At 65.2% G+C, this 113,281-nt stretch carries 107 protein-coding genes and 2 tRNA genes (2 of these 109 cut by a window edge); 57 read left to right on the top strand and 52 right to left on the bottom strand.

Annotated elements, in window-relative coordinates; translation table 11 throughout:
* The 3 genes in view from pgmG to B5483_RS07860 are tightly spaced (each overlapping or abutting the next) and all read right to left on the bottom strand, a layout consistent with a single transcriptional unit that may run on beyond the window.
* Window positions 1-332 carry the start of a phosphoglucomutase/phosphomannomutase PgmG gene (gene pgmG, locus B5483_RS07870; RefSeq protein ID WP_079730010.1) on the bottom strand. The gene continues 1,060 nt to the left of window position 1, outside the view, so only the first 332 of its 1,392 coding nucleotides appear in the window; it begins with the start codon at window positions 330-332; its stop codon lies beyond the left edge, outside the window.
* Window positions 329-622, bottom strand: coding sequence for a J domain-containing protein (locus B5483_RS07865; protein ID WP_079730009.1), 294 nt, complete (start codon window positions 620-622; stop codon window positions 329-331). Before B5483_RS07865 ends, pgmG begins: the two co-directional genes overlap by 4 nt.
* Window positions 619-1,431, bottom strand: a complete 813-nt coding sequence (locus B5483_RS07860) for a division plane positioning ATPase MipZ (RefSeq protein ID WP_079730008.1) — start codon at window positions 1,429-1,431, stop codon at window positions 619-621. Before B5483_RS07860 ends, B5483_RS07865 begins: the two co-directional genes overlap by 4 nt.
* A 140-nt stretch (window positions 1,432-1,571) precedes the next feature.
* Between B5483_RS07860 and panC the strand changes: the two genes are divergently transcribed.
* Both panC and B5483_RS07850 read left to right on the top strand, forming a co-directional pair.
* Window positions 1,572-2,429 carry a pantoate--beta-alanine ligase gene (gene panC, locus B5483_RS07855; protein ID WP_079730007.1) on the top strand — a complete coding sequence of 286 codons (858 nt, stop codon included), beginning with the start codon at window positions 1,572-1,574 and terminating at the stop codon, window positions 2,427-2,429.
* 121 nt (window positions 2,430-2,550) lie between these two features.
* A complete protein-coding gene (locus tag B5483_RS07850; protein ID WP_054946681.1) occupies window positions 2,551-3,321 on the top strand; it encodes a CsgG/HfaB family protein in 771 nt (256 codons plus the stop codon).
* Between the two features lie 86 nt (window positions 3,322-3,407).
* On the opposite strand, the gene B5483_RS07845 is transcribed toward B5483_RS07850, so the two are convergent.
* A tRNA-Gly gene (locus B5483_RS07845) sits at window positions 3,408-3,481 on the bottom strand.
* Between the two features lie 262 nt (window positions 3,482-3,743).
* Here B5483_RS07845 and B5483_RS07840 point away from each other — a divergent pair.
* Window positions 3,744-5,105: a malonyl-CoA decarboxylase domain-containing protein gene (locus B5483_RS07840; protein ID WP_079730006.1), complete on the top strand. Its 1,362-nt coding sequence runs from the start codon at window positions 3,744-3,746 to the stop codon at window positions 5,103-5,105.
* Window positions 5,106-5,127: 22 nt separating this feature from the next.
* Here the strand turns inward: B5483_RS07840 and B5483_RS07835 are convergent, their stop codons facing one another.
* The 6 genes from B5483_RS07835 to pepN all read right to left on the bottom strand — a co-directional run bounded on the left by B5483_RS07835 (window position 5,128) and on the right by pepN (window position 12,176).
* Window positions 5,128-5,664: an adenine phosphoribosyltransferase gene (locus tag B5483_RS07835; RefSeq protein WP_054946680.1), complete on the bottom strand. Its 537-nt coding sequence runs from the start codon at window positions 5,662-5,664 to the stop codon at window positions 5,128-5,130.
* 83 nt (window positions 5,665-5,747) lie between these two features.
* On the bottom strand, window positions 5,748-6,584 hold the full coding sequence (locus B5483_RS07830) for a cytochrome c1 (protein WP_054946570.1): 837 nt from the start codon (window positions 6,582-6,584) through the stop codon (window positions 5,748-5,750).
* Between the two features lie 28 nt (window positions 6,585-6,612).
* Window positions 6,613-7,896: a cytochrome b gene (locus tag B5483_RS07825; protein ID WP_079730005.1), complete on the bottom strand. Its 1,284-nt coding sequence runs from the start codon at window positions 7,894-7,896 to the stop codon at window positions 6,613-6,615.
* Between the two features lie 23 nt (window positions 7,897-7,919).
* Window positions 7,920-8,453, bottom strand: a complete 534-nt coding sequence (petA, locus tag B5483_RS07820; RefSeq protein WP_079730334.1) for a ubiquinol-cytochrome c reductase iron-sulfur subunit — start codon at window positions 8,451-8,453, stop codon at window positions 7,920-7,922.
* A 265-nt stretch (window positions 8,454-8,718) separates the two neighbouring features.
* Window positions 8,719-9,495, bottom strand: a complete 777-nt coding sequence (gene pgeF, locus B5483_RS07815) for a peptidoglycan editing factor PgeF (protein ID WP_079730333.1) — start codon at window positions 9,493-9,495, stop codon at window positions 8,719-8,721.
* 26 nt (window positions 9,496-9,521) lie between these two features.
* Window positions 9,522-12,176, bottom strand: a complete 2,655-nt coding sequence (gene pepN / locus B5483_RS07810; protein WP_079730004.1) for an aminopeptidase N — start codon at window positions 12,174-12,176, stop codon at window positions 9,522-9,524.
* 80 nt (window positions 12,177-12,256) lie between these two features.
* Between pepN and B5483_RS07805 the strand changes: the two genes are divergently transcribed.
* Complete coding sequence (locus B5483_RS07805) at window positions 12,257-13,573, top strand: M48 family metallopeptidase (RefSeq protein WP_245828888.1); 1,317 nt, start codon at window positions 12,257-12,259, stop codon at window positions 13,571-13,573.
* The gene (locus B5483_RS07800) at window positions 13,570-14,352 is read left to right on the top strand and encodes a Rossmann-fold NAD(P)-binding domain-containing protein (protein ID WP_079730003.1); all 783 of its coding nucleotides are present in this window, start codon (window positions 13,570-13,572) and stop codon (window positions 14,350-14,352) included. The genes B5483_RS07805 and B5483_RS07800 overlap by 4 nt, the downstream gene beginning before the upstream one ends.
* On the opposite strand, the gene B5483_RS07795 is transcribed toward B5483_RS07800, so the two are convergent.
* Both B5483_RS07795 and B5483_RS07790 read right to left on the bottom strand, forming a co-directional pair.
* A complete protein-coding gene (locus tag B5483_RS07795) occupies window positions 14,329-15,246 on the bottom strand; it encodes a DMT family transporter (RefSeq protein ID WP_079730002.1) in 918 nt (305 codons plus the stop codon). The two genes, B5483_RS07800 and B5483_RS07795, sit on opposite strands and share 24 nt — an antisense overlap.
* Window positions 15,243-16,238 carry a threonine aldolase family protein gene (locus B5483_RS07790; RefSeq protein ID WP_079730331.1) on the bottom strand — a complete coding sequence of 332 codons (996 nt, stop codon included), beginning with the start codon at window positions 16,236-16,238 and terminating at the stop codon, window positions 15,243-15,245. The genes B5483_RS07795 and B5483_RS07790 overlap by 4 nt, the downstream gene beginning before the upstream one ends.
* Before the next feature lie 78 nt (window positions 16,239-16,316).
* On the opposite strand from B5483_RS07790, the gene B5483_RS07785 reads away from it, so the two are divergent.
* Complete coding sequence (locus B5483_RS07785; protein WP_079730001.1) at window positions 16,317-16,607, top strand: GNAT family N-acetyltransferase; 291 nt, start codon at window positions 16,317-16,319, stop codon at window positions 16,605-16,607.
* A gap of 60 nt (window positions 16,608-16,667) precedes the next feature.
* Here the strand turns inward: B5483_RS07785 and B5483_RS07780 are convergent, their stop codons facing one another.
* The 3 genes from B5483_RS07780 to B5483_RS07770 are packed head-to-tail and all read right to left on the bottom strand — an operon-like array spanning window position 16,668 to window position 22,912.
* Window positions 16,668-20,288, bottom strand: coding sequence for a hydantoinase B/oxoprolinase family protein (locus tag B5483_RS07780; protein ID WP_079730330.1), 3,621 nt, complete (start codon window positions 20,286-20,288; stop codon window positions 16,668-16,670).
* 25 nt (window positions 20,289-20,313) lie between these two features.
* Window positions 20,314-21,531, bottom strand: coding sequence for a M20 metallopeptidase family protein (locus B5483_RS07775; protein WP_079730000.1), 1,218 nt, complete (start codon window positions 21,529-21,531; stop codon window positions 20,314-20,316).
* A gap of 19 nt (window positions 21,532-21,550) precedes the next feature.
* Window positions 21,551-22,912, bottom strand: coding sequence for a lipopolysaccharide biosynthesis protein (locus tag B5483_RS07770; protein ID WP_054946560.1), 1,362 nt, complete (start codon window positions 22,910-22,912; stop codon window positions 21,551-21,553).
* A gap of 149 nt (window positions 22,913-23,061) precedes the next feature.
* Between B5483_RS07770 and B5483_RS07765 the strand changes: the two genes are divergently transcribed.
* A complete protein-coding gene (locus tag B5483_RS07765; RefSeq protein ID WP_079729999.1) occupies window positions 23,062-23,820 on the top strand; it encodes a phosphocholine cytidylyltransferase family protein in 759 nt (252 codons plus the stop codon).
* A 21-nt stretch (window positions 23,821-23,841) separates the two neighbouring features.
* On the opposite strand, the gene B5483_RS07760 is transcribed toward B5483_RS07765, so the two are convergent.
* Both B5483_RS07760 and B5483_RS07755 read right to left on the bottom strand, forming a co-directional pair.
* The gene (locus B5483_RS07760) at window positions 23,842-24,267 is read right to left on the bottom strand and encodes an HIT family protein (protein WP_054946558.1); all 426 of its coding nucleotides are present in this window, start codon (window positions 24,265-24,267) and stop codon (window positions 23,842-23,844) included.
* Between the two features lie 2 nt (window positions 24,268-24,269).
* Window positions 24,270-25,406 (bottom strand): CDP-alcohol phosphatidyltransferase family protein, encoded by a 1,137-nt coding sequence (locus tag B5483_RS07755; protein WP_054946557.1) that lies wholly within the window; start codon window positions 25,404-25,406, stop codon window positions 24,270-24,272.
* 163 nt (window positions 25,407-25,569) lie between these two features.
* On the opposite strand from B5483_RS07755, the gene B5483_RS07750 reads away from it, so the two are divergent.
* Genes B5483_RS07750 through B5483_RS07740 form a run of 3 tightly spaced genes read left to right on the top strand, consistent with a single transcriptional unit; the run spans window position 25,570 to window position 28,315 of the window.
* Entirely contained in the window at window positions 25,570-26,613 is a 1,044-nt protein-coding gene (locus B5483_RS07750) for a diacylglycerol/lipid kinase family protein (protein ID WP_054946556.1), read from the top strand.
* Between the two features lie 11 nt (window positions 26,614-26,624).
* On the top strand, window positions 26,625-27,539 hold the full coding sequence (locus tag B5483_RS07745) for a hypothetical protein (RefSeq protein WP_079729998.1): 915 nt from the start codon (window positions 26,625-26,627) through the stop codon (window positions 27,537-27,539).
* Complete coding sequence (locus B5483_RS07740) at window positions 27,536-28,315, top strand: nucleotidyltransferase family protein (protein ID WP_079729997.1); 780 nt, start codon at window positions 27,536-27,538, stop codon at window positions 28,313-28,315. The genes B5483_RS07745 and B5483_RS07740 overlap by 4 nt, the downstream gene beginning before the upstream one ends.
* 75 nt (window positions 28,316-28,390) lie before the next feature.
* On the opposite strand, the gene B5483_RS07735 is transcribed toward B5483_RS07740, so the two are convergent.
* Complete coding sequence (locus tag B5483_RS07735) at window positions 28,391-28,915, bottom strand: DUF2141 domain-containing protein (RefSeq protein WP_369817913.1); 525 nt, start codon at window positions 28,913-28,915, stop codon at window positions 28,391-28,393.
* Window positions 28,916-29,256: 341 nt separating this feature from the next.
* Here B5483_RS07735 and rpe point away from each other — a divergent pair, with 341 nt between their 5' ends.
* Window positions 29,257-29,934, top strand: a complete 678-nt coding sequence (rpe, locus tag B5483_RS07730) for a ribulose-phosphate 3-epimerase (protein WP_079729996.1) — start codon at window positions 29,257-29,259, stop codon at window positions 29,932-29,934.
* Between the two features lie 4 nt (window positions 29,935-29,938).
* Window positions 29,939-31,828, top strand: a complete 1,890-nt coding sequence (locus B5483_RS07725) for a heparinase II/III family protein (RefSeq protein WP_054946552.1) — start codon at window positions 29,939-29,941, stop codon at window positions 31,826-31,828.
* A 25-nt stretch (window positions 31,829-31,853) separates the two neighbouring features.
* Here the strand turns inward: B5483_RS07725 and B5483_RS07720 are convergent, their stop codons facing one another.
* Window positions 31,854-32,462, bottom strand: coding sequence for an HNH endonuclease (locus tag B5483_RS07720; RefSeq protein WP_054946676.1), 609 nt, complete (start codon window positions 32,460-32,462; stop codon window positions 31,854-31,856).
* A 167-nt stretch (window positions 32,463-32,629) separates the two neighbouring features.
* Here B5483_RS07720 and gluQRS point away from each other — a divergent pair, with 167 nt between their 5' ends.
* The 5 genes from gluQRS (at window position 32,630) to B5483_RS07695 (ending at window position 35,677) form a co-directional block, all read left to right on the top strand.
* Window positions 32,630-33,475, top strand: a complete 846-nt coding sequence (gluQRS, locus tag B5483_RS07715) for a tRNA glutamyl-Q(34) synthetase GluQRS (protein ID WP_054946551.1) — start codon at window positions 32,630-32,632, stop codon at window positions 33,473-33,475.
* Entirely contained in the window at window positions 33,472-33,705 is a 234-nt protein-coding gene (locus B5483_RS07710; protein ID WP_041558645.1) for an HIG1 domain-containing protein, read from the top strand. Before gluQRS ends, B5483_RS07710 begins: the two co-directional genes overlap by 4 nt.
* A 16-nt stretch (window positions 33,706-33,721) precedes the next feature.
* The gene (locus B5483_RS07705; RefSeq protein ID WP_079729995.1) at window positions 33,722-34,291 is read left to right on the top strand and encodes a cob(I)yrinic acid a,c-diamide adenosyltransferase; all 570 of its coding nucleotides are present in this window, start codon (window positions 33,722-33,724) and stop codon (window positions 34,289-34,291) included.
* Between the two features lie 86 nt (window positions 34,292-34,377).
* Window positions 34,378-35,247 (top strand): 3-hydroxyacyl-CoA dehydrogenase family protein, encoded by an 870-nt coding sequence (locus B5483_RS07700; RefSeq protein ID WP_079729994.1) that lies wholly within the window; start codon window positions 34,378-34,380, stop codon window positions 35,245-35,247.
* A 112-nt stretch (window positions 35,248-35,359) separates the two neighbouring features.
* Complete coding sequence (locus B5483_RS07695) at window positions 35,360-35,677, top strand: hypothetical protein (protein WP_079729993.1); 318 nt, start codon at window positions 35,360-35,362, stop codon at window positions 35,675-35,677.
* 64 nt (window positions 35,678-35,741) lie between these two features.
* Here B5483_RS07695 and B5483_RS07690 read toward each other — a convergent pair whose 3' ends face one another.
* Together B5483_RS07690 and mutS are read right to left on the bottom strand one after the other, a co-directional pair.
* Window positions 35,742-35,936, bottom strand: a complete 195-nt coding sequence (locus B5483_RS07690) for a hypothetical protein (protein WP_245828886.1) — start codon at window positions 35,934-35,936, stop codon at window positions 35,742-35,744.
* A 26-nt stretch (window positions 35,937-35,962) separates the two neighbouring features.
* A complete protein-coding gene (gene mutS, locus B5483_RS07685) occupies window positions 35,963-38,566 on the bottom strand; it encodes a DNA mismatch repair protein MutS (RefSeq protein ID WP_176167977.1) in 2,604 nt (867 codons plus the stop codon).
* Window positions 38,567-38,681: 115 nt separating this feature from the next.
* Between mutS and B5483_RS07680 the strand changes: the two genes are divergently transcribed.
* Window positions 38,682-40,943: an NADP-dependent malic enzyme gene (locus B5483_RS07680; RefSeq protein ID WP_054946545.1), complete on the top strand. Its 2,262-nt coding sequence runs from the start codon at window positions 38,682-38,684 to the stop codon at window positions 40,941-40,943.
* A gap of 105 nt (window positions 40,944-41,048) precedes the next feature.
* Here B5483_RS07680 and trmB read toward each other — a convergent pair whose 3' ends face one another.
* Window positions 41,049-41,765, bottom strand: coding sequence for a tRNA (guanine(46)-N(7))-methyltransferase TrmB (gene trmB / locus B5483_RS07675; RefSeq protein ID WP_079730329.1), 717 nt, complete (start codon window positions 41,763-41,765; stop codon window positions 41,049-41,051).
* A gap of 36 nt (window positions 41,766-41,801) precedes the next feature.
* Here trmB and B5483_RS07670 point away from each other — a divergent pair, with 36 nt between their 5' ends.
* Window positions 41,802-42,299 (top strand): CidA/LrgA family protein, encoded by a 498-nt coding sequence (locus B5483_RS07670; RefSeq protein WP_245828884.1) that lies wholly within the window; start codon window positions 41,802-41,804, stop codon window positions 42,297-42,299.
* Window positions 42,296-42,988: an LrgB family protein gene (locus tag B5483_RS07665; protein WP_079729990.1), complete on the top strand. Its 693-nt coding sequence runs from the start codon at window positions 42,296-42,298 to the stop codon at window positions 42,986-42,988. The genes B5483_RS07670 and B5483_RS07665 overlap by 4 nt, the downstream gene beginning before the upstream one ends.
* A 16-nt stretch (window positions 42,989-43,004) precedes the next feature.
* Here B5483_RS07665 and B5483_RS07660 read toward each other — a convergent pair whose 3' ends face one another.
* From B5483_RS07660 to B5483_RS07645, 4 genes are all read right to left on the bottom strand, one after another.
* Window positions 43,005-44,189 carry a PepSY-associated TM helix domain-containing protein gene (locus B5483_RS07660; RefSeq protein ID WP_245828882.1) on the bottom strand — a complete coding sequence of 395 codons (1,185 nt, stop codon included), beginning with the start codon at window positions 44,187-44,189 and terminating at the stop codon, window positions 43,005-43,007.
* Window positions 44,190-44,363: 174 nt separating this feature from the next.
* Complete coding sequence (gene ctrA / locus B5483_RS07655) at window positions 44,364-45,059, bottom strand: response regulator transcription factor CtrA (protein ID WP_038576013.1); 696 nt, start codon at window positions 45,057-45,059, stop codon at window positions 44,364-44,366.
* A gap of 202 nt (window positions 45,060-45,261) precedes the next feature.
* The gene (locus tag B5483_RS07650; protein ID WP_079729988.1) at window positions 45,262-46,629 is read right to left on the bottom strand and encodes a putative O-glycosylation ligase, exosortase A system-associated; all 1,368 of its coding nucleotides are present in this window, start codon (window positions 46,627-46,629) and stop codon (window positions 45,262-45,264) included.
* Complete coding sequence (locus B5483_RS07645) at window positions 46,622-46,810, bottom strand: hypothetical protein (RefSeq protein WP_054946542.1); 189 nt, start codon at window positions 46,808-46,810, stop codon at window positions 46,622-46,624. The genes B5483_RS07650 and B5483_RS07645 overlap by 8 nt, the downstream gene beginning before the upstream one ends.
* Before the next feature lie 66 nt (window positions 46,811-46,876).
* Here B5483_RS07645 and B5483_RS07640 point away from each other — a divergent pair, with 66 nt between their 5' ends.
* From B5483_RS07640 to B5483_RS07625, 4 genes are all read left to right on the top strand, one after another.
* Window positions 46,877-48,118: a TIGR04063 family PEP-CTERM/XrtA system glycosyltransferase gene (locus B5483_RS07640; protein ID WP_079729987.1), complete on the top strand. Its 1,242-nt coding sequence runs from the start codon at window positions 46,877-46,879 to the stop codon at window positions 48,116-48,118.
* Between the two features lie 27 nt (window positions 48,119-48,145).
* Window positions 48,146-50,320, top strand: a complete 2,175-nt coding sequence (locus tag B5483_RS07635; RefSeq protein WP_079729986.1) for a hypothetical protein — start codon at window positions 48,146-48,148, stop codon at window positions 50,318-50,320.
* A 322-nt stretch (window positions 50,321-50,642) separates the two neighbouring features.
* Window positions 50,643-55,283 carry a glutamate synthase large subunit gene (gltB, locus tag B5483_RS07630; RefSeq protein WP_079729985.1) on the top strand — a complete coding sequence of 1,547 codons (4,641 nt, stop codon included), beginning with the start codon at window positions 50,643-50,645 and terminating at the stop codon, window positions 55,281-55,283.
* 20 nt (window positions 55,284-55,303) lie between these two features.
* A complete protein-coding gene (locus tag B5483_RS07625) occupies window positions 55,304-56,737 on the top strand; it encodes a glutamate synthase subunit beta (protein ID WP_079729984.1) in 1,434 nt (477 codons plus the stop codon).
* A 142-nt stretch (window positions 56,738-56,879) separates the two neighbouring features.
* On the opposite strand, the gene B5483_RS07620 is transcribed toward B5483_RS07625, so the two are convergent.
* Window positions 56,880-57,569, bottom strand: coding sequence for a uracil-DNA glycosylase (locus B5483_RS07620; RefSeq protein WP_079729983.1), 690 nt, complete (start codon window positions 57,567-57,569; stop codon window positions 56,880-56,882).
* 92 nt (window positions 57,570-57,661) lie between these two features.
* Between B5483_RS07620 and B5483_RS07615 the strand changes: the two genes are divergently transcribed.
* The 3 genes from B5483_RS07615 to B5483_RS07605 are packed head-to-tail and all read left to right on the top strand — an operon-like array spanning window position 57,662 to window position 59,463.
* Complete coding sequence (locus B5483_RS07615; protein ID WP_079729982.1) at window positions 57,662-58,285, top strand: ribonuclease D; 624 nt, start codon at window positions 57,662-57,664, stop codon at window positions 58,283-58,285.
* 6 nt (window positions 58,286-58,291) lie between these two features.
* Window positions 58,292-58,939 carry an LPS export ABC transporter periplasmic protein LptC gene (lptC, locus tag B5483_RS07610; RefSeq protein WP_054946535.1) on the top strand — a complete coding sequence of 216 codons (648 nt, stop codon included), beginning with the start codon at window positions 58,292-58,294 and terminating at the stop codon, window positions 58,937-58,939.
* Window positions 58,936-59,463: an LptA/OstA family protein gene (locus tag B5483_RS07605; protein WP_054946534.1), complete on the top strand. Its 528-nt coding sequence runs from the start codon at window positions 58,936-58,938 to the stop codon at window positions 59,461-59,463. The genes lptC and B5483_RS07605 overlap by 4 nt, the downstream gene beginning before the upstream one ends.
* Before the next feature lie 92 nt (window positions 59,464-59,555).
* On the opposite strand, the gene B5483_RS07600 is transcribed toward B5483_RS07605, so the two are convergent.
* The 5 genes from B5483_RS07600 to B5483_RS07580 all read right to left on the bottom strand — a co-directional run bounded on the left by B5483_RS07600 (window position 59,556) and on the right by B5483_RS07580 (window position 65,700).
* Window positions 59,556-60,953 (bottom strand): sugar transferase, encoded by a 1,398-nt coding sequence (locus B5483_RS07600; RefSeq protein WP_054946533.1) that lies wholly within the window; start codon window positions 60,951-60,953, stop codon window positions 59,556-59,558.
* Between the two features lie 154 nt (window positions 60,954-61,107).
* Window positions 61,108-62,151 (bottom strand): DNA polymerase III subunit delta, encoded by a 1,044-nt coding sequence (gene holA, locus B5483_RS07595; protein WP_054946532.1) that lies wholly within the window; start codon window positions 62,149-62,151, stop codon window positions 61,108-61,110.
* Window positions 62,148-62,645, bottom strand: coding sequence for an LPS assembly lipoprotein LptE (lptE, locus tag B5483_RS07590; RefSeq protein WP_054946531.1), 498 nt, complete (start codon window positions 62,643-62,645; stop codon window positions 62,148-62,150). The genes holA and lptE overlap by 4 nt, the downstream gene beginning before the upstream one ends.
* Window positions 62,642-65,161: a leucine--tRNA ligase gene (gene leuS, locus B5483_RS07585; RefSeq protein WP_079729981.1), complete on the bottom strand. Its 2,520-nt coding sequence runs from the start codon at window positions 65,159-65,161 to the stop codon at window positions 62,642-62,644. Before leuS ends, lptE begins: the two co-directional genes overlap by 4 nt.
* Before the next feature lie 74 nt (window positions 65,162-65,235).
* The gene (locus B5483_RS07580) at window positions 65,236-65,700 is read right to left on the bottom strand and encodes a DUF3576 domain-containing protein (RefSeq protein WP_054945029.1); all 465 of its coding nucleotides are present in this window, start codon (window positions 65,698-65,700) and stop codon (window positions 65,236-65,238) included.
* Between the two features lie 352 nt (window positions 65,701-66,052).
* Here B5483_RS07580 and B5483_RS07575 point away from each other — a divergent pair, with 352 nt between their 5' ends.
* From B5483_RS07575 to B5483_RS07565, 3 genes are all read left to right on the top strand, one after another.
* The gene (locus B5483_RS07575; RefSeq protein ID WP_425435031.1) at window positions 66,053-66,793 is read left to right on the top strand and encodes a hypothetical protein; all 741 of its coding nucleotides are present in this window, start codon (window positions 66,053-66,055) and stop codon (window positions 66,791-66,793) included.
* Between the two features lie 147 nt (window positions 66,794-66,940).
* On the top strand, window positions 66,941-67,663 hold the full coding sequence (gene phbB, locus B5483_RS07570) for an acetoacetyl-CoA reductase (protein ID WP_079729980.1): 723 nt from the start codon (window positions 66,941-66,943) through the stop codon (window positions 67,661-67,663).
* Between the two features lie 164 nt (window positions 67,664-67,827).
* Window positions 67,828-68,067 (top strand): ribbon-helix-helix domain-containing protein, encoded by a 240-nt coding sequence (locus tag B5483_RS07565; protein WP_054945031.1) that lies wholly within the window; start codon window positions 67,828-67,830, stop codon window positions 68,065-68,067.
* Between the two features lie 157 nt (window positions 68,068-68,224).
* On the opposite strand, the gene B5483_RS07560 is transcribed toward B5483_RS07565, so the two are convergent.
* Both B5483_RS07560 and murA read right to left on the bottom strand, forming a co-directional pair.
* The gene (locus B5483_RS07560) at window positions 68,225-68,449 is read right to left on the bottom strand and encodes a hypothetical protein (protein ID WP_054945032.1); all 225 of its coding nucleotides are present in this window, start codon (window positions 68,447-68,449) and stop codon (window positions 68,225-68,227) included.
* Between the two features lie 67 nt (window positions 68,450-68,516).
* The gene (murA, locus tag B5483_RS07555) at window positions 68,517-69,800 is read right to left on the bottom strand and encodes a UDP-N-acetylglucosamine 1-carboxyvinyltransferase (protein ID WP_054945033.1); all 1,284 of its coding nucleotides are present in this window, start codon (window positions 69,798-69,800) and stop codon (window positions 68,517-68,519) included.
* 145 nt (window positions 69,801-69,945) lie between these two features.
* On the opposite strand from murA, the gene B5483_RS07550 reads away from it, so the two are divergent.
* Window positions 69,946-70,827: a UTP--glucose-1-phosphate uridylyltransferase gene (locus B5483_RS07550; protein ID WP_054945034.1), complete on the top strand. Its 882-nt coding sequence runs from the start codon at window positions 69,946-69,948 to the stop codon at window positions 70,825-70,827.
* Between the two features lie 76 nt (window positions 70,828-70,903).
* On the opposite strand, the gene B5483_RS07545 is transcribed toward B5483_RS07550, so the two are convergent.
* The 4 genes from B5483_RS07545 to B5483_RS07530 all read right to left on the bottom strand — a co-directional run bounded on the left by B5483_RS07545 (window position 70,904) and on the right by B5483_RS07530 (window position 75,802).
* Window positions 70,904-71,518: a lytic transglycosylase domain-containing protein gene (locus tag B5483_RS07545; RefSeq protein ID WP_079729979.1), complete on the bottom strand. Its 615-nt coding sequence runs from the start codon at window positions 71,516-71,518 to the stop codon at window positions 70,904-70,906.
* 110 nt (window positions 71,519-71,628) lie between these two features.
* Window positions 71,629-72,714, bottom strand: a complete 1,086-nt coding sequence (locus B5483_RS07540) for a phytase (protein ID WP_245828880.1) — start codon at window positions 72,712-72,714, stop codon at window positions 71,629-71,631.
* Window positions 72,714-75,518 carry a TonB-dependent receptor gene (locus tag B5483_RS07535; protein WP_079729977.1) on the bottom strand — a complete coding sequence of 935 codons (2,805 nt, stop codon included), beginning with the start codon at window positions 75,516-75,518 and terminating at the stop codon, window positions 72,714-72,716. Before B5483_RS07535 ends, B5483_RS07540 begins: the two co-directional genes overlap by 1 nt.
* 209 nt (window positions 75,519-75,727) lie before the next feature.
* A tRNA-Thr gene (locus B5483_RS07530) sits at window positions 75,728-75,802 on the bottom strand.
* Between the two features lie 128 nt (window positions 75,803-75,930).
* On the opposite strand from B5483_RS07530, the gene B5483_RS23145 reads away from it, so the two are divergent.
* The 9 genes from B5483_RS23145 to B5483_RS07490 all read left to right on the top strand — a co-directional run bounded on the left by B5483_RS23145 (window position 75,931) and on the right by B5483_RS07490 (window position 83,958).
* Window positions 75,931-76,092 carry a hypothetical protein gene (locus B5483_RS23145; RefSeq protein WP_176167976.1) on the top strand — a complete coding sequence of 54 codons (162 nt, stop codon included), beginning with the start codon at window positions 75,931-75,933 and terminating at the stop codon, window positions 76,090-76,092.
* A 135-nt stretch (window positions 76,093-76,227) separates the two neighbouring features.
* Entirely contained in the window at window positions 76,228-76,920 is a 693-nt protein-coding gene (gene gpmA / locus B5483_RS07525) for a 2,3-diphosphoglycerate-dependent phosphoglycerate mutase (protein ID WP_054945043.1), read from the top strand.
* A gap of 31 nt (window positions 76,921-76,951) precedes the next feature.
* Complete coding sequence (gene purE, locus B5483_RS07520; protein WP_425435036.1) at window positions 76,952-77,407, top strand: 5-(carboxyamino)imidazole ribonucleotide mutase; 456 nt, start codon at window positions 76,952-76,954, stop codon at window positions 77,405-77,407.
* A gap of 58 nt (window positions 77,408-77,465) precedes the next feature.
* The gene (locus tag B5483_RS07515; RefSeq protein WP_054945044.1) at window positions 77,466-78,524 is read left to right on the top strand and encodes a 5-(carboxyamino)imidazole ribonucleotide synthase; all 1,059 of its coding nucleotides are present in this window, start codon (window positions 77,466-77,468) and stop codon (window positions 78,522-78,524) included.
* A 14-nt stretch (window positions 78,525-78,538) separates the two neighbouring features.
* Window positions 78,539-79,024: a dihydrofolate reductase gene (locus B5483_RS07510; RefSeq protein ID WP_079729975.1), complete on the top strand. Its 486-nt coding sequence runs from the start codon at window positions 78,539-78,541 to the stop codon at window positions 79,022-79,024.
* 11 nt (window positions 79,025-79,035) lie between these two features.
* Window positions 79,036-79,968: a bifunctional riboflavin kinase/FAD synthetase gene (locus tag B5483_RS07505; RefSeq protein WP_176167975.1), complete on the top strand. Its 933-nt coding sequence runs from the start codon at window positions 79,036-79,038 to the stop codon at window positions 79,966-79,968.
* A 186-nt stretch (window positions 79,969-80,154) separates the two neighbouring features.
* The gene (gene ileS / locus B5483_RS07500) at window positions 80,155-83,022 is read left to right on the top strand and encodes an isoleucine--tRNA ligase (protein ID WP_079729974.1); all 2,868 of its coding nucleotides are present in this window, start codon (window positions 80,155-80,157) and stop codon (window positions 83,020-83,022) included.
* Between the two features lie 8 nt (window positions 83,023-83,030).
* Window positions 83,031-83,537: a signal peptidase II gene (gene lspA, locus B5483_RS07495; RefSeq protein ID WP_079730327.1), complete on the top strand. Its 507-nt coding sequence runs from the start codon at window positions 83,031-83,033 to the stop codon at window positions 83,535-83,537.
* Window positions 83,538-83,541: 4 nt separating this feature from the next.
* Entirely contained in the window at window positions 83,542-83,958 is a 417-nt protein-coding gene (locus B5483_RS07490; RefSeq protein ID WP_054945046.1) for a DUF3035 domain-containing protein, read from the top strand.
* A gap of 162 nt (window positions 83,959-84,120) precedes the next feature.
* Here the strand turns inward: B5483_RS07490 and B5483_RS07485 are convergent, their stop codons facing one another.
* Window positions 84,121-85,455, bottom strand: coding sequence for a hemolysin family protein (locus B5483_RS07485; protein WP_054945047.1), 1,335 nt, complete (start codon window positions 85,453-85,455; stop codon window positions 84,121-84,123).
* A 195-nt stretch (window positions 85,456-85,650) separates the two neighbouring features.
* On the opposite strand from B5483_RS07485, the gene B5483_RS07480 reads away from it, so the two are divergent.
* From B5483_RS07480 to B5483_RS07455, 6 genes are all read left to right on the top strand, one after another.
* A complete protein-coding gene (locus B5483_RS07480; RefSeq protein ID WP_054945048.1) occupies window positions 85,651-86,325 on the top strand; it encodes a YiaD family glycine zipper/OmpA-like lipoprotein in 675 nt (224 codons plus the stop codon).
* 156 nt (window positions 86,326-86,481) lie between these two features.
* Window positions 86,482-87,729 carry a murein hydrolase activator EnvC family protein gene (locus B5483_RS07475; RefSeq protein WP_079729973.1) on the top strand — a complete coding sequence of 416 codons (1,248 nt, stop codon included), beginning with the start codon at window positions 86,482-86,484 and terminating at the stop codon, window positions 87,727-87,729.
* A 144-nt stretch (window positions 87,730-87,873) separates the two neighbouring features.
* Window positions 87,874-89,238 (top strand): S41 family peptidase, encoded by a 1,365-nt coding sequence (locus B5483_RS07470; RefSeq protein ID WP_054945050.1) that lies wholly within the window; start codon window positions 87,874-87,876, stop codon window positions 89,236-89,238.
* A 28-nt stretch (window positions 89,239-89,266) separates the two neighbouring features.
* Window positions 89,267-89,773 carry a disulfide bond formation protein B gene (locus tag B5483_RS07465; RefSeq protein WP_079729971.1) on the top strand — a complete coding sequence of 169 codons (507 nt, stop codon included), beginning with the start codon at window positions 89,267-89,269 and terminating at the stop codon, window positions 89,771-89,773.
* A 22-nt stretch (window positions 89,774-89,795) separates the two neighbouring features.
* Window positions 89,796-90,320 carry a demethoxyubiquinone hydroxylase family protein gene (locus tag B5483_RS07460; RefSeq protein ID WP_054945052.1) on the top strand — a complete coding sequence of 175 codons (525 nt, stop codon included), beginning with the start codon at window positions 89,796-89,798 and terminating at the stop codon, window positions 90,318-90,320.
* A 120-nt stretch (window positions 90,321-90,440) separates the two neighbouring features.
* Window positions 90,441-91,037 (top strand): hypothetical protein, encoded by a 597-nt coding sequence (locus tag B5483_RS07455; RefSeq protein WP_054945053.1) that lies wholly within the window; start codon window positions 90,441-90,443, stop codon window positions 91,035-91,037.
* Window positions 91,038-91,140: 103 nt separating this feature from the next.
* Here the strand turns inward: B5483_RS07455 and fabI are convergent, their stop codons facing one another.
* From fabI to B5483_RS07440, 3 genes are all read right to left on the bottom strand, one after another.
* Window positions 91,141-91,944, bottom strand: coding sequence for an enoyl-ACP reductase FabI (fabI, locus tag B5483_RS07450; RefSeq protein WP_079729970.1), 804 nt, complete (start codon window positions 91,942-91,944; stop codon window positions 91,141-91,143).
* Window positions 91,941-92,924 (bottom strand): YihY/virulence factor BrkB family protein, encoded by a 984-nt coding sequence (locus B5483_RS07445; protein ID WP_054945069.1) that lies wholly within the window; start codon window positions 92,922-92,924, stop codon window positions 91,941-91,943. Before B5483_RS07445 ends, fabI begins: the two co-directional genes overlap by 4 nt.
* Before the next feature lie 72 nt (window positions 92,925-92,996).
* Window positions 92,997-93,938, bottom strand: coding sequence for a DnaJ C-terminal domain-containing protein (locus B5483_RS07440; protein WP_054945055.1), 942 nt, complete (start codon window positions 93,936-93,938; stop codon window positions 92,997-92,999).
* Window positions 93,939-94,182: 244 nt separating this feature from the next.
* On the opposite strand from B5483_RS07440, the gene pdxH reads away from it, so the two are divergent.
* Both pdxH and B5483_RS07430 read left to right on the top strand, forming a co-directional pair.
* Window positions 94,183-94,809: a pyridoxamine 5'-phosphate oxidase gene (pdxH, locus tag B5483_RS07435; protein WP_054945056.1), complete on the top strand. Its 627-nt coding sequence runs from the start codon at window positions 94,183-94,185 to the stop codon at window positions 94,807-94,809.
* A 10-nt stretch (window positions 94,810-94,819) separates the two neighbouring features.
* Window positions 94,820-95,767 (top strand): cation diffusion facilitator family transporter, encoded by a 948-nt coding sequence (locus B5483_RS07430; RefSeq protein ID WP_483869921.1) that lies wholly within the window; start codon window positions 94,820-94,822, stop codon window positions 95,765-95,767.
* A 19-nt stretch (window positions 95,768-95,786) separates the two neighbouring features.
* Here B5483_RS07430 and B5483_RS07425 read toward each other — a convergent pair whose 3' ends face one another.
* Window positions 95,787-96,929, bottom strand: coding sequence for a serine hydrolase domain-containing protein (locus B5483_RS07425; protein WP_079729968.1), 1,143 nt, complete (start codon window positions 96,927-96,929; stop codon window positions 95,787-95,789).
* Window positions 96,930-96,961: 32 nt separating this feature from the next.
* On the opposite strand from B5483_RS07425, the gene B5483_RS07420 reads away from it, so the two are divergent.
* The gene (locus tag B5483_RS07420; RefSeq protein WP_054945059.1) at window positions 96,962-97,333 is read left to right on the top strand and encodes a hypothetical protein; all 372 of its coding nucleotides are present in this window, start codon (window positions 96,962-96,964) and stop codon (window positions 97,331-97,333) included.
* 12 nt (window positions 97,334-97,345) lie between these two features.
* On the opposite strand, the gene mnmA is transcribed toward B5483_RS07420, so the two are convergent.
* The gene (gene mnmA / locus B5483_RS07415; RefSeq protein WP_079730326.1) at window positions 97,346-98,521 is read right to left on the bottom strand and encodes a tRNA 2-thiouridine(34) synthase MnmA; all 1,176 of its coding nucleotides are present in this window, start codon (window positions 98,519-98,521) and stop codon (window positions 97,346-97,348) included.
* Window positions 98,522-98,657: 136 nt separating this feature from the next.
* Between mnmA and B5483_RS07410 the strand changes: the two genes are divergently transcribed.
* From B5483_RS07410 to B5483_RS07385, 6 genes are all read left to right on the top strand, one after another.
* On the top strand, window positions 98,658-98,990 hold the full coding sequence (locus tag B5483_RS07410) for a hypothetical protein (protein ID WP_054945060.1): 333 nt from the start codon (window positions 98,658-98,660) through the stop codon (window positions 98,988-98,990).
* Window positions 98,991-98,992: 2 nt separating this feature from the next.
* Window positions 98,993-99,292 carry a CtrA inhibitor SciP gene (sciP, locus tag B5483_RS07405; RefSeq protein ID WP_007012660.1) on the top strand — a complete coding sequence of 100 codons (300 nt, stop codon included), beginning with the start codon at window positions 98,993-98,995 and terminating at the stop codon, window positions 99,290-99,292.
* Window positions 99,293-99,593: 301 nt separating this feature from the next.
* Window positions 99,594-100,793, top strand: coding sequence for an efflux RND transporter periplasmic adaptor subunit (locus tag B5483_RS07400; protein ID WP_079729967.1), 1,200 nt, complete (start codon window positions 99,594-99,596; stop codon window positions 100,791-100,793).
* A gap of 9 nt (window positions 100,794-100,802) precedes the next feature.
* A complete protein-coding gene (locus B5483_RS07395; RefSeq protein WP_079729966.1) occupies window positions 100,803-104,243 on the top strand; it encodes an efflux RND transporter permease subunit in 3,441 nt (1,146 codons plus the stop codon).
* Between the two features lie 96 nt (window positions 104,244-104,339).
* Window positions 104,340-105,560, top strand: a complete 1,221-nt coding sequence (locus B5483_RS07390; RefSeq protein WP_079729965.1) for a DUF445 domain-containing protein — start codon at window positions 104,340-104,342, stop codon at window positions 105,558-105,560.
* A complete protein-coding gene (locus B5483_RS07385) occupies window positions 105,551-106,093 on the top strand; it encodes a GNAT family N-acetyltransferase (protein WP_079729964.1) in 543 nt (180 codons plus the stop codon). Before B5483_RS07390 ends, B5483_RS07385 begins: the two co-directional genes overlap by 10 nt.
* Window positions 106,094-106,115: 22 nt before the next feature.
* Here B5483_RS07385 and B5483_RS07380 read toward each other — a convergent pair whose 3' ends face one another.
* The 4 genes from B5483_RS07380 to sucC form a co-directional block, all read right to left on the bottom strand.
* Entirely contained in the window at window positions 106,116-106,994 is an 879-nt protein-coding gene (locus B5483_RS07380; protein ID WP_079729963.1) for a TonB family protein, read from the bottom strand.
* A gap of 116 nt (window positions 106,995-107,110) precedes the next feature.
* Window positions 107,111-108,040, bottom strand: coding sequence for an electron transfer flavoprotein subunit alpha/FixB family protein (locus B5483_RS07375; protein WP_079729962.1), 930 nt, complete (start codon window positions 108,038-108,040; stop codon window positions 107,111-107,113).
* Window positions 108,041-108,069: 29 nt separating this feature from the next.
* Entirely contained in the window at window positions 108,070-108,816 is a 747-nt protein-coding gene (locus B5483_RS07370) for an electron transfer flavoprotein subunit beta/FixA family protein (protein ID WP_054948484.1), read from the bottom strand.
* A gap of 235 nt (window positions 108,817-109,051) precedes the next feature.
* The gene (gene sucC / locus B5483_RS07365; protein ID WP_054944669.1) at window positions 109,052-110,251 is read right to left on the bottom strand and encodes an ADP-forming succinate--CoA ligase subunit beta; all 1,200 of its coding nucleotides are present in this window, start codon (window positions 110,249-110,251) and stop codon (window positions 109,052-109,054) included.
* Between the two features lie 174 nt (window positions 110,252-110,425).
* On the opposite strand from sucC, the gene B5483_RS07360 reads away from it, so the two are divergent.
* Window positions 110,426-111,220, top strand: a complete 795-nt coding sequence (locus B5483_RS07360) for a 3'(2'),5'-bisphosphate nucleotidase CysQ (RefSeq protein WP_054944668.1) — start codon at window positions 110,426-110,428, stop codon at window positions 111,218-111,220.
* Between the two features lie 17 nt (window positions 111,221-111,237).
* Window positions 111,238-111,417: a hypothetical protein gene (locus B5483_RS07355; RefSeq protein ID WP_054944667.1), complete on the top strand. Its 180-nt coding sequence runs from the start codon at window positions 111,238-111,240 to the stop codon at window positions 111,415-111,417.
* A gap of 6 nt (window positions 111,418-111,423) precedes the next feature.
* Here the strand turns inward: B5483_RS07355 and B5483_RS07350 are convergent, their stop codons facing one another.
* From B5483_RS07350 to B5483_RS07335, 4 genes are all read right to left on the bottom strand, one after another.
* Window positions 111,424-111,849 (bottom strand): 23S rRNA (pseudouridine(1915)-N(3))-methyltransferase RlmH, encoded by a 426-nt coding sequence (locus B5483_RS07350; protein WP_054944674.1) that lies wholly within the window; start codon window positions 111,847-111,849, stop codon window positions 111,424-111,426.
* A gap of 123 nt (window positions 111,850-111,972) precedes the next feature.
* Entirely contained in the window at window positions 111,973-112,371 is a 399-nt protein-coding gene (gene rsfS, locus B5483_RS07345; RefSeq protein ID WP_369799491.1) for a ribosome silencing factor, read from the bottom strand.
* Window positions 112,372-112,484: 113 nt separating this feature from the next.
* Window positions 112,485-113,219 (bottom strand): nicotinate-nucleotide adenylyltransferase, encoded by a 735-nt coding sequence (locus tag B5483_RS07340; protein WP_369817861.1) that lies wholly within the window; start codon window positions 113,217-113,219, stop codon window positions 112,485-112,487.
* Window positions 113,183-113,281 carry the 3' portion of a glutamate-5-semialdehyde dehydrogenase gene (locus B5483_RS07335; RefSeq protein ID WP_079729961.1) on the bottom strand. 1,191 nt of this gene lie beyond the right edge of the window, so the window shows 99 of its 1,290 coding nt (coding positions 1,192-1,290); the start codon falls outside the window, past its right edge — the gene reads right to left on this strand; the stop codon is at window positions 113,183-113,185. The genes B5483_RS07340 and B5483_RS07335 overlap by 37 nt, the downstream gene beginning before the upstream one ends.

Below are 113,281 nucleotides of genomic sequence, written 5' to 3'. Positions count from 1 at the left end.
TGCCCGGGCGGGTTGTGGCTGCCGGTGATCTGGATGCCCGCGTCAATGTCCGCGCCAGTGGCCTCGGCAAAGTAGAGCATCGGCGTCGGCCCCAGGCCGATCTGCACGACATCGACGCCGCAGCCCGTCAGCCCCTCGACCAGCGCGGCCTCCAGCATCGGTGAACTGGTCCGACCGTCACGCCCGACCGCAACCTTGCGCCCCCCGGCGCGCCGCACGAGCGTGCCGAAGCTACGGCCGATCGCGCGGGCGTCATCGGGGCCGAGCGTCTCGCCGACCACCCCGCGAATGTCATATTCGCGCAGGATCGTCGGATCGAAGCGATGGCTCATGGCTTGGGAGTGCTGTCCTGAGGGAGATTGGCAAGCAGGATGTCGCGCGCCTCGTTGGCCTCATGAACCTTTTCGTTCGAGCCGCCCCGGTCGGGATGCACTTGCGCAACAAGCCGCTTGTGCGCCTCGAGAATGTCCTTGCGGCTGGCCCCTTCCGATACGCCCAACAGGGCCCGCGCGCGCGCGCGGGGGAAAGCCTTGCCGCTGCGCTTGCGCGATTCCCATGGCCAGCGCCCGAACGCGAGCTTCCAGGCGATGCATGCCAGCGCCGCCAGCCACAGGAATTTCATGCGTGCGACGCGAGTTCGAGTTCGCCCTTGTCGCGGACCGGCACCGGCAGGTTGAGGCCGGCAACGAGGCTGCGCAGTTCCTGCCGGGCAACGAGATGGCTGGTGCCCAGTTCGCCGAGATGGCCCTTGTCGAGCAGGGTCAGGCCGGAGGGGAACAGCTCGCGGTAGATGACGCGTTCCGAAAGGCCGCTGGCGATGCGGAAACCCACACGCTTGGACAGTTCCTTCAGGGCTTCGTCGAGACGGCGCATGTTGCGTGCCTCGACGTGCTGTACGCGGTTGCGCACCACCACCCAGTCCAGTTCGCGGCGGCCTTCCTGGATCGTCTTCAAGCCGCGCTTCTTGCGCGTTTCCCACATGAGCTCGGCATAGAAGGAGAGCTTCTTCACACGGAAGCTCTCGCTCTCCACCTGGCCGATAAGGTCGAAGTCGACGAAGCTGTCGTTCAGCGGGGTGACGAGTGTATCCGCAGTCGTCGCCACGTGGCGGGCGAAGACGTCGTCGCGACCCGGAGTGTCGAAGATCAGGAAGTCGTAACCGTCGGCGATTTCCTCGGACAGCGCGTCGAGTTCGTTGACGTCGTCGCCGTCATAGACCGCGAAGCGCGCGCCGGGCAGCGCAATCTCGCGCCGCTGTTCGGTCTCCACACGGTTTTCCAGATAGCGGAACAGGGTGCGCTGGCGCGGATCGAGATCGATCGCGGCCACTTTCGCGCCCTGATAGGCAAGGCCGATGGCTACGTGGACGGCGGTGGTGGACTTGCCGGTACCGCCCTTTTCGTTGGCGAAGACGATGCGATGCGCTGTCACGAGACCTGTGTTCGCTTTCCCTGTTGATGCGGGCTATTTACCCGGCCACCAAGTCAAATACATTGCCGCCCCCGGCGCGCTGCGGCTAATGGCCGGCGCGCCAGCCGGTCAAGGGCATCATATCGGAGCAGCCGTCAGCAATGCAAACCGTCCACAGCCTTGATCCACTACGCCGTGCAGTCGACGCTCTGCGCGCCCGTGGATCGCTCGCCTTCGTCCCGACCATGGGAGCGCTTCATGAAGGCCATCTGACACTCGTTCGCGAGGCGAAGGTCCGGGCGGACCATGTCGCCGTCTCGATCTTCGTGAACCCCCTGCAATTCGGCGCAGGCGAGGATCTCGACGCCTATCCCCGCCAGCTTGAGCGCGATTCGGCGCTGCTGGAGGCCGAAGGCGTGGACGTGCTGTGGGCGCCCACCGTCGATGTCATGTATCCGGTCGGCTTTGCCAGCAACATCTCGGTGTCCGGCGTGAGCGAAGGCTTCTGCGGCGCTTCGCGCCCCGGTCACTTCGACGGCGTCGCCACCGTCGTGTGCAAACTGTTCAACCAGGTCCGGCCCGACTTCGCGCTGTTCGGGGCCAAGGACTGGCAGCAGCTTGCGGTCATTCGCCGCATGGCCCGCGACCTCGACCTCACCCTGCCCATGGCCGATAACATCATCGGTGTGGAAACCGTGCGCGAAGCGGACGGCCTCGCGATGTCGTCGCGCAATGCCTACCTCACGCCCGAACAGCGCGCACAAGCGGCAACCCTGCCTGCCGCGATGAAGACCGCCATCGCTGCCATGGAAGCCAACGAAAGCGTCGCGGGGGTCCTTGCGCGGCTCGAGGCTACGCTGCTGTCCGGTGGTTTCTCTGCCATCGACTATGCCCGGCTCGCCGATGCCGACAGCCTCGCACCGCTCAATGCGCGCGGTGACGGGCCGATGCGCCTGCTGGTCGCAGCGAGGATCGGCAAGGCGCGGCTCATAGACAATATGGCAGTCCAGCCCCAGTAATGTGACAAAAGTCACTGAAATATACTGTTGTTGACTTCGAAATCTGGACTAAACTTGGCCAAGCCCGGGAAGTGGGCTGATGGCGACTCCAATTGAGCGCCCGTCAGGAGGGATGGATTTCATGAAAAAGCTCGCCTGCGCACTTGGCGCAATCGCAATCGCTACCTTGCCCCATGTTGCAACGGCGGCCGACAAGTCGTCGGCACGCAAGCAGCAGGAACAGGGAACCCGCGACATCCCGCACTGCACCAAGAACCTGGGCACCGTCGGAATCGTGGAGCCCGACAACCAGTGGTGGCGTGAACTGAGCCTGGGCAGTCCGGAAGCCATCCTGCGCATCTTCGTGCAGCGTTCCGGCTGCTTCACGCTCGTCAACCGTGGCCGGTCGCTGCAGAGCAGCGCCATGGAGCGCGCATTGGCGGATCAGGGTGAACTGCAGAAGGGTTCCAATATCGGCAAGGGCCAGATCAAGGCAGCCGATTACTTCCTGCAGCCCGACATCGTCAGCACCAATTCCAATTCGGGCGGCGGCGGCGTCGGCGGCATTCTCGGCAGTGTCGGCGGCGGCCTGTTCGGTCGCGGCTTCGGCGCAGTTGCGGGCGGCCTCAACGTGAAGAAGGGCGAGGCGAATGTGACGCTGTCCATCGTCAATTCGCGCACGACGGTCGAAGAAGCGCTGACCGAGGGCTATGCCCGCAAGTCCGACATCAGCTTCGGCGCCGGCGGCCTGTTCGGCGGCAATACTTTCGGTGGCGCCGCCGGCGGCGGTTACCAGAACACCCAGATCGGGCAGATCATCGTCCTGGCCTATCTCGATGCCTATACCAAGCTCGTGACCCAGCTCGGCGGTCTTCCTGCAGACGCGGCCGCGGCTGCACCGCAGGCGCGCTGACGAAGGCAGCAACAGGCGGTCGTCCGGCTATTGCGCGCGGACGGCTGCTGCACTGCAGATCGATTTCGAATGTCCGGGAGGGCGGCTGGAGCGGGTAGCGGGAATCGAACCCGCCTAGCTAGCTTGGAAGGCTAGAGCATTACCACTATGCTATACCCGCTCGATCCGGTGTCTGGTCCGGTCAAAGCAAGCCGCTTCGTGCAGTCGCTTTTCACCAGAAACGTCGTTTCGTCAACGCCTCTCTTGCACTGAAATGAATTCTCGTTGTGGATGGTGGCCCTCGGGTCGACGCAAGCGACCGGCGGCGTGGCGGGCCGTACGGACAGCACCCCTTGCAACGCGGAAAGTGGCCACGACATCGTGTTCTCGCAAGTGCAGCAATGTTATGCTGGAACGACAGCCAGACGAGGAGTCGCACGACGATGAGCCCATCCCGTACGCCAAACCCGACCGATGAACAGGCAACCGGCAGGCGCCGCAACGCGCTCGACCTGTTGCTGAACTCGGGCCTCGGCAAGCTGCTGCGCGGCCTTGGCGTCACATCCCGGCGCAGCGGCGGCGAGGGCCTGCTGGAAATCGCCGATGCCCTGCTCTCGCTGCGTGGACGGGCATCCGGCCCAGCTCTCGCATCTGCCTTTTTCGACCTCTACGAGGCCAGCGATGCCGAGGCTCGGCAGGAATTTCTCGCCAAGGTCCATGAACGGCATCCGGCCGATACCAAGGCGATCGACAAGGCCATCGTGCGATGGAACGAGAAGCGTGACGAGGCCGCGGCACTGGCGCTGAACCACGCAACCGAACTGCCCAGCCACCGGATGATCAATCAGCTCAACCTCGCACCGCAGGGCACGCAGCGCCTGATCGGTCTGCGCGAGGACCTGCTGGCCGTACCGCGTGCTTCGCGCTCGTCAGGCATGGCCGCGCTGGACCGCGAGCTGGAAAGCGCCTTCACCGCCTGGTTCAACGCGGGGTTTCTCGAGCTGCGACGGATCGCCTGGGATTCGCCGGCATCGCTGCTGGAGCGCATCATCCGCTACGAAGCGGTCCACACGATCCATGGTTGGGACGACCTGCGCCGCCGCGTCGAGCCGGTGGACCGGCGCTGCTACGGCTTCTTCCATCCCCAGATGCGCGACGATCCGCTGATCTTCGTCGAAGTGGCCCTCACCCCGCAGCTGCCGGGCGCGATCCACGAGGTGATCGCCGAAGAGCGCGAGACAATGGATCCACGCGAGGCGAGCTGCGCGATCTTCTACTCGATCAGCAATTGCCAGGTCGGCCTCAAGGGCATTCCCTTCGGCAACCACCTGATCAAGCGCGTCGTCGGCCTCCTCAAGGAGGAACTGCCCCACCTCAAGACCTTCGCCACGCTCTCACCGGTTCCGGGCTTCGCCAAGTGGCTCGCCAGCGAGCGGGGGACCGATGCGCGGCTGCCCGGATCGGGCGAACTCAAACATCTCGCCGCGCGCTATCTGGTCGAAGCCAAGGGGAAAGGCGGGGAGCCTCTCGATCCCGTCGCCCGCTTCCACCTTGGCAACGGAGCCCGGCTCGAGGCGATCCATGCCAATGCGGATCTCTCGGCCAATGGCCAGAAGCAGTCGCACGGGGTCATGGTGAACTATCTCTACGATCTCGATGAGATCGAAGCGAACTACTTCGCGCTGACCGAAGTGGGCACCATAGCCTGTTCCAAGGCCGTACAGGCCCTGCTCGAAGAGTCCGAAGGCAAGAAGGGCGGCAAGAAGAATGGCGCCGCCAAGGGCAGGGATTCGGTACCGGCCTGAGACGGCGGGCAACGCTCGCCGGTCAGTGCCCGGGGAAGTCGAGCAGCGCTTCTACCGAGACGCCGGCCTCGCGCAGTCGTGACGTACCGCCCAGCTCCGGCAGGTCGACGAGGAACAATGCCTCTTCGACCACGCCGCCTGCGCGCCGGATCAGTTCGAGAGCGGCCATTGCCGTGCCGCCAGTTGCGATGAGATCGTCCATCAGCACGATCCGGCTGCCTTGGGCGATCGCACCGGGGTCAATCTCGAGCGTGTCGGTCCCGTATTCCAGCGCATAGTCGATCGCGAGCACCGGGACGGGAAGCTTGCCGGGCTTGCGCACCGGGATGAAGCCCACACCGCAGTGCGCCGCGACCGCCGCCCCGAAAATGAACCCGCGCGCCTCAATTCCCGCGATAGCCTCGGCCCCGGCCGCCTCGACACGCTGCGACAGCATCGCCACGGCGGCGGCAAATCCGGGACCGTCGCTTATCAGGGTCGTGACATCGCGAAACAGGATACCCGGCTTGGGGAAATCCGGGATCGAGCGCACGAGCGCCTTGAGGTCTTCGGGACTCACGGTTTTCACTCCTTCAAATGCGAAGCGCCCCTGCCATCCGGAGATGGAGGGGCGCCTGCGTGCCGGTCCGGAAGACCGGGTTATCAGTGCTTCTTGTCGGCCCAGATGTTCCGGTACGACATGTAGCCCAGGATGGTCGCGAAGAGCAGGAAGCCGAGGATCGGCCAGCCCGTCTGCTTGCGCTTCTCGAGCTTGGGCTCTGCCGCCCAGGTGAGGAACGCGGCAACGTCCTTCGACATCTGGTCGACGGTCGACTTGGTGCCGTCGCCATACTCGACCTGGCCATCGGCAACCAGCGGCGGGGCCATAGCGAGGTTCAGGTTCGCGAAGTACGGGTTATAGTGCAGGCCCGACGGCGTCTTGGCATCCGGGAACTCCTTCAGGAGTTCGGCGGGCTGTTCCTGGAAGCCGGTCATCAGGGAGTACACGTAAGCCGAGCCTTCGTGACGCGCCTTCGTGATCAGCGAGAGATCCGGCGGAATCGCGTTATTGTTCGCAGCGCGGGCGGCAACGTCATTGGCGAACGGCGACGGGAAGTAATCCGTCGGGGCGCCGGGACGCATGGTGGATTCACCGGTGTTCGGATCGACGCCCGGAACCGAGAAGCCCGCCGCAATCGCCTTCACTTCAGCTTCGGTATAGCCGAGCGCGGCAAGATCGCGGAACGCGACATGCTTGAGCGCGTGGCAGGCCGAGCAGACTTCCTTGTAGACTTGGAAGCCCCGCTGGAGCTGCTGGTTGTCGAACTTGCCGAAGGGCCCGTCGAACGAGAAATGTACTTCCTTGGGCCCAAGGTGGAACTTCTTCTCAGCCGTGAGCGGCGACGGTTCAGTCGCAGCCGTAATGGCGCCGAGTACGAAGGACCAGGCCAGGGCTACCGTGAAGAACAGCCCGACGAGGATCGAGAGAATGCGTGCCATGTCTTTCGTCTTTCGTTCTAGCTGTTGATCACGCCGAGGGAGCGAGCTTGGCAGCCTCATCCTCGCCGAGAACGGACTCGGTGATGGAATAAGGCAGCGGCAGCGGCTTCTCGATCGCCGAGACGATCGGCAGGACAATCAGGAAGTGCGCGAAGTAGTACAGCGCGGCGATCTGACTGAACATGACGTAGGGTTCTTCAGCCGGCGCACCGCCGCAGTAGAACAGGACCGCCATGGCCGGGATCAGGCCGAACCAGAAGAACTTCTTGTACATCGGACGATAGGAGCCCGAACGCACCGGCGACTTGTCGAGCCACGGCAGGAAGAACCAGACGAGGATCGCGCCGAACATCGCCAGCACGCCCATGAGCTTGGCCGGGATGAAGAAGAAGTCCTGGGTGAAGGCGCGCAGGATCGCGTAGAACGGCCAGAAGTACCATTCGGGCACGATGTGCGCCGGGGTGCTCATCGGGTTGGCCGGGATGTAGTTGTCCGGGTGGCCCAGGGCGTTCGGGAAGAAGAACACCATCAGGCAGTACAGGAACGCGAACACGCCGATCGCCCAGCCGTCCTTGGCGACGTAGTAGGGATAGAACGGAACGGTGTCGCTCTCGCTCTTCACTTCGACGCCGGTCGGGTTCGACGAGCCCGGGATGTGCAGTGCCCAGATGTGCAGGATCACGACGCCCAGGATGACGAACGGCAGCAGGTAGTGCAGCGAGAAGAAGCGGTTCAGCGCGGCATTGTCCGGTGCGAAGCCGCCAAGCAGCCACTGCTGCAGCGGTTCACCGACAAGCGGGATCGCGGAGAACAGGCCGGTGATGACCTTGGCACCCCAGAAGCTCATCTGGCCCCAGGGAAGCACGTAGCCCATGAAGGCGGTCGCCATCATCAACAGGAAGATCACGACGCCCAGCAGCCACACCATTTCGCGCGGCGCCTTGTAGGAGCCGTAGTAGAATCCGCGGAAGATATGGATGTAGATGACGACGAAGAAGGCCGAGGCGCCGTTGGCGTGCGCATAGCGCATCAGCCAGCCCCAGTTCACGTCGCGCACCGTCATTTCGATGGTGTCGAAAGCCACCGCGGTGTTCGATGCATAGTGCATCGCCATCACGATACCGGTGACGATCTGCAGCACGAGGCAGAGCCCCGCGAGGAAACCGAAGTTCCAGAAATAGTTGAGGTTGCGCGGAACCTCGTAGCCGCTGCCGACAGCGTTATAGACGAGGCGCGGCAGGGGAAGCCGGTCGTCCATCCACTTCATGAAGGGATGGGAAGGCTTGTATTCCTTGGCCCAGGGAAAGCTCATGATCGTGATCCTCTCTCTTGGCCTTAACCGATCTTGACGACGGTATCGGAGGTGAATTCGTACTCCGGAACCTCGAGGTTCTTGGGCGCGGGGCCCTTACGGATGCGGGCGGCAGTGTCGTAGGACGAACCGTGGCAGGGGCAGAAATAACCGCCGAACTCGCCGCGGTTCTCACCGTCGCCGGCACCCAGCGGCACGCAGCCCAGGTGGGTGCAAACGCCCATGGTGATGAGCCAGTTTTCCTTGCCCTCCTTAGTACGCTCTTCAAGCGTCTGCGGATCGCGCAGGGTCGAGACGTCGACCGCGTTCGCTTCCTTGATCTCCTTGGGAGTCAGGTTGCGCACGAAGACCGGCTGCTTGCGGAAAATCGCCTTGATCGCCTGCCCCGGCTGGATCGAGGAGATATCGACTTCGGTCGACGAAGCCGCAAGAACGTCGGCCGATGCCGACATCTGGCTGACCAGGGGAATCACTACCCCAACGCCAGCGACACCCGCCGCGCTTACCGCGGCGATATTGATGAAGTCGCGCCGCCGCACGCCATCTACTTCTGCCATGTTTGCCCTTGCCTTGCTTTCGACAACCCACTGCCGGGGGGCCGACAACGAGCCATCAGCTTACCAATGGTACGCTTGGTATCCCCCTTCGACGGCACGCGGTCCGGACGTGCTCCGGGCCGATACCGACTTGGCGGGCCTGATATACACGAAAGTCGACCGTGCCAACCGCCTTTTTGGTCTGGCACAAGGCGCAGGAAAGCTTGGCGCTTTAGACAGGGACCGCCCCGGTCGCCGGGGGTTTGCTGCAGTCAGGCGGGCCGGTTCAGCCCAGGCCGATCAGCGAAAGCTCGCGCCCGTAGGCGGGTTCGCTGCGATGCGTGGCCCGGCGAAACGAAAAGAATCGGTCCGGTTCGGCATAAGTATCGAGACGCAGGCGCTCCACCGCGGCAAGTCCCCCAGCCTCGAGACGGGCCGCGACATAACCTTCAAGATCGAAATGGTGGTGGCTCTTCCGACCCGGCTTGAAGAAGCGGGCGTTGCCGGCATCGTCCTTGCAGAAGCGCTCGAAGAACGCCTCGTCCACTTCGTAGGACGCCTGAGCGATGCAGGGACCGACGGCAGCAACGATCCGGTCGGCCCGCGCGCCCAAGGCTTCCATCGCTTCGATGGTGCGGTCGGTAACGCCACCGATGGCGCCCTTCCAGCCGGCATGGGCAGCGCCGACGACGCCCGCCTCGCGATCGGCAAGCAGCACCGGCGCGCAATCGGCCGTCACGATCCCGAGCAGCAGCCCGGGTCGATCGGTGACTAGGGCATCTGCATGGGGACGTCGTTCGTCCGTCCACACGTCCCCGCCGACTGTGACGCAATCGGGCGAGTGGACCTGGTAGACCGAGACAAGCTGCGCGCCCGGCTGGACGGCGGCGACGGCGCGCGCGCGATTCTCGGCCACGTGATCCGCATTGTCGCCCGATCCGAGCCCAACGTTCAGTCCCGCGACCTCGCCCCGACTCACGCCGCCGCGGCGGCCGAGGAAGCCATGCGGCAGTCCTTCGAGCAGCGCGGCCCGGTTGACTTCGACCGCTTCGCCACAGGTCATGTCAGGCGCCATTTCAACCCTCATCTTCACCCAAGGCTCTTGGTCACCTGTTCGCGCACGTCGCGCGAAAGGTCCGGCGCCGCGGCGATCTTTTCGAGCTCTGCCTTCATCAGGTGGGCACGCTCCGATTCGATTCGCCGCCAGCGGCCCAGCGCGGGAACGAAGCGCGCGGCAGTCTGCGGATTGATCGGGTCGAGCCGGCGAATCAGCTCGCCGATGGTACGGTATCCCTCACCCCCGACATCGTGGAACGCCTTGGGATTGAGCGCGGCGGTCATGTAGAGCGCCCGCACGCGGTTGGGGTTGGACATCGTGAAGTCCGGATGCAGCGCCAGGTCGCGGATGTGGTCGAGCACCAGCGGGTGGGTGGAACCGGCCTGCAGCGCAAACCACTTGTCGATGACCAGCGCGTTGCCCGCATAGCGCTTGTGGAAGTCATCGAGCGCCTGCTGCCGCTCGGCAACGTCCAGCCCGCACAGCACGGACAGCGCGCTCTGGCGATCGGTCATGTTGTCCGCGGCCCAGTACTGGGTATCGGCCCGACGCGCCCCTTCGGCCGGATCGGCTGCGGCAATGTAGATCAGCGCCTGCGCCTTGCACTTGCGCGCACCGCGGGCCCCGGCATCGCGGCTGTAGGGCACCGCGGAAACGCGATCGTGCAGCGTCCGCAGCGAAGCGGACAATTCGCGCCCCAACCAGGCCTTCAGATCCTCGCGCGCCTCGTAAAGGGCGCTCGGGTCGGCGACCAGCAGCTGCTCGGCAAGGTAGGACACCGGCGGCAACATCAGCAGCTCGCCGCGCATCAGGTCGTCGAGCGCCACATCGTCGAGGACCGCAGCGAAGGCGCGCTTTACGGCATTGCGTTCGGCTGCCAGGGATGCCGCGCCCATGTTGCCGGAGACGGCCGCGATCAGGTGGCGCACGACAAGGCTCTGCATCGCCTCGTAACGGGCGAAGGGGTCGTCGTCGTTGGCGGCAAGGAACACGAGGTCATCGACCGGCCGCTCGACATCGAGAGCGATCGGCGCGGAAAAGCCTCGATTGACCGAGAGTACCGGAGCCTTGGCATATCCTTCGAAGCGGAAGCTGTCGCTGGCCTTGTCGAGAACGATGAGCCGCTCGCCGTCGTGGCTGGACGTTTCGCGGTCGAACAGGGCAATCCGCAAGGGAATGGGCATGGGCTGCTTCATCGCCTGCCCCGGGGTGGAAGGAACCGCCTGGCTGGCGGTGAGGGTAACGCCATTGTCTTCATGGACCATGCGCACCTGCACCTGCGGCGTTCCGGCCTGCGAGTACCACAGGCGGAACTGCGCGAGATCCAGCCCGGCGCCTTCCTCGATCGCCTTGATGAAATCCTCGCAGGTCGCCGCTTCGCCGTCGTGCCGCTCGAAATAAAGGTCGGTGCCTTTGCGGAAGCGCTCCGGCCCCGCCATCGTCCGCATCATGCGGATCACTTCGGCACCCTTGTTATAGACCGTCGCGGTGTAGAAGTTCGAGATCTCCTGATAGGAATCGGGCCGGATCGGATGCGCCAGCGGGCCGGAATCCTCGGGGAACTGCGCCGAGCGCAGGACGCGCACGTCCTCGATCCGCTTGACCGGCTCCGACCCCATGTCGGCGCTGAACAGCTGGTCGCGCAGCACCGTGAAGCCTTCCTTGAGCGAGAGCTGGAACCAGTCACGGCAGGTGATCCGGTTGCCGGACCAGTTGTGGAAGTACTCGTGCCCGATCACGCCCTCGATCGCGTCGTAATCGGCATCGGTCGCCGTGTCCGGCTCGGCCAGGACGTAGCGGGTGTTGAAGATGTTGAGGCCCTTGTTCTCCATCGCCCCCATGTTGAAGTCGGAGACGGCGACAACATTGAACAGGTCGAGGTCGTATTCGCGCCCGAAGGCTTCCTCGTCCCACTTCATCGAGGCGATCAGCGAATCGAGCGCGTGCTGGGTACGGCTTTCGTCTCCGGGACGAACCCAGATGTTCAGTGCGACCTTGCGGCCGCTCCGGGTCGTGAAGGCGGCGCTGTTGGCAACAAGGTCGCCGGCGACGAGCGCGAAGAGATAGCTCGGCTTGGGCCAGGGATCCTGCCACTCGGCCCAGTGGGTGCCGTTCTCCCCATCGCCCTGCGCGGTACAGTTGCCGTTCGAGAGCAGGATCGGGAAGGCCGCCTTGTCGCCGGCCATGCGCACCGAATAGACCGAGAGCACGTCCGGCCGGTCGGGGAAGAAGGTAATCCGGCGGAAACCTTCCGCCTCGCACTGCGTGCACAGCATCCCGTTCGATGCGTAGAGGCCCATGAGCTGGCTGTTGGCGATCGGCTTGATCAGCGTCTCGATCTCGATGGCGTGGGCATCGCCGTGCAGTTCGATCAACAGGTCCGGACCGTCGAGCCGCCAGTCATTGATCGCCTCGCCATCGACCCTGACCGCAAGCGGCGCGATCTGGTCGCCATTCAGGCGCAGCACGTCCGAGCCGTTCCCGTCCGGATTGCGCTGCACCGACAGCCTCGAAGTGACGTGCGTCTCATCGACGCCAAGCGCGAAGTCCAGGGCGATCTGCGGCACCAGCCAGGCGGGCGGCAGGTAATCTTCGCGGTGGATGACCGGCGGCGCCTGCGGGGGCGGCGCGGCATCGGCAACCTGCATGTTGGCTTCGGAGTCGGCGGGCGTGCTGGCAATGTCCATGCCCTAGATTTAGAGGCTTACCTTGCGATTGCCAGCCGGTACGGTACGAATTCACCGGCACTCTGGGGGAATGGCGCCGAATGATGCATGGCAAGCGCGCAGCGATGTTGCTGATCGCGGGGACAGCGATCCTCTCGGGCTCCGCACTGGCGGCAAGCGCGCCGCAGGCCGGGTTCGACGTCGACCAGGCGACCCGGCTCTGGCTCGACACCCTGCAGGGCCCGGCCCGCGCCAGGTCCGACGCCTATTTCGAAGGAGGCTACTGGCTGCCCCTGTGGGGCACGCTGATCGCGGTGCTGATCGACTGCGCCCTGCTGCATTTTCGCCTGTCAGCCCGGTTCCGGGACTGGGGCAGCCGAATCTCGCGGCGCCCCTCGGCCATCGTGGCCGTCACCGCGCTGTTATACCTGTTCGTCGGTTCCCTGCTGACACTGCCCTGGACGATCTACAGCCAGTTCTTCCGCGAGCGCGCCTACGGACTGATGAACCTGTCGTTCGGCGGCTGGCTGGGAGAACAGACCATCGGCCTTGCCTTCAGCCTTGTCGTGGGAACCGTGCTGCTGGTCGCGCTCTATGCCGCGATACGCCGCTTTCCGCGCCGCTGGTGGGTGCTCGGCACCGGTATCGTCGCCGCCTTCGCGCTCGTCGCGCTGCTGCTGGCGCCGGTCTATCTCTCGCCGCTGTTCAACACCTACAGGGAAATGCCGCAGGGCCCGGTCCGCGACCGCATCGTCGCCATGGCAAACAGGTTCGATGTCCCGGCAGAGCACATCTACGTTTTCGACGCGAGCAAGCAGTCCGACCGGATTTCCGCCAATGTCTCCGGAATCGGCCCGACGATCCGCATCAGCCTCAACGACAATCTGCTCAACCGTTCGACGCCCGAGGAGATCGAGGCCGTGATGGGCCATGAACTGGGGCACTACGTCCTCGGTCATGCCTGGCGCAACATCGCCTTTTTCGTCGTGCTGGCTGCCCTGTGCCTGTTCCTGGTGGCGCGGATCGCCCCGGCACTTATCGCCCGGTATGGCCAGCGCTGGGGTGTTCGGGATCTTTCCGATCCGGCATCGGTTCCGGCGATGATGATCTGCATCTCCGTCCTCTCCCTGCTGGCGACGCCGCTGACCAACTGCCTGATCCGGATCGACGAAAGCGAGGCTGACGTCTTCGGCCTCGATGCCGCGCGCGAGCCGGACGCCTTTGCCGCGATCGCGATGAAGCTGGCCGACTATCGCAAGATCGAGCCTGGCCCGCGCGAGGAAATCCTGTTCTTCGACCATCCCTCCGGCGCGACCAGGGTGCGCATGGCGATGCAATGGAAGAAGGACCATGTGCCCGATGCCCGGATGGTTCACCCCGCCCCCCTGCCCCAGCACTTCGGAGAACACCACAAGTGAAGCGCCGCCTGTTCATCTTCGGCCTCGGCTACACAGCCGGTTACATCGCGAACCGGCTCGAACCCGCAGGGTGGGAGGTCGTCTCCACCGGCCGCGACGGTACCCTGTCTTTCGACGACGAGGGCAATGTACGCATGGCGCTGGCCGACGCCGATCACGTGCTGTCATCGGTTCCACCGGGCAGCGAGGGGCTCGATCCGGTACTGGAACGCTATGGCGACGCGCTTGCCCCCAAGGCGTTGTCGTACCTGTCCTCAACCGGCGTCTATGGCGATGCCGAGGGCGCATGGGTCGATGAGAGCGCGCCGACGGGAACGGGGCGCCGCGTCGCCCGCGCCGACGCCGACGCCGCATGGCTGGGGCGCGGCGCACGCGTCTATCGCCTGCCCGGGATCTACGGTCCGGGCCGCTCGATCTTCGAACGCCTCGCCGAGGGGCGTGCCCATCGCATCGACCTGCCCGGACAGGTGTTCAGCCGCGTCCATGTCGAGGATATCGCGGCAGGCGTCATCGCCGGTCTCGACGCGGCCCCGGGGGCCTACAATCTTGCCGACGACGAGCCCTGCAGCCAGAACCGGCTTGTCGAGGAAGCCTGCGCCCTTCTCGGCATCGCACCGCCGCCGATGCAATCGCTCGAGGCAGCGAACCTGTCGCCGATGGCGCGCTCGTTCTATGCCGAGAACCGCCGCGTCGCCAACGGCAAGGCCAGGCGCGCGCTCGGCTGGCAGCCCCGCTATCCCAGCTTCCGCGAAGGCCTACGCGCGCTTCGCCCGCGCTGACAACGCGACCAGCAGACCGACAAGCGCCAAGAGGGCGCCGCCGCCGGCAAGGCCGGTCCAGCGATAGTCCTCGAATAAGGTCGAAAGCACCATCGCAACGACGGGAACCGCCACGCCGTTGTAGGCCGCCTTGCCCGCGCCGAGTGTCCGGATCAGCAAAAAGTAGAGCGGGAACGTCACGACCGACCCGAAAATCGCGAGATAACCGATCCCGGCGAGATAGCTCCAGCGCATGTCGATCACCGGAGGGCCAGCGGTAACGATGCTGAACAACGCGTCCGCCAGCGTGCCCCACACCATCGCCCAGGCAAGCAGCGGCACGATGAGCTGACGTCGCCCGGCAGGCGTCGCCTGCAGGACGTTGGCAGAGGACGCACTGAACAGTCCGGCGCAAGTCAATACGATGCCCAGCGCAATGCGGCTGTCAGGCGGCGCATCGCGGAACTCGTGGATCAGCAGCAGGGCGATCCCGGCAATGGCGATCAGCGAGCCCAAGACGAAACGCGGCTTCACGGTCTCCTTCAGGAACAGCCGCCCCAACAGCGTGTTGGGGACCATCAGCAGCGCATAGAACACTGCCACCAGCCCGGAAGTCAGGTGCATTTCGGCACGGTAGACGAACTGGAAGTTCAGAAAGAACTGCGAGAGCCCGACGAAGACCGCGAGGATCATCCCTTCGCGCGAAAGCCGCAGCGGATCGCCCCGCAGCTTCGCGAAGATGAACATGCCGACACAGGCGATGGCGAAGCGATAGGTGATCGACCAGCTGGCCGGGACCAATCCGACCTGGTCCTTGATCACCAGCCACGTCGAACCCCATATCGCGGTCACGATCAGGAAGGCGGCGGCGACCTTGGCCTGCGAAGCGACCGGTTCGGCGGCGCCGTCGCTCATAAACCGGCAATCGCCCGGGCCAGCGCCGCGGCCGCCTCGGGCCGGGTATCCCACGCGGTTACCAGCCGCGCCGCATCCGGGCCCCAATCGTAGAATTCGAAGCCCTGCGCGCGCAGTGCCTCCCGCTCGGCGGCGGTGGTGGTGAGAAACACTTCGTTGGCCTCCACCGGGTGGAGCAGGCGCGACCCGGCCGCCGCGGCGATCTCGGCAGCGGCCGCATTGGCCGCGCGCGCATTGTCGAGCCATACATCGTGGTCGAGCATCGCAAGGATCTGCGCCGCAAGATAGCGGCCCTTGGACTGCAGATGCCCTGCCCGCTTGCGCCGGTAGCGGGTCTGGCGCGCGAGTTCGGGATCGAAGAAGACGATCGCCTCGGCGCCCATGCCGCCGTTCTTGACGAACCCGAAGCTGAGCGCGTCGGCGCCCAGCGCCGCCTCTGCCGGGCTGCAGCCCAGAAACGCCACGGCATTGGCGAAGCGCGCACCGTCAATATGCAGCGCCAGCCCGCGTCCCCTGGCATACCCTGCAATCGCCGCGAGTTCTTCGGGACGATAGGCGCAGCCGTATTCGCTGACCTGCGTGACCGAAACCGCGTGGGGCTGGACCTGGTGGACATCGTCGCGGATGGGATCAACGACCGAAGCAATCGCTTCGGGGGTCAGCTTCGCGCTTTCGCCATCTGCCAGCATGAGCTTTGCACCGTGCATGTAGAAGCCCGGCGCGCCGCACTCGTCGACCTCGATATGCGCCTCGCGGTGACAGACCGCACCGCCGTGCGGGGGCACCATGGCCGAGAGGGCAAGGCAGTTCGCCGCCGTGCCCGTGGCCACCCAGAGCGCCGCGCAGTCACGTCCGAACAGCGCCGAAAAGCGCGCGTCCATCTCACGGCTCAACGCGTCGTTGTCATAGGGCGAATCGGCCACGTCCGCAGCCATCATCGCCTTCCAGACCGCGGGATGAACGCTGGCGGCATTGTCGGAGAGGAACTTCATGGCCATATGCCCTGCTTGGGCTTGCGCCCTGCGTCAAGCGCTTGCATGCGCTGCCATTCACGCACCGGAGAATGCCGCATGGTCGGAGTGACCATAACCAAGCACGAGAAGGAAACGCGCGGCGAATATATCGCCCATGTCGCGGACAGCGATGCCGTCGGCTGCCTGACCTGGGTCGAGCGCGACGGGGTCCATTTCGCCGATCACACCCTGGTACCGCCCGAGATCGGCAATCGCGGAGTCGCGATGCGGCTGGTCGAGGCGATGGTGGCCGACGCGCGCGAAAACCAGTTCAAGGTCGCACCGGTCTGCAGCTATGTGGTGGCTGCGTTCAACCGCCACCCGGACTGGAACGACGTGCGGGCCTGAAGACCGCGCCTGCCGGTCCACGGGGCCGCCACTGCAGACATGACAGCGATTGCCGCAAGGTCAATCCGGCTCGCCGTAACCGCCGCCGCCGGGCGTCTCGATCACGATGACGTCTCCGGCCTCGAGGCGCGCCGAGCCGGTTGAACCCAGATCCTCTATGGTGCCGTCAGTACGCTCCAGCCGGGTACGACCGGGGGCTGCGTCCTCACCGCCGGCAAGGCCGAAGGGCGCGACCTTGCGTCGCTGGGCGAGGATGCCCGCCTGCATCGGCTCGAGGAAGCGCAACCGGCGGGTGGCCCCGTCGCCGCCCTTGTGCCGTCCCTTCCCGCCCGAACCGCGCCGGATCGAGAACTCTTCCAGCAACACCGGGAAGTTCGTCTCGAGCACTTCGGGATCGGTCAGGCGGCTGTTCGTCATGTGGGTCTGGACGACGCTGGTGCCGTCGAAATCCGGGCCTGCCCCCGAACCGCCGGCAATCGTTTCGTAGTACTGGCGCCGCGCGTCGCCGAAGGTGAAATTGTTCATCGTCCCCTGAGACGCCGCCATCGCGCCCAGCGCGGCGAACAGGGCATCGGTGATCGCCTGGCTCGTCTCGACATTGCCGGCGACGACCGCAGCCGGTGCGCGCGGGTGCAGCATCGATCCTTCGGGCACGATAAGCGTGATCGGGCGCAGGCAGCCCTCGTTCATCGGCACCGCATCGTCGATCAGCGTGCGCACGACATAGAGCACTGCCGCGCGCACGACCGGGAGCGGAGCGTTGAAGTTGTCCGCAAGCTGGTCGCTGGTGCCGGTGAAGTCGATCGTCGCGCCGCGCGTCTGGCGATCGATGCTCACCGCCACGCAAATCTGCGCCCCGTTGTCCATCGGCACGCGGAAGGTGCCGTCCGACAGTCTGTCGATCAGCGAACGGACCGCATCTTCGGCATGGGCCTGCGCATGGGCCATGTAGGCATCGACGAACTCGCGTCCCTGCTCGCGGGCGATGCGGCGCAGTTCCGAAGCGCCGCGCGTGCAGGCGGCGACCTGCGCGCGCAGGTCGGCGATGTTCTGGTCTATGGCCCGCGACGGGTACGGCCCCGAAGCCAGCAGTGCGCGCATCGCTCCTTCCTGAATTTCCCCGCGATCGACCAACAGCACGTTGTCGATCAGCACGCCTTCATCGTCCAGCGAACGGCTGCGCGGCGGCATCGATCCCGGGCTGATCCCGCCGACGTCGGCATGGTGCCCGCGCGCCGCGACGAACCACGCCGGTGCGCTATCGTCACCCTCCGCGAAGACCGGCATGACGACGGTGATGTCGGGCAAATGGGTGCCGCCATCGTAAGGCGCATTGAGGACATAGGCATCGCCCGGCAGCAGTCCGCGCCCGTCCTTCGCATCGCCCCGCCGCGCCAGGATCGTGCGCACGCTTTCGCCCATCGAGCCAAGGTGCACCGGCATGTGCGGCGCATTGGCGACGAGACTGCCGTAGCGGTCGAACACGGCACAGGAGAAATCGAGCCGCTCGCGGATATTGACCGAGCTGGCGCTGAACTGCAGCGCCGCGCCCATCTCCTCGGCGATCGCCATGAACAGCGCGCCCATGATCTCCAGACGCACCGGATCGCACGCCGTGGACTGCGCCTGCGCGACCTGCAGCGCCCGGACCCGGGTGAGCAACAGGTTGCCGAACGGGTCGACGCGCACCCGCCAGCCGGGTTCGACCACCGTCGTGGAGACATCGTCGACCACCAGCAGCGGACCGTCCGCCTCGAAACCTTCGGCCAGATCGGCGCGCAAGTAGAGCGGCACGCGGTGCACCGCCCCCTCGGTGAAGATGTCGACCTGTTCGGCGGGAGGGCCGGAGCTGTCCGGCAAGGCGAGCGTCGCGCCGCCTGCGTCCTGCGCGGCCGATACCGCCTCGACGCGCAGTGTCTCGGCAATCAGATCGCTGCCCGCCCCGAAGCCGAAGCGATGCAGCCAGCCTTCGCGGAATGCATCGCGCATGGCATCGAGCGTGCCGAAGCCCACCTCGATGGCATTATCGCTGCCCTTGGGCCGTACCGCGAGAGTAGCCTCCATGGCGATGGTATCGACCGCGACACCCTGCGCCGCCAGATCGTCGCGCGCCTGCCCACCCAGCGCCGCAACGGCTTGTCCGATTTCGTCCATGCTGCGCGCCTCGAGCGGCAGTGCGAGCGTCCGCTCGTGCAGCATGCGCCGATCGGCAAGGCCCATGCCATAGGCGGACAGCACGCTTGCCAGCGGATGGCACAGCACCGTCCCGACGCCGAGTGCATCGGCAACCTTGCAGGCATGTTGCCCTCCGGCCCCGCCAAAGGTCACGAGCGCCGCACGCGTCATGTCGTGACCGCGGCGCAGGGACACGGTCTTGATCGCATTTGCCATATTGGCGACCGCGATCTCGAGGAACCCTTCGGCTGCCTCTTCGCGCGACAGGGCCCTGCCGGTTGCGGCACGCACATGCTGCAGCACTTCGTCCATCTTTTGCTGCGCAGCATGGAGTGACAGCCGCTCGTCGCCTCGGGGGCCGAAGACGTGGGGGAAATGCTGCGGGCGAAGCTTGCCGAGCAGGAGGTTGCAGTCGGTCACCGCCAGCGGGCCGCTGCGCCGGTAACAGGCCGGGCCCGGTACGGCGCCCGCGCTTTCGGGCCCGACAAGGAAACGCGCCCCGTCGAAATGGCAGATCGACCCGCCGCCCGCGGCAACGGTCTCGATCCGCATCATCGGCGTTCGCACGCGCACCCCGGCGACGCGCGTCTCGCTGTCGCGCTCATACTGCCCGGCATAATGCGAAACGTCGGTGGAGGTCCCGCCCATGTCGAAGCCGATGACATGATCGAAACCGGCCTCGCGCGCGATCGCCGCCATGCCGACGATGCCGCCTGCCGGGCCGGAGAGGATAGCGTCCTTGCCGCGAAATGCGGCGCCGGTCGCCAGCCCTCCGCTCGACTGCATGTAAAGCGCGGCAACCCGCGGGCCGAGCCCCGCTTCGAGCCCCGCGACATAGCGGTCGAGCACCGGCGAAAGGTAGGCATCGACGACCGAGGTATCGCCGCGCGCGATGAGCTTGATCAGCGGGGCGACCTCGTGACTGACCGATACTTGCGTGAAACCGACCTCGCGCGCGATCCGCACCAGCGCTGCCTCGTGAGCGACATGGCGATAACCGTGCATGAGCACGATGGCGATGGCACGCAGCCCCCGGTCGAAGAAATGCTGCAATCGATCGCGTGCAGCATCTTCATCGAGCGGGCGGTGGATCGTCCCGTCCGCACCGACACGTTCGTCGATCTCCAGCACCGCGCCGTGAAGCGGTTCGGGCCGTTCGATGTGCCTTGCGAAGATGTCCGGGCGCTCCTGCGTACCGATGCGCAGGGCATCGCCGAAGCCGCGCGTGATGGCGAGCAGCACCGGCTCTCCCTTGCGTTCAAGCAGGGCGTTCGTCGCCACCGTGGTGCCGAGCCGCAGTTGCGCCGGTGGCAGTTCACCCGCGCGCACGCCGGTCAGACGGCGCATCGCCTCGACCGCGGCATCGTCGTAGGAACCGGGACTTTCGGAAAGCAGCTTCAGGCGTTCGAAGCGGCCGTCGGGCGCCTTTGCCACGACATCGGTAAAGGTACCGCCCCGGTCGACCCAGAACAGCCACTGGCCGGTTTCCTCACTGCGATTGGTCATGTGCCTGGTTCCGGTACGGCTCGCCTCAGGCGAACCCGCGATCGAGGTAGTCCCGGGCGAGCCCGGCAAGGTAGGCTGCGCCTTGTGGCATGACGGATTCGTCGACGATCATTCTGGTCGAGTGGATACCGCAGCAATGCTGCCAGTCCGCCCCTTCATGCGCAACGCCCAGAAAGAACATCGCACCGGGCACTTTCTCCAGCACATAGGCGAAGTCCTCTGCCCCCATGATCGGATCGGGCAGACGCAGGAACGCCTGATCGCCGAACATCCGGCGCGCGACACTTTCGCCAAAGCCGACCGCCCCGTCATGGCAGACGGTGACGGGGAAGCCTTCCACCGTGTTCACCTTTGCCGACAAGCCGTGCGCTCTGGCGATGCCGGATGCCAGCACGGCGAGGTCTTGCTTGAGGCGCGCCCGGTTTTCAGCCGAGAGTGTGCGCATCGTGCCGACCATGCGGGCTTGGTCGGCGATGACGTTGTGCGCGGTTCCCGCATCGATCCTGGCGATCGTCACCACCACCGGATCGAACACGTTGAACTTTCGCGCGACCATGGCCTGGATGGCGGTGACGATCTCGCAGGCGACCGGGACCGGGTCGAGCGTCTGATGCGGCATCGAGGCATGGCCGCCGCGCCCGGTCACCACGATCTCGATCTGGTCAGCCGCTGCCAGCAGGGGCCCGGTGCGACCGCCGATCAGGCCATGGGGCGCATTGGGCATGACGTGCAGGGCAAAGGCCGCGTCGGGCAGTGGCCGGTCGAAGCCCTCGCCCCCCAACAGTCCGTCCTCCAGCATGAAGCGCGCGCCGTGATAGCCTTCCTCGCCGGGCTGGAACATGAAACGGACCTCTCCCGCAAGACTGTCGGCCCGGGCGCAGAGGATCTCGACCGCACCGGCCAGCATCGCGACATGGGCATCGTGGCCGCAGGCGTGCATCGTGCCCGGCACTTTGGAGGCAAAGTCCAGGCCGGTTTCCTCCGGCATCGGCAGAGCGTCCATATCGCCGCGCAGCAGGACCGAACGGCCCGGCCCTGCCCCGCCCTTCAGTGTGGCGACGAGGCCCGTCGTCGAAGCGCCTTGCTTCCAGTCGAGCGGCAGGTGCGCCAGCGCCTCGCGGATCTTGTCGCGCGTCCTGGGCGTGTGCAGCCCGATCTCGGGTTCGGCATGAATCGCGCGGCGCAGCGACTCAATGCGTTCGGAAATGCGGGCAGCTTCTTCGATCAGGGCACAGGGAGGCATCGCCCCATGATAGACATGGTCACCCGCCTGTCGACCCGGCTTCCTTGTCGACCAGTTCGATTTCGTGCCGCCGCAACTTCTGAAGGGTGCGCCACGCCATAAGGCCCATGGCAAGGTAGGACATCGCCCCGCCGACCGCCACGGCCCATGCCGCGCCCGCCGGCCCGATGGGGAGCAGCAGGTAAAGCCCGATGCCAAGCCCCGCCACGGCGAAAAGCCTTGCCACCAGCGCAAGCCGCGCACGTCCGGTCGAATGCAGGACCGGTTCGAAGGCGACACTGGCAAGATCGAAGCTGGCCGCGATGGCCAGAGGCACGAGAATAGCCGCGCCCTGCTCGAAATCGGGTCCGGCGATCAGCTCCAGCAATTGCCGCCCGATCAACAGCGCGATCGCGACCACCACGAGGCCGGCACCTCCCGCAATGAGGCTGGTCTGCAATGCCAGCTTGCGAAACTCGGCAAATTCGGTCGAGACGCGCACACGGGCCACTTCGGCATAGACCGAGCGTGTCAGCAGCGTCGAAAGCTTGCTCAGGGCCTGCGCCAACTGGGAAGCGAGGCGGTAGAGACCGGCCGCGCGCGTACCGACGAAGGCACCCACCGCCAGCAGTGGACCGTTCTTCATGGTCGCCTCGATCGACGACCCGGCATAGGTCACCAGGAAAAAATGGCCCACGCCCTCGTTTTCGGCGAAGGCCTGACGCCACTTGGCAAGGTTTGAAAGGCGCACGGCCTGCGGGCACAGGCGCCGGGCCATGGCCCAGTAAAGGATTGCCTCGACGATATCGATGGCGGCCCAGGCAAAAAGGAACCGTCCCACGCTTGGACCGGTCGCCCAGATCACCAGCGCAGCGATGAGGCGTCCTGTCGGCACGACCGCTTCGACATAGACCGCCATGTCGAAGCGGTGCAGCGCACGCACGATCCCGGTCGGGGCCGAAACCAGCGCCCAAAGCGATCCACAGGCGAAGTAGAAGGCGATGTCGATATAGGCCGGGTTGAGTTCGAGTACCCCGGAAAAGCCGTAGATCAGGATGGCAGCGAGTCCGCAACCGATGACCGCCCCCACCGCGTCCAGCATCCCGCACAACATGCCCAGACGGCCGAATTTGCCCCAGTCCTCGGCATGGATGTGTTCGCTGCCGTAGCGCACGACGACGCGCCAGGTCTGGAAGCCCGCAATCGCTATCAGCGCCTGCGCCGTTCCGAAGATCAGCGAAAAGTGGCCGAAGTCCTTCAACCCGAGCGTACGCGTCAGGATCGCAAGGTAAGCGAGGCCGCAGACGGCACCGAATCCCTTGCCGCCGAGCAGCCAGGCCGTGTTCTGAAGTATCCGCCGGAGGGGAGAAGCGTTCTCGAGGCGGTCGCGTTTGGCGGACATCACGGGTGCATTTGGACGAGCACCGTTTCACTTGCAAGGTTTCGCGCGATGCAAATCAGGCAGGCCGTGGTGCAGCCGACCCGCATCTTTCTATTTTCGCCCTTTGGGGCTAGAGGGCGCTGCTTGCGCCAGCAAGCCAGGTTGTAACCATGATCGAACACGCCATCCTCCTCAGCGCCGGCCAGGGCTCGCGCCTGCTGCCGCTCACTGCCGAGCGTCCGAAGTGCCTGATCGACTTCTCCGGCAAGTCGCTGATCGAATGGCAGATCGAAATGCTTGCCCGCGGCGGCGTGAAGCGGATCGACGTCGTGACCGGCTTCATGACCGACATGCTCGAAGAGCACCTCATGGCGATCGAAGACCCGCGCGTCGAAATCTCCATCCGGTTCAACCCCTTCTACAAGGTCGCGGACAACCTCGGGTCCTGCTGGATCGCGCGCGAAGCGATGCGCGGCGACTTCCTGATTCTCAACGGCGACACGCTGATCTGCGAAGAGATCGTCCAGCGCGTGCAGCAGGGCGCGACGGACAAGGACGGCAAGACCTGGCCCGTCGCCGTGACCGTCGACGTCAAACCCGATGGCTACGACAGCGACGACATGAAGGTGGAACGCGAAGCCGATGGCCGTCTCGTCCATATCGGCAAGACGCTGACCGCCAAGCAGTCCAATTCCGAATCCATCGGCTTCCTCGCCTTCCGCGGCGAAGGCGCCGAGCTGTTCCGCGAGACCGTCCGCCAGGCGATGCGCACCCCAGAGGGCGTGCAGCACTGGTACCTCAAGGTCATCGATTCGATCGCACCGACCGGGAAGGTCGGCACGGTTTCGATCGAAGGCCTGGACTGGGCAGAAGTGGACTTTCTCAACGACATCGAGATCGCGACAAAGCTGACCGACACCTGGGCCTGATCGTTCTGCCCCACACAGGGCTTAGAAGAAGCCCTTGAGCCAGGTCACAAGCGCGGCGAGATCGTCGCCTTCGAGCGCTACGGCGTGGCCGAGGTCCGGCACTTTCGGCCAGCCGCAGTCGACGAATTCGCGGCCCTGCCATTCACGCGCTCCCTCGTAACGGGGGATCACGTGGAAATGGACATTGGGGTCGACCATCATCAGCATCAGGTAATTGAGCTTGGCATAACCCACCGCCTTGCCCAGCGCCGCCTCGATGGCACCGGTCGCCAGCTTTAGCTCGGCATGCGCCTCGGTCGGCAGGTCGCCGAAGGCGGTGACTTCGGACTTGGCGGCCAGCACCAGCGAACCGAGCGTCGGCTGCGCCGCGCGGGCAAGGACGACCCAGTGGTCGAACTCGGCGACCAGCGTTGCCGGGCAGCCGAATTTCTCCATGGTCACATTCATCGTCAGTCCTCCGAAAGCCAAGAGGTGATCGTACCGCCCCTGGCGCGCACATTCCATGCCTGCACCAGCCTGACCGCGTGAATCAGGCAGGACAGCACCGTCCACCACGCCACGGCCATCAGGCCGAGGTCGGGCCGTGCGAAGAGCATGGAGACGAACAGGATCACCATGTTGGGGTTGCGGCGCGCAGTGATCAGGCGGAACCGGCTGTCGAAACGGCGCCACACGTGGATGTGCATCATGCCGTTCTGGCGCATGAACCCGCCTTCGATCAGGCGCTGGACGACGTAGCCGCCCTGGATCGCGCCCTGCACCCACCAGAAGGTCGCCGTGTCATAGGCAAGGCCCCAAGCGGCAAGGCCGGTAGCCCAGAACCACCACCAGAACGGCGGATGGACGAGGTCCATGCCGTGGTCGAAGATGTTCCCCCAGTAGGAAGAAGTGATCGTACACCGGGCCAGCTTGCCGTCCACGGTATCGAGCACCATGAACACGAGGCCCGTCGCCATGCCCGCCCAGTAATGACCTTGCGCGAACAGGACAGTTGCGATCACGCAGAACACCGCGCCGACAAACGTTACCATGTTCGGGGTTATGTGCAGCCGGGCGCAGATGCGGGTCAGCACCAGTGCCCATTCCGGCCAGAGATACTTGGTCAGCAGGTCGGTCACGCCCTTGTAGGCGCCGAAATAGCTGGCGCGCTCCAACTGACGGACAGTGTCCTTGCGCAGCGGCAGCAGGAACGGCGTCTCGCGCTTGCGAAGCTGCTTGTTCTCGATCGTCGGACCCGTCTCGAAGGCGACGACGGTCATGCCTTCGGTCTGGTCCAATGCCACTCCGGCGGTCATCGCCTCGGCGATTCGGCGCGCCTGGTTCGCATCCGCAGCATGTGCGAGCGCCGGAACGCCTCCCAGGGTAAGCACCATGCCCGGTCGGTTGACGATATGCCGAAACCACGCCGGGTCCCAGGCGAAAGCAGCCGCAGACAGGATCGCCGGTCCATCCGGCACCGTGTCGGCAGGGGTGAACCTGGAGGCCCGTGCGATCCGGGCCACGCGCTCGGAGACGTCCAGCCCCCACAATTTTACGGGATTTTCGCCGATCGTCACGACCGGCACCACTTGCGAATTTTCCACCATGGAGTCCTGCCGTAGTCGAGGCCGCGGGGGCTGGCAATCGCCGGGGTCACCGGCGGAGTTCTTGCATCTGCGCCGATGCACCCGCGCCACAGAAGTGTAACTTTCCTGTGTCAAACCATGTTTCATGGTGATTTTCGGCTCGGGTGTCACTACATAGGCGCCCGTGTACGGATCGATTTACGAGTTTGAATCACTGCCGAGCTTCGGCAAGCGGGGAAGCGAAAGCCTCTCGCGCCCCGGGTCGCGTGTCCGCCGTGGACGCGCCGTTCCGCTGGTCGGGATTGTCCGGAATCCGCGCAGCCACCGCAACAAGGGCATCGCGCCGGAAATGGCCGATTGCTCCAACATCCTCACCGAGACGCCCTGCACCCGCGAGGAGCTTCACCACACCCTGGCCGAATTTGCGCGTCGCGGCGTAGACTATCTTGTGGTCGACGGCGGCGACGGCACGGTGCGTGACGTCCTGACGTGCGGCGCCGACATTTTCGGGAACGACTGGCCGACGCTGATGATCCTGCCGAAAGGCAAGACCAACGCGCTGACCGTCGACCTCGGCCTGCCCAATCACTGGTCGCTGGCCGAAGCACTTGCTGCAGCGCAAAACGGCAATACCGTGACCCGTCGCCCGCTGCGCGTTGCACCGGCCGATGGCTCGGGCGGCTGCATCCAGGGCTTCATCTTCGGTACCGGAACCTTCGCGCTGGCGACCGAAGCCGGGCAGGAAGCGCATCGCCGCGGTGCCTTCAACAGCTTCGCCGTCGGCCTCTCGATCCTCTGGGCGGTCATCCAGTCGCTGTTCGGCGGCGCCGGCAACCCTTGGCGCGCCTGCACCCCGACCCGCCTCGTCGACCGTTTTACCGGACGCCCACTGCCGCGCACGGGCCCGGGCCGCGACGATGAGCGCTTCATGACCTTCGCGACGACCTTCGAGAAGTTCCCGCTCGGCGCGCGCCCCTTCGGCAAAAACGTGCCCCCGGGCTTGAAACTGGCCGTGGTCGACTGGCCGGTACGCTGGGTGATGATGCTGGTCCCGGCAATGCTCTTCGGCTTTTATGGACGCTTCCTCAAGCGCGCAGGCGTGCACCGCTTCTGCGCCAGCGATGTCGGCATCGACCTCGGCGGATCGTTCATCCTCGACGGCGAGGCTTTCCCCGCCGGCCGCTACATCCTCGACGAAGGCCCGCAGCTAACCTTCGTCGTCCCGTGAGCTTCTGAGCCATGAGCGAGGATCTCGCTGGACGCGTGACGGCTGCCCTCAACCGGCCCGTCGAGCCCGAAGTGCGTGCCTTTGCCGAACGTCTTGCGAAAGAAGCCGGCGCGCTGGGTGTACTGTTCTACGGCTCCAACCTCAGGACCGGATCGCTGGAAGGCGTACTCGACTTCTACGTCCTGACGGCAGGAGCGCAGGTCGAGAAGATCTGGCCGCGCGTCAGCTATCACGAATGGGACCACGGCGGCATCACGCTGCGCGCCAAGGTGGCGACGATGGCCCTGGAGACGTTCCGCGCCGCCGCGTCGGGCGAATTGCTCGACACGACGATCTGGGCGCGCTTCGTCCAGCCCAGCGCCCTGGCATGGCAGCGCGATGAAGCCGCCGGCACGGTCATCGCCGAGGCCATCGCCCGGGCGGCGCAGACCGCTGCCAGGCTCGCAGTTGCCCTCGGCCCTGAAACCGGCACGCCCGAAGACTACTGGCGCGCACTGTTTCGCGCGACTTACGCTGCGGAATTCCGCGTCGAAAAGGCCGGGCGCGAGGATTCCATCCTCTCGGCCAACCGCACCCATTTCGACGGCCTGCTGCCACTGGCTCTCGTGGCCGAGCGGATCGACTTCGCCCGCAGGGCCGACAGCATCATCCGCCCTGAACTGAGCCCGGCGCGGCGCGCGCGCCTGCTCGCCTGGTGGAAAAAACGGCAGCGGCTGGGCAAGCCTTACAACTTCATGCGCCTGCTCAAGGCATCGACCACATTCGACGGCGCGGCGCGCTATGCCGCGTGGAAGATCGAACGCCACACCGGCGTGCATGTCGCACTGACTCCCTGGCGTGAGCGTCATCCGGTGCTTGCAGCCCCCGGCGTGCTCTGGCAGGTCTGGCGCGCGAAGAAAGCCGCCAACGCCAAAGAAGCCGCGTGAGCATAACCCAAGCCCCTGTATCAGCCCTGATTCTGGCCGGATCGCGACCCGGCGTGCCAGACCCGGTGGCAAGCGCCGAAGGCGTGAGCCACAAGGCCCTTGTCGAGATCGACGGCAAGCCGATGCTCGCCCATGTCGTCTCCGCGCTGCGGGGTGCGGGCATCGCGCGCCTGGCCGTGGCGACGAACGATGCGCAGGTAATCGCGCTTGCCTCCGAACTGGGCTGTGAGGCGGTTCCTGCCGCTGCCGGACCGAGCGCCAGCGTCGAAGCCGGTTTCGCGCAGCTGGGCGCGCCCATGCTGGTCACGACATCCGATCATGCCCTGCTGCGCGCGGAGTGGGTTTCGGATTTCCTCGCCGACACGCCCGGCAATGCCGACGTCGCCATCCTGCTGGCCCGGCGCGAGGCGATCGAGCGGGCCATGCCCGGCAGCAAGCGCACCTACTTGCGCTTTGCCGATGGCTGGTGGTCGGGTTGCAACCTGTTCCTGCTCGCCCACGACAAGGCCAGCGCCGCGATCCGGACCTGGAAGATGGTGGAGGCGGATCGCAAGCGGCCATGGCGGATCGCCGCGAAGCTGGGCATCGCAATGCTCGTGAATTATGCGCTGGGGCGGCTGACGCTGGCGGCGGCCATTGCGCGAATGGGCCGCCGGGTCGGCATCGAGGCCCGGCTCGTTGCCGCGCGCGACGGACTGGCCGCGGTCGACGTCGACAAGCCGGCCGACCTCGCGGATGCCAGGGCAATCATGGCTTCGCGGACGGTGGAGCGATAAGCTTGGAAGTCCTCCCCGTTCCGTCGTGCGGATCAGGGAGGGCTCTGAGAGACTGCGGCAACGCAGCCACGTCGATCACATGTATTTCATCTCGATCCGGATCGACTTCACATTGTCGCCGACGGGAACGCCGACCTTGGTGTAGCTCGGCTTGCCGAGGTTGAAGATGTTGATCGACGGGTTGTTCGACATGCCGCCGCCATCGCTCATGATGTCGGTCTTGCCGTTGCCGTTAAGGTCGTGGCGCACGGCAATGCCGTAAGTGCCCGCGTCCGGCACGGGCAGGCAGAAGGTCATCGTCCCCGCCTTGGCCGGAACTTCTATGCGCGAAAGCCACTTGCCCTTCGCCAGCCATTCCGACGAATTGGCCCGGTAGCTCTGGATGCGCAACTTGCCCTGCGACGCCTTGACGCCATCGACGGTTACCATGACCGCCGGGCCGGAACCGACAGTACAACGGCTCATGTCGTTGTGAATTTCACTGCGATATTGCGCGATGGCGGGCGAAGCCGTCGCCAGCCCGATCGCAGCGAGAGCGCCGAATCCGGCAGTCAGTCGTTTCTTCATTCCGATCGAACCCTTCGGGAAGGTCGTGTTCATTTCCGCTTCCATGTAGTGGACTGATTTCGCTCCATTCGCGGTGGTATTGCCGCAAGAGCAAGGCGATGTCATCTCCACCTTTTCTTGGGGCCAATTTGGCCTAACCGCCGTGAATGCGAACTGAATTGTCCTGCAAGCCCCCAGACAGGCGGCAGTTTCTTTCAGGACGCTTCGCGAAGAAAAATCCGCCTTGCAGCGCGAAGTTCCCATTTCGCATCGCGGCAACTGTCCCTATTCGGGCCTTGACCCAATATCGCGTGTGGAAAACGGGCTTCCTCGTCCTTGTCCGCACAATATCTGGTGCTTTATTCCTCGTTAGCTAAGGAGCCTCGATTTCCCCCATGACTGCCCCCCTGATCTCGCCCTCGATCCTGTCCGCAGACTTTTCGCGCCTGGGCGAGGAAGTGCGCGCCATTGACGAAGCGGGTGCCGACTGGATCCACGTCGACGTGATGGACGGCCACTTCGTGCCCAACATCACCATCGGTCCGGCCGTGGTGAAGGCGCTTCGCCCGCACACCGCCAAGACCTTCGACGTCCACCTGATGATCTCACCGGTTGACAGCTACCTCGAGGCCTTCGCCGATGCCGGCGCGGACATCATCACCGTCCACCCCGAGGCAGGCCCCCACGTCCACCGCACGGTGCAGACGATCAAGAACCTCGGCAAGAAAGCCGGCATCTCGCTCAACCCGGCAACACCGGCCAAGATGCTCGACTACCTGATCGACGAGATCGACCTCGTCCTGGTGATGAGCGTCAATCCCGGATTCGGTGGCCAGAGCTTCATCTCCAGCCAGCTTCGCAAGATCGAGGCGGTGCGCAAGATGATCGACAAGTCGGGCCGCGACATCCGTCTCGAAGTCGATGGCGGGGTCGATGCGAATACGGCCCCGCTGTGCGTCTCGGCAGGCGCCGACGTGCTGGTAGCGGGTTCCGCCACCTTCCGCGGCGGGCCCGCGCAATATGCGTCCAACATCCGGACGCTGAAGGGGCTCGCCCCGGACAACACGGACTGACACGGTGACACTGGACACGCACAACGGTTCGCAAACCTGGAACCCGGACGAAGACCGGGCCATTCCACTGGCTGAAGCAACCGAAGTGCGTGTCGAGGACAAGACGGTGGACACAACGCCTGCCCCCCAGCTGCGCGAGGAAGCGCCCGTGGCGACCGGTGAGCAGATCGAGCCGGGGCGCGCCCTCGCGCTCGTCGACTTCTCGCCGCCGGCCGTGGGGGCGGGTGAACGCCTGATCCGCTTCGCCTATCGCCTCGGCGTACCCGGCACGATGCTGACCGCGCCGATGGGCAAGAAGTCGAAGACGCGCCTGCTGGCTACCGTAAACAATACCGTACCGGGCAGCCGCGTCGCCGGCACGGCCCTGCGCGCGGGGCATTTCCTCGTCCACGGAGCCAAGACGCCGATCGCGCAAGTCGATTTCCATGGCGCCGCGCGGGTCTCCCCGCCGCTGGAAGCGGTGGTTCACAGCTTTTCGTGGCTGACCGATCTCGAAGCCTGCGCGCCGCGCGAACAGGGCGTTCCGGTAGCCGAGCGGATCCTGACGTCATGGCTCCAGGCCAACCCCAAGCCACCGGCCAAGCCCGGCAAGGGGCCTGCGTGGAATGTCGGCCATACCGGCATGCGGCTGATGAACTGGCTGGTTCATGCGCCGCTGATCCTCTCGGGCGAGAAGGCCCTGCGCCTGCGTACCCTGCGCCACATCAACGAGACCGCGCGCTGGCTCGACCGGCAGGTCCACCACGCCGAGGACGGCCTTGCCGAAGTGGCCGGCTGGTGCGCAGTGATCGCCGCCGGTCTGCTCCTCCCGGACGGGCGTCCGCGTCGCCTCTATGGCGAAGCCGGCCTGATCCGTGCGCTGGGCGAACTGATGGGCGACGATGGCGGCGTGCTTTCGCGCAGCCCGCTGGCGCAGATGGAAGCGATCGCGCTGCTGGTGCGCCTGCGCAATTGCTATCAGGCCACCCGGCGCGATCCGCCCGAGGCGATCGAGCGGGTGATCGAAATGCTCGTGCCTCCGCTGCTCGCGCTGACCCATGGCGACGGTTCGCTGGGAAGCTGGCAGGGGGCCTGGGCGATCAACGGCGATGACGTCAGCGCTCTGGTCGCCGCCAGCGGCGTAAGGACCCGTCCTTTGCGCGACGTGCGCCAGTGGGGCTACCAGCGCGCCGTCGCGCAGAAGACCATCCTGCTGTTCGACACCGCGCCACCGCCGATGCCGAGCCACGCCCGCTACGGCTGCGCCTCGACCCTCGCTTTCGAAATGTCGCACGGCGGCCACCGCCTGATCGTCAACTGCGGCGGCGCTGCCAGCGGCGGCGGGCTGGTGCCGGTCCGGCTCGAACAGGGCCTGCGCGCGACGGCAGCGCATTCGACCCTGACCATCGACGACGCCAATTCCACCGCGATCCTGATCAACGGCATGATCGGATCGGGCGTCAGCCAGGTCGATATCGACCGCAAGACACTGCAGAACGAGAACGGCTCCAACGCCACCCGGCTCGAAGCCAGCCACAACGGCTATGCCGCGCGCTATGGCCTGACTCACCGCCGCATCCTGATCCTGCGCGACGACGGGACGGAACTGCGCGGCGAAGACCTGCTCCTGCCCTCGGGTCGCAAGGGAAAGCGGGGCAAGGTCGGCTACGCACTGCGCTTCCACCTCGGCCACGAGGTCGACGTTGCCCTCACCGAGGACGGACAGGGCGCGGGTCTCGCGCTGCCCGACGGCAGCTACTGGCAGTTCCGCAGCGGCGGCGGCGATGTCTCGATCGAGGATTCGCTGTGGGTCGACGGCCACGGTCGCCCGCAGGCGACCCAGCAGCTCGTCGTGCAGGGCCTCGTATCGCGCGGCGGCGGCAATTTCGGGTGGCTGCTCAAGAAGATGGGTTGATGCTGCGCCCGCGGCGCGCAAGCCCCTACTCTTCCAGTTCGATGTCCCAGTAGAGCCAGTCCCGCCAGGTTTCGTGCAGGTAATTGGGCGGGAAGCCCTTGCCCCGTTCCTGCAACTGCCAGCTCGTCGGCCGGATCGGCTGGACCAGCGGCGGCATGTTCGCCTGCTTGGGGGTGCGGCCGCCCTTCTTGAGGTTGCACGGCGCGCAGGCGGTGAGGATGTTTTCCCAGCTTGTCCGGCCGCCCAGCCGGCGCGGGATCACGTGATCGAAAGTCAGGTTATGCGGACTGCCGCAATACTGACAGCTGAAACGATCGCGCAGAAACAGGTTGAATCGGGTGAAGGCCGGAAACTCCGAAGGCTTCACATATTGCCGCAGCGCGATCACCGAGGGGATCTGCATCGTCCAGCTCGGACTGTGCACCGCGCGGTCGTAACTGCTGACGATATCGACCCTTTCCAGCACGACCGCCTTGATCGCGGTCTGCCAGGGCCAGAGGCTCAGGGGGTAGTAGGAGAGCGGAGTGTAATCCGCATTGAGGACCAGCGCAGGGCAGTCTGAAAGACTTCGGGAGGGATCTTCCTCCGCGCTGCGGAACCGGGCCGCGCGCTCGATCAGCTCCGACTTGAGCATGGCCTCCTGTCGCAGGCCGTCATTACGGTTTGATGGCAGCGCATGCCGGTAATCCAGCATTTGCGCGAGTCGCCGTCAAGCCTGCGTGCACTGCAGTATAATCGACAATCCACAGCTTGCGAACGCACCTTGTCGCGCACGCCAATCCGGCTAGGACATCCTGCGCAATGGTCCGCACGCGCTTTGCCCCCAGTCCCAACGGCCCACTCCATCTGGGCCACGCCTTTGCCGCCGTGGTCGCCCATGACCTTGCGCGCGAAAGGGGCGGCGAATTCCTGCTGCGGATCGAGGACATCGACGGTGCCCGCAGCCGCCCCGAATTCGTCGACGAGTTCTTCCGCGACCTCGAATGGCTCGGGCTGCCGTGGGACGGCGAGGTCGTGTACCAGTCCCGTCGACTCGATCGCTATTCTGAGGCCGGCGAGGCGCTCAGGCGCATGGGCCTGCTCTATCCGTGCCGCTGCACCCGGGCCGAGATCGCAGCCGCCGCCACGGATGTTGGGCCGGACGGCCCGATCTATCCCGGGACCTGCCGTTCCCGCGCGGTGGATCCGCACGGCGCGGCCTGGCGGATCGACATGGCCCGGGCCAGCGCGTTGGCCGGCCCGCTCACCTGGATCGACGAACCGGCGGGCGCGCAGGAAGCACGGCCCGAAAGGTTCGGCGACGTCGTCCTGCTGCGCAAGGACCTGCCCGCGAGCTATCACCTCGCCGCCACGCTCGACGATGCGGCGGACGGCATCACGCTCGTCACGCGCGGCGCGGACCTGTTCGCGGCGAGCCACGTCCACCGCTTGCTGCAGGCGCTGCTGGGACTGAAGGTTCCGTCCTGGCACCACCATGCCCTGCTGGTCGAGCCCGACGGCAGGAAGCTTGCCAAGCGGCGCGGATCGCCGTCGCTGGGTGACCGCCGACGGGCGGGCGAAGATGGCCGCGCCCTGGCCGATGCCTTGCGCGCCCACAGGTTCCCTGCTGGTATTTCGCTCTCCGCAGGCCTAGATAGCGAGTCATGAGCTATATTCTTGTCCCCATCATCATCGTGCTGATGATCATGGTCGTCGTCAGCCTGGTGCGCGGCATCGTCGCGTTCATCAACAGCACGAAGGAAGACCTCAACCGCGACCCGGACGCGGTCGGAGCGACACCGAACCAGCTGTTGCAGAACAAGATGATGTTCAACCGCATCAAGTACCAGGCGGCCGCGGTCCTCGTCTGCGCCCTGCTGCTGGCGATGGCGCGCTAAGAACCGTCCGAAGACCTTGGTCAGGCTCAACCGGATCTACACCCGCACCGGCGATGACGGCACTACCGGCCTCGCCGACGGGTCGCGGCTGCCCAAGCATGCGGCGCGCATGGAAGCGATCGGCGCGGTGGACGAAGCCAACTGCGCCATCGGCCTTGCCGTATGCGCCCTGGGCGATACGCCGCATGCCTCGGTTCTGACCCGGATCCAGAACGACCTGTTCGACCTGGGCGCCGACCTTGCCACCCCCGGGGAAGACTTCACCCCCAACGAGATGACGCTGCGCATCGTGCCTTCGCAAGTCGAATGGCTCGAACGGCAGATCGACGCCATCAACGAAAATATCGCTCCGCTGAAGAGCTTCATCCTGCCCGGCGGCAGCGAAGCCGCAGCGCGGGTCCACATCGCGCGTGCATCGGCCAGAGCGGCAGAGCGCCGGGCCACCGCGCTCGCATCGGCGCAGCCTGCCAACCCCGCGGCACTGGCCTATATCAACCGGTTGAGCGACTATCTCTTCGTCCTTGCCCGGGCAGTGAACGCCAACGGCGCCGACGACGTGCTGTGGGTTCCCGGCCAGAACCGCTAGGCGCGGCTAATCCCAAGACTAGGTTCCTTCTGAGCGACAATCCCGCTAGGCAACCGCCAAATTGGGACCATCAGAGGAGACATGCGGTGCAGTCAGTCGGTATCATCGGTGCAGGTATCATGGGTTCGGGCATCGCCCAGACCGTTGCGAGCAAGGGCATGGACGTCATCCTTGCCGACATTTCGCTCGAAAATGCCGAGAAGGGCAAGGCGGGCATCGCCAAGGGCCTGTCCCGGCTCGTCGCCAAGGAGAAGATGACGCAGGCGGACGCCGACGCCCTGCTGGCGCGCATCACCCCGGTTGCCGACTATGCCGCGATGTCGGACTGCGACCTCATCATCGAGGCCGCGACCGAGCGCGAAGACATCAAGGCCAAGATCTTCGAAGCCGCCGGTAAGGTGCTGAAGGACGGCGCGATCATGGCCTCCAACACCAGTTCGATCCCGATCACCCGCATGGCGGCGCAGTCGCCCGACCCGACCCGCTTCTGCGGCCTGCACTTCTTCAACCCGGTCCCGGTCATGGGTCTCGTCGAGGTGATCCCCGGCCTTGCCACCTCGCAGGACACCACCGATCGCATGCAGGCTTTCGGCGAGAAGCTGGGCAAGACCGTGGTTCTTGCCGGCGACGCGCCGGGCTTCGTCGTCAACCGCATCCTGTGCCCCATGATCAATGAGGCGATCTTCGTGCTCGGAGAGGGCCTCGGCTCGGTCGAGGACATCGACGCGGGCTGCAGGATCGGCCTCAACCATCCCATGGGTCCGCTGACTCTCGCCGACTTCGTCGGTCTCGACACGCTCTACGAGATCATGAAGGTGTTCCACGCGACCACCGGCGATCCCAAGTACCGCCCTGCCCCGCTGCTGCAGAAATACGTCGAGGCAGGCTGGTACGGCCGCAAGTCCGGCAAGGGCTTCTATGACTATTCGGGCGAGAAGCCGGTGCCCTCGCGCTGATCGCGCGCCGGATACGCCATTCGATAACGCCCCCGTCTCTACAGAGGCGGGGTCGTTTTTCGTGGAACGCTCCCCCCGCCCCGGCCGTTACTCCGGAGAAGGAGATTTCACGATGACCCAACGTCCCGACGATCTCGCCCCCGAGACGATCAATGCCGAACAGGCCGACGCCGAAACCCAGGCGCAGTCGGTAGCCGAAGGAGCGATGAACCGTTCGCTTCCGGTACTTGGCCTCGGCCAGAGCGAAAAGCTGTCCAACAGCCTCAACCCTGCCGACATGCCCGACCTTGTCGACCACATGAAGCAGATGGACACCAGCGGGACCATCGACATGTCTGCCTATCGCGGCGAGGAGACGATGGACGACCTGGAGAACCGGTATGGCCGTGCAGGCGTGGCCGACGCGGAATTCGGCAACGACGACAGCTGAGCAACGAGCCGAAGGCTCCATCCTCCGGGCAGGCCCGGGACGATCATGACGCCTGCAGGCGGCCTCACTGCGCGGCAGTCGTATCCTTGGCCCAGGGATTGCGATGTTCGGCCTTGCTCGCGGCGACCTTGGCCTTTTCGCTTTGCGCTGCCTGGTCGGCCGCGGGCACCGTGCAATAGGCAGTCGCCAGAATTCCAGCCGCCCAGAGCAGCGCATTCCAGCGGCTCCTGAAGACGGTGGAGATTTTCGGCCCGAACATCATGGCGACAGCATAAGCCGCCGAAGTTAAGTTTCGGTGCCCGCCTCGCGCTTCAGGTCGTAGAGCACCTCCAGCGCATCGCGCGGGCTCAGGGCATCCACGTCCATATCGCGCAGCTTGTCGCGCAAGGTATCGCACTGTTCTTCACGGTGATCCTGCGCGGCTGCGAAGAGCGGCAGTTCGCCCAGACCTGCTGCCAGCCCGCCGGTCTCGGCCCGCCCTTTCTCCAGCTTCTCGAGAACCGACTTGGCGCGGCTGATGACCTTGGGCGGCACCCCGGCCAGACGCGCCACGGCAAGGCCGTAGCTGCGGTCGGCAGGACCGTCGGCCAGTTCGTGAAGCAGGACGAGGTCGCCCTTCCATTCGCGCGCGCGGACATGGTGAAGCGAAAGCGCCTCGCAGGTCTCCGCCAGTCGCGCCAGCTCATGATAGTGCGTAGCGAAAAGGCAGCGGCAGCGGTTGGTTTCGTGAACGGCCTCGGCCACCGCCCAGGCCAGTGCGAGGCCGTCATAGGTGGAAGTCCCGCGCCCCACTTCGTCGAGGATAACGAAGCTGCGGTCGGTCGCCTGTGCGAGAATCGCGGCAGTCTCGACCATCTCGACCATGAAGGTCGAGCGGCCGCGTGCGAGGTTGTCCGAAGCACCGACCCGGCTGAACAGGCGATCGACCATGCCGATCCGGGCCGCGGCAGCGGGAACGAAGCCGCCCGCCTGCGCCAGCAGGACGATCAGCGCGTTCTGGCGCAGGAACGTCGACTTACCGCCCATGTTGGGGCCACCGATCAACCACAGGCGGTCATGCGTGCCCAGCCGGCAGTCGTTCGCCACGAAGCGTTCGCCCTGCATCGCCAACGCCGCCTCGACCACCGGATGGCGGCCGCCCTCGATCTCGAGGCAGGTCGCGTCGACCACTTCCGGACGGGCCCAGCCGCCCTCGGCCGCACGTTCGGCCTGCCCCGCCGCAACGTCGATGCGGGCCAGCGCGGCAGCGGTTTTCGCGATCCGGTGCCGCGCCGACACAGCCGTGGCGACCAGTTCCTCGAAATGGGCTTCCTCGGCCGCGAGGGCATGGGCGCCCGCCTCGGTGATACGGCTCGCTTCCTCATGCAGCGCGAGGGCATTGAAGCGCATCGCCCCGGCCATAGTCTGGCGGTGCGAGAAGCCGCTGTCCGCCTCCATCAGCTTGTCCGCGTGGCGTGCAGGCACTTCGATGAAGTAGCCCAGCACGTTGTTGTGCTTGATCTTGAGCGCGGTGACGCCGGTTTCGTCCCGGTACTTCGCCTCGAGCGCGGCGATCGCGCGCCGGGCATTGCCCGAGGTCACGCGCAATTCATCGAGCGCGGCGTCGTAACCTTCGGCGATGTAGCCGCCCTGACCGCGTTCGGTCGGCGGCGAGGCGACGAGCGCTCGAGCAAAATGGTCTACCAGTTCCCCATGCCCGCCAAGGTCAGGCAACAGGCGTTCGAGCAGGCCGGGAAGCGCGTCGCGCTCGCCCAGTCGCGCACCGATTGCACGTGCACCGGACAAACCGTCGCGCAGCTGTCCCAGGTCTCGCGGGCTACCGCGCCCGGCAACCACGCGCCCGAGTGCGCGGCCGACATCGGGCAACGCGCGCAGGGCGGAGCGCAGGTCCTCGCGCAGCATGGCATCGTCGTGCAGCCATTCGACCAGTTCGAGCCGCTCGGCAATGGCATGGCGATCGGTCAGCGGGGCGGACAGGTCGTCGGCAAGCTGGCGCGCACCGGCACCGGTCACGCAGCGGTCGACGGCGTCGATCAGGCTGCCCTTGCGCCCACCCTGCGTCGATTCGAGGATTTCGAGGCTCGCCCGCGTCGCCTCGTCCATGGCCAGCGCCGCTTCGCCCGAGCGCGCCTCGGGCGGCAGCAGCAGCGGCAGCGCGCCGCGCCCGACATGATCGAGGTAGGCGATGAGCCCGCCTGCCGCAGCCAGCATGGGCCGCGTGAAGCTGCCGAAGCCATCCAGCGTGGCAACGCCGTGGATGATCTTGAGCCGCTCTTCCCCACCTTCCGAGGAGAACTCGTGGCCCGAGCGGGCAATGGCTTCGTCGGGCGCCAGTTCCCAACCGTCGGGCACCACCAGTTCGCTTGCGCCCAGCCGCGCCAGTGCGGCACCGAGACGCTCGGGCGCGCACTCTTCCAGTTCCATGCGGCCGGTGGAAATGTCACAGGCGGCGATGCCCACCGTACCGCGCACCTCGCAGGCCGCCGCCAGCACGTTGGCGCGCCGCGGTTCGAGCAGGGCTTCCTCGGTCAGGGTGCCGGCGGTGACGAAGCGGACGATATCGCGGGCTACCAGTGCCTTCGATCCGCCACGCTTCTTGGCCTCGGCGGGCGTCTCGGTCTGCTCGGCGATGGCGACGCGGCAGCCGGCCTTGATCAGGCGGGCGAGGTAGCTCTCGGCCGAATGGACCGGTACGCCGCACATCGGGATCGGCGCGCCGTGGTGCTCACCGCGCGTCGTCAGCGCGATATCGAGTATCTGCGAGGCCTTCTTGGCATCCTCGAAGAACAGTTCGAAGAAGTCCCCCATGCGATAGAACAACAGGCAATCGCCCGCGACCTCGCGCAAGGTGAGATACTGGGCCATCATTGGGGTTGCGCCGGAACTCATGGCCAAAAGCGTTAGCGCCCTGCTTCGGTGGTTGTGAAGCGTGACCAGGGCTGCTTTCCCCTATCGCGTGACGGAAACATCCGTTAGGGGTCCGGGCGAAAGCTGGAGGTGCGCTTTGTCTGAAAAAAGCAGGGTTCAATTCACCGAGCGCGAGGCGCTCTTCTATCACCAGACGATCCGTCCGGGTAAGATCGAGATCATCGCCTCGAAACCGATGGCGACGCAGCGCGACCTGAGTCTCGCCTACTCCCCCGGCGTCGCCGTACCGGTGCAGGCCATCGCCGACGACCCGCAGACCGCATACGATTATACCGCGAAGGGCAACCTGGTTGCCGTCATTTCCAACGGCACCGCGATCCTGGGGATGGGCAACCTGGGCGCGCTGGCATCGAAGCCGGTGATGGAAGGCAAGGCCGTCCTCTTCAAGCGCTTCGCCGACGTCGATTCCATCGACATCGAGCTCAACAGCGAAGATCCGGAAGCGCTGATCGAAGCCATCGCGATGATGGAGCCGAGCTTCGGCGGCATCAACCTGGAAGACATCAAGGCGCCCGAGTGCTTCCTGATCGAACAGGCCCTGCGCGAGCGCATGAACATCCCGGTCATGCACGACGACCAGCACGGCACCGCGATCATCGCCGCTGCCGGCCTGATCAACGCCTGCCACCTGACCGGTCGCAAGCTCGATGAGATCAAGGTCGTGGTGAACGGCGCCGGCGCTTCGGCGCTGGCCTGCACTTCGCTGATCAAGTCGATGGGCGTGCGCCACGAAAACGTGCTGGTCTGCGATACGCGCGGCGTGATCTATCCCGGCCGCGAGCGGGTCGACCAGTTCAAGTCGGCCCATGCCGTCATGACCGACAAGCGCACGCTGGCCGAAGCCATCGTCGGCGCCGACGTGTTCCTCGGCCTCTCGGCCAAGGGCGCGGTCACGCAGGACATGATCAAGACAATGGCCGATCAGCCGATCATCTTCGCCATGGCCAACCCGGACCCGGAAATCACCCCGCCCGAAGTCAAGGCAGTGCGTCCCGACGCGATCGTCGCGACCGGCCGCTCGGACTATCCGAACCAGGTCAACAACGTACTGGGCTTCCCCTTCATCTTCCGCGGCGCGCTCGATGTCCATGCGACGGCGATCAACGAGGAAATGAAGATCGCCGCGGCCCACGCGATTGCCGAGCTGGCCCGTGAGCAGGTGCCCGAGGAAGTGGCCGCTGCCTACGGCGAAACCCAGCAGTTCGGCCTTGAGTACATCATCCCCGCGCCGTTCGACCCGCGCCTGATGGAAGTCGTTCCCTCGGCCGTTGCCAAGGCGGCGATGGAATCGGGCGTCGCCCGCCGCGACATCGCCGACTTCGACGCCTATCGCCAGGAACTGAAGGGCCGCCTCAACCCGACCACTTCGGTGCTCAGCCAAGTCTATGCTCAGGTCAAGGCGAACCCCAAGCGCATGATCTTCGCCGAGGGCGAGAACGAAGTCGTGCTGCGCGCCGCGATCCAGTACCGCGAATTCGGCTATGGTGAACCGATCCTGGTCGGCCGCACCCAGCACGTGCTCGACAAGATGGCCGAACTCGGCGTTGCCGATCCGGAAAGCTACCAGATCGAGAACTCGATGGTCTCGCAGCATGTCGCGCCGATGGTCGAGATGCTCTACGAGCGCCTCAAGCGTCGCGGCTTCCTGCAGCGCGACGTGCAGCGCATGGTCAACACCGACCGCAACATCTTCTCGGCCTGCCTGCTCAAGCTGGGCATCGGCGATGCGATGATCACCGGCATGACCCGGCCCTTCGCGCAGTCGATGAAGGACGTGCGCCGCGTGCTCGACACGGCCGAGGACAAGCTGCCCTTCGGCATCCACATGATGGTGGGCAAGAACCAGACGCTGTTCCTTGCCGACACGACCATCAACGAGCGCCCGAACGCCGAGGAACTGGCGGTCATCGCCAAGGAAACCGCAGCTGTCGCCCGGCGCCTGGGCCACGAACCGCGCGTTGCCTTCCTCAGCTACTCGACCTTCGGCAACCCCGCCGGTCGCTGGCTCGACACGATCCGCGATGCCGTCCACATCCTCGACCAGGAACAGCCCGGCTTCGAGTATGACGGCGACATGGCCCCCGATGCCGCGCTCAATCCGAAGATCATGGCGCTCTATCCCTTCTGCCGCCTCACCGCGCCGGCGAACGTGCTGATCATGCCGGGACTGCAGTCGGCCAACATCTCGGCCAAGCTGCTGCGCGAGATCGGCGGAACGACCGCCGTGGGTCCGATGCTGCTGGGCATGGAACTGCCCGTCCAGATCGTGCCGATGACCGCTATCGCCCCGGACGTGCTGACGTCGGCGGTTCTGGCGGCGGCCGGCATCGTCGGCTGACGCAGCCGGCGCAGCCGGCGCAGGCCGGACACGAAAAGGCCCCGATGGCGATCGCCGTCGGGGCCTTTTTCGTTTGCGGCGATGGCAACCGGTCGCGAACCGGGCCTACTTGCGGCGGTAGCGGAAGTACCAGACCTCGTGGCCATAGACGTTGCGGGCCTTGGCCTCGTAACGGGTTTCGGGCCAGCCGCCGGGACGGCTCTGGAAGTCGCCGGGCTTGTCGCAAAGCCATTCGAACTGGTCGGTATGGCGCTGCATGACCATCAGCGCATGGCGCAGGTACACGGCATGGTCGGTGCCGAAGCGGAACTCGCCGCCGGGCTTTAGCTTGGCCGCGAACATGTCGACCGGTCCGTCGTTCATCATCCGCCGCTTGGCGTGCCGGGCCTTGGGCCAGGGATCGGGATGCAGCAGGTAGAGGAACGAAAGCGTCCCGTCGGGAATGCGCGAGAGAACCTCCAGCGCATCGCCATGGTGGATGCGCACATTTGGGATCGGGGGATGCGCGCCATTGTCACCGCTGACGTGCAGCAGCGCCTGGGCCACCCCGTTGAGGAACGGTTCGGCACCGATGAAGCCGTGGCCGGGCAGCATGTCGGCGCGATTTGCCAAATGTTCGCCGCCGCCGAAACCGATCTCGAAATGGAGCGGGCAGTCTTCTCCGAACAGGCGCTCGGCCGTGACCGGTCCTTCGGCAGGAACCGCGATCTGCGGCAGCAGGTTATCGACCAGCGCCTGTTGCCCCGCACGCAGGGGCTTGCCCTTGGCGCGGCCATAGAGGCGGTTGAGAGTCGTGGGATCGCCGGATTTGTAAGCCGTCATGGCGCGCGCCACTGGCAGGCAAGTGCGCCGCGGTCAATGGAGGCAATCATCGGAACCGTTTCGCGAGCGGCACGGGGAGCGACCAAAAAGGCCATTGCAACGCAGCGCAATGCGCTGTTCTACAGCGCAAACCGCGAAGGACTGCCGCTACCCATGTTGCGCACGATATTCCTGCTGATCGCCTGCCAGCTTCTGGGAGAGATCGTCCACCGCCTGACCGGACTCGCGCTGCCCGGCTCAGTGATCGGCATGATCCTGCTTATTGCCTGGCTCGCCCTGGTCCCGCGCGAACGTCCGACCCTGACAGTGGTGACCGGCTGGCTGACCGCGCACCTCGCGGTGATGTTCGTGCCCGCTGCGGTCGGACTGATCGACGAAGGCGCTGCCCTCAAGGCGGACGGGGTCGGTCTCGTCGTGGCGACGGTGGTCTCGACCGTCCTGACGATGGCCGTGACGGCGCTCGTCTTTCGCTGGGCGCTGAACCGCTTCGGCCCCTACGACCCCGTCGATACCGAAGCGGACACCGCCGCATGACCGACTTGCTGACGACATCGCTGTTCTGGCTTGCCGTGACGCTGGGTGTTTTCGAAGCAACCGACACCGTCTCGAAGCGGTCCGGCCGGCACCCGCTGCTCCACCCGGTCCTGTGGTCGACCCCGGTCCTGATCGCGCTGCTGCTGTGGACCGGCACCCCTTACGAGACCTATCAGCAGGCCACCTTCCCGATCAGCTTCCTGCTCGGCCCCGCAGTCGTCGGCTTTGCCGTGCCGATCTGGGCGCAGCGCGCGCGAATTCGCCGTTTGGCCGTGCCGATCGTCCTCGCCCTCGGCGCGGGCGCGATCACCTCCATCGTCAGCGCCGTGGGCATCCTCGCCCTGTTCGGTGCGCCGCGCGAGGTCCTCGCCTCCATCGCTCCGCGCGCGACCACCACACCGGTTGCGATGGCCATAGCCGGGCAATTGGGCGGCGTCCCTGCGCTTGCTGCCGTGATCGTGCTGTTCGCGGGCGTGATCGGCGCGATGTTCGCCACACCGCTGCTCAACCTGCTCAAGGTGCGCGATTACCGGGCGCGCGGATTTGCCGTCGGCGTTGCTGCCCATGGCATCGGCGCGGCGCGGGCCTTCCAGGTCGATTCGACTGCAGGCGCGCTGGCCAGCCTCGGCATGGCGCTCAATGCAGCCACGACGGCGGCGCTGCTTTCGATCCTCGCCTTGCTGGTCTGAGCGGGCCCAGCCCGCCTCAGCCGCGGCGCAGAACCGCAGCCCGCCGGGCAGCGACACGCGACTTGCGCTTCTTCCACCAGACGTAGACCCCGGTCACGCACAGCCCGGCTGTCGCCAATCCGGAAAGGAAGATCAGCAGGATCGTGACATTGCCGCCCACCCGGCCGCTGTGCAGCGGGTAGAGCAGGCGATAGCCCGCGAGCGAACGGTTGCCGTGATAAGGGTCATAGGTCTCGACCACGGCATGACTGGCGCGGTCGAAGTAATAGTAGATCGGGCCGAGACGATGATAATTGACGGTGCCGTCATCGGTCATCGTCACGCCGATCGTGCCCTCTTCCGGTTTTGCAAGGACGCTGGCGGGCTGCCAGTCGATCCCCTCGCGCATCGCGTGGGCGCGCGCGGCGGCGACGGCCCCGACAAAATCGAGCGGCGCATCCCTTCTCTCGCCCGGCGGGGCGACATGGTCGTCATCGCCGAAAGCCGCCTCGATCATCGGCGCATAGGCTTCTTCGAAGAAATTGAGCGCCACCGACGTCAGCGCAAGCGCGGTCAGCGGAACGAAAAGCCAGAGCGCACTCGCCTTGTGCCAATCGAGCATGAACTTTGCGAGCATCGAACGGAAGCTGACTCTCCAGTTGCGCTTCCATCCCTTCCAGAACGGGCGCTTGAGCGGGAAAGTCAGATAGAAGCCGATGCCGTGGCCGATCAGCCAGAGCACCGCGACCGTACCCATGATCCAGCGCCCCCAGCGCCCGGCAAGCAGGTGGGCATGCAGTTCCATGACCTGCTCCATCGCCCCACGCCGGTTCCACGCGGCCTGCGAGGACCGGGACCCTGCCGGTTCTCCGCTGAAGCGATCGAGGAAGACCTGATCCACCGGCGGCCCGGAGAAGCCCGCGGCGCGATCGACATCGACCGCAATCCGCCGGGTATCCGCCACGGCAAGAGGAAAGCCGCGCACGACCCATTCCGGGTGACGGGCGGCGAAGCGATCGACCAGCGGCGCCACCTCCGGCGCGGGCGCCCCCACTGTGCCAGAGGCCGGCTGCACGAAGAGGTCCGCGTTGATCCAGGTGTCGATGGGCCGCATGAAGCTGAGCACGCAACCGGTCAGCGCCGCAAGCAGCAGGAGCGGAATGGCTACAAGGCCAAGGTAGCGATGCAGCGTGATCCAGGGCGAACGCGGAACGGGTTTCAAGACGATCGGCTCTCGACAGCAGCGGACTGGAATGGACCCTTCATTGCGCACAATCGCGCATTGCCAAAGGTCCAATTCGCACGGCCGGACCGGGCCATACTTACCCGCCACATACGAAAACGGCCCGCCCTAAGGGGCAGGCCGTTCGATTCATCATTAAGCGAAACGCTGGGATCAGGCCGCTTCGGCCTGCTCGTCCGGATCGCGCAGCACGTAGCCGCGGCCCCAGACCGTCTCGATGTAGTTGGCACCGCCGCAGGCGTGGCTGAGCTTCTTGCGCAGCTTGCAGATGAAGACGTCGATGATCTTCAGCTCCGGCTCATCCATGCCGCCGTAAAGGTGGTTGAGGAACATTTCCTTGGTCAGCGTCGTGCCCTTGCGCAGCGAAAGCAGCTCGAGCATCGCGTATTCCTTGCCGGTCAGGTGCACGCGGGCGCCGTCGACCTCAACCGTCTTGGCGTCGAGGTTGACGATCAGCTTGCCGGTGCGGATGACCGACTGCGAATGGCCCTTCGAGCGGCGTACGACCGCATGGATGCGGGCGATCAGCTCTTCGCGATGGAACGGCTTGGTCACGTAGTCGTCCGCGCCGAAGCCGAACGAACGGACCTTGGAGTCCATCTCGGAAATGCCGGAAAGGATCAGGACGGGCGTCTGCACCTTGGCGACGCGCAGCTTCTTGAGGACGTCATAGCCGTGCATATCCGGCAGGTTCAGGTCCAGAAGAATGATGTCGTAATCGTAGAGCTTGCCCAGATCGAGGCCTTCTTCGCCGAGATCCGTCGAGTAAACATTGAAGCCTTCGGCCGACAGCATGAGCTCGATCGCCCGGGCCGTGGTCGGTTCGTCCTCGATCAACAGCACTCGCATGAGGTAACCCCCTTTTTCCCCATAGTCCGCTTACGCTAACCCTGCATAAACGGACATTGCCGTGAATTAACCATATGAGCAATGAAGGTTAAAGGTAAATTTGCCGTTAATGCAAAATCGGGATTCCTTCTGAAATCATGCGATTTGTCGCAGACGGCCGCGATTACCCCCTCTGGAATTGCCCGAAAGGGTTAGAATTCGCTCAGGCCGGCTGCATCGTGCGCACGGCCTTGCGGCGCGATTCGCCCTGCCCGATCTTGGCCGGATGGCCGATGCGCTTGAGGTAGCTCCAGAATCCGCATTGCAGGCCGACCAGCATGAGGATGAAGGGCTGGAAAGCGATGCCCACGAAGAGCGATCCGACCATGTAGACCACGTGCGCGAGCTGCAATGCGTTCGCGAGCGGTGCAACCCATGCCTCGTCAGCCTCGGTGCGCCCTTTCCAGCGCCGCCGGATAATCTCCATCTGAAGAATGCCGAGGCCCTGGATCAGCAGCCACAGCAACAACCCCGGGAAACCCTGTTCGCCCAGCATTTCGAAATAGCTCGAATGGAAGGCACGGCCCTTCTCGACCACTCTTTCCCGCTCGATCACGACATTGCTGCCATCCGAGTCGCGGGCAACCGTATCGTATTGCACCTCGCTCGACAGGTAGACCTCGAAGCCGCCGCCCAGCGGATGCTCCCTGGCATAGTCCCAGGTCCACTTCCAAACGCCGAGCCGGGTGCTGGCGGACTGGTCGGACTGGTGGTTCTCGATCGTGCTCATGCGCGCGAGGAACGATTGCGGCAAGAACGGTACGGCGGCGAGGAGTGCGACGGCCATGCCGCCGGCGATCAGCACGCGGTGCTTCGCGGTGCGCAGGTACAGGACGCAGAGCACGGCAAGGCACATCAGGCCGGTGCGCGCCTGGGTGCCGACCGGGATCAGCGCGCAGGCGAAGATGAGCGCGCAGGCGAAGGTCCAGACCCGCCAGTCGGACGGGAAGATCGTGCCGTAGCGTGCCAGCCAGATCACCACCGGGATGATCGAGATGGCGACGCAGGACAGGATCGAGCCTTCGAACAGACCGGCATTGTTGTCGACGAAGATCCGCAGCGTGCCGTAGCCGCCACCGCCCATCACCGTCTTGATGCCACCATCGATGATCAGGGCGCTTGCCGCCAGGACCATGACCAGCGCCACGGCCTCGATTCGCAGGCGCGTGCGCACCGTCAGCGGCAGAAAGATCGCGAAGACCAGTGCCTTCCAGACCCAGGCCCATTTCTCCAGCGCTTCCGCCGGATAATCGGCGGTCAACGTGGTCATCGCGCAATAGGCGAGCAGCATCGCAAGCAGGGCCTGCCGCAGCGTGAAGCGCGAATCGCGCTTGTCTTCGAGCAGAAGCCAGCCGCCGAAGGCCGCGGCGAAGGTAATCAGCGATACCGGAACGCTGGACAGGATGCCCCAGGAAATGACCTGGGGCGAAACGATGTCGACGTAGAGATAGCACAGCACCCACAGGAACGGGCGCTTGAAGCCCATGACCAGGAAACAGGCGAGGAATGCCGTCAGGCCAAGGTCAAGCATCGGGCAGCACGCCTTCGCCTTGCGTCGGCACGCGCATCTTGCGCTTCTGAGCCAGCCGGGCCTTGAGACCGCCGCCTGCATCATCGCGTCCCTCCTCGTCGAGGTCCGGGCGCGCCAGCAGGCGCAGCGCAGCCAGCGCGAGCAGTCCGTGAGACAGGGCAAGGGCGAGAATATCGACCATGCCAAGGGCGATATCAGCCTCGGGTTGACGGCGCGTTAAGCCTTACAAGCTAGGGATTTGCAGGTCATGACACGCATCCTCCACGTCCTCGATCATTCGTTGCCGATGCAAAGCGGCTATACCTTCCGCACCCGGGCGATCCTCAAGGCACAAGCCGCGATGGGCTACGATGTGCGCGGCGTCACCGGCCTGCGGCACACGGCCGAAGGGCCGGTAGCCGAGGAAGCCGACGGCCTGCTCTTCCATCGCACGGTCGGCGCGGCAAGCGGCCCTGTCGGCCTGCGCGAGTGGCGCGAAATCTCGCTTTTCGCGCAGGGCATCGAAGCGGTCGTGCGCGAATGGCGGCCCGACGTGATCCACGCCCATTCCCCGGCCCTGTGCGGTCAGGCCGCCCTGCGTGTCGCCCGCCGCCACGGCATTCCGGTGGTCTATGAAATCCGCGCGTTCTGGGAGGACGCCGCAGTCGGCAACGGTACCGGCAGCGAAGGTTCGCTCAAGTACCGGCTGACCCGCAAGCTGGAGAGCCACGTCGTCTCGCGCGCCGATGCCGTGGTGACGATCTGCGAAGGTCTCAAGGCCGATCTCGTCGGGCGCGGCACGCCGCCGGAGCGAATCACCGTCATGCCCAACGGCGTCGACCTCACCCTCTTCGGCGAGCCGGCGAAGCGCGACGCCGCATTGGCCCGTGCCCTGGGTTTCGAGGTGGACGGCGCGCCCTGCCCGGTGATCGGCTTCATCGGCAGCTTCTATGACTACGAAGGCATCGACGTACTGATCGAGGCCATGGACCATCTCGTCCAGCGCCGGAGCGACGCGCGCCTGCTGCTCGTTGGCGGCGGGCCTTGTGAGGCGGCCCTGCGCGCGCAGGCGGCGGCATCGCCCGCGGAGCAGGCCATTCGCTTCGTCGGCCGCGTGCCGCACCATGAGGTCGAACGCTATTACGCTCTGGCCGACATCATGGCCTATCCGCGCAAGCGCAGCCGACTGACCGATCTCGTCACCCCGCTCAAGCCGCTCGAGGCGATGGCGCAGGACAAACTGGTCGCCGCCAGCGATGTCGGCGGGCATCGCGAACTCGTCACGCATGGCCGGACGGGCGTGCTGTTCACGCCGGACGATCCCCGGGCCTGCGCCAACGCCCTTGCCGGGCTGCTGGAGGATCGCGGGCACTGGCCTGCCTACCGCAAGGCTGGCCGCGAACATGTCGAAACCCGGCACGATTGGGCCGTGAACGCGGCTCGTTATCAAGACGTTTACCAAATGCTGGCACCCCTGAAGGCTGAAAACACGGGCAGTGTCGCTGCATGACATCGCCTCGCGCAATTTGAGAACGGGATGGAAAACGTGGCCCACAACACACGCAGGAAAGCCGGAGGAAAGCAGCCGATCAGCCGCCACCCGCTGTTCCCGGCCATCGTGGCCCTCTGGTTCGGCGCCCTCTTCGGTCTGGCCAGCATTGCCATCAAGCCGGCCATTTTCGAACAGCTGGTCGCGACCACGCATATCAATTCGCTGGTCCCCATGGCGGCCCCGCCACTCGGTGCGACCGCACGCATCCTGATAGCGCTGGCCATGACCGGGCTTGGCGGCATCGTCGGTGCCGTGGTTGCCCGCCGAATCGCCCGCCCCGCTGCAGGCGAAGTCACGAGGCGCCGCCGCATGCAGCCGGCTGCCGAGCTCGCCACGCCCGCTTTCGTCGCCCACGAGATGCCCGCGCAGGCCGAAGCCGCCGCAGCGCCGGTCGAGGACGCGGAGACGCTCGAGACGGCAGACGCCCGAATCGCCGAAACCGCCGATCTCGATCTGGAAGACTTCCCGGAAGAAGCCGAGGCGCCGGTCGCATCGTTCGCCCCTGCCGCATTCGAAGCGGATGAAATCGAGGTCGAGGACGCCGAACTCGCCGTCGTCGAGGACGGCGAAGCGCTTGAGGCCGAACCTTGCGAGGCTGAAGCGACAGATGTCGAAACCGCCGAATTCGAGGTCATCGAGGACGAAGCGCCTTCGTTCACGGCCAAGGCCCCGGTCAGCAACCACCTGTTCGACAGCTACTCGCGCGATCTTTCCAGCAGGCCGGCCGCGCCGGTCGAACAGGCGACGCGCCGCGACGAACGGGCGATCCTCTCGATCGCCGATCTCGATGCCGAGCCGGGCATCGACGCCGAGCCGGCCCCCGGTGCCCACGCCCCCTTCTACCAGGCGCCCTACGACCGCTCGACGCCGTTTGCGGTGCTGACCAGGGCGATCATCGATTCGCTGGAAAAGCAGCCCGAAGCGCACGACGAAGGCGATCGGGGCCAAGCCCGCGAATCTCAGGCCGACCGCGCCCCGGCACCGAGCGGACACACTGCCGCGGACCGTATCGCCTCGGCCGATCTCGAAGCGCTTTCGCATGTCGAACTGCTCGAGCGCCTCGCCCTCGCCATGGCCAAGCGCCGCGAGGAGATCGCCGCGCAGAATGCGGTCGACCTCGGCGAAGCACGCGAGACTTTCGCACCGGTCGCTCCGGAAGCGGCGAAAGTCACGCCGCTCGCCTTCAAGCCGCTCCAGTTCGAGCGCCCTCAGGTTCAGCCGACTCCGATCGAGCCTGTCGCATTCAACGAAACCCTGCCCGCCGAGCCGGAAGCCCCCGAAGCCACACCGTTCGAACTGGCTGACGAGAACGTCGTCGAAGCCGGGATAGAGACGGCAGACTTCGAAGAGGCCGAAACCGAAGACGCTGCAATCGACGACACCGAATTCGCTGACACTGAAGAAGCGAGCGAGGAAAACGGCGATCCCGTCGACTGGGACCACGTCGACCACGCAGGTTTCGAGGCTCCCGCAGCGGAGATCGAAACCTCCCTTGTCGAACTGGCGCAGCCCCTTGAGGACGCCGAACCCGCAACCGAACTCGAACAGCAGATCGAAGCTCTCGCCCAGAGCTGGAACGAAGAGCCTGTTGCAGCGCAGCAAGTCCCGGCCGCGCTGCGCCCCGTGGGACTGGATTCGTTCGACGAGGGCGAGGCCCTTCCCGGATACATTCCGCCGCGCCACATCGGCGAACTTCTCAAGACCAAGCCCGCTGCGCCTTCCGCGCCGGTCATGCATTACGACGATGAAGCCGAGGCCGATGGCGAGTTCGCCGAGGACTATGCCGACGCGCAATACGCAGACTACGCCGAGGCCGAGGACGAAGCGGAAGACGAGGAAGAAGTGATCGACGAGGGCTATTCCTCGCTTCTCAACATGTCTCGCGCCGTACCGCGCCAGCCGTTCGTGCGCATCGACGAGCCGGAAACCGACGAAGGCATCCAGCCCATGGTCGTCTTTCCCGGCGATGAGCCCGCCCGAACCGAATACCGCTTCGACGGTACGCAGGCACAGCACGAGGCCACGGAACAGCCTTCCATGCCCAGCGAGTTCCAGGCCCGTCGCCCGTTCGACGCTCCCGGACGGCAGGACACGGACCAGACCGAGCGCGCCCTGCGCGAGGCCCTGGCCACCCTGCAGCGCATGAGCGGCGCCGCCTGACCGGCTCCTGACACCCGGTTACCTGCCCGATCGGGCGGGAATCGGGCCCCGCAGTTCCACGCTGCAACGGCGAATCGCTGAATCCCCGAGCCCCGTTCCGGCCCAGCCGGGGCGGGGCTTCGATAATAAAATGCCCCTTTTTCCAGCATAGTCGGCACCATTACTGCGCCGAAATGCGCCTTCGCGGTTGCAAAACCGGCGTTCAATCGTCATGGGGATCGTGGGGTCACTATGCCGCGTGCTGGATAGTGCGCGATTCGCGTGCGCTGGTCGTGCGCGGCTGTGCAGGCCCCGGCAAAAATGACAGGATGGATTAATATCGATGGGATTTCCTAAGCCCCAGGGCCTTTACGATGCGCGAAACGAACACGACTCCTGCGGTGTGGGCTTCGTCGCCCATATTAAAGGACAGAAAAGCCACGCAATCATTACCCAGGCGCTTGAAATCCTGAAAAACATCGACCACCGCGGTGCGGTGGGCGCGGATCCGCTCCTGGGCGACGGCGCGGGCATTCTGACCCAGCTGCCCGACCAGCTGTTCCGCAAGTGGGCCAAGGGCGCGGGCGTCGAACTGCCCGAAGCCGGCGACTATGCGGTTGCCATGTGCTTCCTTCCGCAGGACGAAGCCTCGCGCGATTTCGTCGTCTCCACCTTCGAGAAGTTCATCAAGAAGGAAGGCCAGACCCTGATCGGCTGGCGCGACGTCCCGGTTTCGCTGGACGGCCTCGGCAAGACGGTCATCGAATCGATGCCGGTGATCCGCCAGTGCTTCGTCGGCCGCGGCGAGAACTGCGCCGACCAGGACGCCTTCGAGCGCAAGCTGCTCGCGATCCGCAAGCAGACCCAGAACCCGCTCGCGGCGCTGGCCGAAAAGCATGACCTGCCCGGCCTGACCGAGCTTTACATGCCTAGCTTCTCGAGCCGCACGATCGTCTACAAGGGCCTGCTGCTCGCGACCCAGGTCGGCTCGTTCTACGACGACCTGCGCGATCCGGACTTCGTCTCCGCGCTCGGCCTCGTGCACCAGCGCTTCTCGACCAACACCTTCCCGAGCTGGAAGCTGGCGCACCCGTTCCGCTTCATGGCGCACAACGGCGAGATCAACACCGTTCGCGGCAACGTGAACTGGATGAACGCCCGCCGCCGCACCATGGAATCCGAGCTGCTCGGCGCCGACCTCGACAAGATGTGGCCGCTGATCCCGCACGGCCAGTCGGACACCGCGTGCCTCGACAACGCCTTCGAACTGCTGCTCGCCGGCGGTTACTCGCTCAGCCACGCGATGATGATGCTCATCCCCGAGGCATGGGCCGGCAACCCGCTGATGGACGGCGAACGCCGCGCGTTCTACGAATATCACGCCGCGCTGATGGAGCCCTGGGACGGCCCGGCCGCCGTGGCCTTTACCGATGGCCGCCAGATCGGCGCCACGCTCGATCGTAACGGCCTGCGCCCGGCGCGCTTCCTGGTCACCGACGACGACCTGTGCGTCATGGCTTCGGAAAGCGGCGTGCTTCCGATCAAGGAAGACAACATCGTGCGCAAGTGGCGTCTCCAGCCCGGCAGGATGCTCCTCATCGACTTCGAAGAGGGCCGCATCATCGAGGACGAGGAAATCAAGACGCAGCTGGCCAACGAAGAGCCCTACCAGAAGTGGCTCGACCAGGCGCAGTACATGCTCAAGGACCTCGACGTGATCGAGGAAGAGCTGGACCCGCTGCCGGCTCCGGACACCACGCTGCTCGATCGCCAGCAGTCCTTCGGCTACACCCAGGAAGACACCAACCGCTTCCTCGAGCCGATGGCCGTCAATGCCGACGATCCGATCGGTTCGATGGGCACCGACACGCCGATCCCGGTGCTGTCGAACAAGTCGCGCCTGCTCTACGACTACTTCAAGCAGAACTTCGCGCAGGTCACCAACCCGCCGATCGACCCGATCCGCGAGGAACTGGTGATGAGCCTGGTCTCGATGATCGGCCCGCGCCCGAACCTGCTCGGTCATGACGCCGGCACGCACAAGCGCCTGGAAGTCAGCCAGCCGATCCTGACCGACGTGGACATCGCCAAGATCCGCTCGGTCGAGGCCGCGCTGGACGGCGCCTTCCGCACCGCCACCATCGACATGACCTGGGACGCCGAGGCCGGCGCCGCGGGTCTCGAGATGGCGATCAAGGAAATGTGCTGGGCCGCGACCGAAGCGGTGCTGGCGGACAAGAACATCCTGATCCTGTCCGACCGCGCCCAGGGCCCCGACCGCATTCCGATGCCGGCCCTGCTGGCGACCGCTGCCGTCCACCATCACCTCGTCCGCCAGGGCCTGCGCATGCAGACCGGCCTGGTCGTCGAGACCGGTGAAGCACGCGAAGTGCACCACTTCTGCGTCCTTGCCGGCTACGGCGCCGAGGCGATCAACCCCTACGTCGCGTTCGAAACGATCGAGGACATCCGCGTTCGCAAGAACCTGCCGGTTTCCGCCGAGGAAGCGCGCAAGAACTACATCAAGGCCATCGGCAAGGGCATCCGCAAGGTCATGTCCAAGATGGGCATCTCGACCTACCAGTCGTACTGCGGCGCGCAGATCTTCGACGCCGTCGGCCTGTCGACCGAATTCGTCGAGAAGTACTTCACCGGTACTGCCACCACCATCGAGGGCGCGGGCCTGCTCGGAATCGCGGAAGAGGCGGTTCGCCGTCATGCCGCGGCCTTCGGCGAGAACCCGATCTACGCCAACATGCTCGACGTCGGCGGCATCTACGGTTCGCGCATCCGTGGCGAGGAACACGCCTGGACCTCGACCAACATCGGTTCGCTGCAGCACGCCGTGCGCGGCAACGTGCCGGAAAAGTACAAGGAATTCGCGCAGAGCATCAACGACCAGTCGACCCGGATGCTCACCATCCGCGGCCTGATGGAGTTCGTGCCCGCCGAAACCCCGATATCGATCGACGAGGTCGAACCGGCCAGCGAAATCGTCAAGCGTTTCGCCACCGGCGCGATGAGCTACGGCTCGATCTCGTGGGAGGCGCACACCACGCTGGCGCTCGCCATGAACCGCATCGGCGCGAAGTCGAACACCGGTGAAGGCGGCGAGGATCCCAAGCGCTTCAAGCCCCTGCCCAACGGCGACACCATGCGTTCGTCGATCAAGCAGGTCGCATCGGGCCGCTTCGGCGTCACCACCGAGTATCTCGTCAACGCCGACGACATCCAGATCAAGATGGCCCAGGGCGCCAAGCCCGGCGAGGGCGGCCAGCTGCCCGGCCACAAGGTCGACAAGGTCATCGGCAAGACCCGTCACTCGACTCCGGGCGTCGGCCTCATCTCGCCGCCGCCGCACCACGACATCTACTCGATCGAAGACCTCGCGCAGCTCATTCACGATCTCAAGAACGTGAACCCGACTTCGCGCGTTTCGGTCAAGCTGGTGTCCGAAGTGGGCGTCGGCACGGTCGCAGCGGGCGTTTCCAAGGCGCGCGCAGATCACGTGACCATCTCGGGCTACGAGGGCGGCACCGGCGCTTCGCCGCTGACGTCTCTTACCCATGCGGGTTCGCCCTGGGAAATCGGCCTTGCCGAAACCCAGCAGACCCTGCTGCTCAACAACCTGCGCAGCCGCATCGCGGTGCAGGCCGACGGCGGCCTGCGCACCGGTCGTGACGTTGCCGTCGCCGCCCTGCTCGGCGCCGACGAGTTCGGCTTCGCCACCGCACCGCTGATCGCGGCCGGCTGCATCATGATGCGCAAGTGCCACCTCAACACCTGCCCGGTCGGCGTCGCCACCCAGGACCCGGTCCTGCGCGCCCGCTTCACCGGCCAGCCCGAGCACGTGGTCAACTACTTTTTCTTCGTTGCCGAAGAGCTGCGCGCGATCATGGCCGAACTGGGCTTCCGCACGGTTGCCGAAATGGTCGGCCGCGTCGACAAGCTCAACATGAAGAAGGCCATCTCGCACTGGAAGGCCAAGGGCGTCGACCTCAGCCGCATTCTCTACCAGGCCCCGCTGGGCGACAGCCCCTCGCTCAACTGGAGCGAGACGCAGGACCACGGGCTCGAGAACGCGCTGGACAACGTCCTCATCGAAGCTTCGGCCGATGCACTCGAGAAGCGCGAAGCCGTCCGCATCGAAAAGCCGATCATCAACGTCAACCGCACGGTCGGCGCGATGCTCTCGGGCGAAGTGGCCAAGCGCTACGGCCATGAAGGCCTGCCCGACAACACGATCAACGTGAAGCTCACCGGCGTTGCCGGCCAGAGCTTCGGCGCCTGGCTTGCCCACGGCGTCACGCTCGACCTGACCGGCGATGCCAACGACTACGTCGGCAAGGGCCTGTCGGGCGGCCGCGTGATCGTGCGTCAGCCCTCCCACGTCGATCGCGATCCGCTGAACAACATCATCGTCGGCAATACCGTGCTCTACGGCGCGATTTCCGGCGAGGCGTTCTTCAACGGCGTCGGCGGCGAACGTTTCGCAGTCCGCAACTCGGGCGCGATCGCGGTCGTCGAAGGCTGCGGCGACCACGGCTGCGAGTACATGACCGGCGGCGTCGTGATGGTTCTCGGCAAGACCGGCCGCAACTTCGCGGCGGGCATGTCGGGCGGCATCGCCTACGTCTTCGACGAGGACGGCATGTTCGACAAGCTGTGCAACACGGCGATGGTCGACCTGCAGAAGATCTCTGCGGACGCTGACGAGGAAGAAGGCACCGGCCGTCCGCAACAGCGCACCAACGGCGTCAACGACCTCGGCATGGGCGACATGCTGCGCCACGACGCCGAACGCATCCGAGTCCTGCTTGAACGTCACCACCTGCACACCGGCTCGAAGCGGGCCCGTGCGCTGCTCGACGACTGGGCCAACACGCTTGGCAAGTTCGTCAAGGTGATGCCGCGCGACTATGCGCGTGCACTCAAGCAACTCGAGGCCGAGCGGCAGGAAGCCGCTTCGGTTGCCGCGGAATAATTCACGAGGATATTGCGAAAATGGGTAAGGAAACCGGCTTCCTCGAGCTCGACCGTCAGGATCGCACTTACGGCGATGCTTCGGAGCGACTGAAGAACTACAAGGAATTCGTCATTCCGCTTCCGGCGGAAACCCTCAAGGCACAGGCGTCGCGCTGCATGAACTGCGGCATCCCGCACTGCCACACGGGTTGTCCCGTCAACAACATCATCCCGGACTGGAACCACCTGGTCTACGAGGACGACTACCGCAACGCGCTGGAAGTCCTCCACTCGACCAACAACTTTCCGGAATTCACCGGCCGCATCTGCCCCGCTCCGTGCGAGGCAGCCTGCACGCTGAACATCGTCGACCAGCCGGTCACCATCAAGTCGATCGAATGCGCGATCGTCGACAAGGGCTGGGCCGAAGGCTGGATCACGCCGAAGATCCCGGCGAAGCGCACCGGCAAGTCGGTTGCCGTCGTCGGTTCGGGCCCGGCGGGTCTGGCCTGCGCGCAGCAGCTGGCCCGCGCCGGCCACTCGGTCACCGTGTTCGAGAAGAACGACCGCGTCGGCGGGCTGATGCGTTACGGCATCCCCGACTTCAAGATGGAGAAGCACCTCATCAATCGCCGCGCGGCGCAGATGGAAGCCGAAGGCGTGGAGTTCAAGACTTCCGTCGAGGTGGGTGTCTCGGTCTCGGTAAACTCGCTCAAGGAAAACTACGACGCCGTCGTCTTCGCGGGCGGCGCCGAAGAAGCACGCCGTCTCGACATTCCGGGTTCGGAACTGCCGAGCGTGCGCCTGGCCATGGAATTCCTGACCCAGCAGAACAAGCGCAATGCCGGTGACGACGAACTTCGCGCCGCACCGCGCGGCTCGCTGACGGCGACCGGCAAGCACGTCATCGTCATCGGCGGCGGCGACACCGGCTCCGACTGCGTGGGCACCTCGAACCGCCAGGGCGCCCTTTCGGTCACCCAGCTCGAGATCATGCCCAAGCCGCCGGTCCATGAGGACAAGGCGATGAGCTGGCCGAACTGGCCGCTCAAGCTGCGCACCTCCTCGAGCCACGAGGAAGGCTGCGAGCGCGACTGGGCCGTGCTGACCAAGCGCGTCATCGGCGACAACGACGTCAATGCGCTCGAATGCGTCCGCGTCGAGTGGAAGGACGGCAAGATGCACGAGGTGCCGGGCAGCGAGTTCACGCTCAAGGCCGACCTCATCCTGCTGGCCATGGGCTTCACCGGCCCGCGCAAGGCCGGCATGCTGGATCAGGCCGCCGTCGAGCTCGACCCGCGCGGCAACGTCAAGGCCGACACCGAGAAGTACCAGACCAGCGATGAGAAGATCTTCACCTGCGGCGACATGCGCCGTGGCCAGTCTCTTGTGGTCTGGGCGATCCGCGAGGGCCGCCAGTGCGCCCGCTCGGTCGACGAAATGCTGATGGGCGCGAGCGAACTGCCGCGCTGATCCTGACCGGACCGAAAACAAGAAAGGGGCGTGCCGTAAGGCGCGCCCCTTTTCCGTTGGCTCTACAGGCCACGCCATCCACCGACAGGCTCAGGCGAGCGAAACGAATGGCAATAGCGGGTCGGACGCGGAAGCTTAACGCCTACCAGTCGATCCTCCCGCGGCCGTTCCCGGCCAGGAAGGCATTGGCGCGGCTGAAGTGACGGCAGCCGAAGAACCCGGAATGGGCCGACAGCGGGCTGGGATGCGGCGCCGTCAGGACGAGATGATGGCTCGAAGCCAGCCCGGGAACCCGCATCGCCTTTTTCTGCGCGTGATTGCCCCAGAGCAGGAAGACGCAAGGATCGCTCTTGGCGGCAACGGCGGCAACGGCGGCATCGGTGATCGCTTCCCAGCCCTTTTTCTGGTGCGATCCGGCCTGCCCTTCCTGCACGGTCAGGGCGTTGTTGAGCAGCAGCACGCCCTGACGGGCCCAATGCTCCAGATTGCCGTGCCCGGGCGCTGTGACGCCGCAGTCGGCCGCCAGTTCCTTGTAGATGTTGACCAGCGAAGGCGGCACCCGCACGCCCTCGGGCACCGAGAAAGCCAGGCCATGGGCCTGACCCGCGCCGTGATAGGGGTCCTGGCCGAGGATCACGACCTTCACCTCGTCCAGCGGCGTCAGTTCGAGCGCCCGCAGGCGATGATCGCGCGGGGGATAGATTCGCTTGCCCGCCTCTTCCTCGGCTCTCAGCCACTCAGCCAACTGTCTGGATTCGCGCGATTCGAGCAATTCGCCCAGTGCCGGCTGCCATGCCGGGGGCACCGACTGCGCGGCTGCTGTTGCATTCATGCCCGTTCGTCCTCCGAAAGCGCCACGGAGCCGCCCTTCGCGAACAGCGCCCATTGCGAAACACCGGCCCAGTCCCTAAGCATTTTCGGACCATGGCTGTCTATCTCCACGAAGAAGATCTCCCCGAAGGCGTCCTCGCCCCGGGCCCCGTCGCCGTCGATACCGAGACGATGGGCCTCATAACCCCGCGCGACCGCCTCTGCGTGGTCCAGATCTCCGATGGCAAGGGCGACGAGCATCTCGTCCGCTTCGGCCCCGGCAGCTCATTCGACGCGCCCAACCTCAAGGCTGTCCTTGCCGATCCGGCGCGACTCAAGCTCTACCATTTCGCGCGCTTCGACCTTGCCGCGATCGAACATTACCTGGGCGTGATGGCCGCGCCGGTGTTCTGCACCAAGATCGCCAGCAAACTGGTCCGCACCTACACCGATCGCCATGGCCTCAAGGACCTCGTGCGCGAACTGCTGGGCAAGGAAGTGTCGAAGCAGCAGCAGTCGAGCGACTGGGGGGCGCCCGAGTTGAGCGACGCGCAGAAGGACTATGCGGCCTCGGACGTGCGCTACCTGCACGCCATGCACGAAATTCTCGTCGAGCGCCTTGCCCGCGAGAAGCGGACCGAAATCGCGCAGGCCTGTTTCGACTTCCTGCCGGCGCGCGCGCGCCTCGACCTTGCCGGCTGGCCCGACCACGACATCTTCAGCCACCAGGCCGCCTGATCGACCATGTCGGTCGAAGCCACCCAGATCCGCAACCGACGACGGCACTTCGCTGCGCCGGGCGGTTCGCATGACCGGCTGGTCGGCTTCCTCGCCAAGGCCCTGCCGGCAGGGATCGGCGTGGTTGCCGCCATCATGATTCTCATGCCCCTGTCGCCGCGCGGCGAGATCAGCTTCCTGCTCGACCGCAACAAGGTGGCCGTGACCAAGGAGCGTATCCGCGTGGCCGACGCAGCCTATCGCGGCCTCGACGATCGCGGCCGGGCTTTCGTGGTCACTGCCGGAAGCGCGGTGCAGAAGTCGGCGAGCGTGCCGGTCGTGCAGATGCTGGACCTCGTGGCACAGCTCAATCTCAGCGACGGCCCGGGCAAGATCGATGCACCGCGCGGCGCGTACGATTACGATACCGAGACGATCAACGTCGAGGGACCGGTCAATTTCGCCGCGGCGGACGGCTATCGCATGGTGACGAACAACGTCGCCATCGACGTCAAGGACCGCAAGGCCATCGGCACAGGCGGCGTCGAAGGTAAAGTGCCCACCGGCACTTTCTCGGCGCAGACGATGAAGGCCGATTTCAACGAACGTACAGTCACGCTTGAAGGCAATGCCCGGCTGCGGATGACGCCCGGCAAGCTTAGGATACCGCAATGAACCGTCGCAGCCTGCGCCCTTTCACCACCCGCATGGCGATGCGCGCCGCGATCGCCCTGCCCCTGCTGGCAGGCACGAGCCTGATCGCCACGCAGCAGCTTGGCGCGCAAGTCTTCCCCGGACACGACACCAATGCGCCGGTCGACTATGCCGCTGACCGCATCGAGCTGCAGGACAAGCAGAACCGCGTCGTGCTGACCGGCAATGTCGACATCAAGCAGACCGACCTGCGTCTGCGCGCCGCACGCACCGTCGTCAATTTCACCAATGCCGATGAGCTCAAGCTGCAGCGGATCACCGCCAGCGGCGGAGTGACCGTGACACGCGGCAACGAAGTGGCGACCGGCGACACTGCAATCTACGACTTCAACAAGCGCATCATCACGATGATCGGCAATGCCTCGCTCAAGCGCGATTCCGACACCCTGCGCGGCGGACGCTTCGTGATCGACCTGAAGAGCGGGGTATCCTCGGCTTCCGGCGGCCGCGTCTCGGGCACTTTCAGCGTTCCCAAGCAAAACTGACGGACTTCGGGGGCGAACAGGCTCCGTAACGCCGTACTACAGGATCGTCATACCTTGGCCGCAAGGATGCGCCGAGGCGCGTTCCCATGCGCTCAGAACGCGCGGTCGTGTACCAGGACGCGCAGGGTCAGGAACAGGATCTTGATGTCGCGACCGATGGTCCAGCCCTCGAGATACTCGAGGTCGGACTGGAGGCGCTTCACGAGGTCGTTCTCGTGATCGGTAGCCCCACGATAGCCGCGCACCTGCGCCAGGCCGCTGAGACCGGGCTTGAGGCTGTGACGCTGCCAGTAACGGCGATCCACTTCCCAGAACAGTTTCTGGCCTGCCAGCGAGCCGGTGGCGTGCGGACGCGGCCCGACGAGGCTCATGTCGCCGAGCAGCACGTTGAACAGCTGCGGCAGCTCATCGAGGCTGGTGGAACGAATGAACTTGCCGACCGGGGTGATCCGTTTGTCGTCACGGGAGGCCGAGACATTGCCGTCGCTGTCGCACAACGCCGTCGTCATGCTGCGGAACTTGTACATGTTGAAGAAGCAGTTGCCCCGCCCCATCCGCTTCTGGATGAACAGAATCGGGCCACCGTCCTGCAGCTTTATGGCCAGCGCGATGACGATAAGCAGCGGCGATAGAGCGAGGATCGCCGCACCGGCAAAGGCCATGTCGAACAGGCGCTTGATCGCACGCTGGCGCAGGCCGAGCGGCCCCGCCGAGACCATGAGCAACCCATGTTTGCCGATCGTCCGGGCGCCCTGGGCACCGAGCCGGGCGACCTGATCGTCCAGCACTTCACCTTCCACATTGGCGCCCTTGAGGATCATCGCCCAGTCGAGGCGGCGGTCCGAAGGACAACTCACGACCACCCGGTCGATGTTGCGCAGGACCAGGCCGACGCGATCAAGATCGTGCGGATCGTTGAGATTGGGACGCAGGCCCATGCCAGCCGCGGAAATGCGGATCGCATTGCGCATCTGCACCTGCGGTCCGCCATCATCGATGATCAGTTCGTTGATCACGCTGGGACCGCAGCGCCACGCCACGAAACTGCGCATCTGCAGACGCAGCCACGCAATCAGCGCCATGGCCAGGATCGCGCCGCCATTGAACGTCACGCGAGAGAAATCGGCCGTCGAACTTGTCAGGAACTGTACGAAGACCACGACGGCAACGGCGATGACGAATGCCAGCTCCGTCCGCATGATTCCCGACCAGCCGGAGCGCAGTGCGTCGATCGAATATGCACCGTTGTAGAATGCAATCGTCAGGAAAATAGGGAAGATCAGGGACCCATATAGGAACGAGTCCTCCAAGCCCTTCGTCGCCATGTACAACTGGCCTGCGATGGCGAAGCCCAGAAAAACGGCGATTACGTCGCTGATGAGAAGGGCCAGATAACATTGAAGTCGGCGACGGACGAGCGACGGCGCGACGAGGAGCTCGTCAAATTCCTGGCCTTTAATGAACTCGCCCGTCGTGAACGGCGCATTCATCTGTTCCGCACTCCTCGAATCCAACTGCACAATGCCTGCTTTCCTCACAGGTCGCGGGCATCGATTGCGGTCGACGCGATGCTGCACTGCAAAAGGTATAGGAGCTTAAAAACGAGGCATGCAATTGGAAAAGCGGATTAAGTCCAAACGTTCCCTATGTCCGCTGCTTTACTGTCAGACAGGCAATTCTAGCTATTTCGAGTAGTCCCTCAGCCAAAAGGAGTTCCGCGTCCTGGCTGTTCGCCAACAGGGACTGATGCATTGCAACAAGCTTGGCGGCCAGCCGCTCGATTCGCGGACCGCGCCAGATGCGCAATTGCTCGTTGAGCGCGGGCTGATCCTTCCAGAAGATCCGGCGCGCGCCCGCTTCGGCCTTGAGCAGTCCGGCAACGTCGCCGCCGCGACCCAGCTTCGCGTTCAGCGCGGCCAGCTGCGCGGTCCGGCGCTCGAAGGCGAGCAGCAGGCCGACCGGGTTCATCCCCAGTTCGCGCATCCGCTTCAGTTCGCTGGCAACCGCATTGCGGCGCCCGCCGAGAACCGTATCGACCAGCGGCGAAAAGTCGTCATCCTCGGTCTGCGCGCCCACCGCGTCGAGGTCGGCGGCGGAAACCGGCCGCGGCGTCTCCGGCGAGGCATCGAGATAGAGGGCCAGCTTCTCCACTTCGGAGCGGGCGATCCGGCTGTCAAGGCCGGCACCGCGGGCGATCCGCTCGGCCAGTTCGCCACCCATCTTGAGGCCGGCACCATTGGCCATCGTGCGCACCGCGCTCGTGATCGCCCCCAGATCGGGCGGATAGAACATCGCCACAAGGGCATCGTCGCGGTTGATCAGGAGCTTGGCGGTGCGCGACTTGTCGGTCGCCCCGGTGGCGACGATCACGACCGGGCAGGACTCGATGTCGTCCTCGATAAGGTTGCGCACGGCGTCATGGGCCTCGTCGCCCTGGGCGCGCACCCAGATGTGACGGGTTCCACCGAACAGCGAATTGGAGCGGGCTTCGTCGCCCAATCGCACCGGGTCCCTGCGCAGTTCGGCGCCCGGAAGCTCGATCCGCTCACCCGGATCCGCCAGTAGCGAAACCAGCTTGTGCGCCGCGTCGAGCGCGCCGGATTCGTCCGGGCCGCAGAAGAAGGAAACGCGCGCATCGCGAGCCGCGCGTGAGGCGATCCCGGCGAAGTCTTTCTGCGTTGCCTTCACTGGCTCGTATCGCCGCGCAGACGCAGCGCGACATTGGTGACGATCCGGTTGGCGACATCCTTGGCGAGGTTCTCCAGCGCCGCCTGCTCGGCCGCGATCGTCGCATAGTCCGACGAGACTACGTCGATACCCGCATCCGAACCGGCGGTCGCGTCAAGAACGATCTCGTCGCTGTTCAGGTCGACGAGCTGGTAGCGGGCCCGCAGCGTGCGACGTTCGCGCCCGACGGTATCGTCGGACAGCAGCGCGAAGCCTTCCAGCTTGTCATCGAGCCGGACATCGAGGCGATAGCGCGGCGTCGTGCCGGCCTGCCCCTTGCCCAGCTGGTCGACGAGAGCATTGCGCACGAGCCAACCCGCGCGCCCCTCTATCGCGGCCACCTGGATATCGGACAGGCCGCGCGCCACCGCGCCGCTGCCGCCACCGGCGTACATCGGCTGAAGGCCGCAGCCGGCGAGCATCAGCGCTCCGAAAAGGGCCAGGGCGCGCTTCACGCGACGAGGTTCACCAGTCGGTCGGGCACGACGATCACTTTCCTCACCTCGGCACCATCGAGGGCACGCTGCACTTTCTCGCTGGCGAGAGCAAGCGCCTCGAGTTCTTCCTTCGCGGTGCCCTTGGCGACGGTGATGGTGTCGCGCAGCTTGCCCTTTACCTGGATCGCGACGGTCACTTCGTCCTCGACCAGCAGCGCCGGATCGACTTCGGGCCAGTCGGCTTCGGCCACGAGACCCTGACCGAAGGCAGCGTAAGCTTCTTCGGCAAGGTGCGGCATCATCGGTGCAACGAGCAGCAGGACCTTGCGGATCGCTTCCGAGCGGCTGGCGGAGGGCTTTGCCTTCTCGATTACGCCGGTCAGTTCGTAGATGCGCGCGACGGCCTTGTTGAAGCCGAGCGATTCGATGTCCTGCGCGACGGCGGCAACGGTCTGGTGCGCCTTGCGGTCGACCGCCTTGTCCTCGCCCTCGGCCGAAGCGTCGTACTGGCCGAACAGACGCCACAGGCGCTGCACGAAGCGCGCGCAGCCCTCGATGCCCGCTTCCGACCAGGGAAGGTCGCGTTCGGGCGGGCTGTCGGACAGCATGAACCAGCGGATCGCGTCGGCGCCGTAAGTCGCGACGATCTCATCGGGATCGACGACGTTCTTCTTCGACTTCGACATCTTGATGACGCGGCCGATCTCCACCGGCGCGCCATCGGCCTTGAGCGTCGCGCCCTCGGCGGTGCGTTCAACGTCGCCGGGGGCGAAGTAGATCGGCTGGCCGTTTTCCGGGTTCTTGCGCTCGTAGGTCTCATGCGTGACCATGCCCTGCGTGAACAGGCTGGCGAAGGGCTCCGTCACCTCGACCTTGCCGATGCGGGCCAGTGCGCGGGTCCAGAAGCGGGCATAGAGCAAGTGCAGGATCGCATGCTCGATGCCGCCGATGTACTGCTCGACCGGCAGCCATTCGGCGATCTTCGCCGGATCGAACGGCCTGTCGCCGGGCTGGCTGGCGAAGCGCAGGAAGTACCAGGAGCTGTCGACGAACGTGTCGAGGGTGTCGGTCTCGCGCCGGGCAGGCTTGCCGCACTGCGGGCAGTCGACATGCTTCCAGGTCGGATGACGGACCAGCGGATTGCCCGGGGTCGAGAAGTCGACATCCTCGGGCAGGGTCACCGGCAGGTGCTTCTTGGGCACCGGAACGACGCCGCAGACTTCGCAGTGAATGAACGGGATCGGCGTGCCCCAGTAGCGCTGGCGCGAAACGCCCCAGTCGCGCAGACGCCAGACCGTCTTGCCTTCGCCCCAGCCGCCGCTTTCGGCGCGGGCGATGACGTCCGCCTTGGCCGCGGCAACGCTCATGCCATTAAGGAAGTCGGAATTGACGATGACGCCGTCGCCGCTCTCGGCTTCGCCGTCGAAGGGCCTGTCGGCCTCTTCCAGGCTCGCCGCAACGACGCGCGGGATCGGCAGGCCGTACTTGGTCGCGAACTCGAAGTCGCGCTGGTCGTGCCCCGGCACGGCCATAACCGCGCCGGTGCCGTAATCCATCAGCACGAAGTTGGCGATGAACACCGGAAGCTCCGCGCCCGTGAACGGGTGCCTTGCCGTGATGCCGGTATCGAAACCCAGCTTTTCGGCGGTCTCCAGTTCGGCTGCGGTCGTCCCGCCCTGCTTGCACAGGGCGATGAAGTCCTGGACTTCCTGGTTGCCTGCAGCGACGCCCTGCGCGATCGGGTGATCGGCGGCGACCGCGACGAAGCTGGCACCGAAAATGGTATCAGGGCGGGTCGAATAGACTTCGACCGTGCCACCGTCGGACAGCTCGAAGCGGAACTGCAGGCCCTGGCTTTTGCCGATCCAGTTTTCCTGCATCGTGCGGACCTTTTCGGGCCACTTGTCGAGGCTGGAGAGCCCTTCGAGCAGTTCGTCGGCGAAGTCGGTGATCTTGAGGAACCACTGGTTGAGCTTGCGCTTCTCGACCAGCGCGCCCGAACGCCAGCCGCGCCCGTCGATGACCTGCTCGTTGGCGAGCACGGTCTGGTCGACCGGATCCCAGTTCACCGCCGATTCCTTGCGGTAGACGAGGCCGTGTTCGTACAGGTCGAGGAACAGCGCCTGCTCATGGCCGTAGTATTCCGGCTCGCAGGTGGCGATCTCGCGGCTCCAGTCGAGCGCGAAGCCCAGCCGCTTGAGCTGCGCCTTCATGTTGGCGATGTTCTCGCGCGTCCAGCCGCCGGGATGCACGCCCTTTTCCATGGCTGCATTCTCGGCCGGCATCCCGAAGGCATCCCAGCCCATCGGGTGCAGCACTTCGTGCCCGGTCATCCGCTTGTAGCGCGCCAGCACGTCGCCCATCGTGTAGTTGCGCACGTGGCCGATGTGGATGCGTCCCGAGGGATAGGGGAACATCTCAAGGACGTAGCTGCGGGGCTTGGACGAGGTGTCGTCCGCCCTGAAACACTGGGCTTCGTCCCACGCAGCCTGCCAGCGGGTATCCGCCTGAGCCGGATCGAACCGCTCACTCATGTCTGTCTAGTCTCCTGCGGGCCAGTCGGCCCGCGAACCTGAGGCAGGCCGACTGGCCCGCCAATGGATGGGTATCAGCCGCCCACCGAGTTGCGACGCAGGTCGCGGGCACGGGTGAGGATGATGTCTTCGAGCTTCTGCACGGTCGCAGCCTCGACCGGCGCGGAGGCCCAGCCGCCATTGGCCGCGACTTCGCGGGCAGCAGTGACGCGCAGCGCGTCGGCACGCAGGTCCTGGTCGAGGATCATGACCGTGACCTTCATCCGCTCACCGGGATTCTTCGGGTTGGTGTACCAGTCGGTCACAATGACGCCGCCCGCGCTGTCCGACTGGAGCAGCGGCATGAACGAGAGCGTATCGAGGCTGGCGCGCCAGAGATAGCTGTTCACGCCGATGGTGGTCACCTGCGAGGGCGCCATCACCGCGGCGGTCTGCTTCTTGCCGCCACAGCCCGTCAGAGCAAGTGCCGCCGCGGCGCAGAGCCCGGCGCGGACCATGTTGCGAGCAGTGAAGAGGCCGGTATCGGTGCTGCCTGTCATTGTCGTTCCCAATTCCTGAATCCTGGTGGCGAAAAGCGCTGTTACGAAACCCGCCGTCAACGCCTCTATAGCTGCCAACACACTTGCGGCAAGAGCGCCGGCGTTGACGGACCGGCCTAAGCGGGGACAGCCTAAACGCGACCTGAACGCCCGGCACGCCGACAGGCCGCATGGAACGCTTCTTTCTCCCGCCGCCGATCAGACTGTGTTAAGCTGATCTCTGACAGACACGGGAAAAATGTGCGAAGCGATTCCGGCGACAGAAAAGCCGGGCATTGCAACGCACGGCAACAGGGCCGATTGGGGTCAGACAGGTATCTGGCGAGAGTTTGTGATGAGTTCGGGGAGCAACATGGCCGCAAGGGGCGGCATCAGGACCGGCATATTGCTGGCTTGCTGCGTAAGTGTGCTCGCCCTGCCCAGCGCCGTCCTCGCTTTCACTGCCACGATCCGCGCCGCGAACTTCACTGCGCCATCGCTCGAATCCCTCGACCCCGAAGCCTCGGATGAAAACCTCTCGCGCGCCGTTGCCATGCGTTCGCTGGCCAAGGGCCACCAGTTCCCCTTCACCCCCGCCGGCACGCCCAATCGCCCTGACCGGGCCGTGACCGTTGCCGTGCGCGTCGACCCCGAGGCGGCCAAGGCCATCATCGTGCGCCACCGCTCGTCGGTCGCCAAGGCGGAGCAGGAACCGGGCAGCCTGCGCATGGCCCCCACCGGCTTCAACCTGGGCGTGGCGCGCGGCTACCAGAACTTTGCACAGAATCTCGTGCAACCGCCCGCCAGCCGCAACCCGGCGGAGATCCCCGATCTCCAGAAGTTCAGCCTGTCGCCCGGCGCTTCCGCGACCAACACCGATTCGCGCTTCAGCCCGCGCATCTCGATCGACGAAAAGCGTGCGGCGGGCCGGGCTCCGCGCACGTTCGCGGGTGACGCCGGCGAAGTCGATCTCGGCGGCGCCTATCGCGTGACCGACAATCTCAATGTCACCGCCGGCGTGCGCTATTCCCAGGACCGTGAGCGCCTCCTGCCGCTGACCGACGGCAAGCAGGACAGCCAGGCCGTCTATGTCGGGACGCAGTTCAGATTCTGACGAAAATCCGACGCCTCAAAGTATTGTGACAGTCCTATGAAGCAGATGGCCGAAAATTCATCGATCGGCGACTGCGCGCACTTGCCCTGACCCCGTGCATTTCCTAGCAAAGACGTGGTGGAGCCAAACTCATGCGAAAGGCACTCTATGGCACGCGTTGCAATCGTTACTGGCGGAACTCGGGGTATCGGAGAAGCAATTTCACTCGCATTGAAGGATCGCGGGCATAACGTCGTTGCGAATTACGCAGGCAATGATGAAAAGGCGAAGGCATTCACGGAACGGACTGGCATTCCAGCCTACAGATGGGACGTAGGCGACCACGAGGCATGCCTCGACGGTTGCGCAAGGGTGGCCGAGGAGATCGGCCCGGTCGACGTCGTCATCAACAACGCCGGCATCACCCGTGACGGCGTGCTCCACAAGATGAGCTTCGACGACTGGAACGAGGTGATGCGAATCAACCTCGGCGGATGCTTCAACATGGCCAAGGCGACTTTCCCCGGCATGCGTGAGCGTGGCTGGGGCCGCATCGTCAACATCGGCTCGATCAACGGCCAGGCCGGTCAGTACGGCCAGGTCAACTATGCCGCCGCCAAGTCGGGCATCCACGGGTTCACCAAGGCGCTGGCACAGGAAGGCGCCAAGTATGGCGTAACCGTCAACGCCATCGCCCCCGGTTACATCGACACCGACATGGTTGCAGCCGTACCGCCGCCGGTGCTGGAAAAGATCGTCGCCAAGATTCCGGTGGGCCGCCTCGGCCACGCCTACGAAATCGCCCGCGGCTGCGCATTCCTCTGCTCGGAAAACGCCGCATTCGTCACCGGCTCGACGCTGAGCATCAACGGCGGCCAGCACATGTACTGATCTGGCTCGTGCGGGACGGCTGGCCTCGCCGGTACGTCCCGCACGATACCTGCGCTGCGGGCGTTCCAGTGGAAAGCCCGAAGCGCTGCGGCGCAAGGTTCACGTTCGCGCAACCTCTTCGGGATCCGATGGTTTTCATCGATCCGAACAACTAGGGTCGCGCCATGGCTTCCCCCTACCATCCCCCCATCAAGCGATCGGTCGAGATCGCCGGCCACAAGACCTCGATCAGTCTCGAGCCGGTATTCTGGGACTTGCTGAAGGACCGGGCCGCCGCGGAGAAGATCCCGGTCAATGCCCTCATCGCCCGTATCGATGCGGAGCGTCTCGAGGCCGAAACGCCGCCGGGTCTCGCCAGCGCCGTGCGGGTCTGGCTCGCGCTGAGCTACCAGCGGACCCTGTAACACCCATCGGTCAGGCTGGACGCGAATATCGCAGCGCGTCCTCCCGAACCGTCTGCGGACAGGATTGCCCGCCCAACGGGAAAGGGCGGCCACCTTGCGGCGCCGCCCTTCGGGGACCTCCCGACCGCCATCGGGAGAAATTGCTTCACGTGGAACTTCAGTAAGTTGCCGGCGGATCGCTGGCAGGAAAGCTTTCGTCGCTCGCTTCGTCCACCTTGTTCCAGCTTGTCGGCCGGTTCTTCATGGAACTCGGTCCGGCTTCACGAACCTGCGAGAAGTTCTCGTCGCCGCCCGCATAGGCCATGTCTTCCTTGTCGCGGGTCGCATATTTGTAGAGCGCGTAACCGGCAGCGCCGGCTGCAGCCATCTTGATCAGGCCCATTGTCCAACTCCTCTCGTCTGTACAAAGGAGTAATGCATGGGAACTGCAGGTGGTTGCAGCCTTTCGGTCAGTCGCCGCCGACCCGTTCAACCTGGGCGCCGACCAGAGCGAGCTTTTCCTCAAGCCGCTCGTACCCGCGATCGAGGTGGTAGAGACGGTGCACCTGGGTCTCGCCCTCGGCTGCAAGGCCGGCAATGACGAGACTCATCGAGGCGCGCAAGTCGGTCGCCATGACTTCGGCCCCGGTCAGCCTGGAAACGCCGTGGACGATGGCCGTGCGGCCCGAAGTCTCGATATGTGCGCTCATGCGGTTGAGTTCGGGAACGTGCATGTAGCGGTTTTCGAAGATCGTCTCGTTCAGGACGCTGGTGCCCTCGGCCCGGCACAGCAGCGCCATGAGCTGGGCCTGCATGTCGGTGGCAAAGCCGGGATAAGGCGCGGTGGACAGATTGACCGGACGCAGCTTTCCATCGGCCGCGACGTGAATTCCGCCCGCGCGCGGTTCGACCGACACCCCGGCATCGCGCAGCGCCTGCACGGTCGCTTCCATGTCCTCGATCCGCGCGCCCTTGAGCATGACTTCGCCGCCGGTGATCGCCGCGGCGCAGGCATAGGAACCGGCCTCGATGCGGTCCGGCATGACCATGTAAGTGGCGCCATGCAGGCGCGGCACGCCATGAATGGTGAGGTCCGACGTGCCGATACCCTCGATCTGCGCGCCCATCGCCACGAGCAGGTTGCACAAGTCGACGATTTCCGGCTCGCGCGCGGCATTGTGCAGCGTCGACTTGCCGTTCGCCAGGACCGCCGCCATCAGCGCATTCTCCGTCGCGCCGACCGAAACGACCGGGAAGGAATAGCGGCCGCCGGGCAAGCCGCCATCGGGCGCGATCGCCTTCACGTAGCCCGCGGCCAGTTCGATCTGCGCGCCGAAGGCTTCCAGAGCCTTGAGGTGCAGGTCGATCGGACGGTTACCGATGGCGCAGCCGCCCGGCAGCGATACGGTGGCCTCGCCCATACGCGCCAGCATCGGCCCGAGGACGAGAATCGAGGCGCGCATCTTGCGCACGAGGTCATAGGGCGCGACCGAACTGGTGATGCGCGTCGCCTGCAGGGTCATGACGCGGCCGAAGTCTTCCGGGCGCGATCCGGCGATCATCGTCGAGACGCCGAATTGGTTCATGAGGTGCTGGAAACCGTCGATATCCGCCAGTCGTGGCAGATTGCGCAGGGTCAGGGGTTCGTCGGTCAGCAGCGCGCAAGGCAGCAGCGTGAGCGCGGCGTTCTTGGCACCAGATACGGGAATCGTTCCGGAAAGGCGCTTTCCGCCTTCAATGATGATCTTGTCCATTTATTGCCATTTAGTGGAATTCGTGAGGGCGGCAAGCATCGCACGCAACCTTCCGGTCACCGAAGAATTAGGCTTACTCATGTTGCACCGCCACATCCTAGAGGCTTTAATCAGCCCGCAACAAAGTGAGGCGAAGACTTAGTCCATGTCAGACAACAATTTCCGCAAGCCCGTCCGCAAGGCCGTCTTTCCTGTTGCCGGTCTGGGTACGCGCTTCCTTCCCGCCACAAAGGCGATCCCCAAGGAACTGCTGCCGGTGGTCGACCGTCCACTGATCCAGTACGCCGTGGACGAAGCGCGCGAGGCGGGAATCGAGGAATTCGTCTTCGTCACCGGTCGCGGCAAGACCGCGATCGTCGAACATTTCGATACCGCTTACGAGTTAGAGGCGACGATGAACTCGCGCGGAAAGTCGCTCGATCCACTGGATCCGACGCGCATCCTGCCGGGCAATCTCGTCACCGTGCGCCAGCAGGTACCGATGGGACTGGGACACGCGATCTGGTGTGCGCGTGCCGTTGTCGGCGACGAGCCCTTCGCGATCTTCCTGCCCGACGAGCTGATGTACGGCTCGCCCGGCTGCATGGCGCAGATGATCGAGGCCTATAACGAAGTCGGCGGCAATCTCGTTTCGGTGATCGAGGTGCCGCACGAGGAAGTCTCAAGCTACGGCGTCATTGCGCCAGGCGAAAGCAGGGGCAACCTCACCGAAGTGAAAGGCCTTGTCGAAAAGCCCAAGGTAGAGGACGCGCCGTCGAACAAGATCGTTTCGGGCCGCTATATCCTCCAGCCCGAGGTCATGGGCCTGCTCGCCAACCAGGGCAAAGGCGCGGGCGGTGAAATCCAGCTCACCGATTCGATGGCCAAGCTGATCGGAGAACAGCCTTTCCACGCCGTGACTTTCGATGGCCGCCGCTTCGACTGCGGATCGAAGGTCGGCTTCGTCGAAGCCACTCTCGCCATCGCGCTCGACCGCGAGGACATGGGCGCCGAAGTGCGCTCGATGATGAAAGCCATGCTGGGCTGAGAGACCGCACGGGCGCGCTGCTGCAACGGCACGGCGCCGGGGCCGGGGCTGTCACGGCCAAACCCGTGACGCGGAACTATTGGCGGACCGGATCGGCCAGCCGCGCCATGATCGAAGCAACATAGGCCTGCGTCTCGCGGATGCGCGGGATGCCTCCGGCCTGCTGCACGCGCATCGGGCCTGCGTTGTAGGCCGCCAGCGCCTTTTCGATATCGCCGCCGAATGCGTCCAGCTGCATGCGCAGGTAACGCGCGCCACCTTCCAGATTCGCCATGGGATCGGCGGCATCGACACCCATCTGCCGCGCCGTGCCGGGCATGAGCTGGGCAAGGCCGCGCGCGCCGGCCGGAGAAACGGCCCGCTCGTTCCAGCGGCTTTCCTGCCAGACAACGGCTTCGAGCAGGCTGGGGCTGATATCGTATTTCGCCGCCAGTTCGGCGACGCGCGCGCGCCAGCGCGAGGGACCGGCTGCATCGAGGGCATGGGTGATCGATTGCGGCTCAAGGCCTGCGTCGAGATGCCCGGGAACGGCCAGCGCTTCGGCGGGAACCGGTGCCTGATCGGTAATCCGGACGGGGCCGCCGGCAATCCAGGTATAGCCGCCCTCGCCCACCTGCAGGACATCGGCGCAGGCAACGCCCGGCACAGTCAGGAGCGCAGCACCCAAGGCAGCACTGATAGCGTTACGCATGTCCAAAGGTCACGATTCCCTCGCCAGTCCCAGCCCCATACCGCAATTGCCGCTTGTGCCTCAAGCGGATTGCAGCATGGTAGCCGGGTCCGGCGAGTGCCCAGTTCGGGTCAGTCGAGGCCAAGCGCCTGTCGGATGGAGCGCCAGGACAACAGCTTGAAGTTCTGCGCATCGGGGGCGTTGTCCCCATCCTGCGCAATGAACAGTCCTTCCGGGAACTGCGGCCCGAAATCGCCGAGCACGACCTCGATCCCGTCGGTATCGCTGGTCCCGTCGATCGCCCCGCCATTGATGCGGAAACGGCCTGCAAGCTTGCCCGAAGCCGAATCGAACACGGCATAGGCATTGTCGCCCTGACTCGAAGCCACGAGCCAGCTGCTGCCCGGCAGACGGGCCATGGCGAGCCCCTCGACATCGTCGACCAGCCCGTCCCTGGCCCCGACGCGCGCGAAAGCTTCGGCTTTCAATTCGCCCTGCAAGGGCACGCGCCAGATGCCGACATCCTCTTCAGCGACGAAAAGCGTGCCTGTCGCATCGTCGACGACGCAGCCTTCCGACTGGCTGGCGAACTTCACCTGCCGCAGAAAGTCCGGCACGATCCGGCCGTCCTTTTCGTACAGGCCACTTTCGGCAACCGTACCGTCCTTGAGCACGACATAGGCGCGCGCCAGTTCGTTCTGGCCGAGCGAACCGCCAAGGCAGAACCCATAGGCCTCGGCCGGCACGTGACCGGCAGGCAGGAAGGTATCCGAACCGATTTCCGTCAGCTTGCCCGTCGCGCCATCCAGCCAGAACAGCGCGATGCGCGGATCTGACCGGTCGGTGCGATCGCTGGCGGCAACCAGAATGCGGGTCGTGCCATCAGCCATGCGCACTTCACGCAGATCGACATTGTTGATCGCCCCGGCCGCGAAGAAATCGCGAACCTTGCCGTCGAGGCCATAGACGTAGAGCCCGGCCTTCTTGTCGGTGCCGACGATCAGGCTCGCTGCGGGATCGACCGCATTGCGCCAGATCGCCGGGTCATCGGCGGCATCGGCCCTGGCCGTGCCTACCGGCTGGGTCTCGCCCCGGGCCGGAACGTCGATGGCAGGCAGATAAGGCCGCGGCGCCCCGCCGGTGGTCGCGCAACCGGCGAGAAGCACGGCCGGGAGCATCGCCCCCGGCCCGGCATTCACAAGATGACGCCAACCCATCAGAAGTTCAGCCGCGCGCCGAACTTGAAGGTCGGGCCGTACTTCTCGAACTGCAGCAGGCGCTGCGCGTCGGCGAAGTTCTGGTAGGCGAAGTACTTGGCGTTGTTGATGTTGATGACGTCGAGCGTCAGGCGCAGATTTTCAAGCACCTTCAGCTTGCCCGAGAAGTCGAGCTGGAAGTGGTTGTCGACATAGCGGTCCTTGACTGCCGAAGCGCCCACCTCGTCCAGGTACTTGTCGCGATAGGTGCCGGCCAGACGCAGGTCGATCGGACCCTTCTCATAGCCGAGCACGACGTTGAAGGTATTCTTCGACGACTTGGGCAGCGAGATCTTGCGACCGTCGGCCAAGGTGCCGTTGGCGTAAGTGTACGTGTAGTTGAGCTGGGTCAGCAGGCCATCGAAAGGCGCCGGCAGCATCGTGTAGGCCTGGCTGAAGCTGGCTTCGAAGCCCACCACTTCGGCGCTGTCGCCGTTGATGGTGGTCTTGAACTGGTCGTAGAGCGTACCCTTGTAGGTGTAATCGTCGAAAGTCTGCGTGACGGCGTAGTTCTTTACGTCCTTGTAGAAGGCGCCGAACGAGATCGCACCGTTGCCCGAGAAGTAGTATTCAAAGCCAACGTCACCATTCCATGCCTCATAGGGCTTGAGGTCGGGGTTGCCGAAGTCAGCCTCGTTGTCCTCGTTGACCGTGGCCTTCGGTGCGAAGGCGGAAAGCTTGGGACGCACGAGGCTCTTGTAGCCGGCGGCGCGGAAGACGAGGTCATTCTGCGGCGCCCAGCGGACCGTCAGGCTCGGGAGCCAATCGGTATAGTTGCGCTTGATCTGCACCGTCTCGATCAGCGGCGAGTCGAACTTCTTGTTATCGCGCTCGGTCAGGACATTGCCGTTGAGCACGTTGCGGGTGTGCTCCATGCGCACGCCGCCGATCACGCGCAGGGCATCGGAATCCCAGCGGGTCAACGCGTAGGCCGAGGTGATGTCTTCCTTGATCGAGTAGTCGCTTGCCGCCGAGTCATTGGCGGAGTCGTATTTGCGCAACTCGAAGTTACCCTCGTTGGCACGGTAGAAATCGGCAGAGCCGTTCTTGTTGGCCACCGGGCCGAGGCTGATGCCGTCGAGGCGGTAGGTCTGCTCGCCCAGCACGTCGGCCAGGGTGAAGTCGCCGTCGTAGCCCTTGAAGACCGAGACGTTGAAGTCGTACGACTTCTTGCGCCAGCGCTGCTTGGCGCCCGCCTGGATGGTGAAGTCGCCATTGCCAGCCGCGAAAGTGCGGGCAAGGTCGGCCTTGATCGCGTACTCGCGGTCCTGGCTGTCCGAAAGCGTGGTCAGCTCAAGCTTGTCGAACTCGTAGGCCGAAGCCGAATTGACAAGGTCCGCGCCGCTGGCGATTTCGTAGGTCGGCACGCGCGGATCCGAATAGTCCCAGCGGATCGCGGCGCCATCGCCTTCGAAATCCTTGGCGAAACGCATCGGATCGACCGAGAAATTCTCGCGTTCAGAAGACTTGGCGTAGCTGGCCGACCAGTTGAACTTCCAGGTGCCGGTATCGGTGTCGCTGCCGATCACGACTGAACGGATGCGCTGGCGCTCGAAACGATCCTTGAGATCGCGCTCGATCGTGAAGCCGCCTTCCTTCTTGCCCTTGGAATTGGTGATCTGGGTATCGGCAATGGTCACGTTATTGCCGCTGCCCGTGATGTCGAGTGCATCGCCGAAATCGAACGTTGTACGGCGACGGTATTCGTGGTCGTCGAACTGGCTCCAGTTCCCCTTGAGGTAAGCGACGGTCGTGTCCGAAGCGCGCCAGTCGAAGTTGAGCGTCGCGTTGAAACGCTTACGCTTCACGTCGTAATCGCGATATTCGACGGTGGGGCTGTAGACGAGGCCGCCATCGGTCTTCTTCCAGCTATCCGATTCGACGTTATCGGTCTCGAACTTGCGTTCGTAGTAGCTCACGCCGCCCGAGACGCCGAAATCGTCGCCGATGCGCTTCGAGAAATCGAAGCCGCCCTTCGGCGTGATGTCACCCGAGTAGTCGTTGTAGCTGCCCTCGGCGCGGACCGCGTAATAGTCCTTCTTGCGGTCGAAGGCGCTGGTCGTCTTGATTTCGATCGAGGCGCCGATGGCGTCGGCATCCATGTCCGGCGTCAGCGACTTCTTCACTTCGATCGATTCAATCGTGTCCGAGGAAATGACGTCGAGCGCGACCTGGCGGGTGTCCGATTCCGGCGCGGGAACACGCACGCCGTTCAGCGAGGTCGCGTTCAGCTCCGGATCGAGACCACGCACTGCAACGAAGCGGCCTTCGCCCTGATCGTTGAGGATGTTCACGCCGGGCAGACGGCGCAGCGATTCGGCTACGTTCTGGTCCGGGAACTGGCCGATGGCATCGCGCGTCAGCACCGATTCCACGCCGTCCGCAGCCTTCTGGCGCGAGAGCGAGCTGGACAGGTTGGCCGCCTGGCCGACGACAAGGATGTCGCCCCCGCCGATGGCGCGCATGTCGAAATCGCCCGAGACGCTGCCCGCCTGCGGTACTTCGATGGTTCGCGATTCGATCTCGGCGCCGACGTAGCGCGCTTCCAGCGTGTAGGTGCCCGCCGGAATGTCGGCGATGATGTAGTTTCCGCTGCGGTCGGTCTCCACCGAACGGTCCAGCTCGACGATCCGGACCGAGGCCGACTGCAGAGCCCGGGTGCCGGTGGCGTCATAGACGTTGCCGGAAACTTCACCGGCGTGGGCGATCGAGGCGAAAGAGGCCGAAGCCAGCAGCCCCGCGAGGAGGCGAGCGGTAGAATTCATGTTGGTGAGATCCCTGTGACTTTTATTCGATGTCGCGGGGCGCCCACTAGGCACGAACGATGACACTGCCGTGCCAATCTGACGACAGTTTGATGACAATAGGTTGCAAAACAGCAACTTAGGTTAAATCTCTGGCCCGGGAAAAACGGCGCAAGTCCGCGCCTTCAGCACCGACAGCACTTACATTCGACATGGCGATGAAAGAAGAATGGTGCTGCTGGGGAGGATTGAACTCCCGACCTCACCCTTACCAAGGGTGCGCTCTACCACTGAGCTACAGCAGCGCCTGCAACCGGCTTAGTCCGGCGCCGTCTCCCCGTCGATGCGGGGCAGGGGCGCGCTATTGTCTGCGTGCGGACCAATTGTCAAGCGTCGCTTGCTCTTTCCCGAACATGGATGCATTGCGCTGGCCATGAACGACGATGTCCGCAAGCCTCAGGCATCCCCCGCAGCCGCGCAGACTCGCGAGGAAAGGCTGGCCGCCAAGCTGCGCGAGAACTTGCGCCGCCGCAAGGCCCAGGCCCGCGTCCTCGGCTCTCGCGACGATGCTTGCGGCGATGGACCGGCGGACTGAGCCGCTTGCGAAAACGAATCGGGCAGGCTTTCCAAATCGCCCCCGGAAAGCTAGGGGCTGCGGCCTGAAAGTTTAGTCCGACCCTTTCAAAGGTACCGCCACGGCCAAGACGCCGCCAACTAAAGGATACCCACCTTGCCTCGCCTGATCCTCGTCCGCCACGGCCAGAGCCAATGGAATCTCGAGAACCGTTTCACCGGCTGGTGGGACGTTGACCTCACCGAGAAAGGCGAAGCGGAGGCCCGTGCGGCCGGCGCGCTGATGAAGGAAAAGGGCATCCTGCCGACCGTCGCGTTCACTTCGCTGCAGACCCGCGCGATCAAGACGCTGCACTTCGCGCTGGAAGCCGCGGGCATCCTGTGGATCCCGGAAACCAAGGACTGGCGCCTCAACGAACGTCACTACGGCGGCCTGACCGGCCTCGACAAGGCCGAGACCGCGGCCAAGCACGGCGAGGACCAGGTGAAGATCTGGCGCCGCAGCTTCGACACGCCGCCGCCGGTCCTGGAACGCGGCAGCGAGTTCGACCTGTCCTCCGACCCGCGCTACGCCGGGATCGACGTGCCGCAGACCGAAAGCCTCAAGGACACCATCGCGCGCGTCCTGCCCTATTACGAGAGCTCGATCGTCCCGCACCTGCGCACCGGCGCGGACGCCACCGTGATCGTTTCGGCCCACGGCAATTCCCTGCGCGCGCTGGTGAAGCACCTCTCCAACATCTCGGACGAGGAAATCACCGGACTGGAAATCCCGACCGGCCAGCCGATCGTCTACGACCTCGACACCGACCTCAACGTGGTCGACCGTTACTACCTGTCGGAGCGTTGAGGTGAGCGAACAGCCGACTGTCGCGATCATCATGGGCAGCCAGTCCGACTGGCCGACCATGCAGCGCGCCGCCGCCATGCTCGACAAGCTGGGCGTGGCCTATGACGCGCGCATCGTTTCCGCGCACCGCACGCCCGACCGTCTCGTCGCCTTCGCAAAAAGCGCCGAGGACGAAGGCTTCAAGGTGATCATCGCCGGAGCCGGCGGCGCAGCGCACCTGCCCGGCATGGTCGCCTCGATGACACACCTGCCGGTGCTGGGCGTGCCGGTCCAGTCCAAGGCGCTGTCGGGGCAGGACAGCCTGCTCTCGATCGTGCAGATGCCGGCCGGCATTCCGGTCGGCACCCTGGCGATAGGTGAAGCGGGCGCGGCCAATGCCGGCCTGCTTGCCGCCTCGATCCTGTCCACCGGCGATGCCGAACTGGCCGAACGCCTCAAGGCATTCCGCGCCGAGCAGACCGAGAGTGTGGCCGAGCGCCCCTCCTGACCGGCAGCCGAAACGCATTCGTTCCACCCCCAGACCAAGAAAGCACACTCCCGGGCCAATGATCCCCCCAGGCGAAACGATCGGAATTCTCGGCGGCGGCCAGCTTGGCCGAATGATCGCGGTGGCGGCCGCGCAACTCGGCTATCGCTGCCATATCTTCGCACCCGAAGCCGATTCGATCGCTGCCGAGGTGAGCGCGCAGTTCACTTGCGCAGACTGGCACGATGCCGAAGCTCTCGCCCGTTTCGCGGCGGACTGCGCGGTCGTGACCTACGAATTCGAGAACGTGCCGGTCGCGCCGCTGCTCCAGCTTGGCGACACCGTGCTCCATCCCCATCCGCGCGCCCTGGAAACCGCGCAGGATCGCCTCAACGAAAAGACATTCGTCACGGATCTGGGCGGCACGCCCGCCCCCTTCGCCCCGGTCGATTCGGCAGCTGACCTCGATGCGGCCATCGCCGCCATCGGCGCGCCGGGCATCCTCAAGACCCGCCGTGACGGCTATGACGGCAAGGGTCAGTGGCGGATCATGAAGGCCGAGGACGCCAAGGGCCTCGACCTGCCCGCCAAGCCCCTCATCTACGAGGGCTTCGTGAACTTCTTCGCCGAATTTTCGGTCATCCTGTGCCGTGGCGCGGACGGCGACATCCGTTATTTCGATTCCGCCCAGAACGTCCACGAAGGCGGCATCCTCTCGCTCAGCACGGTCCCGGCCAGCGCCGAGATCGAGGCACAGGTCCCCGCCGCGCGCGAACTGGCGGCCAAGGTCGCCGACGCGCTGGGCTACGTCGGCGTGCTGACGCTGGAATTCTTCGCGACCAGGGACGGCCCGGTCTTCAACGAGATGGCGCCGCGCGTGCACAATTCGGGCCACTGGACCATCGAAGGCGCGGTCACCAGCCAGTTCGAAAATCACGTCCGCGCGATCTGCGGCCTGCCGCTGGGCGGCACCGGGCTTGCCGCCAAGGGCGTGGAGATGCGCAACCTGATCGGCGACGAGGCGCACGACTGGCCTGCGATCCTGTCCGATCCGGCCAACCACCTGCACCTTTACGGCAAGGCAGCCGCGCGCCCCGGTCGCAAGATGGGCCACGTCACCCGCCTGACGCTCGACTGAAGGCGCGAAGCGGGGTGAAGCAGGACATCTTCCTCATCTATGCCCGTGCCGCCAACGGCGTGATCGGGCGCGACGGCCAGTTGCCGTGGCGCCTGCCCGCCGATCTCAAGCGCTTCAAGGCCCTGACCATGGGCAAGCCGATGATCATGGGCCGCAAGACCTTCGAGAGCTTTCCCAGTCCCCTCCCCGGCCGCCGGCACATCGTCCTGACGCGCGATGCCGCATGGCAGGCTTCCGGCGCCGAAGTCGTCCATTCGGTGGACGAAGCGCTTGCCGCAGCGGGTGCAGGCGAAGTCGCGGTGATCGGCGGCGCGGAGATCTACGCCCTGTTCATGGACGAAGCCACGCGCATCGAATTGACCGAAGTCCATGCGGATTTCGAAGGCGACACTTTCATGCCACAACCCGGTCCACAATGGCGCGAAGCGGCGCGCGAAGAGCACCCGGCGGAAGGCGAGCGTCCCGCGCACGCTTTCGTGACGCTGCTCCGCCACGTATAGGCCCAGAAGACATGATTCGCCTCGACAACCGCGACCCCATCCCCGAATCCTGCCGCGGCGCGATCGTCGCGCTGGGCAACTTCGACGGATTCCACCAGGGCCATCAGGCCGTGGTCGGCGAAGCGATCGCCTGGGCCCGGGCTGAAGGCCGTCCGGCCGTGGTGGCCACCTTCGATCCCCACCCGGTGCGTTATTTCCAGCCCGATGCCGAACCGTTCCGGCTCACCAGTCTCGACCAGCGGCAGGAACTCTTCGCGGCCGCCGGAGCCGATGCCATGCTCGTATTCCATTTCGACGCGGCGATGGCGAACATGACGGCGGAGCACTGGATCGAGGCGATCCTGGCCGGCCAGCTCGGCGCTGCCGGGGTCGTGACCGGGGATGACTTCACTTTCGGCAAGGGCCGCGGCGGCAATCCTTGCGTCCTGCGCGAAATGGGCCCGCGCTTCGGCATCGCTTCGCGTTCGGTCGGGGCGGTGCACGATGATGGCGGCCCGATCAGTTCCAGCCGCATCCGCGACGCGTTGCGCGCCGGCGAGTGCGAGACGGTCAAGCGCCTGCTGACCCGCCCCTTCGCCATCCGCGGCGTCGTCCAGCACGGCGACAAGCGCGGCCGCGTGATCGGTTTCCCGACCGCGAACCTCGAAATGGGCACGTACCTGCGTCCGCGCTACGGCATCTACGCCGTGACCGGTCACCTGCCCGGCGGGCGCACCGTGCTCGGCGCCGCCAACATCGGCATACGCCCGACCTTCGATCCCCCGCGCGAACTGCTCGAGCCGCATTTCTTCGACTTCTCCGGAGACCTCTACGGCCAGGAAATCGAAATCGCCTTCCACCACTACCTGCGTGCAGAGGCAAAGTTCGACTCGCTCGACGCGCTGATCGCGCAGATGACGCTCGACTGTGCAAAGGCCCGAGAACTGCTGGCGGGCGTAGCCTGAAACGCCGGTCTTTGCAGGCCAGCGCCACGCGATCAGCCCCGGGCCCTCGCCGGACACGGTGAGAGCGGCCCGGTACAAATCGGTAGCTCAGCCCTGTCCGATTCTGCTCCAATCTGGCGGAACTGGCGCTCGACACGAATGCGCACCCTTTTCCGAAGCCGCAGATTGCTCTAACGCCCGCCGATCATGACCGAACAGCGCGATTATCGTAACACCGTCTTCCTGCCGAAGACCGATTTCCCGATGAAGGCCGGGCTCCCCCAGAAGGAGCCGGGCATTCTTGCGCGCTGGCAGGAACAGGACATTTACGCCCGCACGCGCGAGGCCCGCGCGGGCCGCGACAAGTTCATCCTGCATGACGGCCCGCCCTACGCCAACGGCGACATGCACATCGGCCATGCGCTCAACCACATCCTCAAGGACATGGTCGCGCGGACCCAGACGCTGCTGGGCAAGGACGCGCCCTACGTTCCGGGCTGGGACTGCCACGGCCTGCCGATCGAGTGGAAGGTCGAGGAGCAGTACCGCAAGAAGAAGAAGAACAAGGACGAAGTCCCGGCCGAGGAATTCCGAGCCGAATGCCGCGCCTATGCGCAGAGCTGGGTCGACGTGCAGCGCGAACAGCTCAAGCGGCTGGGCGTCAACGGCCATTGGGACAAGCCCTACCTGACGATGGACTTCGCCGCCGAGGCGACGATCGTCACCGAACTGCTCAAGTTCGCCGAGAACGACATGCTCTACCGCGGCGCCAAGCCGGTGATGTGGAGCCCGGTCGAAAAGACCGCGCTGGCCGAGGCCGAGGTCGAGTACGAGGACATCGTCTCCACCCAGATCGACGTCGCCTTCGAGATCGTCGAGGCCGAGGACGAGGACCTGCTCGGCGCCTCGGTGGTAATCTGGACGACCACGCCCTGGACGATCCCCGTCAACCAGGCGATCGCCTATGGCAGGCACATCGATTACCACATGATCGAGGTCGATGGCGGCGCGCGCTACATGGTCGCCGAACCGCTCGTCGAAAACTTTCTCAAGCGCATCGGCGCCGAAAGCCACAAGCTGCACTTCTTCATCAAGGGCGCTTCGCTTGCGGGTACCAAGGTGCGCCATCCGATGCATGCGCTGGGCGGCTTCTTCGCCGAACCGCGCCCGCTGCTCGACGGCTCCAGCTTCGTCACCACCGAAAGCGGCACCGGCTTCGTCCACATGGCCCCCGACCACGGCGAGGACGACTTCGACCTGTGCAAGGCGAACGGGATCAGCCCCAAGTTCGCAGTCGAGGGCGACGGCCGCTACCGCGAGGACTGGGGCTGGCTCGGCGGCGAAGGCTCGGTCATCAACCCGAAGTTCAACGCGCCCGACGGCCCGATCTGCAACGACCTGCGCGAAGCCGGCGGCCTGCTGGCGGCCAGCGCGGACTACAGCCACTCCTATCCGCACTCTTGGCGGTCCAAGGCCAAGGTGATTTTCCGCTGCACGCCGCAGTGGTTCGTGCCGATGGACAAGGCGCTGGGCCACCTGCCCGCCACCACCCGCGCCGAGCAGCGCTGGGAAGGCGAAGGCGGCGCGGTCGACCGGCTGGACGAGGAAGAGGGCGCTGCACCGACGCTGCGCCAGGCGGCGGTGCAGGCGATTGCAGACACCCGCTTCGTTCCCGAAAAGGGTCGCAACCGCATCGGTTCGATGGTCGAAGGCCGCCCTGACTGGGTGCTTTCGCGACAGCGCGCCTGGGGCGTGCCGATCACCCTGTTCGTCAACCGCGAAACCGGCGAATACCTCGTCGACGCCGAGGTCAACGCCCGCATCATCAACGCCATCCGCGAATCGGGCGTCGATGCCTGGAGCGAAGCCCGCGCGCAGGAATTCCTAGGCCCTGACTACAAGGCCGACGACTACGAGCGCGTCACCGACATTCTCGACGTCTGGTTCGATTCCGGTTCGACCCACGCCTTCGTCCTCGAAAGCGGCAAGTGGCCCGAACTGGCCCCGCACGGGGATCACGTCGGCCCGATCGCCGATCTCTACCTCGAAGGTTCCGACCAGCACCGCGGCTGGTTCCAGTCCTCGCTGCTCGAAGCCTGCGCGACGCGCGGCCATGCGCCTTACAAGGCCATCCTCACCCACGGCTTCACGATGGACGCCAAGGGCATGAAGATGTCCAAGTCGCTGGGCAACACGGTCAGCCCGCTCAAGGTCATGGAGCAGTACGGCGCCGACATCATCCGGCTCTGGGCGCTCTCGGTCGACTTCACCGAAGACCACCGCATCGGCGACGAGATCCTCAAGGGCGTGGCGGACCAGTACCGCCGCCTGCGCAACACCTTCCGCTACATGCTGGGCGCGCTCGCCGACTTCGACGAAGCCGAACGCCTGCCCGTCGAAGCGATGCCGGAACTGGAGCGCTATGTGCTCGCCCTGCTCGGCAAGCTCGACAAGACGCTGCACCAGGCGGTCCACGACTACGACTTCAACGAGTACGTGCGCTCGCTGATCGACTTCTGCAACGAGGACCTGTCGGCCTTCTTCTTCGACATCCGCAAGGACTGCCTCTACTGCGATGCGCCGACGGATCCGAAGCGGCGCGCCTATCGCACCGTCCTCGACACGCTGTTCCATGCGCTGATCCGCTATGCCGCGCCGGTGATCGTCTTCACCGCCGAGGAAGTCTGGGGCACGCGCTATCCCGATGCCGACAGCGTCCACCTGCTCGAATGGCCCGTGATCCCCGAGGTCGAGGCCGACCTTGCGCGCTGGAATTCCTTGCGCGACCTGCGCGAGAAGGTGACCGAAGCGATCGAACCGCTGCGCCGCGAAAAGATCGTCGGCTCCAGCCTCGCTGCCGAAGTGACCGTCCCGGCATCGGCCCCCGAAGCCGACTTCGCCGAGCTGTTCATCACAGCGACAGTGACCCGCGGGCAAGGCGATGCCGTGTCTGCGTCCCCGACTTCCCACCACAAGTGCGGCCGCTGCTGGCGCCACCTGCCGGAAGTTTCCGAGGACGGTGCCCTGTGCGATCGCTGCGACGATGTCGTGGGCGCGATGGAACACCCTGCGTGAACCGCCTCTTGCGCAACCGACTGCTGGGCCTGCTGATCGCGGCCGTGGTCTTCCTCATCGACCAGGGCTTCAAATCCTGGGTGGTGAAGGGCCTCAACCTTCGCGAAGTGCAGGTCATCGAGCTGCTGCCGTTCTTCGACCTCAACTGGACGCAGAACTTCGGCGTTTCGCTTGGCCTGTTCACCGCCGGGTCGACCGAGGGGCGCTGGGCGCTCGTGGCGATGACTGCGGCAATCGCGACCTTCGTGTTCGTCTGGCTGCTGCGCGAGCGCAAGATGGCCGACATTGCCGCGCTGGCCCTCGTGCTCGGCGGCGCGCTCGGCAATATCCGCGACCGTTTCCTGTTCGGCTACGTGATCGACTATGCCGACTTGCATTTCGGGGATTTTCGTCCCTTCCTGATCTTCAATATCGCCGATGCCGCCATTACCATCGGCGTCCTGATTATCCTTGCCCGATCCCTGCTTTCGCGCGAGAAGCCTGATTCAACGGTCGAAACGGCCCCGGAGAGTTGATTTGATGCCCAAGATGAAAACTGGCGCCCTCGTACTCGTCACTGCAGGCGCCGTGTTCCTGTCCGGCTGCGGCAGCACCGGCCTGTTCAACCGCAACCGTCCCGACGAGTTCGCGGTGCAGCGCCAGTCGCCGCTGGTCGTGCCGCCAGATTTCTCGCTGAGCCCGCCCAAGGAAGGCCAGCCGCGCCCGACCGACGGCACGCTGCAGCAGCAGACGCTCGACGCGATGTTCGGCGGCCCGCAGGCCCGCAGCGAAATCGAGAAGACCACGCTCGGCATGGCCGGCACGCCCGATCCGGCAATCCGCTCGACGGTCGGCGATCCCGCGACCTACACGGTCGCGAAGGGTCAGGTCACCCGCCAGATCCTCTCCGCCCCGGAAGGCGACGGACGCGACGCGCAGACCGCCATCGGCGGCTGATTGCCACATCGGAATGCGAAAGGGCCGGGGCGATTGCTCCGGCCTTTTTTGTTGGCAGAATGCCCGGTTGCGAGAAGCGGTCATGGCTGGCCTGGACTGCCAAGTGCCACAGCGAGTGGCAGGCGCTGCCATCCGGAACCCTACGGCCTGACCTCGCCGCGATCAGCCGTCGCCTGTAACCCCGTCGTCTCCGGCCTCGGAGTCCTCCATCTCGACGAGGAGCTTGTCGATGCGCAGGCCGTCCATGTCGACGACTTCGAAGCGCCAGCCCTGTTCGGAGAAGACTTCACCCTCGCGCGGGACTTTCTTCAGGACCGCAAGCACGAAGCCGGCCACGGTGGCATATTCGCGGTCATGCGACAGATCGATGTCCAGCCGCTCGGCAAAGGCATCGGCCGGCATCGAACCCGATACGAGCAGTGAACCGTCGGCGCGTTCGACGACCATCGGCTCGTCGCCTTCGTCCTGATGGCTGACGAAACTGCCGGCCAGCGCGGCAAGCATGTCCGAAGGCGTCACCACGCCTTCAAGGTGGCCGTACTCGTCATGGACCACGGCCATCGAGACTTCCGCCTGCTGTAACTTGCGAAGCGCGTCCATCGCATCGAGCTGGTCGGGGATGACCTCTGCCTTCTTCATCATCGCGCGGATATCGACCTCGCGCCCTTCGACGAGCGCGGCGAGGACTTCGCGCACCTTGAGGATACCCAGTACCTTGTCGGGCACGTCCTCGTCGGCCACCGGCAACAGCGAATGCGGCGACCCGGCGATGCGCGCACGCAGTTCCTCGCTGGTGGAATCGACGTCGATCCAGTCAATCTGGTTGCGCGGGGTCATCAGTTCGCGCACCGGCCGGTCGGCCAGTTTCATCACCCCTGCCATCATCGCCCGCTCGTCTTCGTCGATCGCACCCGAACGGGTCGCCTCGGCGAAGATCATGTGCAGTTCCTCGGCGGTCAGCTGCTCTTCCCCGCCTCGGCGCACCGCCAGCAGGCGCAGGATCAGGCCCGATGACTTGTCGAGCAGCCAGACGAAGGGCGCCATGATCTTTGCCAGCAATGCCATCGGCCGGGCCATGATGATCGCCACCGGCTCCGCTGTGCGCAGGGCAAGCTGCTTGGGTACCAGTTCGCCGATCACGAGGCTGCCGTAGGTCGTCGCAATGATGACGAGGGCAAAGCCGATCTGGCTGGATACATGGTCCGGAACGCCCAGCAGCGCCAGCCGCTGGCCCACCGGTTCACCCAGGCTGGCGCCCGAATAGGCGCCGGCAATGATGCCGATCAGGGTAATGCCGATCTGCACCGTGGAGAGGAACTTGCCAGGGTCCGACGCAAGATCGAGCGCGGTCTGCGCCGCCTTGCTGCCCTTGTCGGCGGACACCTTGAGGCGCGCCGCCCGGGCGGACACGATCGCCAGCTCGGACATGGAAAACAGGCCGTTCAGCAGAATCAGGCCGGCGATGATGAGGAGGTCGGTCCAGGGAAAGGGCGTCACAATGTCCCTGCGCTAGCAGAGATTTCCGCAATAGCGAAGCGCTGCGTTGGCCGGCAACAAACGCTCACAAGAGAAACGTGCCTCTGGAACATAGGCGAGGCCCAAGCGTTTGGCGGGCATCATCAATTCGCCATTCATGTTCACTACTACACAGATGAATGCGAAGATCGCTATGACAGAGGAAGGGCCAAGACCATGAAAAGAACTCGCCTGTTCACGGCAACTGCCGCCGCCATTTCGCTGATCGCCGTATCGGGCTGCGTCACCGATCCGAACACCGGCGAGCGCAAGGTTTCACGCACCGCCATCGGCGGCGTGGGCGGTGCCGGTCTTGGCTACCTGCTGGGCAGTGTGATCGGCGGAAAGACCGCCCGCATCGTCGGCGCTGGCATCGGCGGTGTCGCCGGCGGCGTGGTCGGCTACCAGATGGACAAGCAGATCAAGGAACTGAAGGAACAGACCGCCGGTTCGGGCGTCGATGTCAGCCAGGAAGGCGACGGCATCCTCGTGAACTTGCCCGACGTGACCTTCGCCGTCGATTCGACCGCGATCAGCCCCTCGTTCCAGGCGACGCTCGACAAGGTCGCGCAGAGCATGATCCAGTATCCCAACAGCCTGATCGACGTCTACGGCCACACCGATTCGACCGGTTCGGACGCCTACAACATGGACCTGTCCAAGCGTCGCGCCGATTCCGTCGGCCGCTACCTGATCTCGCGCGGCGTTTCCTCCGCGCGCATCCAGACCCAGGGCATGGGCGAAAACTACCCGGTGGCCGATAACTCGACCCCCGAAGGCCGCGCGCTCAACCGCCGCGTGGAAATCAAGATCACGCCGGTGACGACTGACGAGGCCGCCGCCGCTCGTTAAAAGCTCAACCCGTAGACGGGACGGGAAAGGGGCCGGCGCGTGGGAACGCCGGCCCCTTCTTTTGTTCGTGGCCTCGGATTCTCGCGCGCGATCTTCCCCAGTTCGGCCGCGCACCGATCATTTCCTTTTGCGCATGGGCGCTCTAGTTAACCGGGTGTGACGCCCGCTTCGCGCAAGATCCTGCTCGTTTCCGCTGCCGGCCTGGGGCTGTGCGCCGCCGTGGTTGCGAACCGCGGGCTTGGCCAGGTGGGCGCGTTTGCCGTGCTCAATCCGGCCGTCGATGCCACGAAGGCACAAGAAGACATGCTCGCCGCGCGCCGCGAAGGCGATGCCGCACGCCAACGCGCCGAAAAGCTCGAGAAGCAGGCCCGGCAGGTATCCCAGCAGGCCGAAAGGACCGCGCGTGAGGCCGCCGCTGTCGCCGCCCGCATCCAGCAGACCGAAGCGGCAATCGCGGTACTGACGGCGAAGGTCCGGCTCGTCGCCTCGCAGCGGGCCGAACTGCGCGCGCGGCTGGCCGAGCGACAGGCGCCGCTGGCCGGGCTGACCGGGGCGCTTCAGCGCCTGTCGCGCCGCCCCCCCTTGCTCGCCCTGCTGCGGCCGGGATCGGTACGCGATGCCGTCTACCTGCGCGCCCTGCTCGATACGATGCTGCCCGAAGTGCAGCGCCGCACCGCCTCCCTGCGCAGCGAGATCGAGCGCGGTCGGGCGCTGGAGCGCAATGCCCGGGCCGCGGCCAACGACCTGAAGATGGCCGAGGCGGAAATGCGCCGGCGGCGCAGCGAACTGGCCACCCTGGAAGCCCGCCAGCGGCTCGCCAGCCGCAAGGCCACCGGCATCGCTGCGCGTGAAAGCGAACGCGCCCTGGCCCTGGCAGAAAAGGCGCGCGACCTGGGCGACCTCGTCGACGAGATGAGCAGGCAGGGCGAACTGCGCGAAGAGCTTGCGTCGCTGCCCGGGCCGATCATGCGTCCGCCGCGCCCCGAAGAGGCGCAGGTGATCGCTTCCTCGCAGTTCGTCACCCCACCCGAGGGGCTGCCCACATACATGCTGCCCGTCACCGGTCGCGTCGTGACCGGCTTCGGCGAGGATGCGCCCAGCCTCAACCGTTCGCGCGGAATCACCCTGGCGACCCGCGCCAATGCCCAGGCAGTCGCTCCCGCGCCGGGGCGCATCGCCTATGCCGGGCCCTACCGTGGCTACGATCGCATCGTCATCATCGAGCACGAGGGCGGCTGGACCTCGCTGGTCACCGGCCTTGCCCGTCTCGATGTCGACGTCGGCGAGCGGGTGGTGGCCGGATCGCCGCTGGGCATGACCGGCCCGGGCCAGCCGCAAGTTCTCGTCGAACTGCGGCGTGATGGCGAGCCCGTTAATCCCCTGCAATATATCCGGTCGCTATAGAGCGGTGACGAAGATCGCTGCTCGGCACCGTCCCGAGAGCCTGGCCCGCACCGCTGGCAATTGGCGCAAAGGGCCGGTAATGTACGCAATCATGTGCCAAGTCCGGCTCCGGCCGGCGTGACGAACGAGAGGCAGTCAAGCCCGATGAAGATCAGATCCATCCTGCGCGCGACCATGCTGGTTTCCGCCGTGGCGGTCCTGCCGGTGGCAACGTCCGGCCTTTCGGCCGTCGACAGCCGCGTAAATCCGGGTTTCGACAAGCTGTTCACCATCTACGAACTGGTGAAGCAGAACTATGTCGACCCGGTCGACGACGACAAGCTGCTCAAGGGCGCCATCGACGGGATGCTCGCCAGCCTCGATCCGCACTCCAACTATCTCGACGGGCCTTCGCTGCAACGGCTCGAGACGATGATCGACGGCAACTATTCCGGCCTCGGCCTCTCGGTCGTCGAGGAAGACGGCGCGGTCAAGGTGGTTTCGCCGTTCAAGGGCAGCCCGGCGGAGAAGGCCGGAGTCAAGGCGGGCGACTACATCACCCACCTCGACGGCGTGCTCTACTATGAGCGCGACCTCGACGAGGCGGTGTCCAAGATGCGCGGCCCGGCGGGCACCTCGATCCGCCTGACGATCTATCGCCCCGGTCGCGACGAGCCCTTCGACGTCAACGTCACCCGCGGCGTGATCGAACTTGAGCCGGTGACCTGGGAACTCAAGGACGACATCGGCGTCATCTCGGTCAACGAATTCTCGCGCGATGTCGGCAACGACGTGAACAAGGCGATTGCCGACCTCAAGAAGCAGGCGGCAACGGCAGGCGGCAAGCTCGACGGCCTCGTGCTCGACCTGCGATCCAACCCGGGCGGTTCGCTCGACGAAGCCGTGGCGCTGTCGGACCTGTTCCTCGACAAGGGCGTGATCGTCTCGCAACGCGGCCGCATCGCCAGCGAGAACCAGTACTATCGCGCCGAGACCATGTTCCGCGGCGACGTGGTGAAGGGCATGCCGGTGATCGTGCTGGTCGACGCGGGCTCCGCCTCGGCTTCGGAAATCGTCGCCGGCGCGCTGCAGGACCAGCACCGCGCGGTGGTGATGGGCGAGCGCACCTTCGGCAAGGGTTCGGTGCAGTCGTTCATCCAGTTGGACAAGAACAGCGCGGTCAAGCTGACGACGGCGCGTTACTTCACGCCTTCGGGCCATTCGGTGCAGGAAGGCGGCATCGTCCCCGACATCAAGGTGCCGCAGATGTCCGATCCGGACGCGCGGGCACGCGCCGAGCGGGCGGTGCGCGAATCCGACCTGCGCGGCCACCTGATCAACGAGGCGGCGCTGGAGGACAAGGACCTCGAGACCGACAAGATGGACGACCCGCGCTTCAAGGTTTCGGCCGAGGAGCTGAAGGAAAAGGGCATCGACGACTTCCAGCTCCACTACGCGATCGCGACGTTGCAGCGCACCGCCGGCAAGCCGGCGCTCGCCACCAATGCGCCCTCGGGCAAGAAGAACTGAACCGGCCGGACACGGGGAAGCTGATCATATGACCGTCGCCGTCGCCAAGCCCTTGCGCGCCGCCCGCCTGCTTGCGCTCGCCATTCCGGTGGCGCTGCTGGGCGGCGCCTACCTCAGCCAGTACGGCTTCGGCCTCTACCCATGCGAGATGTGCTGGTGGCAACGCTATCCGCACATGATCGCGATACCTTTCGCCCTCCTCGCCTTCTTCTGGCGGCCCGTCGCACCGCTGGTGGCCGTCGCCGCCCTTGCGGTGCTGGTCTCTGGCCTGATCGGCGGCTTTCATGCCGGTGTCGAATATGGCTGGTGGACGGGCGTGACGGCCTGCACCGCCAGCGTGTTCGACGGCGGCGGCGATCCCCTTGCCGCGATCATGAAGGCCCCGGTGATCCGCTGCGACGTTGCGCCGTGGGATCTGTGGGGGATCTCGCTGGCGGGCTGGAACTTCCTCATTTCCACCGCCGGCGCCCTGCTCGTGTTCATGCTGGTCGCGATGAACGGCAAGGTGCAGCTCAAGGCGCCGGAAAAGGCGTAAGACACAAGGTTTGGACGCAAGCATGGACGCGAAATCGGAACGCAACGCCCGGATCCTCAGGGTCGATCAGGCTGGTGAATTCGGCGCCACGCGGATCTACGCCGGCCAGTTGGCGGTGATGGGTACCCGCGCCGAACATTCGAGCGAGATCGCCGGCATGGCCGAGCAGGAAGCCGATCACCGCGCCCGATTCGACGCGATGATCGCCGAACGCGGCGTGCGCCCCACTCTTCTCCAGCCGCTGTGGTCCGTCGCCGGTTATGCGCTGGGTGCGGCCACCGCGCTCATGGGTCCCAAGGCCGCGATGGCCTGCACAGCCGCGATCGAGACCGAGATCGACCGTCACTACACCCAACAGCTCGAGGAGCTGGAAGGCGACGACGACACCGAATTGCGCGAGACGATCCGTGAATTCCGCGACGACGAGCGCGAGCACCGCGATGCCGCGCTGGCCGCCGGGGCCGAACAGGCACCCGCCTATCCGCTGCTGTTCAACGCCATCCGGCTGGGATGCCGCGCGGCCATCAAGCTGTCCGAACGAATCTGAGGTTCGCCGGAGAAATTGATCCGCATCAGGGCTTTCTTCCTGGCTTCACCTACCGTTCAAGGCCGGTCAGGTCTATATCCTGTCCGATAACGACCAATTTCGAAGCATGGAGCATAACCGATGGCCCGCCTCCTGACTGCCGCCGCAGCCCTCGCCGCCCTGTCCGCGGGCCTGACTTTCGCAGCCGCTCCCGCCACCGCGCAGGAAGATGACGGCGAGAAGGTCAATCAGGTCATCGTCTTCGGCGACGATCCCTGCCCCGAATCGTCGGGCAACGAGATCACCGTCTGCGCGCGCAAGGCCGAAGCGGAACGCTATCGCATCCCCGAGCCGCTACGCGGCGTCGATGCCCCCAAGGCCGATGCCTGGACCAACCGGGTCGAAGCCTATGAGACCGTCGGCGCTTTCGGCACGATGAGCTGCTCACCGGTCGGCGGCGGCGGTTCGCTCGGCTGTACCCAGAAGCTGATCGACCAGGCCTATGCCGAGAAGGCCAACGCCTCGGACGTGAAGTTCAGCGAACTGATCGCCGCCGAGCGCGCCAAGCGCCTCTCGACCATCGATGCCGATGCGGCCGCGCAGCAAAAGCGCGTCGAAGCGGCTGAAAAGGCATATCTCGAACAAAAGGAGCGCCAGCAGGCCGAAACCGACGCTGCCGAGGACAAGAGCGGCACCGCGACCATCGCCACTCCGGTCGAAGAGCCCGCAGACAAGTAAGCGCTACCGCCTGAGCCCTCCGGCCCGAGCAGCAGCACCGAACACGAAAAAGGCCGGGAGCGATCCCGGCCTTTTCCATTGGCGTTTCCTGCTCGCCCGAAACTCAGGTGAGAGCGATGTCGGGGGCATCTTCCTGCTTCATGCCGACAACGTGGTAGCCCGCATCGACATGGTGCGTCTCGCCGGTCACGCCGGAGGACAGGTCCGAGAGGAAATAGAGGCCCGAACCGCCGACGTCCTCGATCGTGACGTTGCGGCGCAGCGGCGAGTTCAGCTCGTTCCACTTCAGGATGTAGCGGAAATCGCCGATACCGCTGGCGGCCAGCGTCTTGATCGGGCCGGCCGAGATCGCATTGACGCGAATGTTCTGCGGGCCGAGATCGTTGGCAAGGTATTGCACCGAAGTCTCGAGCGCGGCCTTGGCCACGCCCATGACGTTGTAATGCGGCACGACCTTTTCCGCGCCATAATAGGTCAGCGTCAGGATCGAGCCGCCGTTGGGCATCATTTCCATCGCCCGCTTCGTCACCGCGACGAGGCTGTAGGCGGAAATGTTCATCGTCATCAGGAAGTTTTCGAGGCTGGTGTCGACGTACTTGCCGCGCAGCTCGTTCTTGTCCGAGAAGCCGATGGCATGGACGATGAAATCGATCGTGTCCCAACGTTCACGGATCTGGTCGAAGCACGCATCGACCGCTTCCATGTTCGCCACGTCGCATTCGACGAGAAAATCGCTGCCAAGGCTTTCGGCCAGCGGCTTGACGCGCTTGGCGAGTGCTTCCCCCTGATAGGAGAAGGCCAGCTCGGCGCCGTGTTCATGCAGCTTCCTGGCAATGCCCCAGGCCAGCGACTTATCATTGGCTAGGCCCATGATCAGGCCGCGTTTCCCCTGCATCAGACCGGTCATTCGTGTTCATCCTGTACTTCGTTATCGTCCTGGGCCGAGGACGCCCGCGCCCGCCTGAGCAATTCGCGCTCTTCCGGCGATTCCGCGAGCGCCGCATTGAGTTCGGCGCCCACGACCATCCCTAGTCCGACAAGCCAGAAAAAGAAAAGCGCGATCATCACTCCGGCGAGACTTCCGTAAGTCAGATCGTAAACGAAGAAATTGCGCAACACCTGCGGGAGCAGCCACACGACCAGCAGCCACCAGCCGGTGACGAGTGCGGCTCCGGGCCACTTGGGGTAGATCCTGCGCTGGTAGGCCCGCGGGGTCAGCAGGTAAAAAAGCGCGTAGATTGAACCGAATAGCGTAGCGGTCGAGATCGTGCGCGACACTATGATCTGGTCGATCACCGAATCGAGGCGCGGGAACAGCACCAGCAGGACTTCCTCGATCGCCCCGATCAGGACCTGCGAGGACAGCGAAACCAGCAAGAGGATCACCGAACCGAAAATCAGACCGGTGGAAAACAGGCGATAGCGCCAGAAGGCCCGGTCCTTGGGCATGCCGTAGGCGCGGTGAAGGATATCGCGGATCGTCTCGATCAGGCTCGTCGCGGTCCACAGGCCGAACAGTCCGCCAACCCAGAGCAGCCAGCCATGCCGCGCCGCCACGACATCACGGGCGACCGGGTCGATCACTTCCGCCACGCGTGGCGGCATCGCGATCAACAGGGCATCGATCGAGGCGTCGAGCCGGGCCTGCTCGCCAAGCGCCGAGAAGATCGCGGCCAGGGCGATGAAGAAGGGAAACAGTGCCAGCAGGGTCATGTAGGCAAGATTGCCGGCGTGGATGAACCCGTCGTGCCAAGCCCCTGAGAAGACCCGGCGCAGCACTGCAAAGAAACGCGATCCGGGCCCCGCCCGGCGCCGCAGCTCGTCCTTGATCCGGTCACGCCGCCGGAGCGCCTCGCGTCGCCGGGCCTCGGGAGAGAGGTCCTCCATGACCCGGTCCAGCGGGCCGTCCTGTTCTATCGGCGGTTCGGCCTGCACCGGGCGGTCATAGGTCCCTGGCCGTCACACGCCGAGCTTGCCGCGCACGTCGCGGGTATCGCGCCAGCCTTCCAGCCGCTTGGCTAGGTCGCTGTCATGTTCCGGCAGCACGATTTCGAGGGTGATGAGCTGATCCCCGCGCGAACCGTCCTTGCGGCTGAAACCCTTGCCCTTGAGGCGCAGGACCTTGCCCGAGCTGACCCCCGGCGGAATCGAGAGCATGACCGCGCCGGACGCCGTCGGTGCCTTGACCTTCGCTCCGGCCAGTGCCTCGTCGAGCGTGATGGGCAGGTCGATACGCAAGTCGTCGCCGTCCCGGTGAAAGAACGGGTGATGCTGGATATGCACCGTCACCGTTGCATCGCCGGGGCCGCCCGGCCCTGGCTCACCTTTGCCGGCAAGGCGCATCTGCGTGCCTTCCTCAACCCCGGCGGGCAGCTTGAGGTCGATGGTCTTGCCATCGGCAAGGGTAATGCGCTGGTCCTTGCGTTCGGCTGCATCGGTAAGCGAAACGGAAAGTCGGTAAGACACGTTGGCGCCGCGCGGCGCGCGGCCGCGACCGCCGCCCATTCCTCCCGTGCCGCCCATTCCACCGCGTGGGCCGCCACCGCCGAAGATCCCGCCGAACAGGTCTTCGAGGTCGATGCCGTCGTTGCTGCCGAAGCCGCCGCCAAAACCGCGCTGGCCGCCCGGCCCGCCGCCGTAGCCGCCGCCGTGACCGCCGAAGCCGCCCATCGTCGGGTTACCGTCGGCATCGATCTCGCCACGGTCGAACTGCGCGCGCTTGGCCTTGTCGGAAAGCAGGTCGTAAGCTGCGGTGACCTGACTGAAGCGGTCTGCGGCCTTCGGATTGTCCTTGTTGGCGTCGGGATGAAGCTCCTTCGCAAGCTTGCGATAAGCGGACTTGATGTCCTTCTCGCTCGCCCCGCGCGAGACGCCCAGAATGGTATAAGGATCTGCTGCCATGGTGACATTTAGCTAGGTGTCCAATTGGCTTACGGCAAGCACTGTGTGTACGGATGTGCTTCTGGCGGCTTTCCCGAGGGGAAGCAGGCCGCTATTGGCGTTCCCATGCCCTGTATTGCGCACCCGAATTGTCCCCGATCAAGGCAGGAACCCCGCGCTTGCACGACAAGAGGCGGCGCAGTGACAAGCCCGCGCGCAATCGGCACCGCGGCATTCGATGAATTCAACCCGACAGGATATTCCCATGGAAGCTGAACAGGCCCGCGAGGTCATCCCCCACGGCGATCCCCTTGCGCTGTTCACGGCGTGGTACGACGAGGCCCGCGAAACCGAGCCCAACGATTCCAACGCCATGGCACTGGCCACCGCGACGCCCGACGGCCTGCCGTCGGTGCGCATGGTCCTGCTCAAGGGCTACGGCCCGGACGGCTTCGTGTTCTACACGAACGGCCACAGCCGCAAGGGCCGCGAGATCGCCGCCAACCCCAATGTCGCGCTGCTGTTCCACTGGAAGAGCCTGCGACGCCAGATCCGCATCGAAGGCCAGCTCCAGCCGGTCAGCGACGCCGAGGCCGACGCCTATTTCCATTCCCGCGCCCGAGATTCCCAACTGGGCGCGGTTGCATCCGACCAGTCGGCCCCGCTCGACAGCCGCGCGACCTTCCTGGCCCGCTACGAAGCCGCGCGCGACAGGTTCGCCGACGGCGAGGTCGACCGGCCGCCGCACTGGGGCGGTTTCCGGGTAGTGCCCAGCGCCATCGAATTCTGGCACGATCGGCCCTATCGGCTGCACGAGCGCCGCCGCTTCGTGCGTGACGTAACGGCGGACGGTCATGCCGGCGCATGGTCCAGCACCCTGCTCTACCCGTGAGGTCCAGCACTTGAGCCAGAATCATGATCACGAATCGGCCGGACTGAACCGCAGCGCCGCTCTTGCCAGCATTAGCGCGGCCCTGTTCCTGCTGGCCATCAAGGCCTGGGCCGCGTGGTCGACCGGCTCCATCGCCATGCTCGGCAGCCTTGCCGACACGACGCTCGACCTCGTGGCCAGCATGGCCACGCTGCTGGGCGTGTGGATCGCCTCGCAGCCGGCGGACGACAAGCACCGCTTCGGCCACGGCAAGGCCGAAGCCATCGCCGCCCTGTTCCAGATCGTGCTGATCTCGATCTCGGCGCTGGGCATCGCCACCCGCGCCATCGAGGAATTCCTCTCCGGCGGGCGGGTCGAGGCGGCAGACATGGGGATCGGCGTCTCGGCAGTGGCGATCGTCGTCACTTTCGCGCTGCTTTCGTGGCAACGCTATGTGATCCGCAGGACCCGGAGCCTCGCGATCCATACCGACAGCGTCCACTACCAGTCGGACCTGCTGCTCAACGTCGCGGTGATCGCAGCGCTCGTGCTAGACCAGTATGCGGGGCTGCGCGGCGCGGACCCGCTGTTCGGCCTTGGCATCGCCCTGTGGCTGGGTTGGGGCGCGTGGAATGCCTCGAAGGCCGTGCTTAACCAGTTGATGGACCATGAATGGCCCGAGGAAAAGAAGCAGCACGTACTGGAGCTGATCGCCCACAATCCCGACATCAGCGGAGTCCATGACCTGCGCACCCGCGTTTCGGGCAACAAGCACTTCGTGCAGTTTCACGTCTGGGTCGACGCCAACATGACCGTGCGTCAGGCCCACCGGGTAATGGACGACATCGAGGCGACCATTCACGCCGAATTCCCCGAAGTGGAAATCCTGATCCACACCGATCCCGACGGCCTCGTCGACGAAGTGGGCGATGCCGGCAAGGACATCCTGCCCCCGATCCGGGTCGAAGCCACCAAATAGCGGCGGCCCGCCTCAGTCCTCAGTTCGAGGGAAACAGCGCCAGCAAGGCGCCCAGCTCGTAGTGCAACGCCTGTTCCTGCCGCGCTTCGCTGGCTCCCAGCCGCACCACCGTCAGCAGCTGGCTTGGCGAACCGATGACGTACTGGCCATGTTCGCCAAGGCAGGCAAAGACGTCGGACTTGGCGGTGCCGGGATAGAGCCTTGCGTTCTCCCCCGGTTCGGCCCGGTTGAGCCAGACCCCGGCGCCATAACCCGGATTGCGCGGGCTGGGCGCCAGCATGAACTGGACCCAGCGACGCGGCAGGATCTGCGCGCCCTTTACCGAACCGTTGTGACGCAGGAATTCGCCCAGGTTCGCCCAGTCGCGCGCCGAGGCGTCGACCATGGCCGCCCCGATCATCGTGCCCGACCGGTCATATTCCACGCGCATGGTCTTGAGCCCGAGCGGATCGAGCACGCGGTTGTCGAGATAGTCCTCAACCGCACGGCGGCGGCGGCCCGGATCGCTGTCCGGCGACAGCACCCGCGCCGCGAGGTCGGAAAGAATCACTGCGCTGGCGGAGGAATTCTCGAAGACCTGCCCGGCCGGCGCTTCAAGCGGCTGCGCTTCGGCATAGGCGGCCATGTCGTCGCGGCCGTCGAGGAACAACATGCGGATACGGTCGGACTGGCGGGCGATTTCGCCGCTCGTGGCATCGCCGGTCTCGCTGTGGCGCAAGCCCGAACGCATCTGCAGAAGCTGCTTGAGCGTGATTTCGCCGCGCGGATCGCCGGGTCGCTGCCACGCGGGGACCGGCGCCGATTCGTTCAGCCGCAAGCGTCCGTCGCTGACCAGCTGGCCGATCATCAGCGCCGTAACGCATTGACCCATGGCCCAACCCTGTAGCGGCGTCCTGGCCGAAACGCCCTCGCCATAGCGCTCGGCGATCACCGAGCCGCGCTTCATCACCACCAGCGCATCGGTCCGCCCGACCGCATCGTTATCGAACAACCGGTCGATCGCGCGGCCAAGAGCATCGCGGTGCGCTCCGCCTTCGTCCTTGATTGCGGCCTGCGCCTGCGCGCTGGGCGGCGGCGGCGCATCTGCTCCACTGTTACTGCAGCCCCACAGGGTTGGCAGGGCGAGGAAGGCGAGGATATGGGGGAGGCGGCGCACCGTCATGATGCGCGGTGTAGTGTGCGAGGCGCGAGCGGATGGCAACAGCCAAGGTAAATACGACTGGTGACAGGCAGCCCTCGCGCTGGAAGCGCAATCTCGTGCTGCTGGTGCTGGCCGTGGCGGGCACCGCCCTCGCCTTTTCATGGAACAGCCTGGGTGCGCAGGCGCGAGTCAGCACAGCCTATGGCGCGCGGGTCGGCTGCGTATGCCGCTTCGTCTCGAATCGCGACCTGAACAGCTGCAAGGGCGATATCGCCGTCGCCGGTCTGGGCCGTACCGCCAGCCTGATGTTCCTCTCCGACGATGCCGAGAGCAAGTCGCTGACCGCCAGCGTTCCGCTGCTTGCCAGCGCCAGGGCAACCTACACGAAGGAACGCGGCTGCCAGCTGGAGCCCTGGGAGGACTAGGTCGCCTGAGGTTCAGACCGCAATGACTTCGGCTGCCTCGGTTTCCTCGATCCAGCCGCCGCCCACGACGCGCTCACCGCAATAGATCACGGCAGCCTGTCCCGGGGCGACGCCGTATTCAGGATGAGCGAACCGAATCGCGGTTCCTGCCCCATCGCCCAGCGGCCCTTCCAGCGTGACCGGAACCGGCTTGGCCAGCGAACGCACTTTCGCGGTCAGCGGCGCGTCGGGCAGAGGCCCGATCCGGTTCGTCTCCGACAGGCGCGCGGCGGCTACGCCGAGCAGCCGGCGCGGACCGACGAGAACCCGGCGCGTCTCGGCATCGAGCCGCACGACATACAGTGGCTCGGGCTGGCCGCCGATCTCCAGCCCCCGACGCTGGCCGACGGTGTAGTGGATGATCCCGCGATGCTCGCCGAGCACTTCGCCGCTGGTCGCATGGACGATCTCGCCCGGTGCCTCGCCCTCGGGGCGCACCTGACGCACGATCTTGGCGTAGTCGCCGTCGGGAACGAAACAGATGTCCTGGCTGTCCGGCTTGGCCGCCACGCGCAGGCCCGCCGCTTCGGCCAGCCGGCGCGTCTCGGTCTTCGGCAGACCGCCCAGAGGAAAGCGCAGGAAGTCGAGCTGGGCCTCGGTCGTGCCATAGAGAAAATAGCTCTGGTCGCGAGCGGGATCGACCGCGCGGTGCAATTCGGACCCGGCCGGGCCGAGGATGCGCTGGACGTAATGCCCGGTCGCCAGGCAATCGGCACCCAGTTCGCGCGCCATCGTCAAGAGGTCGGTGAACTTGGGACCCATGTTACAGCGGATGCAGGGGATCGGGGTCCGGCCTGCGAGATAGTCGTCGGCAAAGCGCTCGACCACTTCCTCGCGAAAGCTGCTCTCATGGTCGAAGACATAGTGGGCGATGCCCAGCCGGTCCGCCACGGCACGCGCATCGCGGATATCGTCGCCCGCGCAGCAGGCACCCTTGCGCCCGGTCGCCGCGCCGTAATCGTAAAGCTGGAGGGTAACGCCGATGGTCTCCGCGCCTGTCGCCGCTGCAAGCGCGGCTACGACCGAGCTGTCGACGCCGCCCGACATGGCCACGACGATGCGGCGCGCGGAAAACGGTTCGGGCAGCTGGAACAGGGCGGACGGATCGAGCCTGTCGAGCAGTCCGGCAATATCGGGAGTCGCGGTCATGCGCGGCTCCATACAGGGCTACGCCCCGTTTTCCTACCTTTCAGCGCGATTTCGAAACCTCTGGCCCGGAAACGGAAGGTAACTGCGCATCGGTGTCTTTACCCTCCCTTCACCATGTCTAGCGTATGGCAGTTCCATGAACATCGCCTTTGATCATGAAACCTGCAAAGCAGGGCATGCGCTGGGTCGCACGAGCGAGGAGTTCACGGGGTTCCCATCGGCCCCCGACTGGAACGACCTGCGAACGCGCCTGTTCGCGGCCCATGAGGTGCGGACGATTTTGGGCGGTGAAGGCGCGCCGGTCCGCTTGCGGACTCGCGGCAGCTTTGCAGGTGAGGCGGCATCATTGCTAAATACTTACGGGCTGCACTCAAGGGCTGTTAACCTTGAAGTTTCAGCCAATGGCAAGCCTGAAGGGGCCAAGGTCGCACCAGTTGCCGGCGACAACAATGCCGGCGGACGAGGGTAACGATGATCGAGAACCAGAAGATTCGCCCAGCCCAGGTGATCGGGCCGCTTGGTGAGCCGCTGACGATTGAGTCGCTGCCGCCCCCAAACACGACCCGCTGGGTCGTGCGCCGCAAGGCCGAGGTCGTTGCTGCCGTCAATGGCGGCCTGCTGACGATCGACGAGGTTTGCGAACGGTACCAGCTTACGCTGGAGGAGTTCGCATCGTGGCAAAGGGCGGTCGATCGCTCCGGCATGCAGGGCCTTCGTGTGACCAGAATTCAACACTACCGCGACCTCTACGAGCGTCAGCAGAAGTATTGAGGCACGGCTTTCAGCCCGACTGAAATCGCCTGAAACGACGGTAAACGGTCGGTTTGCCGTCGTTTCTGATTCTGGCGCCGCCAATTTCCGCTTCCATAGCAACGCATTAAGCGCTCGACGCTGGTCGGACGGTATATGTCGTGAACCGACTGAAAGTTGCCAGTCGGTCAACGCACGTATATGTCGGCACGCATGAAATTCTGCCGCAAGTGCGGCCCGGATCACCGTATCCGGGACCAATAGCGGCAAATCGCTCCGCACCGGACAGGAGTGTTCGGAGAGGGGTTATTGCGGTGAGCCGATGAATTACGACACCAAGATTGAAACCGTGCAGGAAGAAGACGCGCGCGCTGCAGGCGAATTGCTGTCTGGTGCCGACGATCAGGACCGCGTCCTGCGCCGCCGCATCTGGGTGGCAGCCGCCATCGCGCTCGTCCTGATGATCGGCATCTGGGCCCTCGCCCACTTGCGCGGCGGCAGCGACCTGACCGACGAAGCCGACATCCAAACGCCCGTCGTCACCGTCGTCATCCCCGGCAAGACCACCGTGCAGGGTGAAATCAGCGCCACCGGCACCCTTGCCGCGCGCCGCGAAATGCCGGTCGGATCGGTTGGCGAAGGCGGCGAAATCCGCCAGGTTCTCGTCGAACCGGGCGACTGGGTGGAGCAGGGCCAGGTCCTCGCTATCGTCGACCGTTCGGTGCAAAGCCAGCAGATCGCCAGTCAGGCCGCGCAGGTCGATGTCGCCCGCGCCGATGCCCAGCTGGCCCAATCCAACCTCGACCGCGCGCTCAAGCTCGTCGATCGCGGCTTCATCTCGAAAGCAGATGTCGATCGTCTGACCGCCGAGCGCAATTCCGCCAATGCCCGCGTGCGCGTGGCGCAAGCCACCCTCGGCCAGTTGAAGGCGCAGGCGGCGCGTCTCAATATCGTTGCCCCCGCGGCAGGCCTGGTGCTCGAGCGCAAGGCCGAGCCCGGGCAGGTCGTCGGCGGCGGCACCGGCGTGCTGTTCCGGCTGGCCAAGGGCGGCGAGATGGAACTTCTCGCCGATCTGAGCGAAGACGATCTCGCCAAGCTGAGCGTGGGCGTCACCGCAGAAGTGACTCCGGTAGGATCGGACAAGACCTTCACCGGCCAGGTCTGGCAGATCTCGCCCGTCATCGATCCCGAAAAGCGCCAGGGCAAGGCGCGCATTGCCCTCTCCTACGCCAAGGAACTGCGTCCCGGCGGCTTCGCCTCGGCCACCATCGAGACCGGCGCCGTCGTCGCCCCGATGCTGCCGGAATCGGCCATCCAGAACGATGACAAGGGCGCGTTCGTCTATGTCGTGGGCAAGGACAGCCTGGTCCAGCGCCGCGACGTGAAGACCGGCCTCGTCACGGCCGAGGGCATCGCCATCAAATCCGGCCTCAGCGGCACGGAGAAAGTCGTGCTGCGCGCCGGCGGCTTCCTCAACAACGGTGACAAGGTCCAGACCAAACTTGTCACCGAGAAGAACTGATCAGGACGCATGAGCCTGCGCAACATCTCGGCATGGTCGATCCGCAATCCGATCGTCCCCATCGTCTTCTTCATCGGCGTGATGATCGCCGGCATTGTCTCGTTTTCGCGCATGGACGTGAACAACATGCCGGACGTCGAATTTCCCGCCGTTCACGTGATGGTCTCGCAGCCCGGCGCCGCGCCGAGCGAGATCGAGACGCAGATCACCCAGAAGATCGAGGCGGCTACCCGCTCGGTCCCGGGCGTTGAGGAAATCCAGTCGACGGCGTCGGAGGGCAGTTCCTCCACTTTCGTGATGTTCTCGATCGGCACCGATCCGGATGTCGCCACCAACCAGGTCAAGAACGCGGTAGACCAGATCCGCAGCGACCTGCCTGACGGCATCCTTGAACCGCAGGTCACCAAGGTCGAGGCGGGTGGCGGAGGCCAACTTGCGCTCTTTGCGGTCAGCGCCGATGACATGACGATGGAGCAGCTCAGCTGGTTCATCGACGATACGATCTCCAAGAAACTGCTGTCGATCGAAGGCCTTGCCTCGGTTTCGCGCCAGGGCGGCGTCGACCGCGAAATTCGCGTGGTGATCGATCCCGACAAGATGGCCGCGCTCGGTGTGACGGCCCGCGACATCAACAACGCCCTGCGTGCGGTCAACACCGACGCAGCCGGCGGCCAGGCCGAGATCGCCGGATCGCGCCAGTCGGTCCGCGTCCTCGGCAATGCCGACACCGCCTTCGACCTTTCGCACACGCGCATCAACCTGGGCGGTGGCCGTTCGATCAAGCTGTCCGATGTCGCCAAGGTCTATGACGGCTACTCGGAACAGACCCGCATCGCCAAGCTGCACGGCCGCGAAGTGGTGACCTTCGGCTTCGAACGCGCGCTCGGGGCCTCGGACGTCACCGTCTACGACGAAGCGGTCAAGGCACTGGAAAAGATCAAGCAGGACAATCCGCGCGTCCATATCACGCAGCTGTTCTCGCAGGTGGACTACACCAAGGACCAGTACACCAGCTCGATGGAAGCACTGGTCGAAGGCGCGGTGCTGGCCATCGTGATCGTCTACCTGTTCCTGCGCGACTGGCGGGCAACCTTCATTTCCGCCATTGCGATCCCGCTCTCTGCGATCCCGACCTTCTGGTTCATGGACATGATGGGCTTCACGCTCAACTTCCTGTCCCTGTTGGCGCTCAGCCTCGTCGCCGGCGTGCTGGTCGATGACGCGATCGTCGAGATCGAGAACATCGTGCGCCACATGCGCATGGGCAAAACGGCCTATCAGGCGTCCATCGACGCCGCCGACGAGATCGGCCTCGCCGTTGTCGCCACCACATTCTCGATTGTCGCGGTGTTCCTGCCCGTCGGCCTCATGCCCGGCATTCCCGGCCAGTTCTTCAAGGCTTTCGGCCTGACCGTCGTCGTCGCGGTGCTGATGAGCCTTGCCGTTGCGCGTCTCATCACGCCGATGGTTGCGGCCTATTTCCTCAAGGCTCATGGCCATGCCGAGCATGGCGAAGGCCGCGCCATGGACCTCTACATGAAGGTCCTCGCCTGGACGCTCGATACGACCGAGGCCAAACGCCGACGCGCGCAGATCAAAGAGGTCCCTGCGGACTTGTGGTACTATCCGGCGGGTGCTCTCGCCATGGTAATCATCCTCGCGCTGGGCGCGGGGGCCGCGGCGGCGGTCTACTACCTGATTCACATGGTGCTGACTTCAGCCGGGCTGAAGAATGGCGCGGTGATCTTCGCCGCCCTCATCGCGCCGATTGCAGTGCCGATCGTCGCCTTCCTCATCGGCCGGATGGCCTACGGCGTAGCGGCGGGCTTCGGCCATTTCGGCCGCTGGTACCGATACTTGTCGGAGCGCGTTACCGCGCGCTCGCGCGACCACCGCTTCTATGCCTTCTGCGGCGGCGTCTACGCGCTCGTGGTTACGGCTGCACTGCTCGTCGGTTCACAGCAGCAATTCCAGCCCAACGAGAACAACGACACCAGCCAGGTCAATATCGAGATGGTCCCTGGCACGACCATCGAGCAGACCGCCGCCCTGTCCGACGAAGTCACCCGCCTGCTCGAGAAGCAGCCCGAAGTCGAACGCGTTCTCGAAGCCTCGCGCGAAGCAGCGGCCACGCTCTACGTCTCGCTCAAGCCCGCCAAGGAACGGGAAACGACCAGCAAGCAGTTCGAGCAACGCCTCGCCCCGCAGCTCCAGAAGATCGCCGATGCCCGCGTGACATTCGCCAGCCAGGCTGGCGGCTTCGGTACCGGGCGTGACATCTCGGTCATGCTTTCGGGCAACGACTCCGAATTGCTCAATGCCACGGCGCAGAAGCTCGTCGAGGAAATGCGCGGCATCAAGGGCGTCGTCGCACCGCGCATCGCCGCGGACCTCAAGCGACCGGAGCTGGTCATCGTGCCGCGGCTGGACCTGGCCGCACAACTGGGCGTGACGACGACGGCGCTGAGCCAGACGATCCGCATCGCCACCCTGGGTGAAATAGACCAGAACGCGGCCAAGTTCTCGTTGAGCGACCGCCAGATCCCGATCAGGGTCATCATGCCGCGCTCCTCGCGCCGCGATCTCTCGACGATCGAGAACATGCCGGTGCCGACGGCGAACGGCGGCTCGGTCCCCCTTAAGCGCGTGGCAGAGATCCGCTTCGGCGCAGGCCCGACCCAGATCCAGCGCTACAACCAGTCCCGCCGCGTCTTCGTCGGGGCCGACCTCGGACAGGGCCAGGTCAAGGGACCGATCCTGGAGCAGATCCAGAAGCTCCCGATCATGCGAAATCTGCCAGCGGGCGTCTCGAACGCTCCGGTGGGCGAGGACAAGTGGCAGGCGGAGATGGTGAACAACTTTATCATCGCCGTCATCAGCGGCATCTTCCTCGTCTTCGCGGTGCTGGTGCTGCTCTACAAGCGCTTCGTCTCGCCGCTGGTGAACATGGCCTCGCTCCTGCTTGCACCGCTGGGCGGCATGATCGCCCTCACCATTGTCGGCCAGCCGGTCTCGATGCCGGTCTACATCGGCATTCTCATGCTTTTGGGCATCGTCGCCAAGAACTCGATCCTGCTGATCGACTTCGCGATCGAGGAAATGGCGAGCGGCGTCGACAAGCTCCACGCCATCATGGACGCCGGCCACAAGCGTGCCCAGCCGATCATCATGACCACCGTCGCGATGACCGCGGGCATGGTGCCGACCGCCGCCTCGCTCTCGGGTGACGGTGCCTGGCGCGCGCCCATGGGCATTACCGTGATCGGCGGCCTGCTGCTCTCGACCTTCCTGACGCTGATCATCGTCCCGGCCGCGTTCAGCCTTGCGGACGGCTTCGAGAAGCGGATAGGCCCGCGCCTGCGCAAGTCCCTGCTCACTTTCGAGCCGCATCACGCACACGAAACCGGTCACGCCAACGACAAGGGCGGCACGGCCGTCCCTGCGGAATAGTCGGCCAGGGCAAGGAAACAGGGAACCTTGCAGGGCACGGCGCGTAAGACTGGAGTGGTGACGCCAGACAGACCGAGGGAGGATCGCGCAAGGCGCATGCGCCTGTTCGCGACAGGGTTGCTGCTGTTGATGGCCGTGTCCTTCATGGTCCTGCGGCGCCTTTCTGCCCTCTATCCCAACTGGGACCCGGTGCTGGGCTATGCAATCGCGTTCACCGAGGCCGCAATGGTCGGCGGCCTCGCCGACTGGTTCGCGGTCACCGCGCTTTTCCGTCGCCCGCTGGGCCTGCCGATCCCCCACACCGCCATCATCCCGGTCAACAAGGACCGCATTGCCGATTCCATGGCGAACTTCCTGCGCGACAATTTCCTGACGCCGCAGGTCGTCGCCCGGCGCCTGCATGGCTACAACCTTGCCGCGAGCGCCGGTGCCTTCCTCGCCGATCCGCGCCGCGAGGAGCAGTCGCGCCTGCGGGCTGGGGCTGCGGGGCTATTCGCCGATATCCTGGAATCGCTCGACCCCGACCAGATGGGCGGCATGGTCAAGGCGGGCCTGCGCAGACAGCTCTCCAGAATCGATCTCGCGCCGCTGCTGGGCCAGATCCTTGCCAACGCTATCGCCGACAAGCGCCATCTGCCGGTGCTGGAATCGGTGCTGCGCAAGATCGGCGAGGCCATAGAGGCCAACGAGCCGATGATCCGCGAGATGATCCATCAGCGCGCCAATGCGATCATGCGCTGGACCGGGCTCGACGAACGCCTTGCCAACGGCGTGCTCGACGGCGCCTATCGCCTGCTTGCCGAAGTGATCGTCCAGCCCGATCACCCCTTGCGCGCCAAGATCGACGAATCGCTCGGCCGCCTTGCCGACGATCTGCGCCACGATCCGGCGATGCGCGCCAAGGTGGAGCGGATCAAGAACGAGTTGATCGAGAACCCGGCCATGGCGGCCTGGCTTGACGCCATGTGGGAACGCGCCCGCGAGGCGCTGCTTCGCGCGGTGCGCAATCCGGACAAGGCACTCTCCGGCAGCCTGGGCGATTCGATTTCCCAGTTGGGCCTTGCCCTCGGTGAGGACCAGCGCCTCCAGGCCCTCGTCAATCGCTTCGCCCGCAGGACCCTGGTCGGCGTGGCTTCGCGCTACGGCTCGGAGATCGTCCGGCTGGTATCCGAAACCGTGAAACGCTGGGATGCCAAGACCGTCTCGGACCGGATCGAAGGCGCCGTCGGTCGGGACCTGCAGTTCATCCGCGTCAACGGCACCCTTGTCGGCGGGCTGGTCGGCATGGCAATTCACACCGTGGAACGATGGCTGTGAACACAGGGAAACCTTTTCTGACCACCGGGCGCTACGACTTGTGGCAACCGGGACCGGGCGATCTCGAGGGGCTGGTGCGCCTGCTCGAGGGCAAGGACATGACCCGTTTCCTGGGGCCTGCGCGCGCGGACTACTTCTCGCAATTCGAACGACTGAGCCGCAATACCGGCAGCTGGGCGCTCTACGGCTATGGCACCTTCTACGTCCGCAAACGCGGCGAGGCCGAACTCATCGCCAATTGCGGCATCTTCCATTCCTGGCGCGGCTTCGGCAAGGGCATGGACGACGTGCCCGAAGCGGGCTGGATCGTGCGCCAGGACCACTGGGGGGAAGGTCTCGCCGGCGAAGTCATGGGCACGGTGCTGCCCTGGTTCGACAGGGTCCATGGCAAGCGCCGGATCGCCTGCATGATCGAGGAAGGCAATACCCCTTCCGAACGCCTCGCCACCCGCCTCGGCTTCAAGCACTACGGACAGCACGAAGCGGAAGACGGCAAGACGATCCTCAACCTCTTCGAGCGCCTGCCGGAGTGATCGGTCGGAACGGTACTCCGCACTAGTGCATCAGGTACAGTATGGTCTGCTGATAGAACGACGGCGTCGGCTGACCCTTTGCGTTCAGCGCGGGCTCAAAGGCGGTTTCCCGGATAATCTGGCAGGCAAGTTCGTCGAATGCCCTTTCACTGTAGGATTGGGTCACTTCGCACTTGGTAGGCATCCCATGGGCATCGATCATCGCGCGGACGTTCACCCGTCCCTGCCGACCGGTCATCGCCATCCCGAGCGGATAATGCGCGCTAATCCGCCTGACCATTTTCTCGACGCTTTCCGGCTTGGTTGGACGTGACAGGGTTGCCTGCACTTTCGGGTCGAGCCCCCAGCTCTCCATCATCGCGTCGACGCATTGCCGTATTGCCTTGAGCGGGGCATCCATTTTCCCTGTATGCAGGACGATGCGGCGCGGCCCGGAAATGAGCGCAATGCGATCGACCGCCTTTTCGAATTCCGGGTCCGGATCGGGGCTGACTGTGAGCCCTTCCTCCTCAAACTCGGTTTTCCTCCGTTCGAACGCTCCGGAAAACAGGAATGACTTACCGTATCCTTCCAGATTGCCCGCCTGAAGCCGGTCGATCGCTAGCGTTTCACCGGGGCCGAAGGCAATGCCTGCATTGGCACCCGAACGGATGCCGTTGAGGTCCTTGCCCGCCAGCGAAAACTCGAAGTGGTTGCGCGAACCATAGCTGTGCATGCGCAGGAGAAAGGGACTCTCGTCGGTGCCGAACTTGCGCAAGAGCATGCAGGCCTTGTCCGCATAGTTGACCACCCATTTCGATGCGGGTTCGAGCATGACCTCTTTCGCCCGCACAGGTGCAGTCATGCCGCCGGTCAGGAGGACCAGACAGTAGCTCCACAAGATCGTCAAACGTATCGGCATGCGCACAAGCTCCAGAACCAGGGATCATCCGGTCAGCTTCGGGCGCGGTCAGACAGAAAAAGACCCCCGGAAGCAAGCCTCCGGGGGTCTCTGTCATAAATCGTTGGAAACAGGCCTCAAAGCTTGCCGGTGAGTTCCGGCACGGCGTTGAAGAGGTCTGCGACGAGGCCAATGTCGGCGACCTGGAAGATCGGGGCGTCCTCGTCCTTGTTGATGGCGATGATGGTCTTGGAGTCCTTCATGCCGGCAAGGTGCTGGATCGCGCCCGAGATGCCCACGGCAATGTAGACTTCGGGTGCCACGATCTTGCCGGTCTGGCCGACCTGGTAGTCGTTGGGCACGTAGCCCGCATCGACTGCGGCGCGGCTGGCGCCCACGCCGGCGCCGAGCTTGTCGGCGAGCGGCATGATGTATTCCTCGAAAGTCGCCGCGTCCTTGAGCGCGCGGCCACCCGAGACGACGATCTTCGCGCTGGTCAGTTCCGGACGCTCCGACTTCGCCAGCTCGGCGCCCACGAAGCTCGACAGTCCGGCATCGCCCGGACCCGCAACGTCTTCGATAGCCGCCGAACCGCCGGTGGCGGCCGCCTTCTCGAAGGCCGTACCGCGCACGGTGATCACCAGCTTGGCGTCGGTGCTTTCGACCGTGGCAATCGCGTTGCCGGCATAGATCGGACGGGTGAAGGTCTTCTCGCCCTCGACCGAGAGAATGTCCGAGACCTGCATCACGTCGAGCAGCGCGGCGACGCGCGGCGCGACGTTCTTGCCGGTGGTGGTCGCCGGGGCGACGAAGGCATCGTGATCGGCCATGAGGTCGGCGATCAGCGGCGCGACGTTCTCGGCCAGGCCATGCTCGTAGGCGGCGTTGTCGGCGAGGTGGACCTTGCCCACGCCGGCGATCTGCGCGGCCGCCTCGGCGACGGCGCGGCAACCCGAACCGGCAACGAGAAGGTGGACTTCACCCAGCCTGGCAGCCGCGGTGACAGTGGCGAGCGTCGCGTCCTTGAGCGACGCATTGTCGTGTTCGACCCAAACAAGCGTCTTCATGAGTCTTGTATCCTTTCCCGGCCGTGCCCTCAGGCGACGCCCATTTCCTTGAGCTTGGCAACGAGGGCATCGACGTCGGGCACCTTGATGCCCGCCTGACGCACCGGCGGCTCGGAGACCTTGAGGGTCTTGAGACGCGGAGCGATGTCGACGCCGAAGTCGGCAGGCGTCTTGCTGTCGAGCGGCTTCTTCTTCGCCTTCATGATGTTGGGCAGCGAAGCGTAGCGCGGCTCGTTCAGGCGCAGGTCGGTGGTGACGATCGCGGGCATCGCCAGCCTGACGGTCTCCAGACCGCCGTCGACTTCGCGGGTCACGGCAACGCTGTCACCGTCGATCTCGACCTTGCTGGCAAAAGTGCCCTGCGGACGGCCCAGCAGCGCGGCCAGCATCTGGCCGGTCTGGTTGGAGTCGTCGTCGATGGCCTGCTTGCCGAGGATGACAAGGCCGGGGTTCTCCTCGGCGACGATCGCTTTCAGGATCTTGGCAACGGCCAGCGGTTCGACTTCCGCGTCGGTCTCGACGAGAATCGCCCGGTCCGCTCCCATGGCGAGCGCCGTACGCAGCGTTTCCTGCGCCTTGGCCGGGCCGACCGAGACCGCAATGATCTCTTCCGCCTTGCCCGCTTCCTTCAGGCGAATGGCTTCCTCGACAGCGATCTCGTCGAAGGGGTTCATGCTCATCTTGACGTTGGCAAGATCAACGCCGGTACCGTCGGACTTCACCCGCGGCTTCACGTTGTAGTCGATCACCCGCTTTACCGGGACGATGATTTTCATGCGATTCGGTCCTCTCTAAGGTCGGGACGGCAAATTTAACCGCGCAATTAAACTATACCGGGCTCGCTATTGCGCCCCCCGCACCTCGCGTCAAGCCCCTCGAAACGACAGATGCTCGAGAGTCCATGCATGCGATGCCGTTCGCAACGCGCCGGAACCCTACATGCAGAAACGGCGGGGGTCGCGAAACCCCCGCCGTTCCTTGATCCGTCGTGCGATAATTCGCTTGGAATTATCAGGCGGCGCTCTTCACTTCCGCGACGATCTTCTTGGCAGCATCGCCAAGGTCGTTGGCGGGGACGATCGGCAGGCCCGAATTGGCCAAGATGTCCTTGCCCTGCTGGACATTGGTGCCTTCGAGGCGGACGACGAGCGGAACCGAGAGGTTCACTTCCTTCGCCGCGGCAATGATGCCCTCGGCAATGACGTCGCACTTCATGATGCCGCCGAAGATGTTCACGAGGATGCCCTTCACGTTGGGGTCCTTGAGAATGATCTTGAAGGCCGCAGTCACCTTCTCGGTGGTGGCGCCGCCGCCCACGTCGAGGAAGTTGGCCGGGAACGAGCCATTGAGCTTGATGATGTCCATGGTCGCCATGGCAAGGCCGGCGCCGTTGACCATGCAGCCGATGTCGCCATCGAGCTTGATGTAGGCAAGGTCGTACTTCGAGGCTTCGATTTCCGCCGGGTCTTCCTCGGTCTCGTCACGCAGGGCGAAGACGTCGGGGTGACGGTAGAGAGCGTTCGAGTCGAAGCTCATCTTGGTGTCGAGAACCAGCAGCTGGCCGTCCTTGGTTTCGACCAGGGGGTTGATCTCGAGCATGTCGCAGTCGAGCGCCATGAACGCCTCGTAGATCTGCTTGGCGATCTTCTGGGCCTGCTTGTTGAGATCACCGCTCAGCTTGAGCGCATAGGCGACCGCGCGGCCGTGGTGCGGCTGGAAGCCTTCGGCAGGGTCGATGGTGACGGTGGTGATCTTTTCGGGGGTCGAGTGCGCGACTTCCTCGATGTCCATGCCGCCTTCGGTCGAGGCGATCATCGCGACGCGGCCCGAGGCGCGGTCGACGAGCATCGAGAAGTAGTATTCCTTGGCGATGTCGACGCCATCGGTCACGTAGAGGCGGTTGACCTGCTTGCCGGCTTCACCGGTCTGCACGGTGACAAGGGTGTTGCCGAGCATTTCCTTGGCGAAGGCTTCGACTTCCTCGATCGACTTGGCAAGGCGCACGCCGCCCTTCGCGTCGGGACCGAGTTCCTTGAACTTGCCCTTGCCGCGGCCACCGGCGTGGATCTGGGCCTTCACGACATAAAGCGGTCCGGGCAGCTGCTTGGCGGCGGCAACCGCTTCTTCAACCGTGAGAGCGGCGATGCCGGCGGGAATGCCCACGCCATACTTCGCAAGCAGTTCCTTCGCCTGATATTCGTGAATGTTCATAAGAAGAATCGCTTTCTGCTGGAGTGTCCTAGGGAAGGCGCGGGGAGCCCCGTATTTTGCCGGGCCGCATAAGCACATCCCTGCGCGCTTGAAAAGTCCTGAACCCTGCGCAATTTCATAGGTGGGACGCAACACACTCGGGAAACATGATTCCCGTCAACCGATTGCTTGAAGATGATTGACCGCGGCAAACTCGAATCCATCGTGCGGGAGGCAGGACGCCTCGCCCTGGCCGGCTGGCCGGGTGACGGGCATGCGCTCAGGCACTGGGAAAAGACGCCGGGAAGCCCGGTCTGCGACGCCGATCTGGCAGTCGATGCCTTTCTCAAGAAGGAGTTATCCGCCCTGCTGCCGTCCGCCGGTTGGCTGTCCGAGGAAACCGCGGATGCGCCCGATCGCCTGCGCGAACAGCTGGTATGGCTGGTCGATCCGATCGACGGAACGCGCGATTTCATCGCCGGACGGACCGGCTGGGCCGTCTCGGTCGCTCTCGTCAACACCCGCCGCCCACTCTTCGGTTATCTTTACGCCCCTGCCCGCCGCCGGGAGGATGGCGGCGAATTCTGGCAGGCCGAGGCGGGCAAGGGCAGCTGGCGCAACGGCACGCGACTCGCCGCAAGCGTCCGCGATTCCCTTCCCGGCGCGCGGGTTCCGGCCAAGAAACTGGCCTCCGAGGATGCCGATCTGACGCTCGTGGAACAGCCCAACTCGATTGCCTTGCGCATGGCGATGGTTGCCGCTGACGAGGCCGACCTGCTCGCCTCGCTGCGCTGGGGCTTCGAATGGGACATTGCCGCAGCCGGACTGATCGCCCGCGAAGCAGGCGCGACGGTCACCGACGCCTTCGGCAAGGCGCTCAATTACAACAAGCACGATCCGCGCGCCTTCGGCGTGCTCGTCACCTCGTCGGCGATTCACGCCGATGCCGTGACCCGACTCGCCGATCGCGCCCGCCGATTCTCGGCCTGAGGCACAAAAATCGGCCCATGTTCGCTATCGGTTGCCTGCTGCCCGTCCTGCTTTTCGTCGCAGGCGCCGTTGTGGGGGCCATGCTTGGAGGCAATACCGGCTCGATCTGGGGCGCGGGGCTCGGGTTCGCCGTCGGGCTGATCGTTCCCGTGATAGTGCTTCTCTTCGCCCGCAAGGGGCGCGAACGCGGCGGCTGATCGCCCTCACCCCGACCGGTGATAGGGGTGCCCGGCGAGAATCGCGGTCGCCCGCCAGAGCTGTTCGGCCAGCATTGCCCGGGCCATGAGATGCGGCCAGGTCATCTTTCCGAAGCACAGCAGGTGATCCGCCCGGGACCTGGCCTCGTCGCCATGGCCGTCGGCAGCGCCGATCAGGAACCGGCATTCGCGCACGCCTTCGTCACGCCACCGGCCGAGCAGCGCGGCGAATTCCTCGGACGACATCGCCTTGCCCCGCTCGTCGAGCAGGACCTCGCGCACGGGAGTCTGCACCGGGGGCGGGACCTTGCCGCCGATGTCGGGCAATTCGCTGTGCTTGAAAGGCCAGGTGATCCGCTTGGCATAGCGATCGAGCAGCTCGGCTTCCGGCGAGCGGGCGATCTTGCCGCGAGCGATGATATGCAAAAGCATGGCGTTGGCGCGCACTGTCCCACGGGACGCTGGCGCGTCTCAAGTTCCTTTCGCGAGCCCGGCCGGTGTTCTCCCGGACCGGGTCTATCCTCTCAGGCCGTCGTCAATGGACCGATTCGACCCTCAGGCTGCGCCCGAGGGACCATCGAAGCCCCACATCCGTTCGAGGTTGTAGAAGCTGCGCACTTCCGGACGGAAGAGATGGACGATCACGCCACCCGCATCGACGAGTACCCAGTCGGCTGCCGGCAGGCCCTCTACGCGAGGATTGCCGAAGCCGCCCTGTTTCAGACGTTCGCCGAGTTTCTGGGCCATCGCGGCCACCTGCCTCGTCGACCGGCCGGAAGCGATCACCATGTAATCGGCGATGCTCGACTTGCCTTCGAGATCGATCGTAACAAGGTCCTGCGCCTGGTCGTCATCCAGGGACTGCAGGACCAAGGCCAATTGCGGGTCGTCGCTGTCGACCATGGCCGGGGGCGTTGCGCCGGTTGTAGCCGGCTGTATCTGTGCCTGTGGCATCTAGTTCGGTACTGCTCCTTTCAATGACCGTCCCGGCGCGATGGCAAACATCCCGCCGCAGACAATCAGGTTTTCGAGGGGATGGATTCGCAGCAGAGAAGGGCAAGGCCCAGTCACGCTGCATCTCCGGGAATCGGGCGGTGCGTGACACCGTCCCGAAAGCGACCGTTGCGCGAAAGGCCGTTCGACGGCTTTCGGGCCCAGTCCGGATCAGCCCGGCGTATCGCCGTTGCCGACCGCGTATCGGGGTCGAATCGCAATGTCACCAGCGCAGGCGCGCTCCACCTTTCCGGACCTCTGAGACTGGATCGGGGCCTCCGGAACTTCCCCAGCCAGGCCATCGCGGGGCTCGCGAAGGCAGGCCCATCATACCCCGGACGGGCAATTACCGCAATCGGCATGAGTCGGGCCAGCTCGCGCCAGTCCTTCCAGCGGTGCAGCTGGGCGAGATTGTCAGCCCCCATAAGCCAGACGAAGCGGCGTTTCGGATAGCGCTGAAGCAGCTTCCGAAGCGTGTCGACGGTGTAGCGCGTGCCCAGTTCGCGCTCGATCGCGGTTACGCGAATCCGCGCTCGCAGCGCCTGGCGCCGGGCCGATGCTACCCGCGCTGCCAGCGGCGCCATCCCCGCCCTGGGTTTGAGCGGGTTGCCCGGAGAGACCAGCCACCAGACTTCGTCCAGCCCCAGCGCCTCCATGGCGAACAGGCTGATCCGCCGATGACCGCCGTGCGCCGGGTTGAAACTGCCGCCCAGCAGGCCGGTAACCGGCCCGGACCGCCCGCTGCCGCCCGCCTTGCTCGGGACTGTCCCGGTCAGGGCCGGGCCTGTCCGGTTCCGCGCACCTGCCACTTGTAGGTGGTCAGCCCTTCGAGCGCGACCGGGCCGCGCGCATGGAGACGGCCCGTGGCAAT

Source organism: Novosphingobium mathurense (assembly GCF_900168325.1).
Classification (GTDB): domain Bacteria; phylum Pseudomonadota; class Alphaproteobacteria; order Sphingomonadales; family Sphingomonadaceae; genus Novosphingobium; species Novosphingobium mathurense.
This window is presented reverse-complemented; position numbering and strand designations above follow the sequence as displayed.

Bases quoted from the DNA above. Each gene is read 5' to 3' on its own strand.
- B5483_RS07735 (WP_369817913.1), bottom strand. From the start codon at position 28,915: ATGAACACGACCTTCCCGAAGGGTTCGATCGGAATGAAGAAACGACTG.
- B5483_RS07515 (WP_054945044.1), top strand. From the start codon at position 77,466: ATGATCCCCCCAGGCGAAACGATCGGAATTCTCGGCGGCGGCCAGCTT.
- B5483_RS07600 (WP_054946533.1), bottom strand. From the start codon at position 60,953: ATGAATGCGCCGTTCACGACGGGCGAGTTCATTAAAGGCCAGGAATTT.
- B5483_RS07385 (WP_079729964.1), top strand. From the start codon at position 105,551: ATGGCTGTGAACACAGGGAAACCTTTTCTGACCACCGGGCGCTACGAC.
- B5483_RS07625 (WP_079729984.1), top strand. From the start codon at position 55,304: ATGGGTAAGGAAACCGGCTTCCTCGAGCTCGACCGTCAGGATCGCACT.
- B5483_RS07785 (WP_079730001.1), top strand. From the start codon at position 16,317: ATGGTCGGAGTGACCATAACCAAGCACGAGAAGGAAACGCGCGGCGAA.
- B5483_RS07745 (WP_079729998.1), top strand. From the start codon at position 26,625: ATGAGCGAGGATCTCGCTGGACGCGTGACGGCTGCCCTCAACCGGCCC.
- rpe (WP_079729996.1), top strand. From the start codon at position 29,257: ATGACTGCCCCCCTGATCTCGCCCTCGATCCTGTCCGCAGACTTTTCG.
- B5483_RS07400 (WP_079729967.1), top strand. From the start codon at position 99,594: ATGAATTACGACACCAAGATTGAAACCGTGCAGGAAGAAGACGCGCGC.
- mnmA (WP_079730326.1), bottom strand. From the start codon at position 98,521: ATGACCGCGACTCCCGATATTGCCGGACTGCTCGACAGGCTCGATCCG.
- murA (WP_054945033.1), bottom strand. From the start codon at position 69,800: ATGGACAAGATCATCATTGAAGGCGGAAAGCGCCTTTCCGGAACGATT.
- B5483_RS07425 (WP_079729968.1), bottom strand. From the start codon at position 96,929: ATGACGGTGCGCCGCCTCCCCCATATCCTCGCCTTCCTCGCCCTGCCA.
- B5483_RS07720 (WP_054946676.1), bottom strand. From the start codon at position 32,462: ATGCTCAAGTCGGAGCTGATCGAGCGCGCGGCCCGGTTCCGCAGCGCG.
- B5483_RS07375 (WP_079729962.1), bottom strand. From the start codon at position 108,040: ATGAAGACGCTTGTTTGGGTCGAACACGACAATGCGTCGCTCAAGGAC.
- B5483_RS07445 (WP_054945069.1), bottom strand. From the start codon at position 92,924: ATGGAGGACCTCTCTCCCGAGGCCCGGCGACGCGAGGCGCTCCGGCGG.
- B5483_RS07380 (WP_079729963.1), bottom strand. From the start codon at position 106,994: ATGCCGATACGTTTGACGATCTTGTGGAGCTACTGTCTGGTCCTCCTG.
- B5483_RS07395 (WP_079729966.1), top strand. From the start codon at position 100,803: ATGAGCCTGCGCAACATCTCGGCATGGTCGATCCGCAATCCGATCGTC.
- B5483_RS07605 (WP_054946534.1), top strand. From the start codon at position 58,936: ATGAACCGTCGCAGCCTGCGCCCTTTCACCACCCGCATGGCGATGCGC.
- B5483_RS07505 (WP_176167975.1), top strand. From the start codon at position 79,036: ATGATTCGCCTCGACAACCGCGACCCCATCCCCGAATCCTGCCGCGGC.
- B5483_RS07635 (WP_079729986.1), top strand. From the start codon at position 48,146: ATGGAAAACGTGGCCCACAACACACGCAGGAAAGCCGGAGGAAAGCAG.
- B5483_RS07565 (WP_054945031.1), top strand. From the start codon at position 67,828: ATGGCTTCCCCCTACCATCCCCCCATCAAGCGATCGGTCGAGATCGCC.
- ctrA (WP_038576013.1), bottom strand. From the start codon at position 45,059: ATGCGAGTGCTGTTGATCGAGGACGAACCGACCACGGCCCGGGCGATC.
- B5483_RS07470 (WP_054945050.1), top strand. From the start codon at position 87,874: ATGAAGATCAGATCCATCCTGCGCGCGACCATGCTGGTTTCCGCCGTG.
- B5483_RS07665 (WP_079729990.1), top strand. From the start codon at position 42,296: ATGACCGACTTGCTGACGACATCGCTGTTCTGGCTTGCCGTGACGCTG.
- B5483_RS07780 (WP_079730330.1), bottom strand. From the start codon at position 20,288: ATGACCAATCGCAGTGAGGAAACCGGCCAGTGGCTGTTCTGGGTCGAC.
- B5483_RS07760 (WP_054946558.1), bottom strand. From the start codon at position 24,267: ATGAATGTGACCATGGAGAAATTCGGCTGCCCGGCAACGCTGGTCGCC.
- B5483_RS07765 (WP_079729999.1), top strand. From the start codon at position 23,062: ATGATCGAACACGCCATCCTCCTCAGCGCCGGCCAGGGCTCGCGCCTG.
- B5483_RS07370 (WP_054948484.1), bottom strand. From the start codon at position 108,816: ATGAAAATCATCGTCCCGGTAAAGCGGGTGATCGACTACAACGTGAAG.
- purE (WP_425435036.1), top strand. From the start codon at position 76,952: ATGGGCAGCCAGTCCGACTGGCCGACCATGCAGCGCGCCGCCGCCATG.
- B5483_RS07790 (WP_079730331.1), bottom strand. From the start codon at position 16,238: ATGAAGTTCCTCTCCGACAATGCCGCCAGCGTTCATCCCGCGGTCTGG.
- B5483_RS07755 (WP_054946557.1), bottom strand. From the start codon at position 25,406: ATGGTGGAAAATTCGCAAGTGGTGCCGGTCGTGACGATCGGCGAAAAT.
- B5483_RS07575 (WP_425435031.1), top strand. From the start codon at position 66,053: ATGGCCGCAAGGGGCGGCATCAGGACCGGCATATTGCTGGCTTGCTGC.
- B5483_RS07795 (WP_079730002.1), bottom strand. From the start codon at position 15,246: ATGAGCGACGGCGCCGCCGAACCGGTCGCTTCGCAGGCCAAGGTCGCC.
- B5483_RS07775 (WP_079730000.1), bottom strand. From the start codon at position 21,531: ATGCCTCCCTGTGCCCTGATCGAAGAAGCTGCCCGCATTTCCGAACGC.
- B5483_RS07350 (WP_054944674.1), bottom strand. From the start codon at position 111,849: ATGCTTTTGCATATCATCGCTCGCGGCAAGATCGCCCGCTCGCCGGAA.
- B5483_RS07805 (WP_245828888.1), top strand. From the start codon at position 12,257: ATGATGCATGGCAAGCGCGCAGCGATGTTGCTGATCGCGGGGACAGCG.
- gluQRS (WP_054946551.1), top strand. From the start codon at position 32,630: ATGGTCCGCACGCGCTTTGCCCCCAGTCCCAACGGCCCACTCCATCTG.
- B5483_RS07355 (WP_054944667.1), top strand. From the start codon at position 111,238: ATGTTCGCTATCGGTTGCCTGCTGCCCGTCCTGCTTTTCGTCGCAGGC.
- sciP (WP_007012660.1), top strand. From the start codon at position 98,993: ATGATCGAGAACCAGAAGATTCGCCCAGCCCAGGTGATCGGGCCGCTT.
- sucC (WP_054944669.1), bottom strand. From the start codon at position 110,251: ATGAACATTCACGAATATCAGGCGAAGGAACTGCTTGCGAAGTATGGC.
- B5483_RS07620 (WP_079729983.1), bottom strand. From the start codon at position 57,569: ATGAATGCAACAGCAGCCGCGCAGTCGGTGCCCCCGGCATGGCAGCCG.
- lptC (WP_054946535.1), top strand. From the start codon at position 58,292: ATGTCGGTCGAAGCCACCCAGATCCGCAACCGACGACGGCACTTCGCT.
- B5483_RS07465 (WP_079729971.1), top strand. From the start codon at position 89,267: ATGACCGTCGCCGTCGCCAAGCCCTTGCGCGCCGCCCGCCTGCTTGCG.
- B5483_RS07390 (WP_079729965.1), top strand. From the start codon at position 104,340: ATGCGCCTGTTCGCGACAGGGTTGCTGCTGTTGATGGCCGTGTCCTTC.
- B5483_RS07535 (WP_079729977.1), bottom strand. From the start codon at position 75,518: ATGAATTCTACCGCTCGCCTCCTCGCGGGGCTGCTGGCTTCGGCCTCT.
- rsfS (WP_369799491.1), bottom strand. From the start codon at position 112,371: ATGCCACAGGCACAGATACAGCCGGCTACAACCGGCGCAACGCCCCCG.
- fabI (WP_079729970.1), bottom strand. From the start codon at position 91,944: ATGACCGGTCTGATGCAGGGGAAACGCGGCCTGATCATGGGCCTAGCC.
- B5483_RS07670 (WP_245828884.1), top strand. From the start codon at position 41,802: ATGGAGGCAATCATCGGAACCGTTTCGCGAGCGGCACGGGGAGCGACC.
- B5483_RS07695 (WP_079729993.1), top strand. From the start codon at position 35,360: ATGACCCAACGTCCCGACGATCTCGCCCCCGAGACGATCAATGCCGAA.
- B5483_RS07460 (WP_054945052.1), top strand. From the start codon at position 89,796: ATGGACGCGAAATCGGAACGCAACGCCCGGATCCTCAGGGTCGATCAG.
- gltB (WP_079729985.1), top strand. From the start codon at position 50,643: ATGGGATTTCCTAAGCCCCAGGGCCTTTACGATGCGCGAAACGAACAC.
- B5483_RS07540 (WP_245828880.1), bottom strand. From the start codon at position 72,714: ATGGGTTGGCGTCATCTTGTGAATGCCGGGCCGGGGGCGATGCTCCCG.
- B5483_RS07580 (WP_054945029.1), bottom strand. From the start codon at position 65,700: ATGACAGGCAGCACCGATACCGGCCTCTTCACTGCTCGCAACATGGTC.
- ileS (WP_079729974.1), top strand. From the start codon at position 80,155: ATGACCGAACAGCGCGATTATCGTAACACCGTCTTCCTGCCGAAGACC.
- B5483_RS07865 (WP_079730009.1), bottom strand. From the start codon at position 622: ATGAAATTCCTGTGGCTGGCGGCGCTGGCATGCATCGCCTGGAAGCTC.
- trmB (WP_079730329.1), bottom strand. From the start codon at position 41,765: ATGACGGCTTACAAATCCGGCGATCCCACGACTCTCAACCGCCTCTAT.
- B5483_RS07550 (WP_054945034.1), top strand. From the start codon at position 69,946: ATGTCAGACAACAATTTCCGCAAGCCCGTCCGCAAGGCCGTCTTTCCT.
- B5483_RS07710 (WP_041558645.1), top strand. From the start codon at position 33,472: ATGAGCTATATTCTTGTCCCCATCATCATCGTGCTGATGATCATGGTC.
- B5483_RS07825 (WP_079730005.1), bottom strand. From the start codon at position 7,896: ATGAGCTTTCCCTGGGCCAAGGAATACAAGCCTTCCCATCCCTTCATG.
- B5483_RS07545 (WP_079729979.1), bottom strand. From the start codon at position 71,518: ATGCGTAACGCTATCAGTGCTGCCTTGGGTGCTGCGCTCCTGACTGTG.
- B5483_RS07440 (WP_054945055.1), bottom strand. From the start codon at position 93,938: ATGGCAGCAGATCCTTATACCATTCTGGGCGTCTCGCGCGGGGCGAGC.
- B5483_RS07645 (WP_054946542.1), bottom strand. From the start codon at position 46,810: ATGGTCGATATTCTCGCCCTTGCCCTGTCTCACGGACTGCTCGCGCTG.
- leuS (WP_079729981.1), bottom strand. From the start codon at position 65,161: ATGAGTGAGCGGTTCGATCCGGCTCAGGCGGATACCCGCTGGCAGGCT.
- pdxH (WP_054945056.1), top strand. From the start codon at position 94,183: ATGGAAGCTGAACAGGCCCGCGAGGTCATCCCCCACGGCGATCCCCTT.
- panC (WP_079730007.1), top strand. From the start codon at position 1,572: ATGCAAACCGTCCACAGCCTTGATCCACTACGCCGTGCAGTCGACGCT.
- phbB (WP_079729980.1), top strand. From the start codon at position 66,941: ATGGCACGCGTTGCAATCGTTACTGGCGGAACTCGGGGTATCGGAGAA.
- B5483_RS07770 (WP_054946560.1), bottom strand. From the start codon at position 22,912: ATGTCCGCCAAACGCGACCGCCTCGAGAACGCTTCTCCCCTCCGGCGG.
- B5483_RS07830 (WP_054946570.1), bottom strand. From the start codon at position 6,584: ATGGCACGCATTCTCTCGATCCTCGTCGGGCTGTTCTTCACGGTAGCC.
- B5483_RS07420 (WP_054945059.1), top strand. From the start codon at position 96,962: ATGGCAACAGCCAAGGTAAATACGACTGGTGACAGGCAGCCCTCGCGC.
- B5483_RS07360 (WP_054944668.1), top strand. From the start codon at position 110,426: ATGATTGACCGCGGCAAACTCGAATCCATCGTGCGGGAGGCAGGACGC.
- B5483_RS07455 (WP_054945053.1), top strand. From the start codon at position 90,441: ATGGCCCGCCTCCTGACTGCCGCCGCAGCCCTCGCCGCCCTGTCCGCG.
- pgeF (WP_079730333.1), bottom strand. From the start codon at position 9,495: ATGACCTGTGGCGAAGCGGTCGAAGTCAACCGGGCCGCGCTGCTCGAA.
- B5483_RS07650 (WP_079729988.1), bottom strand. From the start codon at position 46,629: ATGCTTGACCTTGGCCTGACGGCATTCCTCGCCTGTTTCCTGGTCATG.
- B5483_RS07560 (WP_054945032.1), bottom strand. From the start codon at position 68,449: ATGGGCCTGATCAAGATGGCTGCAGCCGGCGCTGCCGGTTACGCGCTC.
- mutS (WP_176167977.1), bottom strand. From the start codon at position 38,566: ATGAGTTCCGGCGCAACCCCAATGATGGCCCAGTATCTCACCTTGCGC.
- pepN (WP_079730004.1), bottom strand. From the start codon at position 12,176: ATGGACATTGCCAGCACGCCCGCCGACTCCGAAGCCAACATGCAGGTT.
- B5483_RS07490 (WP_054945046.1), top strand. From the start codon at position 83,542: ATGCCCAAGATGAAAACTGGCGCCCTCGTACTCGTCACTGCAGGCGCC.
- B5483_RS23145 (WP_176167976.1), top strand. From the start codon at position 75,931: ATGAACGACGATGTCCGCAAGCCTCAGGCATCCCCCGCAGCCGCGCAG.
- B5483_RS07840 (WP_079730006.1), top strand. From the start codon at position 3,744: ATGAGCCCATCCCGTACGCCAAACCCGACCGATGAACAGGCAACCGGC.
- B5483_RS07410 (WP_054945060.1), top strand. From the start codon at position 98,658: ATGAACATCGCCTTTGATCATGAAACCTGCAAAGCAGGGCATGCGCTG.
- B5483_RS07480 (WP_054945048.1), top strand. From the start codon at position 85,651: ATGAAAAGAACTCGCCTGTTCACGGCAACTGCCGCCGCCATTTCGCTG.
- B5483_RS07640 (WP_079729987.1), top strand. From the start codon at position 46,877: ATGACACGCATCCTCCACGTCCTCGATCATTCGTTGCCGATGCAAAGC.
- B5483_RS07850 (WP_054946681.1), top strand. From the start codon at position 2,551: ATGAAAAAGCTCGCCTGCGCACTTGGCGCAATCGCAATCGCTACCTTG.
- B5483_RS07615 (WP_079729982.1), top strand. From the start codon at position 57,662: ATGGCTGTCTATCTCCACGAAGAAGATCTCCCCGAAGGCGTCCTCGCC.
- petA (WP_079730334.1), bottom strand. From the start codon at position 8,453: ATGGCAGAAGTAGATGGCGTGCGGCGGCGCGACTTCATCAATATCGCC.
- B5483_RS07690 (WP_245828886.1), bottom strand. From the start codon at position 35,936: ATGTTCGGGCCGAAAATCTCCACCGTCTTCAGGAGCCGCTGGAATGCG.